Here is a 111125-nt window from a genome sequence, read left to right as displayed (position 1 = left end):
CACTTCTGGCCATATGTGATCTTCGCGCTCGCGCAGGGCGCGCTGCAGATCGTGATGCAGCAGGTGCGCTTCCAGCTCTTCGCCGGCTCGCCGCAGCTCGTGCTGCTCGCCGCCGGCGGCCTCGCGGCGCTTGCGTGGTTCGGCCATCACCAGTGGCATCATCCGGCGCCGCTCGTGCGGCTGCACGCGTTTCGCGAGCGCACGTTCCAGGTCGGCCTGCTGCTCTACATGTTCTATTACTACGAGACGACGGGCTACAGCTATCTGATCTCCCGCTTTCTCGAAACTGGGCTCGGCTATCCGGTCGAGAACTCGGGGCGGCTTGTCGGCACGATGTCGCTGATCTCCGCGAGCGCGCTTTTCGTCTATCTGCGCTACGCGAAGCGCCTCACGCACAAGAAATGGATCATCGTGCCCGGCTTCGCGCTCGCCGCGTTCGCCGCGCTGTGGATGACGCGGATGTCGCCCGATGCCGGCGAGGCGGCACTCGTCGCGCCGCTCCTGATGCGCGGGCTGCTGCTCCTCTTCATCGTGCTGCCCGTCGCGAACCTGACGTTCCGCGTGTTCGCGATCGATGAGTATTCGCACGGCTACCGGCTGAAGAACATCGTCCGGCAACTGACGATTTCGTTCGCGACCGCGTCCGTCATCATCGTCGAGCGGCATCGGCTCGCCGTGCACGAGACGCGGCTCGTCGAGCAGGCGAACGTCTACAATCCGCTGTTCCAGCAGACCGTCGACACACTCGCGCGCGGCTTTGCGGCCGCGGGCCACGCGCTCTCCGACGCGCATGCGCTCGCGCTCGTCACCGTGAGCCGCACGATCGCGCAACAGGCGTCGTTCCTCGCGTCGCTCGACGGCTTCTACTTCCTCGCGGGCGTCGCGATCTGCGGCGGCCTCTTCGCCGCCTGGCAAAAAGAGATCGATTGAGGTACGTTTAGCGCCTGTCGCTTCACGCCCTTTCCGCTTCGATGCTCTCCAAGCTCAACCAATGGCTCGACGCGCGCCGCCGCAATCGCGCACTGCGCTCGCATCCGATTCCCGACGCGCTGTGGCGCGAGACGCTCGAGCGCCTGCCGTTCCTGTCGTACCTGTCCGGCGAAGACCGCGCACGGCTGCGCGAAACGACGAGCCTCTTTCTCGCGCAGAAGTCGTTCTCGACCGCGCACGGGCTCGAGCTCACCGACGCGATCGTCGTCGGCATCGCCGCGCAGGCGTGCGTGCCCGTGCTGAACCTCAGCCTCGACCTGTATCGCGGCTGGGTCGGCATCGTCGTCTACCCGGGCGAATTCGTGATCCGCAAGACGGTCGAGGACGAGGACGGCGTCGTGCACGAGGTCGAGCACGACGCGAGCGGCGAAGCATGGGAAGGCGGGCCGGTGATCCTCTCGTGGGAGGACGTGCAGATGTCGGACGGCTCGGACGCGTACAACGTCGTGATCCACGAATTCGCGCACAAGATCGACATGATGAGCGGCGGGGCCGACGGTCATCCGCCCCTTTTTCGCCGCTGGCATGCGCCGGAGCTCGACGCCGAGCGCTGGGCCGACGTGTTCGACCATGCTTACGATCAGTTCTGCGACCGCGTCGACGCGGTGCCGGACCACGCGTGGGCGCGCTTCGAGCGCGACTCGCTGATCGATCCGTACGCGGCCGACCACCCGTCGGAATTCTTCGCGGTCTGCAGCGAGGCGCTCTTCGTCAAGCCGCGCCCGTTCGAGGCCGAATTTCCGGAGCTGTACCGGCTGCTCGCCCGTTACTACCGGCAGGACCCGGCGCAAACGGGGTGTCTCTCGCGCCTCGTCGCGCACGTCTGACGAAAAATTCGCCAAGCGTCTGATTTTCTGGCATAATCGCGAGCTTTCGACCTTAGGCAAGTGGCTCGCGCCGGGCTTTCGCGCCACGATGCGCAAGCGGCGGGCTGGCTACCGCTCTCACACAGGAAAAACCATGAAACAAGGCATTCACCCGGATTATCGCGAAGTCGTCTTCCAAGACATGTCGAACGGCTTCAAGTTCATCACGCGCTCGACGATCCAGACGCGCGAGACCATCGAACTCGACGGCAAGACCTACCCGCTCGCGAAGGTCGAAGTGTCGTCGGAATCGCACTCGTTCTACACCGGCCAGCAAAAGATCATGGATACCGCGGGCCGTGTCGAGAAGTTCAAGAACAAGTTCGGCGCACGCGCCAGCGGCAAGGCCGCGAAGTAAGCTTCGCGCCCGCACGGCACCCGGCGTCGCGCCGGGCCGGTTCCCGCAAAAAAAGGCAGCCTGGGCTGCCTTTTTTTGTCCCTGCCGATCCCGCGTCGCCGCCGGGCGCCGCGCGGGCCTTCCGGTTCGCTGACGCGCGCCGCCCGGCGCGTCTACAATGCCGGATGCCCGAACCGCCCGCCGCTCGCGCGTCGGCATGCCGCTCATCCTCTTGCCCCCATCTGCATGAAGCCTGTCGTTCGCCTTACCGCTTCCGCCACCCGCGCGCTGCCGCGCTGGCTACTGCTCACGCTCTGCATCGTCTATGCGGCGTTCGGGCTGTTCGGCCGCGATCCGTGGAAGAACGAGGACGCGGCGGGCTTCGGCGTGATGTGGACGATGGCCCAGGGCGGCCTGCACGACTGGCTGCTGCCGAATCTCGTCGGCAAGTTCGTCACGTCCGACGGGCCGCTCGGCTACTGGCTCGGCAGCCTCGCGATCCGCGCGCTGCCGTGGGTCGACGCGAGCAACGCGTCGCGCGTCTACACGGGCGTGCTGTTCTGCGTCGCGTCCGCGTTCGTCTGGTACGCCGCCTACCTGCTCGGCCGGCGCGCCGAGATCCAGCCGTTCAAGTACGCGTTCGGCGGCGAGCCCGAGCCGCGCGACTACGGGCGCACGCTCGCCGACGGCGCGCTCCTCATCCTGCTCGCGTGCTTCGGCCTCGCCGAGCGCGGCCACGAGACGACGCCGCAACTCGCGCAGTTCGCGTGGATCGCGATGTTCGTCTACGGGCTCGTGCGCGCGATCGACAAGCCGGTGCAAGGCGCGCTCTGGTGGGGCCTCGCGCTCGGCCTCGTCGCGCTGTCGGGCAACCCGGTGCTCGTCGCCGCGCTCGCGGTCGGCACGCTCGCGCTCTATCTCGTCACGCCGGAGATCCGCTGCGTTCAGGTGCCGGCGATCGGGCTGCCGCTCGCCGTCGCCGTGTTCGCGATCTGGCCGCTCGCCGCGCACGTCGCGTTCCCCGACGACGCGAGCTGGTTCTTCAACCAATGGCTGCACGGCAGCCTCACGCGCTTCTCCGGCCCGCCGACGACGGTGCTCGCGTACGCGGCCAAGAACCTGCCGCTCTTCACGTGGCCCGCGTGGCCGCTCGCGATCTGGGGGTGGGTCAGTTGGGCGGGGCTGCGCCGCCGGCCGCACATCGCGATTCCGCTGTCGGTCGTCGTGCCGCTCCTCGTGCTCGTGATCCTGCAGAGCCAGCAAACGAACCGGATGTACATGCTGCTGCTGCCCGCCCTCGCCGTCGTCGCGACGTTCGCGCTGCCGACGCTCAAGCGCGGCGCGATCAACGCGATCGACTGGTTCGCGGTGCTGAGCTTCACGATCCTCGGCACGTTCGTGTGGCTCGTGTGGCTCGCATCGCTGACGGGCTTCCCGCACCCGCTCGCGCGCAACCTCGGGCGCCTCGTGCCGGGCTACGAGCCGCACTTCAAGGTGCTGTCGTTCGTCTGCGCGCTCGCGGCGACCGCATGCTGGCTGATGCTCGTGCGCTGGCGCATCTCGCGTCAGCCGAAGGTGCTGTGGCGCAGCGTCGTGCTGTCGAGCGCCGGCACGACGCTGATGTGGGTGCTGCTGATGACGCTGTGGCTGCCGATCGTCAATTACAGCCGGACCTATCGCGACGTCGCGCAGCAGATCGCCGCGCACCTGCCCTCCGACTACGAATGCATCTCGCCCGTGCGGCTCGGCGACGCGCAGATCGCGACGTTCGCGTATTTCGGCGACATGCATTTCTCGTTCACCGACGACTGCGACGTGATCCTGCGCCAGGATCGCGCGGACTTCGGCGAGCCGAGCTCGATCTCGCAATACGTGTGGCGTCTCGTGTGGGAAGGCCGCCGCGTCGCCGACCGCGACGAGCGCTTCCGCCTGTACGAGCGGATCGAGCGCCCGAAGACGCCAGTCAAGCGCCGCGCGCCCCGCAAAGCCCGCTGACCGATGTTCGGCGACATCCGCCGGATCGTCGTCAAGGTGCCGCTCAACGTCTGGTTCATTTTCGGCGGCCTCGGCATGCCGGCGCTCGGCGGCCACCAGATCGCCGGCAACGTCGGCGCGGTGCTGTACATGACGCCGCTGTCGATCGGCGTCGCGTCGTCGACGCTCGTCGCGCGCACGCTCGGCGCAAAGCGCTTCGACGAGGCCCGCGCGCTCGGCCGGCACGGCATCGCGCTCGCGTGCGGGCTCGCGTGCGTGTACGGCGTCGTCGTGTTCGCGCTGCGGCCGCTGATCGTGGCGGGCTACACGCCGAACCCGGCCGTCGTCGCGGCCGCGATGCCGCTCGTCGCGATCGTCACGTTCTATCACTTCTTCGACGCGCTGCAGATCACGACCGCGTTCGTGCTGCGCGCGCACAAGGTCGCCATCGTGCCGACCGCGATCTATGCAGTCGCGCTATGGGGCGTCGGGCTCGGCGGCGGATACCTGCTGGGGTTCGACGTCGGCGGCGCGGTGCCCGCGTCGCTCACGGGCGCGCGCGGCTTCTGGATCGCGAACGCCGCGAGCCTGATGCTCGCGGTCTATCTGCGACGCGTCGGGAAGCGGGAGTCGGGCGGCGCGCCGCAGTAGCCGCGGCCGGCCGTGAAAGCCTTGCGTGCGGGCGTCGGATGCGCGCCCGTCACGCTTCGCTCGTCCGGCCCGCAACGCCCCCGCTCACGCCCTCCGGCTTCCTGTCGTTCCCGTCGTTCCCGTCGCCGCCCGTTCGGCTTCCCGGCATCGGATTTCGGTCTTTCGAGCGTCGAACCGCGCGCGCGGCCCGCCGCCGCGCCCGTCGATTCGACGGCGGCGGCCGGTTCGGGCGCGACGCGCCATCGTCAGTCTCCGAGGAACGCGTCGACCAGGCGGTTCACGTCGGCCGCCGCCTCCATCTGCACCATGTGGCCGCGCCCCGCCAGCACCTCGGCGCGCACGCCGTCCGGCAAATCGCGCGCATGATGCGCGGGGATCACCTGGTCCGCCCCGCCCCAGATCACGAGCGTGCGCGGCGCGAGCGACGCGATGCGCTCGCGGAACACGCGGCGCTGCGCGGCGCCGTCGAACGCCGCGCCGGCGATCTTGCGCAGCGCGGCGTCGACGCCCTCGAGCCGCTTGTACCGGACGAGGTCCTCGACGAGCTGCCGCGTGACGAGCGAGCCGTCGGCGAAGAGCTTCGTCAGGTGCGGTCTCAGCGTGTTGCGGCTCGTGGCGGCGACGAAGCCGTCGATGTAGTCGCGGTCGATCTCGCTGCCGAGCCCCGCGCTCGCGATCAGCGTGAGCGACGCAACGCGCGCGGGCGCGCGCTCGGCCGCCGTCATCGCGACCGCGCCGCCCATCGAATGGCCGACGAGATGCGCGCGCTCGACGCCGCGCGCATCGAGCAGCGCGAGCACCGCGTCCGCGAGCTCGTCGAGCCCGCCCGTCTCGACCGCCTTGCCCGACTCGCCGTGCCCCGGCAGATCGAGCGCCCACACCGGCCGGCGCGCGGCGAGCGCCGCGTGGTTGAAGAGCCAGTTGTTCAGGTCGCCGCCGAAGCCGTGGATCAGCACGGCGGGCGTGCCGCCGCCGTCGCCGAGCCGCAGGAAGCGCAGCGTGCGCCCGCCGATCCGCGCCTTCTCCGGCTGCGGTCCCGCGTCGCCGTCCGCGCCGGCGTCCGGCACGAAATCGCGCTGGAACGCGGCGACGGCCGCATCGATGTCCGCGTCGCTCGCGTCCTGCGCCGCGACGACGCCGAGCAGCGCGCCGACGGGCAGCGTCTCGCCCGCCTGCGCGAGCTGCCGGCGCAGCGTGCCGTCGAACGCGCATTCGACGCCCGACGAGATCTTGTCGGTCTCGACGTCGACGAGCTCGTCGCCTTTCGCGACCCGCTCGCCGATCGCCTTCAGCCAGCCGTTGACCTGCCCCTGCTCCATCGATAGCCCCCACTTGGGCATCGTGATCATGTGAATCGACATCGTGTCAGCTCCTCGTTTTCAGCACGGCTTGCGCAATCGCATCGGACGACGGGATGTACAGCTCCTCGAGCACGCTCGCGAACGGCACCGGCGTGTGCGGCGCGGTGACGAGCTCGATCGGCGCCTGCAGCGATCTGAACGCGCGCTGCGCGATCAGCGCGGCGATGTCGGTCGCGATCGAGCAGCGCGGATTCGCCTCGTCGACGACGACGACGCGCCCGGTGCGCGCCGCGCTCTCGAGGATCGTCTCCTCGTCGAGCGGCGACGTCGTGCGCAGATCGATCACGTCGGCGTGCACGCCGTCCTTCGCGAGCTTGTCCGCCGCCTGCGCCGCGACGTGCACCATCCGCCCGTACGTGACGATCGTCGCGTCGTCGCCGTCGCGCACGACGCTCGCCTCGCCGAACGGAATCGCGTAGGACTCCTCCGGCACGTCGCCGTCGCGGCTGTACAGCAGCTTGTGCTCGCAGAAGATCACCGGATCGTCGTCGCGGATCGCCTGGATCAGCAGGCCCTTCGCGTCGTACGGCGTGGCCGGGCACACGACCTTCAGGCCGGGAATGTGCGTGAAGAGCGACGTGAGCATCTGCGAATGCTGCGCGGCCGCGCGCAGCCCCGCGCCCATCATCGTGCGAATCACGACGGGCGTGACCGCCTTGCCGCCGAACATGTAGCGGAACTTCGCCGCCTGGTTGAATATCTGGTCGAAGCACACGCCCATGAAGTCGATGAACATCAGTTCCGCGACGGGCCGCATCCCGCACGCGGCCGCGCCGACCGCCGCGCCGATGAAGCCGCCCTCCGACAGCGGCGTGTCGAGCACGCGCCCCGGAAACTTGTGATAAAGCCCCTTCGTCACGCCGAGCACGCCGCCCCAGGCGTCGTCCTCGCCCGGCGCGCCCGCGCCGCCCGCGTTGTCCTCGCCCATCACGATCACGCTCGCGTCGCGCGCCATCTCCTGCGCGAGCGCTTCGTTGATCGCCTGCGAATAGCTGATTTTCCGTGCCATGTCTGTCTCCTGAGTGTTGTTCGATGTCGGCTCGCCGCGCATCGCGCGTTCACGGGTACGACACGTAGACGTCCGTGAGCAGATCGGCCGCGTCGGGCAGCGGCGCGGCCTTCGCTTGCGCGAGCGCGTCGTCGATCAGTTCCGCGACCGCCGCGTCGACCGCGCGCAGATCCTCGCGCGCGAGCGCTTCCGCGCGCACGACGCGCTCCTCGAAGCGCTTCAGGCAATCCTTCTCGTCGCGCAGCTTCTGCACTTCGCCCGGCGCGCGATAGGTCTGCGCGTCGCCCTCGAAGTGGCCGAAGTAGCGCGAGAACTTCACTTCGACGAGCGTCGGCCCGCCGCCGCCGCGCGCGCGCTCGACCGCCTCGCCGAGCGCCTCGTGCACCGCGAAGAAATCGAAGCCGTCGACGATCACGCCGGGCATCCCGAAGCCGTTCGCGCGATCGGCGATGTTGTCGGTCGCGACCGACCAGCTCGATGCGGTCGCCTCCGCGTAGCCGTTGTTCTCCGCGACGAAGATCGCGGGCAGCCGCCACACCGACGCGAGATTCATCGATTCGAAGATGACGCCCTGGTTCGACGCGCCGTCGCCGAAGAAGCACACGCCGACGCCGCCCGTGCCGCGCAGCTTCGCGGCGAGCGCCGCGCCGCAGACGAGCGGGCCGCCCGCGCCGACGATCCCGTTCGCGCCGAGCATCCCCTTCGCCAGATCGGCGATGTGCATCGAGCCGCCCTTGCCGCGGCACACGCCCGTCCTGCGGCCGTAGATCTCGGCCATCATGCCGTGCACGTCGACGCCCTTCGCGATGCAGTGGCCGTGGCCGCGGTGCGTCGTCGCGACGTAGTCGACGTCGTTCAGATGAAGCATCGCGCCAACCGCGGACGCCTCCTCGCCCGCATACAGATGCACGAAGCCGGGTATCTCGCCCGTCGCGAACTCGACGTGCAGGCGCTCTTCGAATTCGCGAATCGTGCGCATCAGGCGATACGCGTGCAGCAGCCGATCGCTGCCGAGCTGATTCGAAACGGACATGTCTGTCTCCTGGATGGGTTATCGTTGAAGCCGCGCCGCGGCCTGTGCCGCGAGGCGGCGGGACGACGGCTCGCGCCGTCGCGGCGCGCCGTCGCAAAATCGAGCGGCGCCGAATGCGCGGGCCTCGACGCGCTCAATGAAACGTGAAGCCGCCGTCGACGTTCACCGCCTGCCCGGTCACGTTGTCCATCGTCGCGAAGAACACCGCGAGCCGGCCCATGTCCTCGGGCGTCTGCGCGCGGCCCTGCGGAATCAGCGTCAATTGATGGCGCTGCCACGACTCCTCGACCGTCTCGCCCGCCTGCTTCCATTCGTCGGACAGCCGGTCCCACATGTACGTGCGCACGATGCCGGGGCAGATCGCGTTGACGGTCACGCCGTCGCGCGCGAGCTCCTTCGCGAGCGCGTTCGTGAAGCCGACGACCGCGAACTTCGGTGCGCTGTAGTGCGCGAGATTCGCAAAGCCCTCCTTGCCCGCGATCGACGCGACGTTGATGATCCGGCCGCGTCCTTGCGCCTTCAGATGCGGCAGCGCCGCGCGGCAGCCGAGGAACGTGCCCTTCGCGTTGACGTCCATCACGAAATCCCAGTCGCGCTCGGTGAGCTCGGCGACGGGCCGGATGCCGATCACGCCCGCGCAGTTGACGACGATGTCGAGCCCGCCGAGCGCGTCGAGCGCATGCGCGATCATCGCGTCGACCTGCGCCTGCTGCGTCACGTCGACCTCGAGCGCCGCCGCGCGCCGGCCGAGCGCGCGCACGTCGCGCGCGGTGGCGTCGAGCGCGTCGGCGAGCAGATCGGCGAGCAGATCGGCGAGCAGGATGTCCGCGCCGGCCGCGGCGAGCGCGAGCGCGATGCCGCGGCCGATGCCGCGCGCGCCGCCCGTGACCACGGCGACCTGTCCTTCCAGTGGTGTCGTCATGCTTCTTGTCTCCTTCTCGGTTGGAATCGTGGATGCGCCGCTCAGTCGGCGGCGGGATACGGAAATGCGTCGCCGGGATAGGCGTCGCCGAGCGCGCGATGCGACGCCGCATGGCGCAGCGTGCGCTCGACGTCGACCGTGAGCGGGCCGCGCCAGTCGAGCGCGATCTCGTAGCGCTCGCCGCGCGCGACTTCGATTTCGCGTTCGCCGTCGAACGCGAGCGTGCCTTGCTCGAGTTCGATCGGCGTCCACGCGTTCGCGTCGAGCCGCTCGCAGCCGCGCATCACGACGCGCTCGATCCGGCCGGGCGCGATCGGCGCGACGAGCGGCGTGCCGCCGCGCTCGCCGGGGCGCGCGAAGCGCATCGCGAGCCCGTGCGGCGCGCGCCGCTCGATCGGCGCCCACGCGCCGCCCAACGCGGACAGGCCGATGCCGTGCGGCTGCGCGAACGTCAGGTACAGCGCGTCGATGTCCTCCGGCGCCGAGATCGCGCGCGCGCCGATGAAGCGCTGCCGCGCCGCGCACACGTCGACGAGCGCGATCTCCTCGCGGCCGCGGTCCGGCCCCGCGACGCAGCGCACGACGAGCCGCTTGTTGCGCGCGAGCGCGACGTCGGGCGGCACCGCGCCCGTCGCGACGAGCGCGCCCGCGAGCCCCGCGACGGTCGCCTCGCGCAGATCGGGAAACGCGTTGTTCGTGCCGGTCGACAGCGTGAGCAGCGGTGTGTCGCCGCAATGCGCGGCCACCGCGCGATGCGTGCCGTCGCCGCCCAGCACCGCGATCAGCGCGACTTCGGCGCGGCGCATGTAGGCGGCGCCCGCATGCGTGTCCGCGACGCTGTCGGTGATCGGCAGATCGACGAATTCGACGGCGGGCCAGCGCGTGCGCCGCTCGACGGCCGCGTGCGTGTCGAGCGCGCGCAGGATCAGCGTCGCGATGCCCGTCTTGTCGCGCAGCGCGAGCACGCGCTCGACGCCGAGCGCGCCGAGGCCCGCGAACAGGCGCACGACCATGTTCGCCTTCTCGGCGGTCGGAAAAACCGACGCGTGCGTCGTGAGACGACGGATGTCGCGCCCCGACGCGGGGTTCGCAATCACGCCGACGGTAACGGGCGAGGTCACGGGCTTGTCTCCTGTTCGCAGCGTCAAGCGCGAACTGTTTTTCATCGGCGGTGCGGACGCACCGTGCTTGCCCGTGATCTCTGCAAGCGGCATGCCACATTGCGCAGCAGACCTGACGATCGGCGCGAGCGCGCCGCCGCGCGCGGCTTCGCGGCCGATCTGGCGATGCGCGGCGATGCGCGCGCCGGGGGCGACTCGTGCGACGCGTCTCGCCCCCACGTCCCTGCGACCGCTGCGACGCCTCGCCTCGACTGCCGCGCGCGGCCCGCCGCGCGGGCATCGGCGCGCGTCTCACGCGCGTGAGACGCGCGCTGAGACAATTGTCTCAACCGTTTGCCGTGCTGCAATGCAGGGTGATCGCGCGAACCGGATGTGCTACAAAACGTCGACATCCCTGCCGCGAAGAGTCAGCCGATCATGCCTTACGCCGCTTCCCAGACCCGGCACGCGGACCGCGTGCGCGGCGCGCTCGAAGGCCGCCTGCCCGCGCCCGCCGATTCGCCGCGCCTCGCGTCGTCCTGGCAGCGCTCGTTCGAGCGCTACCGGCTCGACCCCGCGTCGACGATCGGCCCGCGCGTGCTGACCGCGGCGGAATTGCGCGAAGTGCGCGACAGGGAGGAGGCGTTCCTGCGCGCGTCCGGCCAGTGCCTGACGCGGCTGCACGAGATGATCCGCGTCGCCGACTACTGCGTGATGCTGACGGATGCGCACGGCGTGACGATCGACTACCGGATCGACCGCGAGCGGCGCGGCGACTTTCGCCACGCGGGGCTGCACATCGGCTCGTGCTGGTCCGAGAGCGAGGAAGGCACGTGCGGCGTCGCGAACGTGCTCGCCGATCTCGCGCCGATCACCGTGCACAAGACCGATCATTTCCGCGCGGCGTTCACGACGCTCACCTGCAGCGCGGCGCCCATCTTCGCGCCGACGGGCGAGCTGATCGGCGTGCTCGACGCGTCCGCCGTGCAGTCGCCCGACAACCGCGACAGCCAGCGGCTCGTCTTCCAGCTCGTGCGGCAGAGCGCGACGCTGATCGAGAACGGCTACTTCCTGCATCGCACCGCGCAGCACTGGGTGCTGTTCGGGCATCCGAGCCGCCATTTCGTCGAAGCGCAGCCGGAATGGCTGATCGCGTTCGACGAATGCGGCAACGTCGTCGCCGCGAATCGTCCGGCGCGCGACGCGCTGCCCGAGCTCGCCCATCCGCGCCACATCGACGAGATCTTCGACACGGTCGATCTGCCGTTGCGCGACGCGGGCCGCATCGATGCAGTCGTCGCGCTGCGGCTGCGCGCCACCGGCGCGACGCTGCACGCGCGCATCCGCGCGCCGCTCGCGCGCGCGCCGCGCGACGCGGGCCGCGCGGCGCACCGCGCATCCGATGCCGCCGCGCGCAGCGTCGGCGCGCTGACGCCGTTCCTGCGCAGCGCGGACCCGCGCATCGCGCGCCACGCGGAAATCGCGCTGCGCGTCGCGAGCAGACGGCTGCCGATTCTCGTGCTCGGCGAGACGGGCGTGGGCAAGGAAGTGTTCGCGCGCGCGGTGCACGATGCGGGCGCGCGCCGCGCGCGGCCGTTCGTCGCCGTCAACTGCGGCGCGCTGCCCGAGGCGCTGATCGAAAGCGAGCTGTTCGGCTACGCGGCGGGCGCGTTCACCGGCGCGCGCCGCCAGGGCGCGCGCGGCAAGATCGCGCTCGCCGACGGCGGCACGCTGTTCCTCGACGAGATCGGCGACATGCCGCTCGCGCTGCAGACGCGCCTGCTGCGCGTGCTCGCGGATCGCGAAGTCGTGCCGCTCGGCAGCGACGCGCCGGTACGCGTCGACATCGACGTCATCTGCGCCACGCACCGCGATCTCGCACGGATGGTCGCCGACGGCGGCTTTCGGGAAGATCTGTACTACCGGCTGAGCGGCGCGGTGTTCGAGCTGCCGCCGCTGCGCGAGCGCGCGGACATTCGCGAGATCGTCGATGCGGTGTTCGGCGAGGAAGCGCAGGCGGCAGGCCACGTGCTGACGCTCGACGCCGCGCTCGTCGAGCGGCTCCGCGCGTTCGCGTGGCCCGGCAACATCCGCCAGTTGCGCCACGCGCTGCGCTATGCGTGCGCGGTGTGCGACTCGGCGCGCGTCGAGCTGCGCCATCTGCCCGCTGGGCTCGCCGCGCAACTGGGCGACGCGGCGCCCGCGAACGCCGCGCGCGCCGCGCACGGCGGCGCGGCCAGCGCAACCGGCGCAACCGACGAGCGCAGCCGCATCGTCGCCGCGCTCACCGCGCATCGCTGGCGGCCCGACGCGGCTGCGCGCGCACTCGGCATCTCGCGCGCGACGCTCTACCGGCGCATCGCGAAATACCGCATCGTCGCGCCGCATCGCGTGTGAGCGCGCCGCCCGCGCGCGAAGCCGCCGCACGCGACGGCTTCGTCACGCATGCGCGGCGTCGCGCTGCTCGAACACGTCGCGCGCGGCGAAGAGCGCATTGAGCGCGGCCGGAAAGCCCGCGTACAAGGCCATCTGCATGAACACCTCGACGATCTCGTCACGCGTGCAGCCGACGTTCAGCGCCGCCTCGATATGCACCTTCAGTTGCGGCTGCGCGTGGCCGAGCGTCGCGAGCGACGCGATCGTCGCGATCTCGCGCGACTTCAGGTCGAGCTGCGGCCGGCTGTAGATGTCGCCGAAACCGAACTCGACGAGCAGCCGCCCGAAGTCCGGCGCGATCGGCGCAAGCGCCGCGACGACGCGCTCGCCGACTTCGCCGTCGATTTCCTTCAGCGTGTTCCAGCCGCGCGCGTAGCGGTCTTCTGCGATTCGTGGTTCCATCGTTCGTCCTTGTCCGGTTGAGGTTGAGTCGTCTGCCCTGTCTGTCGAATCGCGTCGCGCCCGGCCCGCTCGTAATACGCGATCTTGTCGACGATCGCGTCGAGGTTCGTCTGCAGCGCGTCGATCTGCGCACGCACCGCGTCGCGATGCGCGGCGAGGAGCGCGCGCCGCTCGCCGAACGTCGGATCGCCTTGCGCGCGCAGCTCGGCGAACGCCTGCATCCCGGCGATCGGCATCCCGGTCGCCTTCAGCCGCATCACGAAACGCAGCCAGTCGAGATCGGCGGGCGCGTACAGCCGGTGCCCCGCCGGCGTGCGCGAGATCGACCTCAGCAGACCGGCCTGCTCGTAATAGCGCAGCGTGTGCGTCGACACGCCGACGAGCGCGGCCACCTGGCCGATCGTCAAGGCGCGCGGGGACGTTGGCTTCGATGCGTTCGACATGACGTTCTCAAGGTTAGGACTTAGAGTGCACTCTAAGTCAAGCGCCGCGCGATGGCCAGCGTCCGGGCGGCCTGCGTCGCCGCTTCGCGCCGTCGCCCGGCCCGTTTTTCCGTCAAAGATGGTCAAAACCCGCCCGCACGCGACGCGGCAGCCTTTACAGTGTCGCCGTCGATGCGCAACACTGCCCCCGCTGTCTTAAAAAGGGCACGCATTTGTCCTATGCTTGAACGCGACGCCCGGCTCGCGCCGCGCGCCGGCGTTCGTTCCGACAGCCATTCATCCGTTCCATCAAAAGGGAGCTCCCGCCATGCTGAAAAAGCTGCTGATGCTGGTCGTCGCACTGTCGCTTTCGCTGACCGCCGCGCTCGCCGCCGCGGTCGAAGTCAACACCGCCGACCAGGCGGCGCTCGAATCGGTGAAGGGCCTCGGCCCGGTGAAGTCGAAGGCGATCATCGACGAGCGTGCGAAGAACGGCCCGTTCAAGGACGCCGACGATCTCGCGAGCCGCGTGAAGGGTCTCGGCGCGAAATCGGTCGCCAATCTCGAGGCGGCGGGCCTGACGATCGGCGGCTCGACGACACCGCCGACGGGCGCGAAGGCGAAGACGAGCGCGGCGAAGCCGGCCGCGACCACGACGACCGCGACGACCGCAGCACCCGCGCCGGCCCCGTCCGCGACGACGCCCGCCCCCGCCGCGACCGCGCCGGCGACGGCGGCGAGCGCCCCGGCCGCGAAAAAGACCCGTTCGTCGAAGAAGAAGGACAAGGCCGCCGCGGCGAGCGCCGCGGCAGAAGCGAGCGCGCCTGCCGCCGCGTCGTCGATGAAGGCGAAGGGCTCGAGGAAGAGCAAGAAGAACAAGGCGGCGACGCCCGCGTCCGCGGCATCGGGCGCATAAGTCGGGCGCCGCGCGTTGCGCGCGGCGTCTTCGTTCCACCGGCGCCGTTCGCGGCGCCGCCTCAACCTAGCAGGTGAATCATGGGTCTACTCGACATCGTTGGCGGTCTGATCGGCGGCCAAGGCGGCAATCAGAACGCGCTCGTCAGCGCCGCGCTGGAGTTCATCAACAACCAGCCGGGCGGCCTGAACGGCCTCATCGAAAAATTCAAGGCGGGCGGCGCGGGCGACGTCATCGGCTCGTGGGTCGGCACCGGCGAAAACCAGCCGATCTCGCCCGAGACGCTGCAGAACGTGCTCGGCTCGGATACGGTCGGCGCGCTCGCGCAAAAGGTCGGCATCGATCCGCAGCAGGTGTCCGGCCTCCTCGCGCAGGTGCTGCCGCACGTCGTCAACGGCGCGACGCCGAACGGCGAAGTGCCGGCGAATGGCCAGCTCGACACGTCGAACGTGCTCGGCACGCTGTCGCAGCTCACGGGCCTGTTCGGCAACAAGCAGGCGTAACCGCACCGCGCCCCGCGATCGCGGCCGACCGCCGAAACGGCATACGCCGATCGAGTAGGGTGAGGGGTTACCCCCTCAGCCCTCTCACACCACCGTACGTGCGGTTCCGCATACGGCGGTTCAGTTAATGCTCTGGAGGCGATCCACCGTCCGACGGATCGAGACCAGTCCCCGTGCATCGAAGTAGGCATTGGGTAACGCCTGCTTCAAATGGTGAGAACCGGCGTTCCACCAAGGTCCTCGCCCGTTCACGCTCGATTTCCATGCCCGCTCCGGGCGTAGGCCCAGTGCGATCATGTTGCGCTCTCGGGTTCGGGGGCGCTTCCACTGCCGCCAGATCAGGCAGCGCAAACGCCTTCGCAACCATCCGTCCAGCCCCTCCAGCCGCTTGTGCTGCTGGCTGAGCCGGAAGTAATTTGCCCCGTTACTATCTTCATGCCCCGATAATCGGGGCTTTGGCCAGCCAGGCCCGGCATGATTCCCGCCCCCAGTCGCAGTCATGATCCGGGGGGTGTTGTCACCGGGCCCGGTGGGTGGCTGGTGATCGCTGATAGGGGTTTGGCCGGGCTTTCCCGACGCCGTCCGTAACGTGGATGCCGAGACTTGCCACCGTTGTTGCAGGCCAATCCGTTCACTCTGCACAAACCGCGATGCAAGAAACCAAACAACATGACGCCGTCGATGTCTTCGTCGGCGTCGACGTCGGTAAAGGCCAGCATCACGCCGTCGCACTCGATCGAAACGGCAAGCGTCTTTACAACAAGGCACTACCCAACGACGAGGTCAAGCTGCGCGCCCTCATCGCCGAACTCAAGACTCACGGTCGACTGCTGTTCGTCGTCGATCAGCCTTCCACCATCGGTGCGCTTCCTGTAGCCGTCGCCCGCGCTGAAGGCGTACTCGTCGCCTATCTGCCCGGACTGGCCATGCGCCGCATCGCTGATTTGCATGCCGGCGAAGCCAAGACCGATGCCCGCGACGCCGCGATCATTGCTGAAGCCGCCCGCTCGATGCCACATACGCTGCGCTCGCTTCGACTGGCCGACGAGCAGCTCGCCGAACTCACCATGCTCTGCGGCTTCGATGACGACCTCGCCGCTCAGGTCACGCAAACCAGCAACCGCATTCGCGGCCTGCTTACTCAAATCCATCCGGCGCTCGAACGCGTTCTCGGACCGCGCCTCGACCATCCGGCGGTGCTCGATCTGCTTGAGCGCTACCCGTCCCCGAGCGCACTTGCTGCTGCCAATGAAAAGACGCTCGCCAACCGCCTGACCAAGCTCGCACCGCGCATGGGCAAGAACTTGGCGGCCGAAATCGTTCAAGCGCTGAACGAGCAAGCCGTAATCGTGCCCGGCACGCAGGCCGCCACCATCGTCATGCCTCGTTTGGCCCAGCAACTTGCCGCCTTGCGCAAGCAGCGTGACGAAATCGCTGCCGAAGTTGAGCGGCTGGTGCTTGCTCACCCTCTTTGGCCAGTCCTGACCAGCATGCCGGGAGTCGGCGTCAGGACCGCTGCCAGACTCCTGACCGAAGTCGCCCAAAAAGCCTTCGCCACGGCTGCTCATCTGGCGGCCTACGCTGGTCTCGCGCCGGTCACCCGGCGCTCAGGCTCGTCGATCCGGGGCGAACACCCGTCCAGACGTGGCAACAAGGTGCTCAAACGCGCCTTGTTCCTCTCCGCCTTCGCTGCCTTACGAGACCCAGTCTCACGGGCCTATTACTTGCGCAAGATCCAGCAGGGCAAGCGCCACAACCAGGCACTCATCGCGCTCGCACGGCGACGCTGCGACGTCCTGTTTGCCATGCTGCGCGACGGCACCATTTACCAACCCAAGTCAGCCCCTGACGCTTGACGAAACACATAGGGGCACCCCCCGTAGGACCGGGTTGAGCTTCCGGATCGTCTGCTCAAGGGACCCGCTTCTTCCCTTCAACGTCAGATCCCGCACCCGCGTCATCAATCGCTTGATGCTTTCCGGTGCAATCCGGATCTGTGCTTGACCCAACCTCACCGCCACCCGGTATCCCAGGAACTTCCGCGTGCTCGGCCGCGCCACCGCACTCTTGGCCTCGTTCACGCGCAGCTTCAAGACCTTCTCGAGATAGGCCCTGATTCTCGCCATGACGCGCTGTCCTGCTTGTTGGCTGCCAACGTAAATGTTGCAGTCGTCAGCGTACCGGCAGAACGCCAGCCCTCGGCTCTCCAGCCTCCGATCCAGATCACTCAGCAATATATTCGACAGTAGCGGGGACAGCGGGCCGCCTTGCGGCGTGCCCTCCGTCCTCGCACGCGTCACGCCGTGCGCCATCATCCCCGCTTCGAGGAAGCGGCGAATCAGCTTCAGCGTCACTTTGTCTTTTACATGCCTCGCAACCCGGCCCATCAGCACATCATGGTTGACTCGATCGAAGAACTTCTCCAAATCGATATCGACCACCCAATGCCGACCACCCTGAACATAGGCTTGCGCCTGACGCACCGCGTCCAACGCACTCTTGCCCGGTCGGAATCCGTAACTACTCGCCGAGAACGTCGGCTCCAAGATCGGTTGCAATACTTGGTGCAGCGCTTGCTGGATCAGTCGGTCCACCACGCTTGGCACGCCCAGCGTCCTCACCCCGCCTTGCGGCTTCGGTATGTCCGCCCGGCGTACCGCCTGCGGTACGTACCGCCCTTCCAGCAGCGCCTGCTTCACACTCGGCCAGTGCATCTTGAGCCAGTCACCAAGGCCTTCCACGCTCAGCCCATCTACCCCGGCTGAACCCTGGTTCCTCAGCACCCGGCGGTATGCTCGCCTCATGTTGCCGCGTTCCACGACGCGCTCCATCAGCGCGTCGCCCTCCGATTTCGTTTGCCCAGATGTCGCCGTGCCCGTCTCCGCACCCCGCACGCAGCCCGGTGGCTTCCGGCCACCCCTCGCGTGCTCGGCCACTGTCTCCAGCGCTTCTGCATCCATAACAGGCTTCGAGATCATCCGTCCTACTCTCGGCATTCACTGTTCCGGCCTTCGGTCCCGGTCCTCTTCGGCTCTCCGCCTTCGCCTTGACCTACTATGCCTTCTGCTGACTTCTGCTTCCGCGTCCCGCCGCCTCTCGACCTCGGTAGCTGGCCTTACCGCGCCAGCACAGAAACAGATCTCCCCGGGTATTGCGCACTCACCTTCACGCTTATGCCTGTCGGATCTACGTAACAACGTCGGTGCAAGTTTCGGGCTTCGGTGAATTGGGACACCTTACCCAGTCGCTACGCCTCATATCCGCTTCCTGTTCGTCAGGCCAGCGCTTTGCCTCCCAGCTTCCTTCAGACTCCCAGTCACCCGGGAAACCCTTGCCTTCGGCTAACTCTTCCCCTTGCCGGGCGAGTAGAGGACTTTCACCTCCCAGTGAGTGCGCCCTGCCGGGCGCACCCGATAAAAAAACACCCCGCTCGCGAGCGGGGTGTTTTGCTTTCACGGGCCGGAGCCGGCCGTGAGACCGGGCGGCGAACCGCCCAGCCGAGCCGCGGCGGTCAATGCACGACGCGCTCGAACATGAACCTGCCGTCCTGCACATCGACCGGAATCACGTCCTTCGGACCGAAGCGGCCCGCGAGGATGAGCTTCGCGACCGGGTTCTCGATCTCCTGCTGGATCGCGCGCTTGAGCGGCCGCGCGCCGAACAGCGGATCGTAGCCGACCTTGCTGATCTGCTCGAGCGCGGCCTCCGACACGTCGAGCGCCATGTCGAGCTTCGCGAGCCGGTCATGCAGGCGCGCGAGCTGGATTCTCGCGATCGCCTGGATGTTGCTGCGGTCGAGCGAGTGGAACACGACGACGTCGTCGATCCGGTTCAGGAACTCGGGGCGGAAGTGCTGCTTGACCTCGACCCACACCGCGTCCTTGATCTCTTCCTGCGACGCGCCCGACATCGACTGGATCAGTTGCGAGCCGAGGTTCGACGTCATCACGATCACCGTGTTCTTGAAGTCGACTGTGCGCCCCTGCCCGTCCGTCATCCGGCCGTCGTCGAGCACCTGCAGCAGCACGTTGAACACGTCCGGGTGCGCCTTCTCGATCTCGTCGAGCAGGATCACGCTGTACGGCTTGCGGCGCACGGCTTCGGTCAGATAGCCGCCCTCCTCGTAGCCGACGTAGCCGGGCGGCGCGCCGATCAGCCGCGCGACGCTGTGCTTCTCCATGAACTCGCTCATGTCGATGCGGATCAGGTGCTCTTCCGAATCGAACAGGAAACCGGCGAGCGCCTTGCACAATTCGGTCTTGCCGACGCCCGTCGGGCCGAGGAACAGGAACGAGCCGTACGGACGGTTCGGATCGGCGAGGCCCGCGCGCGAGCGGCGGATCGCGTCGGCGACCGCGTCGATCGCCTCGTTCTGGCCGACCACGCGCTCATGCAGCTTCTCTTCGATGTGCAGCAGCTTCTCGCGCTCGCCCTGCATCATCCGCGACACCGGAATACCCGTTGCACGCGACACGACCTCGGCGATTTCCTCCGCGCCGACCTGCGTGCGCAACAGGCGCGGCCGCGTCGGATTGTGCTGCTCGCTTTCCTCCGCCTGCGCGACCTGCTTCAGGCGCGCCTCGAGCTGCGGCAGCTTGCCGTACTGCAGCTCGGCGACCTTCTCGAGCTTGCCTTCGCGCTGCAGCCGCGCGATATCGGCGCGCACCTTGTCGATCTCTTCCTTCAGTTGCGCGCTGCCCTGCACGGCCGCCTTCTCGGCCGTCCAGATCTCTTCGAGATCCGCGTACTCGCGCCCGAGCCGCTCGATTTCCTCCTCGATCAGCGCAAGACGCTTTTGCGACGCCTCGTCCTGCTCCTTCTTCACCGCTTCGCGCTCGATCTTCAACTGGATCAGACGGCGATCGAGCCGGTCCATTTCTTCGGGCTTCGAATCGATTTCCATCTTGATCCTGGACGCGGCCTCGTCGATCAGGTCGATCGCCTTGTCGGGCAGGAAGCGGTCGGTGATGTAGCGGTGCGACAGTTCCGCCGCGGCGACGATCGCCGGATCGGTGATCTCGACGCCGTGGTGCAGCTCGTACTTCTCCTGCAGCCCGCGCAGGATCGCGATCGTCGCCTCGACGCTCGGCTCGTCGACCAGCACCTTCTGGAAGCGGCGCTCGAGCGCGGCGTCCTTCTCGATGTACTTGCGGTATTCGTCGAGCGTGGTCGCGCCGATGCAGTGCAGCTCGCCGCGCGAGAGCGCCGGCTTGAGCATGTTGCCCGCATCCATCGCGCCTTCGGCCTTGCCCGCGCCCACCATCGTGTGGATCTCGTCGATGAAGACGATCGTGCGGCCTTCGTCCTTCGCGATGTCGTTGAGCACCGCCTTCAGGCGCTCCTCGAACTCGCCGCGATATTTCGCGCCGGCAAGCAGCGCCGCCATGTCGAGCGACAGCACGCGCTTGTTCTTCAGCGTCTCGGGCACTTCGCCGTTGACGATCCGCTGCGCGAGCCCTTCGACGATCGCGGTCTTGCCGACGCCCGGCTCGCCGATCAGCACCGGGTTGTTCTTCGTGCGGCGCTGCAGGATCTGGATCGAGCGGCGGATCTCGTCGTCGCGGCCGATCACCGGATCGAGCTTGCCCGCGCGCGCGCGCTCGGTCAGGTCGATCGTGTATTTCTTCAGCGCCTCGCGCTGGCTTTCGGCGTCCTGGCTGTGCACCTGCGAGCCGCCTCGCACGGCGGCGATCGCGGATTCGAGCGCGCGGCGGGTGAGCCCGTGCTGGCGCGCGAGACGGCCCGCGTCGCCCTTGTCGTCGGCCACGGCGAGCAGGAACATCTCGCTCGCGATGAACGTGTCGTTGAGCTTCTGCGCTTCCCTGTCGGCCTGGTTCAGCAGGCCCGCGAGCTCGCGGCCGACCTGGATGTCGCCGCCCGTGCCCGTCACCTGCGGCAGGCGCGAGATCGCTTCGTTGAGCGCGCCTTGCAGCGCCTGGATGTGCACGCCCGCGCGCGACAGCAGCGAGCGCGAGGAACCGTCCTGCTGCGCGACGAGCGCGGCCAGCACGTGAACGGGTTCGATGTATTGGTTGTCGCGCCCGGCGGCAAGACTCTGCGCGTCCGAGAGCGCCTCCTGGAATTTGGTGGTGAGCTTGTCGATTCTCATGAATGAGACCTCCAATTTGCGAATAGCAACCAAATGAGGATGGTTATCCGCCTTTCAAGCCGGTTTTTTATTGAGGCACAGCAAAGGGACGCGTCACGCGAAGCGCGTGGCGGCGATGGGAACGAAGCGCGGCGAGCGGCGCGGCCGGCGCACGTGAGGAGACCACTGGGAAAACCGCCCACGCAGCGCGGGCGGCGCGTCTTCAGCCGACGATGGTCGCGGCCGCGCGGACGTCGGCCGCGGACACGATCCGCACCGGCGTGAGGCCGAGCAGCGTCGCGAGTTGCGACGCCGGCTGCGCGAGCTCGCCGATCGTATGCTTGTCGAGCTCCGCGAAGAACGCTTCGCGAGCCGCCACGAACACGCCCTTGAGCCGGCACACGGACTGGATCACGCAGTTGCGGTGCGATTCGGCTTCGCCCGCGAAGCAGCCGACGAGCGCGAAATCGTTTTCGGTCTTGCGCACGACTTCGCCGACGGTCAGCGTCGCGGACTGGGCGTTCAAGCGCAAGCCGCCGTTGCGGCCGCGCACCGTCTCGATCCAACCAAGCTCGCCGAGCTGCTGCACCACTTTCATCAAATGGTTCTTCGAGATGCCGTAGGCATCCGAAATCTCCTGGATCGTCGACAGGCCCTCGCCTCGGACTGCGAGGAACAACATGACGCGCAAAGAGTAGTCGGTGTAGTCGGTTAGTCTCATTACGAAGTAGATGTTGTGTCAGTGCGACCGGCGCTCACGCAAACATCGCGCGTCTGCCATTGCCGATCGGACGGCCGCGTCATAAGATGCATGCCGTCAGCACTTTTATTGAGAGAGTGGCCGTTTAATATTGTGCGACAAAAACGCACCCACGTGCTGCCGTATTACCCGGCCCTTTTTAGATGACCCAAGCTTTTTCCGCCTCATCCGCCGCCGCAGCGCCGGCGCGCGACGCCGAACCGACGCCGGAGAACATCCGCGCGCTCGTCGACGCATTCTACGATCGCGTGCGCGACGATGCGCTCCTCGGCCCTGTGTTCGAAAGCAAGCTCGCCGGCCGCTGGGACCAGCACCTGCCGAAAATGGGCGAATTCTGGTCGAGCCTCGTGCTCGGCACGAAACGCTACCGCGGCAACGTGCAGGCCGCGCACCAGCCGCTCGACGGCCTCGAACCTGTCCACTTCAGCCGCTGGCTCGCGCTGTTCCTGAAGACCGTCGAGGCGCGCTACGAGCCCGCGGCGGCCGTGCGCTTCATGGAGCCCGCGCTGCGGATCGCGCAGAGCCTGCAACTGAGCCGCTTCGGCTGGGATTACCGGATTCCGGCCGAGCAGCAGGCGATTCTCGATCTGATCGCGCCGAAACGGCCGGCAGACGACGACGCGCACGCGCGCCAGCCGCGCGGCGAGCCGTTTCCGGCGAAGATCGTCGGCCGGACGGCGCACGACGATACGTAAGCGCGTGACCGCGCCGGGCGACCGGCGCTTCAGCGTCGAAATCAACGTACTCACGAACGCCCTGTTTCAAACGGCGCTCTCCCGCAGGCGTCGGCGACACGAAAATTGGCGAACGATCATTTGCCGAACGGTCCTGAACGCAGGAAACCTCACTATCCGCGCTTCTCGCTCCCCGCGTTCCCCGATTCGACGCCCCAACGCGCGAGCGCCGCGTCGTCGGCGCTGCGCGCGTCGACCCAGCGCTCGCCCGCAGGCGTCTTCTCCTTCTTCCAGAACGGCGCCTGCGTCTTCAGGTAATCCATCACGAACTCGCACGACTGGAACGCGTCGCCGCGATGCGCGGACACGGTCGCGACGAACACGATCTGATCGAGCGGACGGAGCTTGCCGACCCGGTGGACGATCGCGACGTCGATGCCCGGCCAGCGCGCGATCGCATCGTCCGCGATCGCGGCGAGCGCCTTCTCGGTCATCCCCGGATAGTGTTCGAGCTCGAGCGTGTCGACCTGCTCGCCTTCGTTCAGATCGCGCACCGTGCCGACGAAGCATGCGACCGCGCCCACCTTTGGATTGCGCGCACGTAGCGCCGCGATCTCGGCGCTCACGTCGAAATCGTCGGCCTGCACCCGTACCGTCGCCATCGCCGCCTCCTCAGCCGCCCGTCACGGGCGGGAAGAACGCCACCTCGCAGCCGTCGGTGATCCGCGTGCCGGCATCCGTCATCGTGTGGTTGCACGCCATCCGCAGCGCGCGCCCCTCGGCGAGCGTGTCCGCCCATGCGCCGCCGCGCGTGCGCAGCCACGCGCGCACGTCGCCCACCGTCGCGACGCCGTCCGGCACCGTCACTGTCTCGCTCGCGACGCCGAGCGCTTCGCGCACGCTCGCGAAAAACTTCAGTTCGATCTTCATCGTCACTACACCGCCCGGCTTCAGCCGAGCAATTCGGAAAAAGGAATGAAACGCACCGTCTCGCCCGCGCTGATCGCGTGGTTGGGCGGATTATCGATCAGGCCGTCGCCCCATACCGTCGATGTCAGCACGGCCGAGCTCTGGTTCGGAAACAGGTCGAGCCCGCCCGCTGCGTTCACGCGCGCGCGCAGGAATTCATTGCGGCGGTCGGCCTTGTTCTGCGTGAAGTCCGCGCGCAGAGACACCGCGCGCGGCGCGACCTGCGTCACGCCCGCGATCCGCAGCAGGAACGGCCGCACGAACAGCAGGAACGTGACGAAGCTCGACACCGGGTTGCCCGGCAGGCCGACGAAATACGCTTCGCCCGCGGCCGCCCTTCCCGCCGCGCCGTCCCGCCGGATCGCGCCGAACGCGAGCGGCTTGCCCGGCTTCATCGCGATCTGCCACAGCGCGAGCCGGCCTTCCGCCTCGACCGCGGGCTTCACGTGATCCTCGTCGCCCACCGATACGCCGCCGCTCGTCACGATCACGTCGTGCTCGCGCGCCGCCTCGCGCAGCGCCATGCGCGTCGCGTCGCGCCGATCCGGCACGATGCCGTAGTCGGTCACGTCGCAGCCGAGCCGCTCGAGCAGCCCGCGCAGCGTGAAGCGGTTCGAGTTGTAGATCGCGCCGGGCTTGAGCGGCTCGCCCGGCATCGTCAGCTCGTCGCCCGTGAAGAACACCGCGACCTTCACGCGCCGCGTGACCGCGAGCGACGCGCAGCCGACCGACGCGGCAAGCCCCATCGCCTGCGGCGTCATCCGCGTGCCGGCGGGCAGGATCACCGAGCCGCGGCGGATGTCCGCGCCCTGCGCGGTGATCCATTCGCCCGCCGTCGGCGTATGCAGGATGTCGATCTCGTCGCCCGCCTCCTCCGTCTGCTCCTGCATCACGACTGCGTCCGCGCCGGCCGGCACGGACGCGCCCGTGAAGATGCGCGCGGCCGTGCCCGGCGCGAGCGGCCCGGCCGGATGACCCGCGGGAATCCGCTGCGACACCGGCAGGCGCCGCTCGCCGCGCGTCAGGTCCGCGATCCGCACCGCGTAGCCGTCCATCGCGCTCGTGTTCATCGGCGGCACGTCGAGCGGCGACACCACGTCGGCCGCGAGCACGCGGTTGAGCGCATCGAGCGTCGGCACGGTTTCGGTTTCGGCTCCGGTTTCGGCGAGCGGGCGCGCCGCCGCGAGGAGCGCCGCCAGCGCATCGGCCGTCGACAGCATCGGCGCGCGCGGCGTCTGGGGATTGGGGTGGGACATCGTCGATTGATATGTTGACCGGATGGCGACATTGTAGCGACGCCTCCGCGCGGATGTGGGCGACCGATCGCAGCGATGACCGCGCGCGGCGGATCGCGCATGCGCAATCGATCGCCTGAAAAGAAAAACAGCCCGATCAGCGTGTGCCGATCGAGCTGTTCGGTCCGGCCGCCCCGCTCGCCGATACGGCAGCGCGAGTCGGCACGGAATGGGTCTGACGATTGCACGTTGCGGCCTTTGCCGCTGGTCCCGCCGATCGGCCGATATCGCACCGCACGATGACCATGCGGCGCAGCAGCGCGCGTCACGGCGTCGCACCCCGGTGACTTCGCGCAACGCGGCGACCGACAACGGCATCGCACGCGCCGCCCGCCGCATTCGCCGGCGCGTCACGCGCCCGTATGCGCGGCGATGAAGTCCTTCACCTGCTGAGCGTTCGCGCCGACGACCTCGAAGCGCTGCGGCAGCGCCTCGAGCCCGTCGAACGCGGCGGGCCGCGACGGCTCCCGCCCGAGCGCCTCGCGGATCGTCTCGCCGAACTTGATCGGCTGCGCGGTCTCGAGCACGACCATCGGCACGCCCGGCTGCAGATGCTCGCGCGCGACCTTCAGACCATCGGCCGTGTGCGTGTCGATCGTCGTGCCGTAGCGCCCGAACGCGTCGCGGATCGTCGCGAGCCGGTCCGCGTGCGTGCTGCGGCCCGACACGAAGCCGAACTCGGCGACGCGCGCGAAATCGCCGCTCGCCGCAAGATCGAAGCCGCCCTTTTGCTCGACGTCGCGAAACAACTGGACGACGCGCGCCGGATCGCGGCCGAGCAGGTCGAACACGAAGCGCTCGAAGTTCGACGCCTTCGAGATGTCCATGCTCGGGCTGCTCGTGTGATACGTGTCCTCGGCGCTGCGCACGCGGTACGCGCCCGTGCGGAAGAACTCGTCGAGCACGTCGTTCTCGTTCGTCGCGACGACGAGCTTCGCGATCGGCAGCCCCATCATGCGCGCGATGTGGCCCGCGCAGACGTTGCCGAAGTTACCCGACGGCACCGTGAACGACACGCGCTCGTCGTTGGACTGCGTCGCCGCGAAGTAGCCCTTGAAGTAGTAGACGACCTGCGCGACGACGCGCGCCCAGTTGATCGAATTGACCGTGCCGATCTTCTGCTGCGCCTTGAACGCGTGATCGTTCGACACGGCCTTCACGATGTCCTGGCAGTCGTCGAACACGCCCTGCACCGCGAGGTTGAAGATGTTCGGGTCCTGCAGGCTGTACATCTGCGCGGTCTGGAACGCGCTCATCTTCTGGTGCGGCGACAGCATGAACACGCGCACGCCCGCTTTGCCGCGCATCGCGTACTCGGCCGCGCTGCCCGTGTCGCCCGACGTCGCGCCGAGGATGTTCAGCGTTTCGCCGTGCCTCGCGAGCGTGTACTCGAACAGGTTGCCGAGCAACTGCATCGCCATGTCCTTGAACGCGAGCGTCGGGCCGTTCGACAGCTCGAGCAGCGCGACGGGCGCGCCGTGCTCGACGCCGAGCGTCGTGAGCGGCGTGATGTCGGCCGCGTTCCCGCCGTGGCGCGTGTGGCGGTAGACATCCGCCGTGTACGTGCGGCGCGTGATCGCGCGCAGGTCGTCGGCGGGAATGTCGTCGCAGAACTTCGACAGGATCTCGAACGCGAGATCCGCGTACGGCAGCGCGCGCCAGCGCGCGAGCTCGTCCGCGCTCACCCGCGGATACTCGCTCGGCAGATAGAGCCCGCCGTCCTTCGCGAGGCCGCCGAGCAGGATGTCGGAGAACGTGTGGCGCTCGCCGATGCCGGCGCCACGCGTGGAGATGTAATTCATGTCGTCCTCAGTTGAGCGCTTCCATGCGCAGCTTCGTGACCTTCGACACGACCGTCGCGAGCGATTCGATGCGCGCGATCGCCGCGTTGACGTTCTTCTCGATCGTCTCGTGCGTGATCAGGATGATGTCGGTCTCGCCGTTCGCGTCGTCGACCTGCTCCGACTCCTTCTGCAGCAGCGCGTCGATCGAGATGCCCGATTCGGCGAGAATGCGCGTGATGTCGGCGAGCACGCCCGTCTGGTCGGCGACGCGCAGGCGCAGGTAATAGCCGCTCGTCACCTCTTCGATCGGCAGGATCGGCGTGTTCGACAGGCTGTCCGGCTGGAACGCGAGGTGCGGCACGCGGTGCTCGGGGTCCGCCGTGTGCAGGCGCGTGACGTCGACGAGATCGGCGACGACGGCCGACGCCGTCGGCTCCGCGCCCGCGCCCTTGCCGTAGTACAGCGTCGTGCCGACCGCGTCGCCATGCACGACGACCGCGTTCATCGCGCCCTCGACGTTCGCGAGCAGGCGCTTCGCGGGAATCAGCGTCGGGTGCACGCGCAGCTCGATGCCGCGCTCGGTGCGGCGCGTGATGCCGAGCAGCTTGATCCGGTAGCCGAGCTCTTCCGCGTAGCGGATGTCGGTCGCGGCGAGCTTGCTGATCCCTTCGACGTACGCGCGCTCGAACTGCACCGGCACGCCGAATGCGATCGCGCTCATGATCGTCGCCTTGTGCGCGGCGTCGACGCCCTCGATGTCGAAGGTCGGATCGGCTTCCGCGTAGCCGAGCTCCTGCGCGGCCTTGAGCGCCGTCGCGAAATCGAGGCCGCGGTCGCGCATCTCCGACAGGATGTAGTTCGTCGTGCCGTTGATGATGCCCGCGATGTACTGGATCCGGTTCGCGGTCAGCCCCTCGCGCAGCGCCTTGATGATCGGAATGCCGCCCGCGACGGCCGCCTCGAACGCCACCATCACGCCCTTCTCGCGCGCCGCCTCGAAGATCTCGGTGCCGTGCACGGCGAGCAGCGCCTTGTTCGCGGTCACGACGTGCTTGCCGTTGGCGATCGCGCGCAGCACGAGCTCGCGCGCGATGCCGGTGCCGCCGATCATCTCCGCGACGATCGCGATCGACGGATCGTCGACGACCGCGTTGAAATCGTCGCCGATCGACACGCCGCCCGCGTCGCCGTCGAGCGCGGCGAGCGCCTTCGCGGGATTGCGTACCGCGACGCGCGCGATCTCGATGCCGCGCCCGGCGCGCCGCTTGATTTCTTCCTGGTTGCGGCGCAGCACCTTGAAGGTGCCGCCGCCCACCGTGCCGAAGCCCAACAGGCCTACTTTGATCGGTTCCATGCTGCGTGTGGTCTATTTTGAATGAAAAAGATGGGACGCGCCCGGTCAGACCGCGTTGCGCTTCCGGTAGCCATCGAGGAAGCGCGCGATCCGCTCGATCGAATCGGTCAGGTCGTCGACGTTCGGCAGGAACACGACACGGAAGTGATCCGGCGTCGGCCAGTTGAAGCCCGTGCCCTGCACGAGCAGCACGCGCTCCCGGAGCAGCAGCTCGAGGATGAACTGCTGGTCGTTGTCGATCGGATAGAGCTTCGGGTCGAGGCGCGGGAACATGTAGAGCGCCGCTTCCGGCTTCACGCACGACACGCCGGGAATCGACGTCAGCATGTCGTACGCGAGCTCGCGCTGCTTGTACAGGCGCCCGCTCGGCATGATCAGCTCGTTGATGCTCTGATAGCCGCCGAGCGCGGTCTGGATCGCGTACTGGCCGGGCACGTTCGCGCAGAGGCGCATCGACGACAGGATGCCGAGCCCCTCCAGGTAATCGTGCGCGCGGCGGCGGTTCCCGGCCGTTAGCCCCGCGACCGACATCCAGCCCGCGCGATAGCCGCACGACCGGTAGCTCTTCGACAGGCTGTTGAACGTGACGGTGATCACGTCCTCCGCGAGCGACGCGAGCGCCGTGTGCGACTTGCCGTCGTAGACGATCTTGTCGTAGACCTCGTCGGCGAAGATGACGAGCCCGTGCTCGCGCGCGATCGCGATCAGCTCGACGAGCAATTCGTCCGAATAGAGCGCGCCCGTCGGGTTGTTCGGGTTGATCACGACGAGCGCCTTCGTGTTCGGCGTGATCTTGCGGCGAATGTCGTCGGGATCGGGCATCCAGCGGTTCGACTCGTCGCAGACGTAGTGCACGGGCGTGCCGCCCGACAGGCTCACGGCCGCCGTCCAGAGCGGGTAATCGGGCGCGGGCAGCAGCACCTCGTCGCCGTCGTTCAGGAGCGCCTGCGTCGCCATCACGATGAGTTCGGATGCGCCGTTGCCGACGTAGATGTCGTCGAGCTCGACGCCCTGCACGCCCTTTTGCTGCGTGTAGTGCATGATCGCCTTGCGCGCGGCGAACACGCCTTTCGAATCCGAATAGCCGGACGACATCGGCAGGTTGCGGATCATGTCCTGGATGATCTCGTCCGGCGCGTCGAATCCAAACGGGGCCAGATTGCCGATGTTCAGCTTGATGATGCGGTGCCCCTCGTCCTCGAGGCGCTTCGCGTGCTCGAGCACGGGGCCGCGGATGTCGTAGCAGACATTGAGCAGCTTGTTCGACTTCTGAATCGGTTTCACGGCGGACACGTTCCTGGGTAATGCCTGCGGGCCTGGGGGCGGGGATCAAAACTGGAGAGCGGCCGGTAGCGCGCTGTCTAGGAATGGCTTCATGCGGCTGACGGGCGCGGCTTGTGGCGGCGCGCGACAGAAACGCCGCCCGGGAGCGGCTAAAAAGTTATAATTTAGCGGATTTTGGCCGACTTTCGCAATGCACCAACCCGGCCGCGGCCTTCGCGCGGCAGTGTCCGCCACGACGGCCGTGCGCATCGCGGCAGGCGGCCCGCCCCGTTCGGGGCCGGATCGCCGGGCGGCGCGGCCGCTGTTCCGGCCCTTTTCGACACCGCGGAAGACCGATTTGAAATTACATCAGGACCCGAGCAACGCGCTCAATACCGTCACCGGCTACGGCCCCGATTATGTCGACATCAATCTGCAGCGCCACGAGACGAGCGTGATCGTGCTGCCGGGCGCGCCCGTCGCCGAATGGCCCGTCGCGTCGTTCGACGCGCTCACGCCCGAGCTCTTCGCGATGCTGCTCGAGCCGCAGCCCGAGGTCGTGATCTTCGGCAGCGGCGCGAGACTGCGTTTTCCGCACCCGCGCCTGACCGCGCAGCTCACTGCGCAGCGGATCGGCGTCGAGACGATGGATTTCCAGGCCGCCTGCCGCACGTACAACATCCTGATGGCCGAAGGCCGGAAGGTCGCCGCGGCGCTGCTGATCGAACGTTAAGCGAGCGTTAAGCCGCACCGCGCTAAAACCCCCGGCGGCGCTTGCGTCTGTGCTTGTGCCCGTGTTTGCCCCCTGTTTCGCACCGCGTCCCACTTGCCGCGGACGACAGCCGCAACCCGCCCGACCGAATCTGACAAACTCGATACGAACCCTATGAACGATACGCCGACCAGGCTACCGCTCGATCGCGCCGCGCCCATGACGCTGAGCCGCGCCACGCTCCTCTTTCTCGTCGCGGCGCTCGCCGTGATCTGGTTCGCGCCGCTCGGCCTGCGCCATCTGATCCCGAGCGACGAAGGCCGCTACGCCGAAATGGCCCGCGAGATGTTCGCCACGGGCGACTGGATCACGCCGCGCTACAACGGCTACAAGTATTTCGAGAAGCCGCCGCTGCAGACCTGGCTCAACGCGCTCACGTTCGCGTGGTTCGGCGTCGGCGAATGGCAGGCACGCCTGTACACGGCGCTCGCGAGCTTCGCGGGCGTCCTCTTCGCTGGCTACACCGGCGCGCGCGTGTTCAACCCGCGCGCGGGCTTCTTCGCGGCGCTCGTACTCGCGAGCTCGCCGTACTGGAACCTGATGGGCCACTTCAACGCGCTCGACATGGGACTGTCGCTGTGGATGACGATCACGCTCTGCGCCCTCCTCCTCGCACAGCGGCCCGGCATCGGCAAGCGCGCCGAGCGCGGCTGGATGTGGCTCTGCTGGGCGTCGATGGCGCTCGCCGTGCTGTCGAAGGGCCTCGTCGGCCTGATCCTGCCGGGCGCCGTGCTCGTCCTCTACACGCTCGCGTCGCGCGACTGGGCGCTGTGGAAGCGCCTCCACCTCGCGAGCGGCCTCGTCGTCTTCTTCGCGATCGCGACGCCGTGGTTCGTGCTCGTGCAGTCGCGCAACCCCGAATTCTTCAACTTCTTCTTCATCGTCCAGCAGTTCCGGCGCTACCTGACGCCCGAGCAGAACCGCCCCGGCGCGTTCTACTACTTCGTGCCGGTGCTCATCGTCGGCTTCCTGCCGTGGCTGTCCGTGAGCGTGCAGAGCGTGCGCCACGCGCTGCGCATCCCGCGCCAGCCGAACGGCTTCGCGCCGATGCTCGTGCTGGCTACATGGAGCGCGTTCATCTTCCTGTTCTTCAGCGCGTCGCACTCGAAGCTGATCTCGTACGTGCTGCCCGTCGCGCCCGCGCTCGCGCTGATGATCGGCGCGTATCTGCCGCTCGTGCCGCGCGAGCGGTTCCGCCGCCATCTGTTCGGCTACCTGGTGTTCCTCGTCGCCGCCGCGTTCGGCGCGCTCTTCCTCGCGCGCCTGGGCGACGCGCGCACGCCGAATGCGCAATACCTGGCGTTCCAGAAGTGGGTGTACGCGGCGCTCGCCGCCGCGTTCGCGCTCACGCTCGTCGCCGTGTGGCTCAATCGCCGGGGCCGCGCGGGCATCGCCGCGGCGGCCGTCGCGTTCGGCGCCGGGTGGCTCCTCCTCGGCACGATCGGCGGCACCGGGCACGACGCGTTCGGCCGCTACAGCTCGGGCGCGCTCCTCGCGCCCGCGATCCGCGCGGAGCTCGCGAAGCTGCCGCCCGACACGCCGTTCTATTCGGTCGACACGCTCGACCACACGCTGCCGTTCTACGTCGGCCACACGATGATCATGGTCGAGCGCAAGGACGAACTCGCGTTCGGCATCTCGGTCGAGCCCGACAAGTGGGTTCCGACCGTCGCCGAATGGGAACAACGCTGGCGCGCCGATCGCCACGCGCTCGCGCTGATGTCGCCCGACCGCTACAGGCAGTTGTCGGAAGCGGGCCTGCCGATGCGCGTCGTCGCGCGCGACAACCGGCGCGTCGTCGTCGAGAAGCCGCAATCCTGAGCCGCGAGGGACCCGAATCGATGAATCCCGTCTCTCTCTTCTGCATCGTCACGGGCGTGATGCTGAACGCCTGCGCGCAACTGCTGCTGAAAGCCGGCGTGCGCGCCGTTGGACACTTCGAATTCACCCGTGCGAACATTGTGCCCATCGGCTTCAAGATCGCGACCCAATTGCCGATCATCGGCGGCCTCGGCTGCTACGTGCTCTCGGTGGTCGTGTGGATCGTCGGGCTGTCCCGGGTCGACGTGTCGGTCGCGTATCCGATGCTCTCGCTCGGCTACGTCGTCAATGCGTTCGCCGCGTGGTACCTGTTCGGCGAGGTGCTGTCGGTGCAGCGCCTCGTGGGCATCGGCATCATCCTGATCGGCGTGTTCGTGCTCGCGCGCAGTTGACGCGCCCGCACCCGGCCCGCGCGCTCGACGCGCACCGGCCGCGCCGACAAAAAGTGACGCACCCGTTCCGGCGGACAGTGTCAAATGCGCGTGTCGGGCGGCGCCCGATTCCTTTCACACGACAACGAGCGAAGCTTACATGAGCCAGACTTCCGTTCCTTTCCTGCCGTTCGTCAAACCCGAGATCGACGAGGAAACCATTCAGGGCGTGGCCGACGTGCTGCGCTCCGGCTGGATCACGACCGGCCCGCAGTGCCAGCGCTTCGAGGCCGCGCTGTCCGAATACTGCGGCGGGCGCCCCGTGCGCGTGTTCAACTCGGGCACGGCGACGCTCGAGATCGGCCTGCGGATCGCGGGCGCAGGCCCCGGCGACGAAGTGATCACGACGCCCGCGTCATGGGTCGCGACGAGCAACGTGATCCTCGAAACGGGCGCGACGCCCGTGTTCGTCGACATCGATCCCGCCACGCGCAACCTCGATCTCGACCTCGTCGAAAAGGCGATCACGCCGCGCACGAAGGCGATCATCCCTGTGTACCTGGCGGGCCTGCCCGTCGACATGGACCGCCTCTACGCGATCGCGCGCGCGCACGAGCTGCGCGTGATCGAGGACGCCGCGCAGGCGCTCGGCTCGACGTGGCGCGGCCAGCGCATCGGCGCGATCGGCGACATCGTGTCGTTCAGCTTCCATCCGAACAAGAACATCACGTCGATCGAAGGCGGCGCGCTCGTGCTCAACGACGAAGCCGAGGCGACGCTCGCGCAGAAGTACCGCCTGCAGGGGATCACGCGCACGGGCCTCGACGGGATGGACTGCGACGTGCTCGGCGGCAAGTACAATCTGACCGACGTCGCCGCGCGCGTCGGCTGGGGCCAGCTCGCGCATCTCGAGCGCTTCAACGCGACGCGCCGCGGGCTCGCCCGCCGCTACTTCGACGCGTTCGCGAGCGGGCCCGCGCTCGCGCTCGGCGTCGGGCTGCCTGTCGCGGACTTCGAGCACGGCAACTGGCACATGTTCCAGATCACGCTGCCGCTCGAGAAACTGTCGATCTCGCGCGGCGAGTTCATGGAGCAGTTAAAGCAGCGCGGCATCGGCTCGGGCGTCCATTACCCGGCCATTCATCTTTTCACGCTGTACCGCGCGCGCGGCTTCACGGAGGGCATGTTCCCCCACGCCGAGCGCTTCGGCGCGTCGACCGTCACGCTGCCGCTCTTCACGCAGATGAGCGATGCGGACGTGCAACGGGTCGTCGACGCCGTCAACCAGATTTGCGAACAATACGGAAAATAAGCGGACATGACTCACCCTGAAACACGCGCGACGAATCCTGAAGTTTCGATCGTCATCCCCGTGTACAACGAGGAAGCGGGGCTCGCTGCGCTCTTCGCGCGGCTCTACCCGGCGCTCGACGCGCTCGGCACGCCGTACGAAGTGATCCTCGTCAACGACGGCAGCCGCGACCGCTCGGCCGCCCTCCTCGCCGACCAGTTCCGCGTGCGTCCGGACACGACGCGCGTCGTGCTCCTGAACGGCAACTACGGCCAGCACATGGCGATCCTCGCGGGCTTCGAGCAGTCGCGCGGCGAGATCGTCATCACGCTCGACGCCGACCTGCAGAACCCGCCCGAGGAAATCGGCAAGCTGATCGCGAAGATGCGCGAAGGCTACGACTACGTCGGCTCGATCCGGCTGCAACGTCAGGACAGCCTGTTCCGCCGCAAGGCGTCGGCCGCGATGAACCGGCTGCGCGAGCGCATCACGCGCATCAAGATGACCGATCAGGGCTGCATGCTGCGCGCCTACAGCCGCCACATCATCGACACGATCAACCGCTGCGGCGAGGTGAACACGTTCATCCCCGCGCTCGCGTACACGTTCGCGCAGAACCCGACCGAAATCGAGGTCGCGCACGAAGAGCGCTTCGCGGGCGAATCGAAATACTCGCTGTACAGCCTGATTCGCCTGAACTTCGATCTCGTCACGGGCTTCTCGGTCGTGCCGCTGCAATGGCTGTCGTTCATCGGCGTGATCCTCTCGCTCGGCTCGGCCGCGCTCTTCGTGCTGCTCGTCGTGCGGCGCTTCATCGTCGGCGCGGAAGTGCAAGGCGTGTTCACCCTCTTCGCGATCACGTTCTTCCTGCTCGGCGTGATCATCTTCGCGCTCGGCCTGCTCGGCGAGTACATCGGACGCATCTATCAGCAGGTCCGCGCGCGGCCGCGCTACCTGATCCACACCGTGCTCGAGGCGCGCGACGGCAAGCCCGGCGTCACGCTCGCCGCCGAGCGCCGCGAGGCCGCGCGATGAAGCCGCGCGCCGTCGTCTTCGCGTATCACAACGTCGGCGTGCGCTGCCTGCAGGTGCTGCTCGCGCGCGGCGTCGACGTCGCGCTCGTCGTCACGCACGAAGACAGCCCGACCGAGAAAATCTGGTTCGGCAGCGTCGCGGCGGTCGCGGCCGAGCACGGCATCGCGGTCATCACGCCCGCCGATCCGGCGGGCGCCGACGTGCGCGCGGCGGTCGCGAGCGCGAAGCCCGATTTCATCTTCTCGTTCTATTACCGGCACATGCTGCCCGCCGACCTCCTCGCGCTCGCCGCGCGCGGCGCATACAACATGCACGGGTCGCTGCTGCCGAAGTACCGCGGCCGCGTGCCGACGAACTGGGCGGTGCTCAACGGCGAGACCGAAACCGGCGCGACGCTGCACGAGATGGCCGCGAAGCCTGACGCGGGCGCGATCGTCGGCCAGACCGCGGTGCCGATCCTGCCCGACGACACCGCCGCGCAGGTATTCGACAAGGTCACGGTCGCCGCGGAGCAGACGCTCTGGCGCGTGCTGCCCGCGCTGCTCGCGGGCGAGGCGCCGCACCTGCCGAACGATCTGTCGCAGGGCAGCTACTACGGCGGGCGCAAGCCCGAGGACGGGCGCGTCGACTGGTCGCAGCCGGCCGCGACCGTATACAACCTGATCCGCGCAGTCGCGCCGCCGTATCCGGGCGCGTTCACCGATCTCGACGGCGCGCGCTTCGTGATCGCGCGCGCGCGGCTCGCCGCGCCCGGCTCGGCGGCCGCGCGCGCGGCCGCCGATTTGCCGCCGGGCCTGCACGTAAGCGATAATATGCTGTTCGGCGTTTGCGGCGACAGCCGCGCCGTCTCCATTCTCGAACTGCGCCGGCTGCGCGACGGCGGCGAAGCCGTCGTTTCCCCGGCGGAATTCGCGCAGTTCATTCATTCTTCCCGTCATTCATGAAAGCTAAAAAAGTCCTGATCCTGGGTGTGAACGGCTTCATCGGCCATCACCTGTCCAAGCGCATTCTTGAAACCACCGATTGGGAAGTGTTCGGCATGGACATGCAGACCGATCGGCTGGGCGACCTCGTCAAGCACGAGCGGATGCATTTCTTCGAGGGCGACATCACGATCAACAAGGAGTGGGTCGAGTATCACGTGAAGAAGTGCGACGTGATCCTGCCGCTCGTCGCGATCGCGACGCCCGCCACCTACGTCAAGCAGCCGCTGCGCGTGTTCGAGCTCGACTTCGAGGCGAACCTGCCGATCGTGCGTTCGGCCGTCAAGTACGGCAAGCACCTCGTGTTCCCGTCGACGTCCGAGGTGTACGGCATGTGCGCGGACGAGCAGTTCGATCCGGACGCGTCCGCCCTCACCTACGGCCCGATCAACAAGCCGCGCTGGATCTACGCGTGCTCGAAGCAACTGATGGACCGCGTGATCTGGGGCTACGGGATGGAGGGCCTGAATTTCACGCTGTTCCGCCCGTTCAACTGGATCGGCCCGGGCCTCGACTCGATCTACACGCCGAAGGAAGGCAGCTCGCGCGTCGTCACGCAGTTCCTCGGCCACATCGTGCGCGGCGAGAACATCAGCCTCGTCGACGGCGGCTCGCAGAAGCGCGCGTTCACGTACGTCGACGACGGCATCAGCGCGCTGATGAAGATCATCGAGAATCCGAACGGCGTCGCGACAGGCAAGATCTACAACATCGGAAATCCGGACAATAACTTCTCGGTGCGCGAACTCGCGAACAAGATGCTCGAGCTCGCGGCGGAATTCCCCGAATACGCCGATTCGGCCAAGCGCGTGCAGCTCGTCGAGACGACGTCGGGCGCGTACTACGGCAACGGCTACCAGGACGTGCAGAACCGCGTGCCGAAGATCGAGAACACGATGCAGGAGCTCGGCTGGGCGCCGCAGTTCACGTTCGACGACGCGCTACGCCAGATCTTCGAGGCGTACCGCGGCCATGTCGCCGACGCACGCGCGCTCGTCGAGCAGCAAGGCTGAAGAGGGGCGCCGCCACTTGGCCCGCATCGTCCTCAAGATCGACGTCGACACGCTGCGCGGCACGCGCGAAGGCGTGCCGAACCTCGCGCGCATCTTCGATCGCTTCGCCGCGCGCGCGACCTTCCTCTTCAGCCTCGGCCCGGACCACACCGGCTGGGCGATGCGCCGCGTGCTGCGGCCGGGGTTCCTGAAGAAGGTGTCGCGCACGTCGGTCGTCGAACATTACGGCGTCAGGCAGTTGCTGTACGGCGTGCTGCTGCCCGGCCCCGACATCGGCCGCTGCGCGAGAGCCGACATGCGCGCGATCCACGAAGCCGGCTTCGAATGCGGGATCCACACCTGGGATCACGTGTACTGGCAGGACAACGTCCGCCAGCGTTCGCGCGACTGGACCGTGCGCGAGATGAACAAGAGCCGCGAGCGCTTCGTCGAGATCTTCGGCGCGCCGCCCGTCACGCACGGCGCGGCCGGCTGGCAGATGAACGACGCCGCATTCGAGCAGATCGACGCGTGGGGGATGCGCTACGCGTCGGACGGCCGCGGCCATTCGCCGTATCTGCCCGTCGTCGCGGGCAGGACGCTCGCGCACGTACAGATGCCGACGACGTTGCCGACGCTCGACGAGATCCTCGGCATCGACGGCATCGACACGCGCAACGTCGCCGCGCATCTGCTCGAGCACACCGAGCGCAATCCGCACGATCAGGTATTCACGCTGCACGCGGAGCTCGAAGGCCAGAAGCTCGCGCCCGTGTTCGAGCAACTGCTCGCGGGCTGGCGCGCGCAAGGCCACACGTTCGCGACGATGGGCGACTATTACGCGACGCTGGACCGCGCCGCGCTGCCATCGTACCCTGTCGCGTGGGGCGAGATCCCCGGCCGCTCCGGCGAACTGATCGTCCAGCCCGACTGAACGAACGCCGTCGCCGGCTTTCGCCTCACATCCCGCATCGCCACGCGCGGCCCGCCGTCCGCGCTCGTTCATAACAACAGGAGAAACACGTGTCTGTCGAAGTCGACCGTCAAGTTCCCGATTTCACCGCGCCTGCCACGAGCGGCGAGTTTTCGCTGTCGGGCGTCAGGGGCAAGAAACTCGTGCTGTATTTCTATCCGAAGGACAACACGCCCGGCTGCACGACCGAGGGCCTGCAGTTCCGCGATCTGTATCCGAAGTTCAAGAAGGCCGGCGCGGAAATCGCCGGCGTGTCGCGCGACAGCCTGCGCTCGCACGAGAACTTCAAGGCGAAGCTCGAATTGCCGTTCCCGTTGATTTCGGACCCCGATGAAACGCTCTGCGCGCTGTTCGGTGTCATGAAACTGAAGAAAATGTATGGCAAGGAAGTGCGCGGAATCGAGCGCTCGACGTTCGTGATCGACGGCGAAGGCGTGCTGCGCCACGCATGGCGCGGCGTGAAGGTGCCGGGCCACGTCGACGACGTGCTGAGCGCTGTACAAGCGCTTTGAGGCGCGTTATATTGGGCCGCAATGAATGCCTGTCCGACCCATTTTTCTCGTAGCTGCGCCGGTGGTCCCAACGATGCGCCCACGCGTCTGACGCGCAGCACGACGGTTAAAGCCGAGCCGCTTGCCCCTGTTCGGGGGAGCGGCTTTTTTTATGGTTTCCGGGCCAGCCATTGCGCGCCGGCCGTCCAACGCGTCAAGGAGACGATCGAAATCTAGGCGAACCGGCGATTCGAACCCCATGTGCGCCACTGCGCGCAAACTGCACGCACGACGCGTCGCAGGATGCGAACGGCGGCGCATGCCTGCGACACGATTCCTCCCGAGGGACACCATGCCTTTGCCTACTCCCCCCAGCAAGCTCGGCAGCCTTCTGCCGCCCGACGAATACAAGGCGAAAGCGCGGCCCGCGAAAGCCGCGAAGCAATCCGCCTCCGGGGGCCCCGCTCACGCCGCCGCGGCCGATTACAGCCCGGCGAGCGTAGCCGAACCGATGGTCGTTGCCGCGAACACCACCTCGCCGCTGCGCGCGGTCGCGCCCACCGAAGCGAGCGCCGCCGCGCCGCGCGCGCGCAAGACGAAGCAGACGGCCGCGCTGCTGCAACCGGTGCCGGCCGCGCCCGCGTCGCCCGCCGCCCCCGTCGCGCGCTCGTCGAAGACTGATGCGGTGAAGCCCGTGGCGGCCGCGCCCGCCACGCCGCGCGCGGCCGCGAAAACGCGCGGCGGCAAGAGCGCCGAAATCGAGATGCAAAAGCTCTTCGTGCTCGACACGAACGTGCTGATGCATGATCCGAGCAGCCTGTTCCGCTTCGAGGAGCACGACGTCTATCTGCCGATGATGACGCTCGAGGAACTCGACGATCACAAGAAGGGGATGTCGGAAGTCGCGCGCAACGCGCGTCAGGTGAGCCGCACGCTCGACTCGCTCGTCGCCGATGCGGGCCCGATCTCGGCCGGCATTCCGCTCGCGCGCCTCGGCAGCCGCGAGGCGCTCGGGCGCCTGTACTTTCAGACGACGCTCACGAGCATCGAGCCCGTCGAGGGCCTGCCGCAGGGCAAGGCCGACAACCAGATCCTGAGCGTCGTGCGCGCGCTGCAGCGCGAGCGGCCCGATCGGCAGGTCGTGCTGGTGTCGAAAGACATCAACATGCGGATCAAGGCGCACGCGCTCGGCCTGCCCGCCGAGGATTACTTCAACGACCAGGTCCTCGAGGACAAGGATCTGCTCTACTCCGGCGTGCGCGAACTGCCGCAGGACTTCTGGACGAAGCATGCGAAGGGCATGGAGAGCTGGCAGGACACGAAGACGGGCACGACGTATTACCGCGTGACGGGCCCGCTCGTCGCGTCGATGCTCGTCAACGAGTTCATCTATCTCGAGCCGCAGAACGGCGAGCCCGCGTTCCATGCGATCGTGCGCGAGCTGAACGGCAAGACGGCGCTGTTGCAGACGCTGCGTGACTACAGCCACCACAAGAACAACGTGTGGGGCATCACCGCGCGCAACCGCGAGCAGAACTTCGCGCTGAACCTGCTGATGAACCCCGAGATCGACTTCGTCACGCTGCTCGGTCAGGCCGGCACCGGCAAGACGCTCGTCGCGCTCGCGGCGGGCCTGGCGCAGGTGCTCGACGACAAGCGCTACAACGAGATCATCGTCACGCGTGCGACCGTGCCCGTCGGCGAGGACATCGGCTTTCTGCCCGGCACCGAGGAAGAGAAGATGCAGCCGTGGATGGGCGCGTTCGACGATAACCTCGAAGTGCTGCAGAAGACCGACGACGCGGCCGGCGAATGGGGCCGCGCGGCGACGCAGGAGCTGATCCGCTCGCGCCTGAAGGTCAAGAGCATGAACTTCATGCGCGGCCGCACGTTCGTCGACAAGTACGTGATCATCGACGAGGCGCAGAACCTCACGCCGAAGCAGATGAAGACGCTCGTCACGCGCGCGGGCCCGGGCACGAAGATCATCTGCCTTGGCAACATCGCGCAGATCGACACGCCGTACCTGACGGAAGGCAGCTCGGGCCTCACGTACGTCGTCGACCGCTTCAAGGGCTGGGGGCACAGCGGCCACGTGACGCTCGCGCGCGGCGAGCGCTCGCGGCTTGCCGACTACGCGTCCGACATCCTGTAACGATGCGCCGGCGGCCGCGTCGAGCGGCTTCCGGCCTGAAGCGGCGCCTGATTCGTCAGGCGCCGCTTTTTCATTTCAGGGTCGAATCAGCGACGAGCAAAACGTCCTTCCTGCACAACATTTACGCGCGAAACTTCAAGTCATTTCTCAAGAATTCTTGCGGAAGCCCCGCCGGACGCACTACTATCGCGATTAACCGTTGTCATACGATTGGCGAGCGCAGCGCGTTCGCCCGCCTCTCATGCTGCGTCTTTCGCTGTCTGTTCTCGTGATCTCGCTGCTCGCCGCCTGCTCGAGCGCGCCGCAGAAGTCGGCGCGCTCGTCGTCGGGCATGGCGATCACCACGCCGCGCGCGTATACGCCGCCGCGCGGCTTCCCGAATTTCGTCGACCATAGCGTCGGCCGCGAGGAAATCTCGATCCAGGCGATGAGCCTCGTCGGCGTGCCGTACCGCTGGGGCGGCAACACGCCGGACAGCGGCTTCGATTGCAGCGGGCTCGTGCGCTATGTCGTCGATCGCGCGGCGAGCGTCACCCTGCCCCGCACGACGGCCGACATGAGCTCGGCCGGCGAATCGATCGAGCCCGATGGCATCGCGCCGGGCGATCTGATCTTCTTCAATACGTCGGGGCGGCCGCATTCGCATGTCGGCATCTATGTCGGCAAGCTGCGCTTCGTGAACGCGCCGTCCACGGGCGGCACGGTGCGGCTCGACTATCTGACGAATCCGTATTGGGCGAAGCGCTTCGACGGGATCCGGCGCGTCGCGGCGCCGAAGGCGAAGCCGGCGCCGTTCGACGCGCCGACCTATCAGGCGAGCCGGCAGCCGGAACCCGTGCCGCGCGTGAGCCCCGCGGCGACCTACGCGGCGGCCAATGCGCCGACGACGCCCGCCGTGCCGAATGTGCCGAATGTGCCGAATGTGCCGCCTGTCGCCACCGCCACCGCCGACCCGTACGAGCCGCCGCCGTCCGCGATGTCCGCCGCGCGGCGGCAAGCACAATCGGCCGGCGCGAGCTCGCCCGCGCTCGCGTCCGCCGGCGATTCGGGCAGCGCGGCGCCGCCGGCTCCGCCGCCCGTCGGCGGCACGGCGAGCGTTGCCGGCGCGTCGCCGGCCGATCCGATCGACGCCGCCGCGGACGCATTCGAGCCGCCCCCGCCCACCGCGCGCGCGGCAGCCCGCCAGGCGCAGCTCGCCGCGCCCGGCAACGTGCAAATCCTGCGCGCGTCGACAGCAAGCGGCGCGGCGCGCGCCGCCGCAACCGGCACGAACGACGACCCGATCGCCCGCTTCGCGAACGGCAGCTACTGACAAACCGGATGAACCGCGCGAACGCACGCGGTGCGGGCTGCTCGACGCGTCGTCCCGACCCACCCGGCAAAAGCGGGACGCACACCCGAACGCGAACGACCATCCGAGCGCCGGAAAACGCCGGCGCTGAAAAGACGATGCGCCGCAGCCTGTCGGCATGCGGCGCATCGTTGTTTTCTACGCGGCGAAACGCGGCGTCGTGCCGCGCGACCGGCGCGCTCAGCGCATCAGAATACGCGGTGCCCGATCCACCAGCCGGCCGCCGCGATCAGCGCCGATGCGGGAATCGTCAGCACCCACGCCCACACGATGTTGCCCGCGACACCCCAGCGCACGGCCGACAGCTTGCGCGTCGCGCCGACGCCGACGATCGCGCCCGTGATCGTGTGCGTCGTCGACACCGGAATGCCCATCCACGACGCGATGAACAGCGTAAGCGCGCCGCCCGTCTCCGCGCAGAAACCGCCGACGGGCTTGAGCTTCGTGATCTTCTGGCCCATCGTGCGCACGATCCGCCAGCCGCCGAACAGCGTGCCGAGGCCCATCGACAGATAGCACGCGCCGATCACCCAGATGGGCGGCGCGTCGGACGCGGCCGATGCGTAGCCCGACGCGATCAGCAGCATCCAGATGATGCCGATCGTCTTCTGCGCGTCGTTGCCGCCGTGGCCGAGGCTGTAGAGGCTGGCCGACAGCAGTTGCAGCCGCCTGAAACGCCGGTCGACCTTGCTCGGCGCGGTCCGGAAATACAGCCACGACACGCCGAGCATGAACAGCGAGCCGAGGATGAAGCCGAGCAGCGGCGAGATGAAGATGAACGCGACGGTCTTCATCAGCCCGTCGACGTTGAGCGACCCCCAGCCCGACTTCGACACCGCGGCGCCGACGAGCCCGCCGATCAGCGCATGCGACGAGCTCGACGGAATCCCGTAGTACCACGTAATGATGTTCCAGCCGATCGCGCCGAACAGCGCGCCGAACACGACATAGTGATCGACGATGCTCGCGTCGATCGTGCCTTTGCCGACGGTCTGCGCGACCTTCAGGTGGAAGATGAAATATGCGATGACGTTGAATGCCGCCGCGAACACGACGGCCTGCTGGGGCTTCAGCACCCCGGTCGACACGACGGTCGCGATCGAGTTCGCGGCGTCGTGAAAGCCATTCATGAAATCGAACACCAGCGCGACGAGCACGAGCGCCGCGACGGCCCACAAGGCGAGTTGTATCGAATGCATCGTGATCCGCTCAGGCGTTTTCCAGCACGATGCCTTCGATGATGTTCGCGACATCCTCGCACTTGTCGGTGATCTGCTCGAGCAGCTCGTAGATCGCCTTCAGCTTGATGAGCGTCTTCACGTCGTCTTCCTCGCGGAAGAGCTTCGACATCGCCGCGCGCAGCACGCGGTCCGCCTCCGACTCCCAGCGGTCGATCTCTTCGCACGCCTTCAGGATCTGGCCCGACTGCTTCATGTCCGACAGCAGCGCGACGGCCGCCTGCACGTGCTGCGCCGACTGCGTGACGATGTGCGCGAGCTGGCTCGCCTCGGACGTCACCGACCGCACGTCGTACAGCGACACGGCGGTTGCCACGTCCTCCATCAGATCGAGGATGTCGTCCATCGTCGTGATCAGCTTGTGGATCTCGTCGCGGTCGAGCGGCGTGATGAACGTCTTGTGCAGCAGATCGATCGCTTCGTGCGTCAGCTTGTCGGCGGCTTTCTCGGCCGATTGCACGTTCTGCTTGTGAATCTCGGCGTCCGCGAGATTGTCGATCAGAAGTTCGAGCTCGCGTCCGCCAGAGACGATGTAATTCGCGTGCGCATTGAAGATTTCAAAGAACTTGCCCTCGGTGGGCATGAATCGACCGAACATGGGATTCCTGAAAGATGGTCAAACGGCGGTCACAAAAACCGGCGACATTGTACTGTTTTACACTTGGCCGCCAAGCGCCCGATCGCAACGACGGCGACGAGATACAACGTTTTGCGAAATAGGGGTTTACATCCGGCGTTACTCGCCGTAGAAGTTTTGCACCCCTGCAAAATTGTCGAATTTCGTGTATTGCCCCAGGAACGTGAGGCGAACGGGGCCGATCGGGCCGTTACGCTGCTTGCCGATGATGATTTCGGCGGTGCCCTTGTCGGGGCTGTCCGGGTTATACACTTCGTCGCGATAGATGAACAGAATCACGTCCGCATCCTGCTCGATTGCGCCTGATTCCCGCAGATCCGACATCACCGGCCGCTTGTTCGGCCGCTGCTCGAGGCCGCGATTGAGCTGCGACAGCGCGATCACCGGCACGTCGAGCTCCTTCGCGAGGCTCTTCAGCGAGCGCGAGATTTCCGAAATCTCGGTCGCGCGGTTCTCGCCCTGCGACGAGCCCGTCATCAGTTGCAGGTAATCGACGATGATGAGCCCGAGCTTGCCGCACTGGCGCGCGAGACGCCGCGCGCGCGAGCGCAGTTCCATCGGGTTCAGGCCGCCCGTCTCGTCGATGAAGAGCTGCGCCTCGCTCATTTTCTGCACCGCGTGCGTGAGCTTCGGCCAATCCTCGTCGGTCAGGCGCCCGGTGCGCATTCTGTGCTGGTCGAGCCGGCCGACCGAGCCGAGCATCCGCATCACGAGCTGCGTGCCCGGCATTTCCATCGAGAACACCGCGACGGGCAATCCGTACTCGACGGCGACGTATTCGCCGATGTTCATCGAAAACGCCGTCTTGCCCATCGACGGGCGGCCCGCGACGATGATCAGCTCGCCGCCGTGCATGCCGGAGGTCATCCGGTCGAGATCGACGAAGCCCGTCGGCGTGCCCGTCACGTCGCTCGGATTCGCGGTGTGGTAAAGGGTGTCGATCCGCTCGACGACCTGCGTGAGGAGCGGCCCGATCTCGAGGAAGCCCTGCGTGCCGCGCGCGCCGTCCTCGGCGATCGAGAACACCTTCGATTCGGCCTCGTCGAGCAGTTGGCGGACTTCCTTGCCCTGCGGATTGAACGCATCGGCCGAGATTTCGTCGGCGACCGACACGAGCCGGCGCAGCACCGCGCGATCGCGGACGATCTCCGCATAGCGGCGGATGTTCGCCGCGCTCGGCGTGTTCTGCGCGAGCGCGTTCAGATACGCGAGCCCGCCCACGTCCTCGGCCTTGCCGGACGTCGTGAGCGCCTCATAGACGGTAACGACGTCGGCGGGGCGCGTCGCCGCGATGAGCCGGCCGATGTGCTCGAAGATGATGCGATGGTCGTACCGGTAGAAATCGCTCTGCGACAGGAAGTCGGCGATCCGGTCCCAGGCGCCGTTGTCGAGCAACAGGCCGCCGAGCACGGACTGCTCGGCCTCGATCGAGTGCGGCGGGACTTTCAGCGATTCGATTTGGGGGTCTTTCGGCGCGTTCATGGCTTCGGATTATCGCGAAATGGGCGCGGCTTCGCCACCCGGCATCGGCAACGCCGAGAAACGAAAAAAGGCAGGAACCGGTTGCCCGGGCCCCTGCCCTTCATGTCGGGCGGCGTGGGCCGCCCGCAAAGACTGCATGTCGCTTACGCGTGGTCGCCGATCACGTTGATCGTGACGTCGACGACGACGTCGGTGTGCAGCGCGACCTGCACGCCGTGCTCGCCGATCATCTTCAGCGGGCCTTCCGGCATGCGCACTTGCGCCTTCTCGACTTCGTAGCCCGCCTTCTTCAGCAGTTCCGCGACGTCGCCGTTCGTGACCGAGCCGAACAGACGGCCGTCGACGCCCGACTTCTGCGTGATTTCGAACGTCTGGCCTGTCAGCTTCTCGCCGACTGCCTGCGAAGCTGCCAGCTTTTCAGCGGCGACCTTCTCGAGCTCGGCGCGGCGCACTTCGAATTCAGCGATCGCGTCCTTCGTCGCGCGGCGTGCCTTGCGGTTCGGGATCAGGAAGTTGCGGGCGTAACCGTCCTTGACCTTGACGATATCGCCGAGATTGCCCAGATTGGCGACTTTTTCCAACAGAATGATTTGCATTCGAATTCTCCTTATTGCGTCGCCTGATTACGCCTTGTGCTGATCGGTGTACGGCAGCAGCGCGAGGAAACGCGCGCGCTTGATCGCCGTATCGAGCTGGCGCTGATAGTGGGCCTTCGTGCCCGTCAGACGCGCCGGCGTGATCTTGCCGTTCTCGCCGATGAAGTCCTTCAGCGTTTCCGTATCCTTGTAGTCGATCTGCTCGACGCCGGCTGCCGTGAAGCGGCAGAACTTCTTGCGCTTGAAGAGCGGGTTTTGTTGCTGACGACGCTTGTCGAATTTCTTACCAGTGGGGCGGGCCATGTTCAGTCCTTTCCAATGTCCTGCAATGCTGTGATGTGAAACACCAGGGTTCTCGCGTTGCGGTGCTTTTTCGCCAGGAAACCGGTGAAGAGCGTCTCGACGCCCATCTCGCATGCTTCCAGCTTGCCGCTCGCCTCGCCTGCCGCCACGGCCGGGATCGTCAATTCGACCTGCCGGGCGATGCCTGCTTCGACGACTTCCGTGCGATGCTGCAACGTGGCGCTTGCGATCGGAACGCCGGCGGGGGTGTACCGCACCGGTTCACGCTCGACGACGCTCGCCGTCAATTGCAGCCTGTTCACGGAGGCGACGCGCTCCTTCCCTGATGGCTTGGTGCGTTAAGCCTGCGCTTCGGTCGGCTGAGCTGCAGCCGCCTTCTTGGCTTCTTCGCGCTGAACTTCCTTCATCATCGGCGACGGGCCGGTTTCGGCCTTCTTCATCTTGACGATGAGGTGGCGTAGCACGGCGTCGTTGAACTTGAACGCGTGTTCGAGTTCGTCGAGCGTCGCCTGGTCGCACTCGATGTTCATGCAGACGTAGTGAGCCTTCGCGAGTTTCTCGATCATGTAGGCCAGTTGGCGGCGGCCCCAGTCTTCGACGCGGTGGATCTGGCCACCGTGCGACGTGATCGTGGACTTGTAGCGCTCGATCATCGCGGGCACTTGCTCGCTCTGATCGGGGTGCACGATGAAGACGATTTCGTAATGACGCATTACACACTCCTTATGGATAGAAGCCACCCGGGCGTCTGAACCGGTGTAGCAAGTGAGAAGCCGGAAAGTTTAACCCGGATATGGGTCGCGCGCAAGGCTGATCAGCGTTTCGCCGCGTGTTTCGGCCGTGTTTTCAACGACTTGGGGACTTCGCGGGGGGCGCCGGGCGGCACGCTCATTCGCTGGGCGCGTGCAACGGTCGCTGGCCCGTTCGGTTCCGGGCCGGCTTGGCTGGGCCATGACGGGGTCGCATCCCGCCCCTCGGATCATTGGCTCCGCGGCGCCGCGACGCGCGCGATCAACGCCGCCCTGAACGCCGCGAGCGCGGACGGCTCCGCGTCCGTCACCGCCCACCACGTCATGCCCGCCGCGTCCCAGCGGTCGAGCGCATAGCCCTGCGACACGGTCGCGTAACGCGCCGCGCCGCGCTCGCCCGCCGGCTGCACGTAGACGTCGATCACATGCTGCCGGTAGCGATAGACGAGCACCGCGACGCGACGCTGCCCGACATAGTCGAGCCGGCCGCCCGCGAGCGCGAAGCCGCTCGCACTCAGGTCGACGACGGGCGGCGCGTAGTCGAGGCGCCCGTTGAACCACGGCTTGACCGTGTGGCGATCGCTCGAAACCACGTCGATGTCGCGCGACGACAGGCCGGCCCGCACGTGGCTCGCGACGATTTCGTCGACGACGCGCTCCGTCGCCGCGCGGCGCGCATCGAGCACGAGGCCCGTCGCCGCGACGAACGCGATCGCCAGCGCGACGCCCCAGCCGAGGCCAGGCAGCGCCGCGGCGCGCGGCCGCGGCCCGCCGGCCATCTGCCCGGCGGGCCTGTCGTGCGAACCCGGCCGCGCGAACCAGCGCCTCGCCCGCGACGCAGGCGGGCCGTCACCACCCGGCGCCGGCGCATCGGGGGGCGAAACGTGCCGCGCCGGCGCCTCGGCAGCCGGGATCTCGGCGGTCCGTCCTTCCCGCCCGCCGCGGCCCGACATGACCGGGGCCGGCGTCTCGGCGACCGACGCCTCCGCCACCGGCACCTCCGCCCCCGCCAATTGCGCGACGACGCGCTCGCGCAGCGCATGCGGCGCGCGATGATATTGCGCCCGCCGCACCGCCCGGCCGAGCGCGACGAGCCGCTCCCGCTCGGCACGGCACGCGCCGCAACCGTCGACGTGCCGCTCGATCCGCCACGCGTCGGGGGCGGAAAGCTCGCGGTCGACGTCCGCGCCGAGCAGCGCACGCGCTTCGTTACAGTCCATCGATGGCCTCCGATGCGGTTCCGGCCGGCGGCGCGCCGCGCTCGCCCTCCGCCGCGCGATCATCCGAACGCGCCGGCGCGCGAGCCGCACGCGACGCGGGCGCCGTCACGTCGCGCGCTCCGCCGAGCAACGCGGCAAGCCGCCGCCGCGCCCGCGCGAGCCGCGACATCACGGTGCCGACGGGCACGTCGGCGATCGCAGCGATCTCGCGATAGCTCAAGTCTTCCATTTCACGCAGCACGAGCACCTCGCGGTACTCGGGCGGCAGCTTCGCGAGCGCGGCGTTCACGCGTTGCACGTCCTCGCTGCGCATCAGCAGCGCGAGCGGATCTTCGGCCGCCGGATGCCAATCGTCCGGCGAATCGGCGGCGTCGAGCGCGTCGGTCGCGGCCACCTCGTGCGCGCTCGCCCGCCGCCGCCATTCGGTGTACCACGTGTGGCGCACGATCGTCAGCAGCCACGGCCGCGCGTTGTCGCCGCGGCACGAATCGAGAAAGCGGAACGCGCGCATGCACGCGTCCTGCACGACGTCCTCCGCGTCGCTCGCATTGCCGCACAGCCAGCGCGCGAGGTTGTATGCGGCATCCAGATGCGGCAGCGCGAGCGTGCGAAAACGCTCGCCGCGCGCCGCCGCGTCGGCCGCCGCGCGCCTGCCGCCCGCCCCATCCTTGCTGTCCTCGTCGCCCGCGTCACGTTCGTCGACCATCCGGCCGAATTGACCCACGTCGCCTCCCGGGGATGCGCGGCCGCCCGCCGGCCGCTCGCGTCCGGCGCATGCCGCCCGAGGCGGCGCACGCCGTCAACGATGCTTACCGCTCATCGATCCAGTTTATTCCCGCGATCCGCGCACGGCGGCGAAAAATAAGCCGGGAATATCCGCGCCGCCGCGGCGGTATTGCATGCACGAACCGTCACTTGCGAAGGAGCCCCCATGCCGAACCCCATCCGATCCCTGAAACGGCGCGATTTCCTGCGCCTGGCCGCGTGCGGCGGCGGCGTCGCGTTCGCGTCCGCGCTGCCCGGCTGGAGTTTCGCCGCGAACGCCGGCGCCGATTTCTTCTTCGTCCAGCTCTCCGACGCGCACTGGGGCTTCACCGGCCCCGCGATCAACCCGGACGCGCGCGGCACGCTGCCGAAGGCGATCGATGCCGTCAACGCGCTGCCCGTCGCGCCCGACTTCGTGATGTTCACGGGCGACCTCACGCACACGACCGACGACCCGGCCGAGCGCCGCGCGCGAATGCGGCAGTTCCAGTCGATCGTCGCGCAACTGAACGCGAAGCCGCTGCATCTGATGCCGGGCGAGCATGACGCGAGTCTCGACGCGGGCGCCGCGTACCGCGAGATCTTCGGCGACACGCACTACGCGTTCGATCACAAGGGCGTGCACTTCGTCGTCGTCGACAACGTGTCGGACCCGGCCGGCCGCGTCGGCGACGCGCAGATCGAATGGCTCGCGCAGGATCTCGCGCGGCAGCCGAAGGACGCGCGCATCGTCGTGTTCACGCACCGCCCGCTCTTCGATCTCGCGCCGCAATGGGACTGGGCGACGCGCGACGGCGCGAAGGTCGTCGAAGTGTTGATGCCTTATCCGAACGTCACCGTGTTCTACGGGCACATCCACCAGGAGCACCACGCAATGACGGGCCACATCGCGCATCACGCGGCGCGCTCGCTGATGTTCCCGCTGCCCGCGCCCGGCTCGCAGGACAAGCGCCTGCCGGTGCCGTGGGACGCCGCGGCGCCCTACCGCGGGCTCGGCTGGCGCGAGGTGCGCGTCGGCGACGCGGCGCGCGCGCCGGTGCTCACCGAGATGCCCGTCGGCGCGAAGCAGACGCAACCGGCTGCCTGAGGAGAACGCGATGCGCCATTTTTTCTTCGATCCGCGTGCGCTTCGCGGCCGGGCTCGCGCGACTGCATTGTCCGTGTCGCGCCGCCGCTGGCTCTTCGCCGCAGGCGGCGCGGCGCTCGCCGCGCTCGCGGGCGTTCACACGTCGCGCGTGCGTGCGGCACCGCCGCGCGTGATCAAGGTTCACGCGCGGCGCTTCGTGTTCACGCCGGACCGGATCGCGCTTGCGCCGCACGAATCGGTCGTGTTCGAGCTGACCGCGCAGGACACCGTGATGGGCTTTTCGATCCCGCGGTACGGCGTGCGTGCGGACGTGCCGCCGGGCGCGGTCGTCCATCTTGCCGCGCAGGCGGGCGATCCGGGCACGGTCCAGTTCCTGTGCGACATCTTCTGCGGCTCCGGGCACGAGACGATGAACGGCGTGCTCGTCGTCGGGTAGCGCGAAGGCCCGCCGGCTAACCGAGCGGCGCCGCGGCGCGCTCACGCGGCGCCTTCCCAATACCCCGGCCGCGCATACACGTCGCGCAGATAATCGATGAAATAGCGCACGCGCGCGGGCACGTAGCGCTGCTGCGGATAGACGGCGAGGATGTCGTAATCGGGCAGCGCGTACTCGTCGAGCACCGTCGCGAGCTCGCCGCGCGCGAGCTGCTGCGCGATCTCCCACGTCGAGCGCCAGCCGAGCCCGAGCCCTTCCGACACCCAGCGGTGCAGGAGCTCGCCGTCGTTGCAGTCGAGCGTGCCCGATACGCGCATCGTCACGAGCTTGCCGTTGCGCCGGAAGTACCAGCCGCGGTTCTGGCCGCCCTGCAGATTGAACGCGAGACAGTTGTGCTCGGCGAGATCGTCGAGCGTCGTCGGCCGGCCGTGCCGCCGGAAATACTCGGGCGTGCCGCACACGACGCGCCGGTTCGACGCGAGCTTCACCGCGACGAAGTTCGGATCGACCGCGCCGCCAATCCTGATCGACAGGTCATAGCCCTCGCGCACGAGATCGACGACGCGGTCGGTCAGGTTGAACGACATCTGCAAGTCGGGCTTGTCGGCGATGAACGCGGGCGCGAGCGGCGCGACGTGCTTGCGCCCGAACGCGGCGGGCGCCGACACGATCAGGTGCCCGCCCACCGCGCGGCGCCCCGCGACAACCTCGTTCTCCGCCTGCGCCCATTCGGTGAGGAGCCCGCGGCAGCGCTCGAGGAACGCGGCGCCGTCTTCGCTCACGACGAGCCGCCGCGTCGACCGGTACATCAGCTTCACGCCGAGGCGCTTCTCGAGCGCGTCGATGCGCCGCCCGAGCACGACGGGCGACACGCCCTCCTCGAGCGCGGCCGCCGCGAGGCTGCCCGCGTCGGCCACCCGCACGAAGGTTTCGATCTGCTTGAACCGGTCCATCCGCTGTCTCCTCCCTGCCCGGCGCCACCGCGCGCGCCCGGCATTCGATACTTTTAGTCTCGGAATAAGCGACTCGAGCTGATCTTATCAAACCTTTCCTGCATCCCTAAAGTGTCCTCGACACCAGCGATACCCGCGATTCGCATCGAACAAGGAGACATTTCATGGCCAGGATGAGAGCCGTCGACGCAGCCGTGCTCGTGCTCGAGAAGGAAGGCGTGCAGACTGCGTTCGGCGTGCCGGGCGCCGCGATCAACCCGCTGTACTCGGCGCTGCGCCGTTCGGGCGCGATCGGACACGTGCTCGCGCGGCACGTCGAAGGCGCGTCGCACATGGCGGAAGGCTACACGCGGGCCGCGCCCGGCAACATCGGCGTGTGCATCGGCACGTCGGGCCCGGCCGGCACCGACATGATCACGGGCCTTTACTCGGCGTCGGCCGACTCGATTCCGATCCTCGCGATCACCGGCCAGGCGCCGCGCGCGCGGCTCCACAAGGAAGACTTCCAGGCGGTGGACATCGAATCGATCGCGAAGCCCGTCACGAAGTGGGCCGTCACGGTGCGCGAGCCGGCGCTCGTGCCGCGCGTGTTCCAGCAGGCGTTCCATCTGATGCGTTCGGGCCGCCCGGGCCCCGTGCTGATCGACCTGCCGATCGACGTGCAGCTCGCCGAGATCGAATTCGACATCGCGACCTACGAGCCGCTGCCCGTCTACAAGCCGCGCGCGACGCGCGCGCAGATCGAGGCCGCGCTCGCGATGCTGAACGACGCCGAGCGCCCGCTCATCGTGTCGGGCGGCGGCGTGATCAACGCGGCGGCCGAGGAACTGCTCGTGCAGTTCGCCGAAACGCTCGGCGTGCCGGTGATCCCGACGCTGATGTCGTGGGGCGCGATTGCCGACGATCACCCGCTGATGGCCGGCATGGTCGGCCTGCAGACGTCGCACCGCTACGGCAACGCGACGCTGCTCGCCTCCGATTTCGTGCTCGGCATCGGCAACCGCTGGGCGAACCGCCACACGGGCAGCATCGAGGTCTACACGAAGGGCCGCAAGTTCGTGCATGTCGACATCGAACCGACGCAGATCGGCCGCGTGTTCGGCCCCGATCTCGGGATCGTGTCGGATGCGAAGGCGGCGCTCGAGCTGTTCGTCGAGATCGCGCGCGAATGGAAGGCCGCGGGCAGGCTGAAGAACCGCGGCGCGTGGGTCGCCGAGTGCCAGCAGCGCAAGCGCACGCTGCAGCGCAAGACGCATTTCGACGACGTGCCCGTGAAGCCGCAGCGCGTGTACGAAGAGATGAACAAGGCGTTCGGCCGCGATACGTGCTACGTGAGCACGATCGGGCTGTCGCAGATCGCGGCCGCGCAGTTCCTGCACGTGTTCAAGGCGCGCAATTGGATCAACTGCGGCCAGGCGGGCCCGCTCGGCTGGACGATTCCCGCCGCGCTCGGCGTGCGCGCGGCCGATCCGCAGCGCCCGATCGTCGCGCTGTCCGGCGACTACGACTTCCAGTTCATGATCGAGGAGCTCGCGGTCGGCGCGCAGTTCAAGCTGCCTTATGTGCACGTCGTCGTCAACAACGCCTATCTCGGCCTGATTCGCCAGGCGCAGCGCGCGTTCGACATGGACTACTGCGTGCAGCTCGCGTTCGACAACATCAACGCGCCCGAGGTGAACGGCTATGGCGTCGATCACGTCGCCGTCGCCGAAGGGCTCGGCTGCAAGGCGCTGCGCGTGTTCAAGCCCGAGGAGATCGCGCCCGCGCTCGAGCGTGCGCGGCAGATGACGGCCGAGTTCAGCGTGCCCGTCATCGTCGAGGTGATTCTCGAGCGCGTGACGAACGTCTCGATGGGCGCCGAGATCGATGCGATCAACGAGTTCGAGGATCTCGCGGACAAGGCCGAGCACGCGCCGACCGCGATCTCGCTGCTCGACTGACGCGCTTCGCTTGCCAGCTCGATTGATTGATTGATCAGCATGGCTGATCAGTTCGCCACACTTGACTTGCACCACTGACCGCCCCGTGAGACGACCGACATGCCGAAATTCGCAGCCAATCTGACGATGCTGTTCAACGAAGTCCCGTTTCTCGACCGCTTCGAGGCGGCGGCCGACGCGGGCTTCACCGCCGTCGAGTTCCTGTTTCCGTATCCGTACGCGAAGGACGAGCTCGCCGAGCGGCTCGACGCGAATCGCCTGCGCCTCGTGCTGCACAACCTGCCCGCGGGCAACTGGGATCGGGGCGAGCGCGGCATCGCGTGCCTGCCCGATCGCGTCGGCGAATTCCAGGACGGCGTGGGCCGCGCGATCGACTATGCGCGCGCGCTGCAGGTGCCGCAACTGAACTGCCTCGTCGGCATTGCGCCCGCGAGCGTCGAGCGCGACACGGCGCTCGCGACGATCGTCGGGAACCTGCGCTTCGCCGCAGCCGAATTGAAGCAGGCGGGCATTCGCCTGCTCGTCGAGCCGTGCAATTCGTACGACATCCCGGGCTTCGCGCTGAACCGCTCCGCCGAAGCGCTCGACGTGATCCGCGCGGTCGGCGCCGACAATCTGTTCCTGCAGTACGACATCTATCACATGCAGCGGATGGAAGGCGAGCTCGCGGCGACGCTGCGCAAGCACCTCGGCGCGATCGCGCACATCCAGCTCGCGGACAACCCTGGCCGCCACGAGCCCGGCACGGGCGAGATTCATTATGCGTACCTGTTCGATCTGCTCGACGAACTCGGCTACGACGGCTACGTCGGCTGCGAATACAAGCCGCGCACGACGACGGCCGAAGGCCTCGGCTGGCTGCGGCAGATCGCGCGCGCCGACGCGCCGCGCGCGCGCAGCGGCGCGTGATCCGGCGCGCACACGTCCCTATTCACCCGTTTCGGATTCGAAATCAACGCACTCACAGGAGACACTGCAATGGCAACGATCGGCTTCATCGGCCTCGGCATCATGGGCGCGCACATGGCGCGCAACCTGCTCGAGGGCGGCCACCGCCTCGTCGTGAACGGCGCGTATCCGGTGCCTGCCGACCTGCGCGAGCAGACGCGGGTCGTCGCGAATTCGACGGCCGTCGCGCAGGCGTCGGACATCGTGATCTCGATGGTGCCCGACACGCCCGACGTGCGAAACGTGCTGTTCGCCGACGACGGCGTCGCGAAGGGCCTCTCGGCCGGCAAGCTCGTGATCGACATGAGCTCGATCTCGCCGCTCGACACGCGCGAGTTCGCGAAGGAGATCAACTCGCTCGGCTGTGACTATCTCGACGCGCCCGTATCGGGCGGCGAAGTCGGCGCGCGCGACGCGACGCTCACGATCATGGTCGGCGGCCCGCAGCACGCGTTCGAGCGCGCGAAGCCGCTCTTCGAGCGAATGGGCAAGAACGTCTCGCTGATCGGCGAGAACGGCGCGGGCCAGACCTGCAAGGTCGCGAACCAGATCATCGTCGCGCTGAACATCGAGGCGGTCGCGGAGGCGCTCCTCTTCGCCGCGCGCTCCGGCGCGGATCCGGAGCGCGTGCGGCGCGCGCTGATGGGCGGCTTCGCGTCGTCGCGGATTCTCGAGCTGCACGGCGAGCGAATGACGAAGCGCACGTTCGAGCCGGGCTTTCGGATCGACCTGCATCGCAAGGACCTGAACCTCGCGCTCGACGGCGCGCGCCGGATGAACATCGCGCTGCCGCACACGGCAAGCGCGCAGCAGCTCTTCAGCGTGTGCGCGGCGAACGGCGGCGGCGCGTGGGATCACTCGGCGATCGTGCGCGCGCTCGAGATCATGTCGAACGTCGAGATCGGCGAGCCGCAAAGCGGCAAGAAGGTCGCGTGAGCGAACGCGGCGGCGTGGCGCGGCGAATCGCAACGCCGCGATGCTGCGCGCCTTCGCCACCGCATCAAGGCTTAACACAACAACGAGTCGTCGGCGTGACATTCGACGCAATCGAATGCGATGCGTGCGCGACGCATCGTCGATGGGGCGCCTCGCCGCGCGCATCGTGCGCGCGGCAGGCAAACGAAGCCGCTTTCGGCTGAGAGCGGCAGGTGGGTCCGCAGCGGCACCCGGCGCCGACGGGGAAGCCTTGGTCGGTCAGACGTCGTCGTCGGGTGTCCGTCTGTCGGATTCGTCGCGGCGCGTATTACATTTCTTTACGTTCGACGAAGCGATTTTTCATGCAATTTGCAACGTGAACGCCTACACTTTCGCGACGCCTTTCGAGAAGCGTCGCATCACCCGGGCGCTTCTCGCGACTTCACGGCGCATTTTTGTCAATCACCTGAAGGAGTGTTGCGATGGGTCTTCTTTCGTTCATCAAGGAAGCGGGTGAAAAACTGCTCGGCAAGAGCGACGAGCAAGCCGCGGCCGATCCGGCCGCCGCGAACCAGACGGCCGCCGATGCGATCAAGAACTACATCTCCGCACAGGGCCTCGACACGTCGAACCTGACGGTTGCGTTCGACGGCGCGTCGCGCACCGTCACGCTCACGGGCAGCGTCGCGGATCTCGACACCAAGGCCAAGGTCAAAGTGGCGGCAGGCAACGTGCAAGGCGTCGCGGGCGTCAACGACGACGACCTGCAGCCGGACGATCCGCAAGTGCAATATCACGACGTCGTCTCCGGCGACAACCTGTGGAAGATCGCCGAGAAGTACTACGGCGACGGCTCGAAGAACGACGTGATCTTCCAGGCGAACCGCCCGATGCTGTCGAGCCCGGACAAGATCTATCCGGGCCAGAAGCTCGTGATTCCGCCGCAGTCCTGAACGACGCGCGCGCAGCGGACATCATGAAAAAAGCGGACCTGCGAGTCCGCTTTTTTCTTGCGCGCCGTGCGCGATGCCGGCGCGCGCCGGTCAATACGTATCGAACACCTGCTGCAATTCGCGCACGTCGGCCATGCCCGCCGCGAGCGCGAGCATCAGCAGCACGCGCGCCTTGTACGGATTGAGCGAGCCTGCGCTCACGAAGCCGAGCGCATCGTCGTTCGCCGCGCCATTGCGCATCACGTGCCCCGAGCCGACGCGTGACGCGCGCACGATCGCGACGCCCTTCGCCGCCGCCTCGGCGAGCGCCGTCTGCAGCGTCGCGTGGATCGAGCCGTTGCCCGTGCCCGCGACGACGAGCCCGCGCGCGCCCGCCGCGACGCATGCGTCGACGATCACGCGCGATGCGCCCGAATAGCTCGCGACGACGTCGACCTGCGGCCAGGCGGCGCCGGTCGCGAAGCGCGAGTCGAGCGTATGCGGGCGCGTCGCGCGGCGCGCGAACTCGATGCGGCCGTCCTGCACCCAGCCGAGCGCGCCGAGCTCCGGCGAATGAAACGCGTCGACCGCGTACGTGCTCGTCTTCACGACGTCTCGCGCGCTGTGAATCCGGTTGTTGAACGCGACGAGCACGCCCTGCCCGCGCGCCGCCGCGCTGCCCGCGACGGCCACCGCGTTCAGCAGGTTCAGCGGGCCGTCGGACGACAGCGCGGTCGCCGGGCGCATCGCCGCCGTCATCACGACGGGCTTCGCGGTCTTCACGGTCAGATGCAGCAGGTACGCGGTTTCTTCGAGCGTGTCGGTGCCGTGCGTGACCACGATGCCGTCGATCGCATCGCGCGCGGCAAGCGCATTGATCCGCTCGACGAGCGTCGTCCACAGCGCGGGCGACAGGTCCTTGCTGTCGATGCTCGCAATCTGCTCGGCCTCGATCGTCGCGATCTGCGCGAGCGCGGGCACGGCGGCGAGCAGCCTGTCGACGCCGAGCGCGCCCGCCTGATAGCCGGCCGTCTGCGCGGCGTCGGGGGCGGCGCCGGCGATCGTGCCGCCCGTCGCGAGGACGGCGATGCGCGGCAGCGCGCGCGGCGCCGGGTTCGAAACGTGGAGGGGATGGGAAGATGTCGGTGCGTTCATGGCCGCGATTGTAACGGCAGCCGGCCGCCCTTCGGCAAGGACGGAGTTTCCCCGAGTGGGCGCGCGCGCGCGGGGCGACCGTTCGCACTCCCGCGCAATGCACGCGCGACGCGCGAGACCGCGCGCGCCGCACCGGTCCGCGTTATCCCGAAATAGACAAAATCCGTGACGACGCCCGGCGGCGCGCCTCGGCGACAGCACGCGGCATTCGCATGCGGCGGCCGCCCGAAACGCCTGCGGCGCCGGCGTTTGCAGCCTTGCGAAAGCATTTCGGGCGCGGCCGGCCGTTGCGCGCGCGTCACGCGAAAATTAGCGCACCGCTCGTTTTCCCGAGTATTTTGTCGTTTCGGCGCCGATTTGCCATAATGCAAACCGCGATCCGCGCAGCCGCGCGATTCGTCGCTTATCGAACAAGATGCAATTCACCCACCGGGAGTGTCCAATGAAGATCCGATCGCTGATGGCCGCGCTGCTCGTCGGCGGCGTGCTGGCAACGCCTGCATTCGCCGCAAACAGCCAGCAGGACAAGATGAAGGCATGCAACGCGCAGGCCGCCGGCAAGACGGGCGACGAGCGCAAGGCGTTCATGAAGGACTGTCTGTCGGCGAAGCCGGCGAAGAAGATGTCGCAGCAGGAAAAGATGAAGGCCTGCAACACGCAAGCCGCCGGCAAGACGGGCAACGATCGCAAGGCGTTCATGAAGGACTGCCTGTCGGCGAAGCCCGCCGCCTGACGCTTCCGGCGAATCGGCACGATGCCGCGCACCGTTTCGACGGGCGCGGCATTTTCTTTTGCGGCGCATGCATGCGCGCGGCCGGCTGCGGCGTTTGGCCGCAATTTCTTCTATGATGGCTGCAGCGCGGCCCTCACCACCAAAACGAAGCGCCATCGGGCCGCCCTCATGACAGATGCGCACCGCGCATCAAACGGAGGCACGGGATGGCATGGAGACAAAACCGCTGGTTCCGGCGCTGGCTGATCGTCATCGTGTTCTGGGCCGTGCCCGTCGCGATCGTCGCCGTGCGGGAGATCCGCGAGGAAATGGCCTATAACCGCGCCGACCTCAAGCTCGCGCTGTCGACCTGGGAGCTCACCGACGCGCAGCGCGCGGCGGGCGCGGCGAAGGTCTGCCGCAGCGAGCCGGACGAAGCGCGCGCGGCGGGCTGCCCCACCGACGTGCTCGCGGCGAACGCGCGCCGCCAGCAGGAGGCGCGCGACGAATTCGCGGTGCGCAAGCGCACGCTCGCGAGCTACCTGTGGCACGCGTTCGTCGGCTACTGGATCGTCCCCGCCGCGTTCCTGTTCGCGTGCGGCGTCGTGATCGGCCTCGTGCGCCGCGCGCTGCGGCGTCCGCCCATCAAGCCGCCCATCGAACCTCCCGTTTCGCATCACTGACGGCTGGCGCCGCGCGCAAAATCATGCGTGACGCGTGGCACGCGAATCGCCCACCGACACGAACCTTGGCCCGCGACAACGTGCATGCGCGCGCGCCGCCGCACAATGAAACACGCCGATTTGACCGTCTTTCACCTTACAGCGGCAAGGCAAGGCGTTTCGCTGTGTTATAAAGTCCCGCGTGACACGCCCGTTCGCGGGAATCACGCTGATCTACACTTGATGGAGAAAAACGATGCACAAACGCAATCTCGTGTTGAAAGCCGCCGCCGCGCTCGTCGTGGGCAGCCTGGCGCTCGCCGGTTGCACGACGACGCCGGACAAGCCCGCCAATGCCGCGACCAACGCGTCGAAGCGTCAAGCCATCGATGCGAGCGTCGACGCGACGCTGTCGCGCCTGTACTCGACGGTGCCCGGCTCGCGTGAACTCGTCGCGAAGTCGCGCGGCGTGCTCGTGTTCCCGGACGTGATCCAGGCGGGCCTCATCATCGGCGGCCAGACCGGCAACGGCGCGCTGCGCGTCGGCGGCGCGACGCTCGGCTACTACAACACGTCGTCGCTGTCGGTGGGCCTGCAGGCGGGCGCGCAGTCGAAGGCGATCGTGTTCCTGTTCATGACGCAGGACGCGCTCGACAAATTCCGCAACTCCGAAGGCTGGGCGGCGGGCGCCGACGCATCGGTCGCGCTCGTGAAGATGGGCGCGAACGGCGCGATCGACACGACGACGGCGACCGCGCCCGTCGAAGTGATCGTGCTGACGAACGCCGGCCTGATGGGCGACGTGTCGATCAGCGGCACGAAGGTCACGAAGCTGAAGATCTGACGCCCGCGCGGGCGGCCGACGCGCCGAGGGCGAGCGGCGGCCGACGCGAAAACGGCGATGCGCGTAAAAGCGCATCGCCGTTTTTTCATGCGTCATCGCAATGCGTCAGCCGGCTGACGCTCGCACGATCCGCGTGCGCGGCGGCAATGCGCGGGCGTGACCACGCACCGCGCGCCGCCGCCCTCGCCGCTCGCTCAAGACGCCGAATCGATCACCTTGAAGCGCGAGCGCTTCTGCGCGCGAATCAGCGATTGATAAACCTCGACGTATTGCTGCGCCATCCGGCGTGACGTGAAGCGCTCCTCGAAGCGCGCACGCACCCGCTCACGCGACAGCGTGTGCAGCCGGTTCACCGCCGCGGCGGCGCCGATCTCGTCCTCGACGATGAAGCCCGACACGCCCTCGTCGATCACCTCCGGCACCGCGCCGCGATTGAACGCGATGACGGGCGTGCCGCACGCCATCGCCTCGATCATCACGAGGCCGAACGGCTCGGGCCAGTCGATCGGAAACAGCAACGCGTGCGCGCCCGACAGGAACGCCGCCTTCTCGTGATCGGCGATCTCGCCGATGTATTCGACGTGCGGCAGCGCAAAGAGCGGCTTGATCTCGCGCTCGAAATACTCTTCGTCCGCCGCATCGACTTTCGCCGCGATGCGAATGCGCATCCCGCAGCGCTGCGCGATCCGGATCGCCGTGTCGACGCGCTTTTCCGGCGAGATCCGGCCGAGGAACGCGAGATACGACTGCTCGACGGGCTGCGGCGTGTAGAGCGTCTCCGGCAGCCCGTGATAGACGGTCGTCAGCCATTTCGCCTGCGGCATCGGGTGGCGCTGCGCGTTCGAGATCGAGATCACGGGCGCGGTGTCGAACGTGTCGAACACGGGCTGCTGCTCGGGCAGATCGAGGCGGCCGTGCAGCGTCGTCACGAAAGGCGTGTCCTGCCGCTTGAAGATCGAGAATGAGTAGTAGTCCATGTGGAAATGGAGCACATCGAAGTCCCGCGCGCGGCGCGCGACGGTCTCCATCAGCAGCATGTGCGGCGCGATCCGGTCGCGGATCGACGAATCGAGCCGCAGCGCGCGCGGCCATACCGCGTCGAGCTTCGCGCGCGTGATCGAGTCGCCGCTCGCGAACAGCGTCACGTCATGCCCCAGATCGACGAGCGCCTCGGTGATGTACGACACGACGCGCTCGGTGCCGCCGTAGAGCTTCGGCGGCACCGATTCAGTCAACGGAGCGATCTGCGCAATTCTCATGGGTACGATCTCCAGTGGCGGCCGGCCAGCGGACCGGCGTCGGGCGACGCCCGCAAATTGCAATTATTAGCGATCGGCGCGCGCGCCAGCGGACCGATTGCATTTTTTGGGGCTTGTTACAGACGGGATACATTCGGGGGAGCCGCATGTTTGCAGCCCCGCCCGCCGCGTCGGGCCGCGCTTGCCTTTCCGCGCTTGCCTTTCCGCTCCTGCCGAGCGCCTGATCGAACCGCCCTCACCGCGCCGGCCACTTCCACGCCGGCAGTTCGAGCGCGTCCGCATCGACGATCCGCGTCGCGCCCAGTTCCTTTTCGAGCACGATCGAATGGCTGTCCGGCTCGCGTTCGAGCGACGCGACGAGCCGCGCCGCGTGCGACACGACGATCACCTGCGAACGCTCGGCCGCCTGCGCGATCAGCCGACCGAGCGCGGGCAGCAGGTCCGGGTGCAGGCTCGTCTCCGGCTCGTTCAGCACGAGGAGCGCGGGCGGACGCGGCGTCAGCAGCGCCGCGACGAGCAGCAGGTAGCGCAGCGTGCCGTCCGACAGCTCGGCCGCGCGCAGCGGCCGCAGCAGGCCCGGCTGCCGCATCAGCACCTCGAAGCGGCCGCACTTGCCCGGATTGTCGATCTCGAGCCGCGCGCCGGGGAATGCGTCGCTGATCGCCGCGTCGAGCGCGTCGGCGTCGCCGATCTCGTAGATCGTCTGCAGCGCGGCCGCCAGATCGCCGCCGTCGTCGGACAGCACCGGCGTGTGCGTGCCGACTTGCGCAAGCCGCGCGGGCGCGAGCGCGTCGGTGCGGAAATGATCGTAGAAGCGCCACGAGCGGATTCGCTCGCGCACCGCGATCATCTCCGGCGCGCCGCGCGGGTCCGAGAACTCGGTCATCATGCTGTCGAAGCTCGCGATCGGCTGCGGCACGGTCTGCCACTCGCCCGTTTCGCCGCGCGTGCGCAATTGCGCGCCGCGCCGGTCGACGAGCAGCGTCGACGGCCGCGGCAGCGGTCCGCTCCAGATGCACTCGCGCTTGACGACCGGATCGAGCCCGAACTCGGTCTCGCTGTTGAGCGGCGGCAGCCCGAGATCGATCGCGTAGCCGAAATCCTCGCATGCGAAGCCGAGCTTCAGGCTCACGGGCTCGTTGCGCACCGTGCCCGTCACCGGCACCTCGCCCGCCAGCATCCCGCGCGAGAAGCGCTCGGGGCCCGCCCAGAGCGTCGACGGCAGCCCGCCCTCGCGCGCGAGCGACGGAATCACGCGGCCTTGCGCGGTATCCGCGAGCAGGCGCAGCGCGCGATACAGGCTCGACTTGCCGCTGCCGTTCGGCCCGGTGATCACGTTGAGCGTCGCGAGCGGCACGATGAGATCGCGCAGCGAGCGGTAATTGGCGATGGCGAGTGCGGTGAGTGGCGGCATCGGGAAACGGGTTGTCGGAAATCGGTGGATCGAGTCGGCGAATCAGGCGAATCGGGCGAATCAGGCGAATCGGCGACGAACGAGGCGGTCATCGAGCGAAGCGTGCGCCAACCGGCCTCAAGCCGGCGCGACGCACGGCCCGGCGCGGCGCGCCGCGCTCAATGCGGCGCGCGCGGCACACCGGTCTCCGACGTCGTCGGGTCCGCGGCGGTGAACGCCGCAGTGCTCGCGGCCGGCTCGGGCGCGCGTTCGCCCGGACGCGGCTCGTGCGCGAGCGCATCGGGCGTCGTCCATTCGGTGCGCTCGCGCGGCAGGCAATGCGGATAATGCGCATTGATGAACGCGATGAGCCCTTCGCGCACGCGGCAGCGCAAATCCCACGCCAGCGACGAATCGCGCGCGCTGACGAGCGCGCGCACCTGCATCGAGCGCTCGGTCGCGTCCGTCACCTGCAGCACCTGCACGCGGCCGTCCCATTCGGGCGCGCCCGCGACGATCCGCGCGAGCTCCGCGCGCAGCGGCTCGAGCGGCAGCCGATAGTCGACATACAGGAACACGGTGCCGATCAGCTCGGCGCTGCTGCGCGTCCAGTTCTGAAACGGATTCTCGATGAACCACTGCAGCGGCACGACGAGCCGGCGCTGATCCCATAAGCGCACCGACACGTAAGTGCCCGTGATCTCCTCGATGCGCCCCCACTCGCCCTGGATGATGACGACGTCGTCGAGCCGGATCGGCTGCGACAGCGCGATCTGCAGCCCCGCGATCAGGTTGCCGAGCACCGGCCGCGCGGCGATACCGGCGACGAGGCCCGCGACGCCCGCCGACGCGAGCAGGCTCGCGCCGACCTGCCGCACGTTCGGGAACGTCATCAGCGCCGCGCCCGTGCCGATGATCACGATCAGCACCATCACGGTCCGCGCGAGCACGCGCGTCTGCGTGTGGATGCGGCGCGCCTCGAGGTTGTCCGGCGTATCGAGCGGATGCGCGCGGATGATCGCGTCGCCGACCGCGGCGGCCAGGCGCATCAGCAGCCACGTGAGCGCCGCGATCGTGCCGACCGCGGCGAGCGTGCGCAGCCCGCCCGCGTGCGGCAGCGATTCGTCGACCTGCAGCCACAGGAATTCGAGCGCGAGGAACGACAGCAGCGCGAGCGACGGCCGGTCGACATACGACACGATCACGCTCATGAACGGATAAGGCCGGGCGATCGGCACGACGATGCGCGCGCCGACGCGGTGCATGCCCGCGACCGCGAGCAACACGAGCGCCGACACGACAAGCGTGCCGAGCCAGGTATGAAGCGGCGCATCGGCGATGCGCCACAAGTCGTCGATCGTCAACATGCGCGCCGTGTCTCCGTCAGGTTCGCGGGGAACGCGCCCCCGCGCCGGGGCGGCGGCCGGCCCGGATCAATAGCCGCGGCAGGGAAACGCCTTGCCGAGCCCGAGCGACACTGCCGTGCTCGCGTTGTAGTCGGCGAGCTTCGGATTCTCCGCGATGTACTTGCGCACCGCATCGGTCATCTGCTGCGCCTTGATGTCGGGCGGCAGGCAGAAGTACTGGCCGACGCGCGGCCCCGTGGTGCCGCCGATCGCGTCGATCGTGTTGTAGACGCCGTCCGCCGCGCCCTCGATGTACGCCGCGCACGACGCCCGCGACTTGACGTCGGTCTTCGCGCACAGCTTGTCGAGGTCGCCGGCCGTGAAGGCGGCCGCCGTCAGCGGCACGGCGAACGCGGCGGCGCAAAACATAGCCCGCAACATGAATCTTCCTTATGTCAGAAGGCGAAACCGCCGATACTTCGAAAGGCGCGGCAGGCCGCCGCGCCGAAAACCCTTATTTTGCACTCTTTTGTGCGTTCGGCGCCGGCGCATCGCCGATGCGCACCGTGCGCTTCGACAGGATCGCAGTCGCGTCCGGCGCGTTGTAGTGCTTCGCGAAGTCGAGCGCGGTGATGCCGAGCTGGTTCTTCAGCGCGGGGTCGGCGCCCTGGTCGAGCAGCAGCGTGACGGTCGAGCCGTGGTTGCCGCGCGCGGCCATCATCAGCGGCGTCGTGCCGTTCGGCGACGCGGCGTCGATGTATGCGGACTTGTCGATCAGATACTTGACGACCTCGTCGTTGCCGTTCGTCGCCGCGTAATGGAGCGGCGACCAGCCCTTCTTGCTCACTTCGGCGCCCTTGTCGACGAGCAGCTTCGCGAGCTGCAGATCGCCGTTCAGCGCGGCCAGCATCAGCGCGTTCTCGCCCGCCTTGTCTTCCTTGTCGAGATCGGCGTTCGGCGCGGCCGCGAGCGCGGCGGCGACCTGGTCGGACTTCTCGCGCGCGGCGATCACGAGGAGCGGATCGCCGTTCGGCGCGATCGTGTTCGGGTCGAGGCCGTTCTTCAGTTGCTTCGAGATGTCCTTGATGTCGTCGAACTTGACGGCCTTCACGATCCCGTCGAGCGACTCCGCGTGCGCGGACGCCGCCGCGAGCGCACCGAGCCCGCCCGCGACCGCGAGCGTGCGCAGCACGGCGCCCATCGTGCGTTGTTTCGACAAGTGCTTGATCGACTTCATTTTTTTCAGCTCCTACCCCTGGTTGACTGGGCTGGCGCCGCCCGTGCGGGCGATCTTGAACAGCCGGAAAAAGTTTTGCGACGTCGCGGCGCCGAGCGCCTCGTCGGTCATCCCGCGTTGCGCCGCGATAAAGCGTCCGACATGGCTCACGTACGCAGGTTCATTCGGCTTGCCGCGATACGGCACGGGCGCAAGGTATGGCGAATCGGTCTCGATCAGCAGCCGGTCGAGCGGCACGCGCCGCGCGACGTCCTGCACGTCGGTCGCGCTCTTGAACGTGACGATGCCCGACAGCGAGATGTGGAAGCCCTGCGCGAGCGCGGCCTCGGCAACGGGCCAGGGCTCAGTGAAGCAGTGCATCACGCCGCCCGGCGCGCTCGCGCGCTCCTCGGCCATGATCCGCAGCGTATCCTCCGACGACGCGCGCGTATGGACGATGAGCGGCTTGCCCGTCGCGTGCGCCGCGCGGATGTGCGTGCGAAAGCGCTCGCGCTGCCACTCCATGTCGGCGATCGAGCGGCCTTCGAGCCGGTAGTAGTCGAGGCCCGTCTCGCCGATCGCGACCACCTTCGGATGCGCGGCGAGCTCGACGAGCTCGGCCACCGTCGGCTCCTTCGCGTCCTCGTGGTCCGGATGCACGCCGACCGACGCGAAAACGTTGTCGTGATCGCGTGCGATCGCGAGCACGGCGGGCAGCGTCTCGAGATCGACCGATACGCAGAGCGCGTGCGTGACGCCGTGCTCGCGCATGTTGTCCAGCACCTGCGGCAGCCGGTCGGCGAGCCCTTCGAAATTGATGTGACAGTGTGAATCGACGAACATGTTGAATTCCTTGCTGCGCTGCGCGTGCCGGCGCCGGCGGACCGACGCGCCCGCTCGCCGCGCCGTGCGTGCTTAGGCGTCGGCGAGCCGCCTGCCGACGATCACGAGATCGCGCTCGACGCCGTCGAGCACCGCGACGCGCGGCAGCGTGCCCCAGGTCGCGAAGCCGTAGCGCGCGAAGAGCCGCAGGCTCGGCTCGTTGTGCCCGAAGATGAAGCCGAGCGCCGTGTGCACGCCGAGCGCGGGCGCCTTCGCGAGCGCCGCGTCGAGCAGCCGGCTGCCGAGCCCGTGGCCGCGCGCAGCCTCGTCGAGATAGATGCTGATCTCCGCCGTGTGGCCGTATGCGGGACGGCCGTAGAAATCGGAGAAGCTCAGCCAGGCGACCACCCGCCCCGCTTCCTCGACGACCCACAGCGGCCGCGCATGCGGATTGTGCGCATCGAACCACGCGCGGCGGCTGTCGACCGTCACGGGCTCGGTGTCGGCCGTCACGCGGCGCGACGCGACCGTCGAATTGTAGATCGCGACGATCGCCGGCAGATCGACGGGTGTGGCGTCGCGGTAGGCAAGCTGGGTCATGAATGCGATCCGATGGGCGAAACGGTTGGACGAAACGGTCGGTCAGGACGACGCGAACAGTTCCCGATAGCCGAGAAACAGCTCTTCGAACACGAGGCGCGCGCTGAGCGGATGGTTTTCCACCGCGCGCTGCCGCGTGACCGTCTTCAGGAAGCGCGCGAACGCGTTCGCGTCGACGGCCGCCGCGCAGCGCGCGAGCGCCGCGCGCTGCGTGGGGAAATAGCGCGGCGCGCCCGCCGCGCGTTCGGCAAGCAAGTCGTACAGCCAGCGCTGCAGCCAGCCGAGCACGACGGGCACGGGCAGCTTCTGCAGCGTCTCGCCGCACGCGAACGGATCGCACGCGGCGCCCGCCGCGAGCTGCGCGAGCGCCCAGTCGCGCAGCGGCCGGTTCTCGTCGCTCGCGAGCGCGAGCGCGGCGAGCGGCGCGCCGCCCGCCTCGGCGAGGAGCGCGTTCGCGTCCGCCACGTTCTGCGCGGCGAGCCACGCGGCGGCCGTGTCGGGCGCGGGTACCGTCATCGGCCACTGCCGGCAGCGGCTCACGATCGTCGGCAGCAGCCGGTCGATGCGCGCGGACACGAGCAGGAACACGACGCCCGAAGGCGGCTCCTCGAGCGTCTTCAGCAGCGCGTTCGCAGCCGCGACGTTGAGCGCCTCGGCCGGATACAGCACGACGACACGCGCGCCGCCGCGATGCGACGCGATCCCGCAGAAGTCGACGAGCCCGCGCACCTGCTCGATCTTGATCTCCTTGCTCGGGGTCCTGGTTTTCTTGCCGCCTTCGTCGGCGTCGGCGGCCTTCGGCTCGTCGGCCGCGCCCGGCAGCTCGGCCGCGAGCGCCTCGGGCACGACGATCCGGTAATCGGGATGATTGCCCTGCTCGAACCACGTGCACGCGGCGCACGCGCCGCACGGCTCGCCGTTCTCGCGCGGCGTCTCGCACAAGAAGCCCTTCGCGAGATGCTGCGCGAAGGCGAGCTTGCCGATTCCCGCCTGGCCGTACAGCAGCAGCGCGTGCGGCCAATGCGCGCGCAGCGCCTGCAGGCGGGTCCAGTCGTCGGTCTGCCACGGATAGATCATCGTTCGCGTCTTCCTTTCGTCACAGCGCGGCGAGCACGCCTTCGAGCTGCTTGCGGATCTGGGGAATCGGCTCGCTCGAATCGACGATCACGAACCGATGCGGCGCCTCCTGCGCGCGGCGCAGGTATTCGGCGCGGGTGCGCGCGAAGAACGCGTCCGATTCGCTCTCGAACTTGTCCGGCATCCGCGCGGCGCCGCGCCGCGCGCTCGCCACCTGCGGCTGCACGTCGAACAGCACCGTCAGATCCGGCTGGAAGCCGCCCTGCACCCAGCGCTCGAGCGCCTCGAGCTTGTCGCGCGGCAGCCCGCGCCCGCCGCCCTGGTAGGCGAACGTCGCATCGGTGAAGCGGTCCGACACGACCCAATCGCCGCGCGCGAGCGCGGGCTCGATCACGAGCGCGAGATGCTCGCGCCGGCCGGCGAACATCAGGAGCGCCTCGGTCTCGAGGTCCATCGGCTGGTTGAGGAGAATCTCGCGCAGCGTCTCGCCGAGCTGCGTGCCGCCCGGCTCGCGGGTGACGACGACGTGCCGGCCGGCCGGCCCGAGCTTTTCCTGGAGCCGGTCGCAGAACCACTGCAGATGCGTGGTCTTGCCCGCGCCGTCGATCCCTTCGAACGTGATGAATTTGCCACGCGCCATTCATTGACCTCGTATGTATTTGTCCACGGCCTTGTTGTGATCCCCGAGCGTGTCCGAAAAGACGCTCGTGCCGTCGCCCTTCGAGACGAAATAGAACGCGGACGTCGCCGCCGGGTTCACCGCGGCATAGAGCGCCGCCTCGCCCGGCAGCGCGATCGGCGTCGGGGGCAGCCCGCGGCGCGTGTAGGTATTGTACGGAGTGTCGGTCTGCAGATCGCGCTTGCGCAGCCGCCCCGCGTATGCGTCGCCCATTCCGTAGATCACCGAAGGATCGGTCTGCAGCGGCATCCCGGCCCGCAGGCGGTTCGCGAACACGCCCGACACGAACGCGCGATCGGCCGCGTGCCCCGTCTCCTTCTCGACGAGCGACGCGACTGTCAGCGCCTCGTAAGGCGTCTTGAACGGCAGGCCGGGCCGGCGCGCGGTCCACGCGTCGGCAAGGCGCGTCTGCATCAGCCTGTACGCGCGCCGATAGACGTTCAGGTCGCTCGTGCCCTTGTCGAACAGGTAGGTGTCCGGAAAGAACAGCCCCTCGCCGGTGCCGCGCGCGACGGCTTCGTCGGGCGCGCCGATCGCGCGCAACAGCGCCGCGTCGCTCATCCCCGCGCTCGAATGCGTGAGCGCCGCATTCGCGTCGAGCTCCGCGCGCATGCGCCTGAACGTCCAGCCTTCGATCACGGTGACGACGTATTCGTTGACGTCCCCGCGCGCGACCTTCTGCAGCACGTCGTAAGGGGTCACGCCCGTCTTGAACTCGTAGTTGCCGGATTTGAGCCGGCTCGACAGGAACAGCACGCGCGTCATCGCGACAAAGAGGCGCGGCTCGACGCTCACGCCGCCGTGCACGAGCTGCTGCGCGACGCTGCGCACGCTGCTGCGGGGCTTGATCGTGACGTCGAGGGTGGGCGCGGCGAGCGCGATCGGCCGGGTGGCCCAGTAATAGGCGCCGCCCGCGCACGCGGCGCCCAGCAATACGACGGCGAGCGCCGCGAGCGCGGCGCACTTCTTCAGTAGGGACATGCGGAACGTGAATCAGGTAAGACCCATATAATACTTGCTCGCCTCTGCCAAAGTCAGGATTGACTGTTCCCTCATTCCATGAGCACACCGATCGCCTCTCCGGCCGCACCGGCCGACGCCCCCACCGCGCCGCCGACGCTGCCCCGTCCGGGCGCCGGCGATTTCGCCGCCGTGCTCGAGCGCGGCGCGTTCGCGGTGCTCGAACAGTTCGGCATCGTCGACGTGACGGGCCCCGACGCCGCAACGTTCCTGCACAGCCAACTGACGAACGACATCGAGCATCTCGACGCCGCGAGCGCGCGCCTCGCCGGCTACTGCTCGCCGAAGGGGCGCCTGCTCGCGTCGTTCCTCGCGTGGCGCGCCGGCCACGACGTGCGCCTGCTCGTATCGAAGGACGTACAGCCCGCGGTGCAAAAGCGCCTGTCGATGTTCGTGCTGCGCGCGAAGGCGAAGCTCGCCGACGCGAGCGGCACGCTCGTCGCGGTCGGCTTCGCGGGCGACGTGCGCGCCGCGCTGTCGGGCATCTTCGATGCGCTGCCAGACGGCGTCCACACGAAAGTCGACGCGCCCGCCGGCGCGCTCGTGCGGCTGCCCGACGCGGCCGGGCGCGCGCGCCACCTATGGATCGCCACGCGCGCCGAGCTCGACGCGCGCCTGCCCGCGCTCGAGAACGCGCTGCCGCGCGTGTCGGCCGCCGTCTGGGATTGGCTCGACGTGCGCGCGGGCGAGCCGCGCATCACGCAGCCCGCCGTCGAGCAATTCGTCCCGCAGATGGTCAATTTCGACGTGATCGGCGGCGTCAACTTCCGCAAGGGCTGCTATCCGGGGCAGGAAGTCGTCGCGCGCAGCCAGTACCGGGGCACGATCAAGCGCCGCACGGCGCTCGCGCACGTCGCGGCCGACACTGACGCCGCACGTGCAGGCGTCGAGCTCTATCATTCGGACGACCCCGGTCAGCCGTGCGGGATGATCGTGAACGCGGCGGCGGCGCCCGAAGGCGGCGTCGACGCGCTCGTCGAGATCAAGCTCGCCGCGCTCGGGAACGGGTCGGTCCACCTGGCGTCCGCGAACGGTCCGACGCTCGCGTTCCTGCCGCTTCCCTACGCGCTGCCCGCCGAAGCCTGACAGCCGCGCCGCCGGAGCGCACGCGCCGCGGCGCGCCGGCCTCACCCAGCGAGGATATCGCCCGATGTGCCTGATCGTATTCGATTGGCAGCCCGACGCCACGCACGGCCCGGTGCTGACACTTGCCGCGAACCGCGACGAATTCTTCCGCCGCACGAGCGCGCCGCTCGCGTGGTGGAGCGACGCGCCGCACGTGCTCGCGGGCCGCGATCTCGAAGGCGGCGGCACATGGCTCGGCGTCGCGCGCGACGGCCGCTTCGCCGCGCTCACCAATTACCGAGCGCCGTTCGACATACGCGCGGGCGCGCCGACGCGCGGCAAGCTCGTGTCCGGATTCCTGACGGGCGAGAACGTCGCGCCGCTCGACTATCTCGCGAACGTCGCCGAGAAGGCCGTGTTCTACAACGGCTTCACGCTGCTCGCGGGCGACGTCGTGCGCGGCGAGCTCGCGTGGTACTGCAACCGGCCGGACGACGCGCGGCCCGCGCCCGATGCGCCCGTGTCCGTCGCGCCCGGCATGCACGGGCTGTCGAACGCGCGGCTCGACACGCCGTGGCCGAAGCTCGTCGGCAAGCGCAGCGCGCTCGGCGCGCTGCTCACCGACGACGCGGCGGCGCCGCTCGACGCGCTGATCGAGATGATGCGCGACACTCGCGAGGCCGCCGCCGACGCACTGCCGCACACGGGCATTCCGATCGAGCGCGAGCGCGCGCTGTCCGCGGCGTTCATCGAGACGCCCGAGTACGGATCACGCGGCACGACCGTGCTGCGGGTCGTGCGCGACGTCGAGGGACGGCTCAGGTTCGACATGAAGGAGCGCTGCGACGACGACGGCTCGCACCGGATCGTGCGGCCGGGCGCGTTCGAGCGCGCGTACACGTTCGATGTCGACGGGAGCGGCGTCGCGCGGCGGTGATCGCGCCGGCGGCGGATCGGGATGCGCGCCCGCCCGGTCCCGCCCCGCTCACGGCTCGCGCGCCATCTCGACATGCTGCACGCCCGCCTCGATGAACGGCTCGCCGACGATCCGGAAGCCGATCCGCAAATAGAACGCGACCGCGCGCTGTTGCGCATAGAGCCGCACGAGCGCGTCGCCGCGCGCCCGCGCTTCGGCGAGAAGCGCGTCCAGAAGCCGCGAGCCGACGCCGCGGCCACGCACGTCGGCGAGCACCGACACCCGGCCGATCGCGCCCGTCGGCAAGAGCCGCCCGGTCGCGACCGCGCGCCGCGCGCCCGCCGCCCCGCCGACCAGATACGCGACGGCGTGCCGCGCGTGCGGATCGTCGTCGTCGAGGTCGAGCTCGGCCGGAATGCGCTGCTCGCGCACGAACACCGCGTCGCGGATCCGCGACGCATCGCCGCCAAGGCGCGACCAGTCGCCTGTTTCGATTTCGATGCTTTCCATGTGTCGAATCCTCGTCAGCCGGTTCTCGCCGGGCCCGGTGCGGCGCACCGCATTCGCGCGCCGATCATCCGGCCGTCGCCGGCCGCCCGTGCCGCTCGTGTCCGCCGCCGGAAACGGCCCCGCATGATAGGCGCGCCTCGTTGCCCCGCTTCATCGGCCCGCTTCATATCCGTATCGTCTGCCGAATGAAATGCCCCGGCAATCGGCCGATTGGCCAATCCCGCCGTCCGGGCGGCCGCGCAAGCCGCGATGAGCCGCTACACGCGGCGCGGCATTCCCTCCGACCCATGACGCACGTCCCGTCTCGCGGATTCCGCGCCGCGCCGAATCGCCCGCGCGTTCGCGCTCAATCGCCTTCGAACGCCGCGCGCAGCGCGCCCGCCGCGTCCGTATGCGCGAGCCGCACTTCCGGCACGAAACCGCCCATCTTGAAGAACTCATGAATCATTCCCGCGTATGCGACGAGCGTCACCCGGTTGCCCGCCGCACGCAGCTTGTCCGCATACGCGTCGCCCTCGTCGGCCAATGGATCGTACTCCGCCGTCGCGATCCACGCGGGCGCGACGCGCTCGAACGACGGCGCGCCGCGCGTGCCGTCGAGCGGCGCGAAGCGCCAGTCGTCGCGATCCGACGCGTCGCGCACGTAATGCTCGAAAAACCACTGGATCGTGTCCGCCGACAGCAGATAGCCCTTCGCGAGCCGCGCGTGCGATTCGGTCTGCTGATGCCCCGTGGTGCCCGGATAGATCAGCAGTTGCAACGCGAGCGCGATCCCGCGGTCGCGCGCGAGCACCGCGCACACCGTCGCGAGCGTGCCGCCCGCGCTGTCGCCGCCGACCGCGAGCCGCGCCGGATCGATCCCGAAACGCGACGCGTGCGCATGCAGCCACACGAGCGCGTCCTCCGCGTCGCCGACCGCGGTCGGAAACCTGTGCTCCGGCGCGAGCCGGTAATCGACCGACAGCACCGCGCAACGCGCGTCGCGCGCGAACATCCGGCACAGCGCGTCGTGCGTGTTCACGCTGCCGACCGTGAAGCCGCCGCCGTGATAGTAGACGAGCGCGGGCAGCGGCTCGGCCAGGCTCGGCTCGACGGGCAGATAGAGCCGCGCGCCGAACGCGCCGCCGTCGCGCGACGGCAGGCGCAGATCTTCGACCGAAAACATCGGCGCGGGCGCGACGTCGAGGATCGGCGCGCTCTTCTCGTACGCCGCGCGCGCCTGCGCGGGCGTCTGTTCGTGATAATCGGGACGTTTTGCGCGCTCGATCATGTCGAGCACCTGCGCGATCTTCGGGTTCAGCGGCATCGTCAAAGGCAAACGGCAAGGCAAACGGCGGGCGAGCGGCGCGAGCGCGCCGGCGAAAAGGCCCGGGGACTCAGAGCGCCGTATGATGCCACGGCGTGTCAGACGAGCGCGACGAGCTGCTTGCCGAAATTGCGCCCCTTCGGCAGCCCGAGCAGCGCGTCGGGCGCGCGCTCGATGCCCTGCGCGATCGTCTCCCGATAATGCAGCTTCTTCTGCGCGACGAGCGCCGCGAGCTGCGCGAGCGCCTCGGGCCACACGTCGAAGTGCTCGGACACGATGAAGCCCTGCACGAGCAGCCGCTCGCGCAGAATCAGCGCCGGGTTCGCGAGCGGCGCCGGCGCGCCGTCGTACACGGCGATCATCCCGCACATCGCGACTCGGCCGAACGGGTTCATCTGCGCGAGCGTCGCGTCGAGCACCGCACCGCCAACGTTCTCGAAATAGCCGTCGACGCCGTTCGGCGCGGCGGCCGCGAGATCGTCGGCGAGCCGACCGGCCTTGTAGTCGACGCACGCGTCGAAGCCGAGCGTGTCGACGACGTAGCGGCACTTGTCCGCGCCGCCCGCGATGCCGACCGCGCGGCAGCCCGCGAGCTTCGCGAGCTGCCCGACGACGCTGCCGACCGCGCCGCTCGCCGCGCTGACGACGACCGTCTCGCCCGCGCGCGGCCGGATGATCCGGTTCAGCCCGTACCACGCGGTCACGCCGGGCATGCCGACGGGCCCGAGATACGCGGACAGCGGCACGTGCGTCGTGTCGACCTTGCGCAGTTCCTTGCCCGTCGACGTGCCGTACTCCTGCCAGCCATACGCGCCGACCACCTTGTCGCCGACCGCGAACGCCGGGTTGCGCGATTCGACGACCTCGCCCGCGGTGCCGCCGCCCATCACCTCGCCGAGCGGCTGCGGCTCGGCGTACGACCTCCCCGCATTCATCCGCCCGCGCATGTACGGATCGATCGACAGGAAATGATTGCGCACGCGCACCTCGCCGTCGGCGAGCGGCGCGAGCGGCGTCTCGACGAGCTTGAAGTTCTCGACGCTCGCCTCGCGTTCGGGGCGCGAAACGAGCAGCACCCGCCGGTTGACCTGTGACATCGCCTGCCTCCTTGTCCGCCTGTCCATCGCCGCGCGCGGCCGCGCCGACGGCAAACGGCCCCGCCGACGGGCGGGGCCGCTCGATTGCATCACGCGTCGCTCGGGCCGGGATGCGCGCCCGGATCGGTGCGGGTGCGCTGCCGCGCGATGTCGCGGCCGACCGCGAGCCGCTTCATGTACTTGAACGTGCCGAGCGCCTTCGCGACGAAGTTGCCCGCGCTGTCGCGGACCTCGCCTTCGCAGTACGCCATCGTCGTCGAGCGGTGCAGCACGCGGCCGTACGCTCGCAACTCGCCGCGCCCCGGCTGCATGAAGTTCACCTTCATCTCGACCGTGACGACGCCGACGCCGTCGTCGGTCAGGCTGCGCGCGGCCATCGCGAGCGCGACGTCGGCGAGCGTCATCGTGACGCCGCCGTGCGCGATGTTCCACGTGTTCATGTGCTGCTCGACGAGCGGCAGCACGATCTCGCTCGCGCCGTCCTTCGCGGATACGAGCCGCACGCCGAGCGCGTCGACGAACGGGCTTTCGATCGCCGGCTCGCGGCCGGCCGTGGCGGAGCCGGCGCTCATCGCACGTCGTCGACGAGGTAGTCGATGCACTCGCGGCTCTCGCGCACCGCGCCGACGAACTTCTTCACCTCCTCGTGCACCGGATGCACCTGGTATGCGTCGAGCGAGGCCTTGTCGGCGAAATCGGTGACGAGCACGACGTCGCAGGTCGCCTCGAGGCCGGGCGTCGCGAGCCCGACTTCGAGATGGAGCAGCCCCGGCACGATGCCGCGGCACGCTTCGAGCTTTTCCTTCAGCTTCTGCGCGTTCTGCGCGCGCGTCGCGCCTTCGGCCGATTCCTTGAGTTTCCAGCTTACGATGTGTCTGATCATGATGTCCGTGGTTCTTCGCAGTCGTTCGTCAATTCCGCCTCGCCGGAGCCGTCGGCGTTCGCGGTTCAGCGGTCCGGACGTCCGGCGACATCCGCCGTTTGCCCGCGCCGCCCGAAATCGCCGCCGACATCGGCCGAGCCGAGACAGACAGCAAGCCTACCAAACTTATCGATTCCGATGGTTCTGGCGCGAAGCCCGGCGAAGCGGTAGCGCTCGGGCGGCCGCGAAACGCGCGACAGATCGGCATGCGTCGCCCGGCATGACGCCGCCTCGTGCGGCCGACAGGGCGCTGGCTAATCGCGCCGCGCGTCCTATACTGCTTTTTGCCTGACGATAGCCGCGTCGAACGCCGACGGCGCGCATCGCCGCGCGATCGGGCCCCCGGATGCCGATTCCCGCGGAACGTCGAATCCTGTCGAAGGAAGACGCCGCCGCCCGGCACTCGAATGATGCCCGGATACATCGGAGACGGGAGCGATGCGACGTCGGCGGTTGGTCCGCGCATGCTCCACCTGAATCCAAGGAGCGCAAAGTGTTCCCCAAGGAATCGACAGTCAGGACGCTCATCAGGCGCTGGGATCGCCACTACTCGACCATTTTGGGCGTCACGTCCGCCACCGAACGGTCCGAACGGATTGCACACGATCTGTACCTGGTGCGAAACGCCGGATTTGGCGGCATTTCGCCGCCGCCGAATCTGCCCGGCAATCTCGTCGACAAGGACGACGAAATCATGGCCTGTGTCGAACACTATTTTCTGACGCGGGACTGGGTCTCGAACGGCAAGTATCCGGCATGGGAAGCACGCACGCTTTCCGGCATCTACCATCTCGGCAAGAGGATCGGTGTCGCGCCTCGGCACAATAAAGCGAAGCCCGTCACGCCCGCGTCGCCGTTGCAGCGCGCGCTTCAGTTGGAAGGCATCAAAGACGGAACGATCGACCGCAAGCTTGCCGGCATACAGTCGCCCCTCGTGAAAAAACCGCCGAAATACTAGGGTCCGCCGAGCCGCAATCCGCTTGATCGGCGTGCCGGGCCGGCGGGCGCCGCATCGCGCGATGCGGCGCCGGCGCGACAGCAGGGACCCGCCGCGCCCGATCGGCGCGACGCCGCCGTCAAACCACTTCGAACAACCCCGCCGCGCCTTGCCCGCCGCCGATGCACATCGTCACGACGACGTACTTCGCGCCGCGCCGCTTGCCCTCGATCAGCGCATGGCCAGTGAGCCGCGCGCCCGACACGCCATACGGATGGCCGACCGCGATCGCGCCGCCGTCCACGTTCAGCCGATCGTCGGGAATCCCGAGCGTATCGCGGCAATAGAGCACCTGCACCGCGAACGCCTCATTCAGCTCCCACAGATCGATGTCGGCTACCTTGAGCCCCGCCTGCTTCAGGAGCTTCGGCACCGCATAGACGGGCCCGATGCCCATCTCGTCCGGCTCGCAGCCCGCCACCGCGAAGCCGCGGAAGATGCCGAGCGGCGCGAGGCCCTCGCGCTCCGCAAGCTTCGCGTTCATCACGACGCACGCGGCCGCGCCGTCCGAGAACTGGCTCGCGTTGCCCGCGGTGATCACGCCGCCCGGCAGCGCCGCGCGGATCTTCGCGACGCCTTCGAGCGTCGTGTCGGGCCGAACGCCCTCGTCGGCGGCGAGCGTGACCTCCTTCGTGTAGAGGCGGCCCGTCGCCTTGTCGGCAACGCCCGCGCGCACGGTGATCGGCACGATCTCCGCGTCGAAGCGCCCCGCCGCCTGCGCGGCCGCCGCGCGAAGCTGCGAATTCACGCCGTATTCGTCCTGACGCTCCTTCGGGATGCCGTAGCGCTTCGCGACGTTCTCGGCCGTCTGCAGCATCGTCCAGTAGATCTCCGGCTTGTGCGCGTCGAGCCAGCCCTCGCGCAGCATGTGCCGGTTCATCTCGTTCTGCACGCACGAGATCGATTCGACGCCGCCCGCGACGAACACGTCGCCCTCGCCCGCGATCACGCGCTGCGCGGCGAGCGCGATCGTCTGCAATCCCGACGAGCAGAAGCGGTTGACGGTCATCCCCGGCACGCTGACGGGCAGCCCCGCGCGCAGCGCGATCTGCCGCGCGATGTTCGCGCCCGTCGCGCCTTCCGGGTTCGCGCAGCCGATCAGCACGTCCTCGACTCGCGCGGGATCGAGCTTTGCGCGCTCGACGGCGGCCGCGACCACGTGGCCGCCGAGCGTCGCGCCGTGCGTCATGTTGAACGCGCCGCGCCAGGATTTCGCAAGCGCGGTGCGGGCGGTCGATACGATTACGGCTTCGGTCATCCGAGTCTCCTGATTCTGAATCCGAATTCTGTGGATCGATAGGCGATGAAATGAATGACGGCGGCTACGGATTGACGCCGGGATGGACGTCGGCCGCCCGCACGCGCGCGACGCCCGCCGCCGCGAGCGACGCCCATGCGCGCGCGAGCGAGCCGTCGAGATCGATCGCGCGGCACGCGTCCTCGATCACGGCGGCGTCGAATCCCGCGGCGCGCGCATCGAGCGCGGACCACGCGACGCAATAGTCGGTCGCGAGCCCGCAGCACCACACGCGCTTGACGCCGAGCTCGCGCAGATAGCCGGCAAGACCCGTCGGCGTGCTGCGGTCGGCTTCGACGAACGCCGAGTAGCTGTCGACCGACGCGTCGTGCCCCTTGCGGATCACGGCCCGCGCGTGCGGGATGTCGAGATCGGCGTGCAGCGCCGCGCCTTGCGTGCGTTGCACGCAGTGCGCGGGCCACAGCACCTGCTCGCCGTACGGCAGCGCGATCGTCGAGAACGGCGCGCGGCCCGGATGGTTCGCCGCGAACGACACGTGATCGCGCGGGTGCCAGTCCTGCGTCAGCACGACGCAATCGAAACGTGCGGCAAGCCGGTTGATCGCCGGCACGACTTCGTCGCCGTACGCAACCGCGAGCGCGCCGCCCGGCATGAAATCGTTCTGCACGTCGATCACGAGAAGGACATCGTCGGTGCGCTGCATCGTGGTGCTCCGTCAATGGGCGACGCCGCCGCGCGTCACGCGTTGAAACCGCGCCCGCTTTTCGCGAGCTCGGCGATCGACGGCGCGATCTGCCACGCATCGCCGTTCGCGCGCGCCGCGTAGCCGCGCATCGCGCGCTCGACGTTGTAGAGGCCGACCGTGTCCGCGTACAGCATCGGCCCGCCGCGCCAGAGCGGAAAGCCGTAGCCCGCGAGATACACCATGTCGATGTCGGACGCCTTCGACGCGATCTTCTCCTCGAGGATCTTCGCGCCTTCGTTGACGAGCGCGTAGACGAGCCGCTCGACGATCTCGTCGTCGCCGATCTCGCGCCGCTCGAGCCCGCGCTCGTTCGAATACGCGACGATCATCTCGTCGACGAGCTTCGACGGCTTCGCGTGGCGCTCGCCCGGCACGTAGTCGTACCAGCCCGCGCCCGTCTTCTGGCCGAAGCGGCCCTGCTCGCACAGGCGATCGGCGATCTTCGAGTAATGCAGATCCGGCTGCTCGACGTAGCGGCGCTTGCGGATCGCCCAGCCGATGTCGTTGCCGGCGAGATCGCTCATCCGGAACGGCCCCATCGCGAAGCCGAACTTCTCGATCGCGCGGTCGACCTGCGCGGGCAGCGCGCCCTCTTCGAGCATGAAGAGCGCCTGGCGGATGTACTGCTCGACCATCCGGTTGCCGATGAAGCCGTCGCACACGCCGGACACGACCGCCGTCTTGCGGATCTTCTTCGCGAGCTGCATCACGGTCGCGAGCACATCCTTCGCGGTCCGCTCGCCGCGCACCACCTCGAGCAGCTTCATCACGTTCGCCGGGCTGAAGAAGTGCATGCCGACGACGTCCTGCGGCCGCTTCGTGAACGCGGCGATCTTGTTCACGTCGAGCGTCGACGTGTTCGACGCGAGGATCGCGCCCGGCTTCGCTACTTCGTCGAGCCGCCTGAACACCTGCTCCTTCACGCCGAGCTCCTCGAACACCGCCTCGATCACGAGATCGGCGTCCTTCAGGTCGTCGTACGCGAGCGTCGGGCGGATGAGCGCCATCCGCGCGTCGAGCTTCTCCTGCGTGAGCTTGCCCTTCTTCACCTGCGCGTCGTAGTTCCTGCGGATCGTCGCCACGCCGCGGTCGAGCGCTTCCTGCTTCGTCTCGAGCAGCGTGACGGGCAGCCCCGCGTTCAGGAAGTTCATCGTGATCCCGCCGCCCATCGTGCCCGCGCCGATCACCGCGACCGCCTTGATCTCGCGCGCGGGCGTGTCGGCCGGCACGTCGGGAATCTTGCTCGCCGCACGCTCGCCGAAGAACGCGTGGCGCAGCGCGCGGCTCTCGGGCGTCTGCACGAGCGCGACGAAGCAGTCGCGCTCGAACGCGAGCCCCTTGTCGAAGCCTTGCAGCACGCCCGCCTCGATCGCGTCGATGCACTTGTGCGGCGCCGGATAATGCTGCGCGACGGCCTTCGCGCTGTTGCGCGCGAACTGGATGAAGCCCGCCGCGTTCTCGTGGACGATCTCGCGGTCGCGCACGCGCGGATGCGGGCCGCTCGCAGCAGCAGCCTTGCGCGCGAACGCGACGGCCGCATCGAGCAGGTCGCCTTCGACGAGCGCGTCGAACAGCCCGCTTTGGGCGAGCTGCTCGGACGGCACGGGCGCGCCGGAGACGATCATGTTCAGCGCGGTCTCGAGGCCGACCGCGCGCGGCAGGCGCTGCGTGCCGCCCGCGCCGGGCAGCAGGCCGAGCTTCACCTCCGGCAGCGCGATCTGCGCGCCGGGCGACGCGACGCGGTAGTGCGCGCCGAGCGCGAGCTCGAGGCCGCCGCCCATCGCGACGCCGTGGATCGCGACGACGACGGGCTTGCCGCTCGCCTCGACCGCGTCGATCACGGTGTGCAGCGTCGGTTCCTGCAGCGCCTTCGGCGTGTTGAATTCGGTGATGTCCGCGCCGCCCGAGAACGCGCGGCCCGCGCCCGTGAGCACGATCGCCGCGACGGACGGGTCGCGTTGCGCGCGCTCGAGCCCTTCCATGACGCCGAGCCGTGTCGACAGGCCGAGGCCGTTGACGGGCGGATTGTTGAGCGTGATGACGGCCACGCCGTCGCGAGTCGTGTAGTCCACTGCCATCTGCCTGCCTCCATGCGTATGCGCGGCCGGTGCGGCGGCGCCAGCTTGTGATGCGGTCATTGTCCGCCAACGGCGGGCAAGCCGTGCGGTCGATGCGCCGTTTTCCGAGAAACAGAGGCAGGATACAACAAAAAAGAACGGTCGTTCAATTTAGTGACGGCCCGCGCGACGCGCGGTGCGTGGCGGTGCGCGCGGGACGTCCGGCGGGCGGTGCGCTGCGCGCCTACGCGTCGACCGCCGTCGGCAGCACGTGGTCCCGGAATTGCTCGCGCAGCTTGAGTTTTTGCAGCTTGCCCGTCGCGGTGTGCGGCAGCGCGTCGACAAACACGACGTCGTCCGGAATCCACCATTTCGCCACCTTGCCGTCATAGAACGCGAGCAATTCGTCGCGCGTCACGTCCATGCCGGCGCGCTTGACGATGACGAGGAGCGGCCGCTCGGTCCATTTCGGATGCCGGCACGCGATGCACGCGGCCTCGGCGACGGCCGGGTGCGCGACCGCGACGTTCTCGATGTCGATCGAGCTGATCCACTCGCCGCCCGACTTGATCACGTCCTTGCTGCGGTCAGTGATCTGCAGGAAGCCGTCGGCGTCGATCGTCGCGACGTCGCCCGTCGGGAACCAGCCGTCGACGAGCGGCGACGCGTCGCTCCCGAAATAGCGATCGATCACCCACGGGCCGCGCACCTGCAAATCGCCGAACGCGACGCCGTCCCACGGCAGTTCGCGGCCGTCGTCGCCGACGATCCGCATGTCGATCCCGTAGATCACCCGGCCCTGTTTCTCGAGGAGCCGCCGCTGCTCGCCGACGGGCCGCTGCGACTGCGCCCAGTTGAGCTTCGACAGCGTGCCGAGCGGCGACAGCTCGGTCATCCCCCATGCGTGGATCACGCGCACGTCGTAGACATCCTCGAACGTCTCGAGCATCGACGGCGGGCACGCGGAGCCGCCGATCACCGTCCGGCCGAGCGTCGAGAAGCGCACGCCGGCCTCGCGCATGTACGCGAGCAGGCCGAGCCAGACGGTCGGCACGCCCGCCGAGAACGTCACGCGCTCGTTTTCGATCAGCTCGTACAGCGATTTGCCGTCGAGGTCCTTGCCGGGCAGCACGAGCTTCGCGCCCGTGAGCGCCGCCGTGTACGGCAGCCCCCACGCGTTGACGTGGAACATCGGCACGACGGGCAGCGCCGCGTCGCGCGACGACAGCCCCATCGCGTCGGGCAGCGCCGCGCCGTACGCGTGCAGCACCATCGAGCGATGCGAATAGAGCGCGCCCTTCGGGTGGCCCGTCGTGCCGGACGTGTAGCAGAGCGACGACGCCTGCCGCTCATCGAGGAGCGGCCACGCGTAATCGCCGTCTTGCGCGCCGACGAGCGTCTCGTAGCAGAGATAAGGCGTCGCGCCCTTCGGCAGATGCGCGTCGTCCGTCATCGCGATCCAGCCTTTCACGTTCGGGCATTGCGGCGCGATCTGGTCGACGAGCGGCGCGAAATTCAGGTCGAAGAGGACGTATCGATCGTCGGCGTGGTTGACGATGTACGCGATCTGCTCGGGAAAGAGGCGCGGGTTGATCGTATGGCAGACGGCGCCCATCCCGCTGATCCCGTAATACGCCTCGACGTGCCGGTAGCCGTTCCACGCGAGCGTTCCAACCCGGTCGCCAACGCCCACGCCCAGGCGGATCAGCGCCTGCGCGAGCCGTTTGGAACGCGTTTCGCAATCGCGATAGGTATAGCGGTGGATGTCGCCCTCGACGCGACGCGACACGATCTCGACGTCGCCCGCGTGCCGCGCCGCATGCGCGATCAGCGACGACACGAGAAGCGGCATATCCATCATCTGGCCCAGCAACGGCTTACCCATCGTCTTCCTTCTCCCTGAAGTGATTTGTCCGATACGGTCTGCTGCAAGCGGCTCGGCGGCGCGCGGACGGCTTCGAGCGCGCCGTGCGGCGCGGACTTACAATATCGGCTAACTTACCGATCAGCAATATGTCGTTTTCCACAAGCGAAGCCGCACCGGCCGCCCCTCTCCCCGATCTCGCCGCGACGCTCGCCGCGACGCTCGCCGCGCCGCGCGGCGACGCGTTCGCGCAGCTCGGCGGCGCCTTCCTGACCCGGCTGCCCGCCGCGCCGCTGCCCGCGCCGTACGTCGTCGGCTTCTCCGACGAAGCAGCGCGCATGCTCGGCCTCGATCCCGCGCTGCGCGACGCGCCCGGCTTCGCCGATCTGTTCTGCGGCAACCCGACGCGCGACTGGCCGCCAGCGTCGCTGCCATACGCGTCGGTCTACTCGGGCCACCAGTTCGGCGTGTGGGCGGGCCAGCTCGGCGACGGCCGCGCGCTCACGATCGGCGAGCTCGCGCACGACGGCCGCCGCTACGAGCTGCAACTGAAGGGCGCGGGCCGCACGCCGTATTCGCGCATGGGCGACGGCCGCGCGGTGCTGCGCTCGTCGATTCGCGAGTTCCTGGGCTCGGAGGCGATGCACCACCTCGGCATCCCGACGACGCGCGCGCTCACCGTGATCGGCTCGGACCAGCCGGTGATCCGCGAGGAAATCGAAACGTCGGCGGTCGTCACGCGCGTCGCGGAAAGCTTCGTGCGCTTCGGCCATTTCGAGCACTTCTTCGCGAACGATCGGCCCGAGCAGTTGCGCGCGCTCGCCGACCACGTGATCGACCGTTTCTACCCGGCCTGCCGCGACGCCGACGATCCATATCTCGCGCTCCTCGCGGAAGTGACGCGGCGCACCGCGGAGCTCGTCGCGCAATGGCAGGCGGTGGGCTTCTGCCACGGCGTGATGAACACCGACAACATGTCGATCCTCGGCGTGACGATCGACTACGGCCCGTTCGGCTTCATCGACGCGTTCGACGCGAAGCACGTCTGCAACCACTCGGACACGCACGGCCGCTACGCCTACCGGATGCAGCCGCGCATCGCGCATTGGAACTGCTTCTGCCTCGCGCAGGCGCTCTTGCCGCTCTTCGGCCTCGATCGCGACGCGCCGAGCGAAGACGCGCGCGCCGAGCGCGCGGTCGAGGACGCGCACGCGGTGCTCGGCCGCTTCCCCGAGCAATTCGGCCCCGCGCTCGAGCGCGCGATGCGCGCAAAGCTCGGTCTCGCGCTCGAGCGCGAAGGCGACGCGGCGCTCGCGAACCAGTTGCTCGAGATCATGGACGCGAGCCACGCCGATTTCACGCTGACGTTCCGCCATCTCGCGCGCGTGTCGAAGCACGACGCGCGCGGCGATGCGCCCGCGCGCGATCTCTTCATCGATCGCGACGCATTCGACCGCTGGGCGAACCTCTACCGCGCGCGCCTGTCGGAAGAAGCGCGCGACGACGCGGCACGCGCGGCCGCGATGAACCGCTCGAACCCGAAATACGTGCTGCGCAACCATCTCGCGGAAACGGCGATCCGCCGCGCGAAGGAGAAAGACTTTTCCGAGATCGAGCGCCTTGCGGCCGTGCTGCGCCGCCCGTTCGACGAGCAGCCGGAGCACGACGCGTACGCCGCGCTGCCGCCCGACTGGGCGAGCACGCTCGAAGTGAGCTGCTCGTCGTGAAGCCGCATCCGCCGCGCGCGTTGCGCATGAATCCATCAGGAGAATCGAAGATGTCAGGAGATCGAGACGACCGGCGTTATCCGTATCAGGAGGACGACGCCGAGCTGCGCCGCCGGCTCACGCCGCTGCAATACGAGGTCACGCAGCGCGCGGCGACCGAGCGGCCGTTCACCGGCGAGTACACGGACACCGAGGACGCGGGCATCTATCACTGCGTCGTCTGCGGCACCGCGCTCTTCGAGTCGGGCGCGAAATACCATTCGGGCTGCGGCTGGCCCAGCTACTTCAAGCCGATCGACGGCGAGGTGATCGACGAGAAGATGGACTACACGCACGGCATGACGCGCGTCGAGGTGCGCTGCAACCAGTGCGGCGCGCATCTCGGCCACGTGTTCGAGGACGGCCCGCGCGACAAAACCGGATTGCGGTACTGCATCAACTCGGCTGCGTTAAACTTCGAGGCTAAACCCGAGCGGAAGTGAGCCCGCGCCGGCCGTGGAGCCGGCCGGCCCGCGCGCCGCGACGGGGCGTCCCTACAACGGTGGCGGGTCACGCGCCCGCCACGCAGCCGCGAGCACCATGAAATTCCTGTTCGATCTGTTCCCGATCATTCTGTTCTTCGCCGCCTTCAAGCTATGGGGCATCTTCACGGCAACCGCCGTCGCGATCGCCGCGACGCTCGCGCAAGTAGCGTGGGTCGCGTTCCGGCATCGGAAGGTCGACACGATGCTGTGGGTGAGCCTCGGCGTGATCGTCGTGTTCGGCGGCGCGACGCTCGTGCTGCATGACGAGAAGTTCATCCAGTGGAAGCCGACCGTCCTCTACTGGCTGTTCGCGGTCGGCCTCGTGGCCACGCGCTACGCGTTCGGCAAGAACCTGATCGAGAAGATGATGGGCAAGCAACTGACGCTGCCCGAGCAGGTCTGGGACAAGCTGAACCTCGCGTGGGCCGCGTTCTTCGCGGCGCTCGGCGTGACGAATCTGTACGTGGTGCGCAACTTCACCGAATCGCAGTGGGTCAACTTCAAGCTGTTCGGCACGACGGGCGCGATCGTCGTCTTCGTGATCCTGCAAAGCCTCTGGCTCGCGAAATACCTGAAGGACGAGTGACGATGAGCGACACCTTCCTGCACGCCACGCCGAGCGAGCGCATCGCGCTCATCGAGGCGCGGCTTGCCGCCGCGCTCGCGCCCGCGTCGGTCCATGTGCGCGACGATAGCGCGCAGCACGCGGGCCATGCGGGCGCGGCCGCTGGCGGCCACTACACGGTCACGATCGTGTCCGCCGCGTTCGCCGGCAAGAGCCGCGTTGCGCGACATCGGCTGGTGTATGATGCGCTCGCCGACGCCATGCAGCGCGGCGTTCACGCGCTTGCGATCGTTGCGTACACGCCAGAAGAATATCCTGAGTCTTCCCGTTCTCATTAAGTCCGTCTCATTAGGAACTTCCCGATGATCCTGAAATCTCCCCGCCTGTGGGCCGCGGCAACCGCTCTCGCAGCCGCTCCCGCTTTCGCCCAGAACATCGCCGTCGTGAACGGCACGCCGATTCCGAAATCGCGCGCAGACGCGATGATCGCGCAGCTCGTCCAGCAAGGTCAGCAGGACACGCCGCAGCTCGAGCAGGCGGTGCGCCAGGAGCTCGTCAATCGCGAGATTCTGATGCAGGAAGCGATCAAGCGCGGGATTCCGAATCGCCCGGACGTGAAGGCGCAGATCGTCGTCGCGCAGCAGACCGCTGTGCTGCGCGCGCTGATCGAGGATTTCCTGAAGAAGAACCAGCCGAGCGACGCCGAGCTGAAGGCGCGCTACGACGAGCTCGTGAAGAACGCCGGGGGCCGCGAATATCACCTGCACCATATCCTCGTCGACAACGAGCAGCAGGCGAAGGACCTGATCGCGAAGATCAAGGGCGGCGCGAAGTTCGAGGATCTCGCGAAGCAATTCTCGAAGGACCCGGGCTCGGCGAAGAACGGCGGCGATCTCGACTGGTCCGATCCGAAGGCGTACGTGCCGGAGTTCGCGGCGGCCGCGCAGCAGTTGCAGAAAGGCCAGATGACGGACGCGCCGGTGAAGACGCAGTTCGGCTGGCACATCATCCGCGTCGACGACGTCCGCAGCATCACGCCGCCGCCGTTCGAGCAGGTCAAGCAGCAGATCGCGCAGCAGATGGTCCAGCAGAAACTGCAGACATTCGAGGAAGGCCTGCGCCAGCAGGCGAAGATCCAGTAACGCTCGCCGGCCTCGGCGCCGCGCATCGCGCGCGGCCATGCATTGCAAAAAAACCGCTCCCCCGAGCGGTTTTTTGTTTGCCGCAAAAAGCGAAGCGCCGGCGGCAATGCGCGCGGCGCGGGCCGCCGCTTAGCCGATCCAGCGGCGCGCGTTGCGGAACACGCGCAGCCACGGGCTCGCCTCGCCCCAGCCTTCCGGATGCCAGCTCATCGTCACCGTGCGATGGACGCGCTCCATGTGCGGCATCAGCACCGTGAAGCGGCCGTCCGCCGTGGTCACCGACGTGATGCCCGCGGGCGAGCCGTTCGGGTTGAACGGATAGCGCTCGGTCGCGCCGCCGCGATGATCGACATAGCGCATCGCGACCGCGACGCGGCTCTGATCGCCCTGCTGCGAGAAGTCCGCGTAGCCTTCGCCATGCGCGACCGCAACCGGAATCCGTGAGCCTTCCATGCCGGCGAAGAAGATCGACGGCGAGCTCTGCACCTCGACGAACGACAAGCGCGCCTCGAACTGCTCGGACTTGTTGCGCGTGAACTTCGGCCATGCATCCGCGCCCGGAATCATCGACGCGAGGCTCGACATCATCTGGCAGCCGTTGCAGATGCCGAGCGCGAACGTGTCGGGGCGCGCGAAGAACGCGGCGAACATGTCGGCGAGCCTGTCGTTGAAGCGGATCGTCTTCGCCCAGCCCTCGCCCGCGCCCAGCACGTCGCCGTACGAGAAGCCGCCGCACGCTACCGCGCCCGCGAAATCGGCGAGCGTCGCGCGGCCGGCGAGCAGGTCGCTCATGTGGACGTCGTGCGCGTCGAAGCCCGCGCGGTCGAACGCATAGGCGGTTTCGAGATGCGAATTCACGCCCTGCTCGCGCAGGATCGCGACGCGCGGCCGCGCACCCGCCGCGGTCGCAATGAACGGCGCGGCGATATCCTCCGCCGGATCGAACGTCAGCACCGGCGCGAGGCCCGGATCGCCGGCGTCGAGAACCGCGTCGTACTCCGCGTCCGCGCACGCCGGATTGTCGCGCAGCCGCGCGATGCGCCAGCTCACCTCGCTCCACGCGCGCTGCAGTTCGACGCGCGGCGCTTCGTAAATCTTCTTCGCGTCGCGGTACACCTCGATCGCATCGGTCTCGTTGACCGCGCCGATCACGTGCGAGCACGCGGACAGGCCATGCTCGCGCAGCGCGCCGAGCACCGCGTCGCGGTCCGCCGCGCGCACCTGGACGACCGCGCCGAGCTCCTCGGAGAAAAGCGCGCGGATCGTGCGATCCTCGCGGCGGCCGCTCGTCTGCTTCGCCCAGTCCTTCGCGTCGCCGTAATCGGATTCGTGCTGCGCATCGAGCGTCAGCATGTCGACGTTCAGCGACACGCCCGCGTGCCCCGCGAACGCCATTTCGCAGACGGCCGCCCACAGACCGCCGTCCGAGCGGTCGTGGTATGCGAGCAGCTTATTCCGCGCGTTCAGCGACTGGATCGCCGCGAAGAAGCGCTTCAGGTCCTCCGGATCGTCGACGTCGGGCGTTTCGTCGCCCACCTGCTGCGTGACCTGCGCGAGAATGCTGCCGCCCAAGCGATGCTTGCCGCGGCCGAGATCGATCGCGATCAGCACGCTCGCGCCGACGTCGGCGACGCGGCGCAGTTGCGGCGTCAGATGGCGGCGCACGTCCTCGACGGGCGCGAACGCCGAGATGATCAGCGACACCGGCGCGACGACTTCCTTCGCGACGCCGTTGTCGTCCCACTTCGTCTTCATCGACAGCGAATCCTTGCCGACCGGGATGCCGATGCCGAGCGCCGGGCACAGCTCCATGCCGATCGCCTTCACGGTGTCGAAGAGCTTCGCGTCCTCGCCTTCGGTGCCGCACGCAGCCATCCAGTTCGCGGACAGCTTCAGCTTGTCGAGCGACGCGATCGGCGCGGCCGCGATGTTCGTGATCGCCTCGCCGACCGCCATCCGGCCCGACGCTGGCGCGTCGATCACGGCGAGCGGCGTGCGCTCGGCCATCGTCATCGCCTCGCCCGCGAAGCCCGCGTAGTCGAGCGCGGTGATCGCGCAATCGGCGACGGGCACCTGCCACGGGCCGACCATCTGGTCGCGCACCGACGTGCCGCCGACCGTGCGGTCGCCGATCGTGATGAGGAACGACTTGCTCGCGACGCTCGGGTGCCTGAGCACGTCGCGCGCGACGTCGGCGAACGAGAGGCCCGTCACGTCGACGCCCGCGCGCTCGACGGCGACGCGCTTCACGTCGCGGTGCATGCGCGGCGGCTTGCCGAGCAGCACGTCCATCGGCATGTCGACCGGATGCCCGGCCGCGCCCGTCGCCTCGTCGTCGACGAGCTGAAGCCGGCGCTCGTCGGTGGCGACGCCGACGACCGAGAACGGACAGCGCTCGCGCGCGCAGATCGCCTCGAAGCGCGGCAGATCGGCGGGCGAAATCGCCAGCACGTAGCGCTCCTGCGCCTCGTTCGACCAGATCTCGCGCGGCGACAGCCCCGACTCCTCGAGCGCGACCTTGCGCAGCTCGAAGCGCGCGCCCTTGCCCGCGCCGTCGACGATCTCGGGGAACGCGTTGGACAGGCCGCCCGCGCCGACGTCGTGAATGCTGAGGATCGGGTTTTGATCGCCGAGCTGCCAGCAGCCGTTGATCACTTCCTGCGCGCGGCGCTCGATTTCCGGGTTGCCGCGCTGGACGGAATCGAAATCGAGCTCGGCCGTGTTCGCGCCCGTGGCCATCGAGCTCGCCGCGCCGCCGCCCATGCCGATCCGCATGCCGGGGCCGCCGATCTGGATCAGCAAGGAGCCTGCCGGCACGTCGTGCTTGTGCGTGTGCGCGTCCGAGATGTTGCCGATGCCGCCCGCGATCATGATCGGCTTGTGATAGCCGCGCACCTGGCCGCCGACGTTCTGCTCGTACACGCGGAAGTAGCCGCCCAGGTTCGGCCGGCCGAATTCGTTGTTGAACGCGGCGCCGCCGAGCGGGCCGTCGATCATGATCGACAGCGGTGACGCGATCCGGTCCGGGCGGCCGTACGGCGCGTGCGGCTCGTGCGCGTCGCGCGCGCCTGCCGGCCGCGCGGCGTCGCGCGCGTTTTCCCACGATTCGCGCGCGCCCGGCAGATCGAGGTTCGACACCGTGAAGCCCGTCAGGCCCGCCTTCGGCCGCGCGCCGCGGCCCGTCGCGCCTTCGTCGCGGATCTCGCCGCCCGCGCCCGTCGCGGCGCCCGGGAACGGCGAGATCGCGGTCGGGTGGTTGTGTGTCTCCACCTTCATCAGCGTGTGCGTGAGTTCGGTATGGCGGCCGTAGCGCTCGGCAGGCGCATTGGCGGGCGTATTGGCGGGCCCATTCGAGCCGTTCGCGCCGCGCGGGAACCAGCGCTCCGCCTGCGCGCCCATCATGATCGACGAGTTGTCCGAATAGGCGACGATCGTGCCTTGCGGGCTCATCTTCTCGGTGTTGCGGATCATCGCGAAAAGCGACATGTCCTGCGCTTCGCCGTCGATCGTCCACTGCGCGTTGAAGATCTTGTGACGGCAGTGCTCGCTGTTCGCCTGCGCGAACATCATCAGCTCGACGTCGGTCGGGTTGCGCTCGAGCTTCTTGAACGCGTCGACGAGGTAGTCGATCTCGTCGTCGGCGAGCGCGAGGCCGAGCTCGACGTTCGCGCGCTCGAGCGCGGCGCGGCCGCGGGCGAGCACGTCGACCGTCGCGAGCGGCTTCGCCGGCAGTTCGTCGAACAGGTGCCGCGCGTCGTCGCGCGACGCGACGACGCTCTCGGTCATCCGGTCGTGCAGCGCGGCCGCGACCGCCGCGCGCGCGTCGGCGGCGAGCGCCTTCTTCGCGCCGACGCCGAGGAGGCCCGCCTTCAGCGTCACCGTGAACTCGATGCCGCGCTCGATCCGGCGCACGCGCGCGAGGCCGCAGTGCTGCGCGATGTCGGTCGCCTTGCTCGCCCACGGCGACACGGTGCCGAAGCGCGGCAGCACGACGAAGGTCTCGGTCGCGCCCTTCTCCGCGGCGGGCTCGAACGGCGCGCCGTAGTGCATCAGCGCGCCGATGCGCGCGTCGTCGTCCGCGGTGAGCGGCTCATGTGCGTTGACGAAATGCAGATACTGGCCGCGAACCGCGACGATGTCGCCGTCGATTTGCTTGAGCGCGTCGAGCAGGCGGGTTTGACGGAAATCGGAAAGCGCCGAAGCACCGGGAAAACACGAGAAGTGAGCCATGGGCTGGACTGACGTCGATGAGTCGCGCAAGCTGGCGACGTGGGGCGTAAGGAAGGCCGTAATTATACCCGGAAGTCGCCCGCCGAACGGCCGCCCGCGCACGCCGCATCGGCCGGCGCGCTTCATTTGGCGCTATCATGCGCGCTTCACCGGGCCGCGCACGGCCCGCCACGCAAGATCCTCAATCGGGCCGTATGCGGCGCCCGGCATCGAATCGAACATGGATGTAATCGTCATCGGCGGCGGCATCGCCGGCATCGCCACCGCCTACCAGTTGCGCGCGGCCGGCCATCGCGTGTGCGTCGTCGAGCGCCACGCGACGGTCGCGCAAGGCGCAACCTACGGCCAGGGCGGCACGCTGCTGCCGACCCCGCTCGACGTCTGGTTCGGCCCGACCTTCATGCGCGAGCGGCGCGCGCAGAAGAGCGGCGTCGTCTACAAGCCGGGCCTCGACGGCGCGCTGCGGCGCTTCACGCGCCGCCTCGACGCGCTGCGCGAGCCCGCCGCGTTCGCCGCGCAGTACGCGAGGCTGCGGCCGCTCGTCGAGCTGTCGCGCGAGGCGATCGCCGACGTCGAGGCGCGCTTCGGTCTCGAATTCGAACAGAAGAGCGGCGTGCTGCACGTCGTGCGCGACGCGGCCGAATGGGACGCGACGCAGCCCGCGCTCGACCTCATGCGCGACCTCGGCCAGCCTTACGAGACGCTCGCGCCCGAGGCGTGCGCGGCGCTCGAGCCGTCGATGCCGGCCGATCCCGCGTTCGCGGGCGGCGTGCTGTTCGCGCAGGAGCGCACCGCGAACTGCCCGCTCTTCGCGAAGCTCGTCAAGCAGGTGCTCGACGAGCGCGACGTGCAGTTCCGGCTCGGCCGCGCGGTCGCCGCGATCCGCACCGACGCGACGCGCGCGGCCGTCGAGCTCGCGCCCGACCCGGCCGATCCGCGCGCGGCGAAATCGAAGGAAGTCGACGTGATCTCGGCCGACGCGATCGTCGTCGCGGCGGGCACGGAAAGCCTCGCGCTCGTCGAGCCGCTCGGCGTGCGCGCGCCGCTGCATCCGGTGCGCATCCACACGCTGACGGCGCCCCTCGCGTACGAGGAGCACGCGCCGCATCTGAGCATCGTCGACTCGGTCAAGCGGATCGCGATCACGCGGCTCGGCCAGCGGCTGCGGATCGGCGGCGGCGCCGTGCTGCAAAGCGCGCGGGATCTCGCGCGGCCGCTGCCCGAGCCGCTGTCCGAGGCGGCGCTCACCCTCCTCGGCCAGGCGACGCACGACTGGCTGCCCGGCGCGGCGAAGATCTCCGCCGCGCGCGCGTGGCAAGGCGCGAAGCTGCTGTCGCCGGACGGCCTGCCCGTCGTCGGGCCGACCGCCGATCCGCGGGTCTTCGTCAACTTCGGCCACGGCCCGGCGGGCTGGGGCCTCGCGTTCGGGTCTGCTAAAGTGGTGGCAGATGACCTCGGCGGCAGCGCGCAGCGCGTGCCCGCCGACACGCTCGCCGCGCTGCGCGCGGAGCGCTTTGCCACCTGACGCCGTTGCCGCCGCGCGCGGGCGGCGCGTGATCGCGAGCCGCCCATGATCCTGTCCGCCGATTCCCCCCTGCCCCATTCGTCCGAACCGTTCGACTTGCCGCCGCTTCACGCGAGCGAGCCGCTTCTGACCATCGCCGAGCTGCGCGACATCGAAACCGCGGCGGCCGCCGCGCTGCCGCCCCACACGCTGATGGAGCGCGCGGGCAAGTCGGCCGCGCAATGGCTCGCGGCGCGGCTCGTCAGCGATCCGCGGCCCGTCTGGTTCGCGGTCGGCCCCGGCAACAACGGCGGCGACGCGCTCGTCGCCGCGGCCGAGCTGCGCCGGCTCGGCTTCGCGGCCGACGCCTGGATGCCGATCGAAGTGAAGCCCGGCGACGCGCGCTGGGCGCTAGAGCGCGCGCGCGCGGCGAACGTGCCGATCGACGAGGCGGCGCCCGAATCGTTCGACGGCTACGGCTGGCTCGTCGACGGCCTGTTCGGCATCGGGCTCGCGCGGCCGCTCGACGGCGCGTTCGCCGCGATCGCGCAGCGCATCGCGGCGCGCGCGCGGCGCACCGGCCGCGTGCTCGCGCTCGACGTGCCGAGCGGCCTCGACAGCGACACCGGCACGCGCGTCGGCGGCGGGAGCGCCGTCGCGGCCACCGACACGCTGTCGTTCATCGCCGCGAAGCCCGGCCTCTACACCGGCGACGGGCGCGACCTCGCGGGCGAGATTCACGTCGCGCCCCTCGATCTCGGCGAGCCGCCCGCGCCCGCGATCCGGCTGAACGCACCCGGGCTCTTCGATGCGCGCCTGCCGCCGCGCGCGTTCGCGTCGCACAAGGGCACGTACGGCAGCATCGCGATCGTCGGCGGCGACACGGGCATGTGCGGCGCGCCGATCCTCGCCGCGCGCGCGGCGCTCTTCGCGGGCGCGGGCAAGGTCCACGTCGGCTTTGTCGGCGCGGGCGCGCCGCCGTACGATCCGCCGTATCCGGAGCTGATGCTGCATCCGGCCGACGCGCTGCCGAGCGCGTCGCTCACCGCGCTCGCGATCGGCTGCGGGCTCGGCGCGAGCGAGCGGGCCGCGCGCACGCTCGCGGCGCTGCTGCCGCTCGATGCGCCGAAGCTCGTCGATGCGGACGCGCTGAACCTGATCGCGAACACGCCCGAGCTCGCCGACGCGCTCGCCGCGCGCGGCCGCGCGGGCGACGCCGCCGTCCTCACGCCGCATCCGCTCGAAGCCGCGCGCCTGCTTGCCACCGACGCGGCCGACGTCCAGCGCGACCGTATCGCCGCCGCGCGCGCGCTCGCCGCGCGCTTTTCGGCGGTCGTCGTGCTGAAGGGGTCGGGCACCGTGATCGCGGCGCCCGACGGCCGTATCGCGATCAATCCGACCGGCAACGCGGCGCTCGCCACGGGCGGCACGGGCGACGTGCTGGGCGGCCTGATCGGCGCGTTTCTTGCGCAGCGCATGCCGCGCTACGAAGCGGCGCTCGCCGGCGTCTATCTGCACGGGCTCGCCGCCGAGCGGCTGTGCGCGGCTGGCGCGGGCCCCGCGGGCCTCGCCGCGGGCGAGCTCGCGGCCGCCGTGCGCGTGCTCGTCAATCGGCTGTTTTATACGCGACCCGCCGCACCGGGCGAAGCGCCGCTATACTGATCGTCCCGCCGCCCAGGCGGGCTCCTCGTCCGCCTGCATGCCGCGCGCCGGCGCGCAGGCGCGGCCCTCCCCCGGTTCATGCTGTTTCGCTCCTGATTGCCATGACGCTGAATTCGCTCCCCGTTTGGCCCGCGCTGCAAGCGCACTACGAAGAGATCCGCGACGCGCATCTGCGCGACTGGTTCGCCCCCGCCAACGATCGCGCGCCGACGCGCGCCGAACGCTTCACGTTCGAAGGCGGCGGCCTCGCCGCCGATTTCTCGAAGAACCGCATCACCGACGCGACGCTCGCCCTCCTCGTGCAGCTCGCGCGCGAAGCGGGCGTCGAGGCGCGCCGCGACGCGATGTTCGCGGGCGAAACCGTGAATCCGACTGAAGGACGCGCGGCGCTGCACACCGCGCTGCGCGCGAATGCGCCCGACGCGCCGTTCCACGCGCAGGTCGCGGCCGAGCGCGCGAAAATGGCGCGCTTCGCCGACGCGGTGCGCAGCGGCGCATGGACGGGCCACACCGGCAAGCGGATCCGCCACGTCGTGAACATCGGCATCGGCGGCTCGGACCTCGGGCCGAAGATGGTCGTCCACGCGCTGCACCACGTCGCGACGCCCGACATCGCGACGCACTTCGTGTCGAACGTCGACGGCGCGGACCTCGCGCGCGTGCTCGAGCAGATCGATCCGCAGGAAACGCTCGCGATCATCGTGTCGAAGACCTTCACGACGCTCGAGACGATGACGAACGCGCGCTCGCTGCGCGACTGGTTCGTCGCGAACGGCTGCCCGGAGAGCGCGCTCGCGAAGCACTTCGTCGGCGTGTCGGCGAATCCCGCCGAGGTCGTCAGGTTCGGCATCGCCGAGGCGAACGTGTTCGAGATGTGGGACTGGGTCGGCGGCCGCTATTCGTTGTGGTCGGCGGTCGGCCTGTCGATCATGATCGCGATCGGGCCCGAGCGCTTCGACGAACTGCTCGCCGGCGCGCACGACATGGACGAGCACTTCCGCACCGCGCCACTCGAGCGCAACCTGCCGGTGCTGCAGGGTCTCGTCGGCATCTGGTATCGGAATTTCTTCGGCGCGCAGAGCTATCTCGTCGCGCCGTACTCGGAGGCGCTGCATTACCTGCCGTCGTACCTGCAGCAGCTCGAGATGGAGAGCAATGGCAAGTCCGCGCGAATCGACGGCGCGTTCGTCGATTACCCGACGTCCGCCGTCACGTGGGGCGAGCCCGGCACGAACGGCCAGCACGCGTTCTTCCAGATGCTGCACCAGGGCCCGACGCTCGTGCCGATCGATTTCATCGCGGTGCTCACGCCCGAGCATCCGCTCGCGAGCCATCATCCGAAGCTGCTCGCGAACTGCTTCGCGCAGAGCGAGGCGCTGATGCTCGGCCGCACGCTCGACGAAGCGCGCAAGATCGCCGGCCCGACCAAGCCCGAGCTCGCGCCGCACCTGACGTTCCCCGGCAACCGGCCGACGACGACGCTTCTCGTCGACGCACTCACGCCGCGCACGCTCGGCGCGCTGATCGCGCTGTACGAGCACAAGGTGCTCGTACAGGCGGCGGTGTGGAACATCAATCCGTTCGACCAGTGGGGCGTCGAGCTCGGCAAGATTCTGGGCAAGGTCGTCGAGGCGGACCTGACGGCCGCGCAGGCCGATCCGGCAAAGCACGATTCGTCGACGTCGGCGCTGATCGCGCGCGCAAGGAAGGCGTTGGGCGAATAACGCATGCGGCCACGCGGGCGGCGGCGAGAGCGCGGCCGCTGCGCTCGTGCGGCTCGGGGCGCGCGCCGCGTCAGCTCGCTTGCTGCCGCGCGCGGTCCGCGCCGCGCAGATGCCCCGCTTCGAGCACGACCGTCGCCCCGCAGCGGCGCGCGAGCTCCGGATCGTGCGTGACGAGCACGAGCGTCGCGCCGTGCGCGCGATTGAGCTCGAACATCAGATCGATGACCGCATGGCCCGTCGCCGCATCGAGGCTGCCCGTCGGCTCGTCGGCGAACAAGAGCGCCGGACGCGTGACGAACGCGCGCGCGAGCGCGACGCGCTGCTGCTCGCCGCCCGACAGCAGCTTCGGATAGTGCCCCGTGCGGGCGCCGAGTCCGACCTCTTCGAGCAGCGCGCGCGCGCGCTGCGCAGCCTCGCGCGCGCCGACGCCGCCCTGCAGCTCGAGCGGCAGCATCACGTTCTCGAGCGCGGTCAGATGCGGCATCAACTGGAACGACTGGAACACGAAGCCCACGGCGCCGTTGCGCAGCGCCGCGCGCGCGTCCTCGTCGAGCCGGCCGAGATCCTGACCGAACAGGCGAACCGTGCCCTCGGTCGCGCTGTCCAAGCCGGCGAGCAGGCCGAGCAGCGTCGACTTGCCCGACCCCGACGCGCCGACGATCGCGACGCTCTCGCCCGCGCGGACCGTCAGGTCGATGCCGTCGAGGATTGTCAGCTCGCCTGCGGCATCGGCGACACGCTTGCACACATTCCGCACTTCGATGATCGGATCGGTAATCTTGAGCATGAAACGCACATTTCACTGGAAGGTCGGCGCGACGCTCGCCGTGATCGTGGCGCTCGCGGGCGCGGCATCCGCCGCAACGAATGCCGCGCCCGCGCCGAACGCCAACGGCAGCAAGCCGGTGATCCTCGTGCTCGGCGACAGCCTGTCGGCCGAGTACGGCCTGCCGCGCGACACGGGTTGGGTCGCGCTGATGCGCGCGCGCCTCGCGGCCGAGCGAATCGATTATAACGTCGCGAACGCGAGCATCTCCGGCGACACGACGAGCGGCGGCCGCGCGCGGCTGCCCGCGGCGCTCGCGCGGCTCAAGCCCGCCGTCGTCGTCGTCGAGCTCGGCGCGAACGACGCGCTGCGCGGCGTGCCGCTTGCCGCGACCGAAAGCAACCTGCGCGAGATCGTCGCCCAGGCGCGGCAGGCGCGCGCGCAGGTGCTGCTCGTCGGCATGTACGTGCCGGCGAACTACGGGCCGGACTACACGCAGAAATTTCACGGCGTCTACACGGCGCTGTCGAAGGAAATGCGCGTGCCGCTCGTGCCGTTCCTGCTCGCCGGCATCGAAAACAAGCCCGACATGTTCCAGGCCGACCAGATCCATCCGACGCAGGCCGCGCAGCGCCAGTTGCTCGACAACGTGTGGCCGACCCTCAAGCCGCTGTTGCGGACGTCGGCGCGCTGACCGCGCCGCGCCGGCGCTCGATGCGTCGATTCGTCTGTCCGTCGACCGCCTCGGACCGGCCGATGCCGTCAGACAGCCGCTTCGGCTTCGCGCCCCGCATCGCCCGGCGCGAAACCCGACCCCGAGCACCCGGCCCCGAACACCCACCGAAACGAAACAGCCCCGCACGATGGCGGGGCTGTTCCTTGTCGAACGAGCGCGCTGGCGCGCCGCCGTCCGCCGTCAGTTCGAGCCGTCCTGCGCGCCGCCGGCGGTCGAGCCGTACAGCTTGACCTGCGAGCGAGCGCGCAGCGACGCGAGATACGCTTCCGTCTCGCTTTGCGCATACACCTGCGCGAGCTGCTGCTGAGCGGCCGCGAGACGCTGATCGTCGGCAGGCGCAGCCGCGACCACCGAATTCACGCGGAAGATCGCATAGCCGTCGTTGCCGAGATCGACGCCGACATAGGCAGGCAACGTCTTCGGATCGACCTTGTAGATCGCGCTGACGGCCGCGGGCGGCAAGCCGTGCGCCTGCGTGCGCGAGATCTTGTCGGCCGCGGCGAAGCCCGCCGTCGACTTCGACTTGCGCAGCTCCGCGAGCTTCGCTTCGCCGTCCTGCTTCGCGAGACGCGCCGCCTCGTCGGCAACCACCTTCGCGCGCACCCGGTCCTTGATCGCGTCGAGCGCGGGCACGGCCGACGGCTGGTGATTCGTCACGCGCGCGGCGATCAGCGTGTTGTTGCCGACGTCGATCGCCTGCGTGTTGTTGCCGTTCTTCACCGAATCGGCGGCGAACACGGCCGCGAGGAACTTCGCGTTGTTGAGCGGGCTGTCGGGCGGCAGCGCCGGGTTCGGCTGCGGCGACACCGCCGCGGTCTGGATCGTCAGCTTGTACTTGTCGGCGGCGGGCTGCAGGCTCTTCGCCTTCTCGTAGACGGTCGACGTGAAGCCTTCCGCGTTGTCGGCGAACGCCTTCGCCGCGAATTGCTGCTTCAGGTCCGCCGCGATCGAATCCTTCACTTCGGCGAGCGGCTTCACGACGGCCGGCTTCACGTCGGTCGCCTTCAGGATGTGAAAGCCGAAGTCGCCCTGCACGACGCCGCTGACTTCGTCCTTCTTCAACGCGAACGCGGCATCGTCGAACGCTGCGCCGCCCGCCGTCGAGCCGCGCGTGATGAAGCCGAGATCGCCGCCCTTCGCCGCCGACGGCGCGTCCTGCGAGTTCTTCTCGGCGATTTGCGCGAACTGGTCCGGGTGCGCCTTCACTTCGGCGAGCAACTGCTCAGCCTTCGCCTTCGCGGCGGCCTTGTCGGCCGCGCTCGCGTCCTTCGCCGCCGCGATGAAGATATGGCTCACGCGCACTTGCGCATCGGTGCGGTAGTGCGCGATGTTGTCGTCGTAGTACTTCTTGATGTCGATGTCGCTCGGCTGCGCCGCCGCAACGGCCGCCGCCTGCGAGTAGACGAGATACTGGATCGTCGCCGTCTCGCGCGTCGCGAACGCCTGCTTGTGCGCGTCGTAGTAGGCGGAGATCTGTGCGTCGGTCGGCTGCACCTTCGCCGCGTAGTCGGCCGGCTTCAGCACCATCGGCTGCACTTCGCGCTGCTGCTCGGCAAGTTCGGTCAGGCGGCGCGCGATGCTCTTCGGCGTGAACGCGCTCGCCACGATGCTGGCCGGAATCTGCTGCAGCGCGAGGTTGTAGCGCACGCGCTCCTGGTATTGATCGGGCGTCATGCCCTGCATCGCGAGCATCTGCGTGTAGCGCTCGGCGTCGAACGAGCCGTCCGGCTTCTTCAGCGACGCGATCACGGGGTCGCTCAACAGCGTCTGGCGCACCGCGCCGTCCGACGCGGTCAGATGCAGGCGCTGCGTCTCGTCGGCGAGCGCGCGCTGCTGGATCAGCCCGTCGAGGAGTTGCTGGCGGCGCTCCGGCGTATCGAACGCCTTCGCGTCGAACTGCGCGCCCAGCATCTGGCGCGCCTGGTCGACCTGCTGGCGCAGCATGCCGTCGAATTCGGCGCGCGTGATCTTGTGCCCGTTGACGGCCGCGACGTTCGCGTTTTCGTCGAAGAACCCACGGAAACCCTGAATGCCGACGATCCCTAGCCCCGGCAGCACGATCAGGAGCAGGAAGAACATCATCAGGCGCTGGTGATTGCGAAAGAAATCGAGCATGCGTGACGGCGTGAACTGGACAAAACGCCCGATATTACAACAGCAGGCAAGAAAAAAGGCGAACCGGAGTTCGCCTTTCGGGATGATGGCGGAGCGGACGGGACTCGAACCCGCGACCCCCGGCGTGACAGGCCGGTATTCTAACCGACTGAACTACCGCTCCTTGGTCTTGCTTGCGTGCAGGGCACGCGCAACCTTGCGGCGCGCCGAGGCGCCGATCGAAGGCGCGCCCGGCCGGGCCCAGCAGCTACCGCGACAGCGCGGCAATCCGCAATGGTATCCGAAGTTGTCGCCTGCACGCAATATCGACGTGCCTGCAGATCACGATCGATAAACTTCAGGTTCTCGGGCCCGAAACTTCGGCGCGGGTCGCGCAGCCGCCTCGGCATTCTCGCGGCGCCTTCGCCCACCATGCGCCGGCGGCCCGCCGACCACGAAGACACACGGGCGAAAAACCGTGACGCTCAATCGGGATCGTCGACAGTCGCCGTGCCGGCCAGCACCGCATCGGGCGGCACGGGCGGCTCCGCCGCGGCGGCCGAAAACTGCTCGAGCGCCTCGTAGACGTGACACGCATAAACGACGGCCGGCCCGCCGCCCATCATCACCGCGACGCCCGCGGCGTCGAGAATCTCGTGATCGGATGCGCCCGCGCGCAACGCTTCGTGCACGTAGTAGCCGATGCAATCGTCGCATTGCATCGCAACCGCGATCGCGAGCGCGATCAGCCGCTTGCCGCGCTCGTCGATCGTGCCGGCCGCGAGCGCCGGCTGATGCATCCGGGAGAATCCGTCGAGCGTCGGCCCGAGCGGGCTGTTCGCCAGCTTGCCCAGCGTCAGTTGAAATTCGTGATATTGCTCGGGATAGGTCTTGCTCATCATCGGTCTCCATGCGGCCCGCCGAGGCCGGCCGCAGCATGTCCGCGCCACGCATCGCGCGCTCGCCGATGCCGGCGCGCGCCCGGCAAGCCCCGGCAAAACCATTGCGCGGCACGGCCGAATCGCGACGATGCGTTCGCCACGAACCGATTGTCGGCGTGCGGGCGCGCTGCCGATTGACGCATGTCAACACGGCGCGGCGCATCGGAAGTTCACGTGTGGGCGCACCTGGAGCCGAACCATCGCGCGAGAGGCGGCAGGCGGCATCCACGAACGCCGAATCGCCGAACTCAACGCGCCGAGACGCGGCAACCGCCCAAAAGAAAGAAGAAGCAAATTGGCGATCTCGATCGCCTTGTCGCGCACCCAGGGCGTCATGTTGCGCATCGACGCCGGATAGCGATCGACGGTCCACGGCATGTTGCCTCCACACCCGACAGCGAATGGTTGGAACCCCTTCGAACGTGCGGCTCGCCCCGGGGCCCCGGGCGGCGCACACGCGACGCCCGCGAGTCGCTATCGACGCCAATACGCCCGCACGAGCTGCTCGTCCGGGCTGTATTTCAGGTCGAGCGAGCCCTGATACGCGGACTTCAGCGCCGAGCCGAGATTGCGCGCCAGATGGACATCGGTCGTGGTCACGACCGTCGCGCCGTCGTCCGTGTCGATCGACATGATCCGCTGCATCGGATGCTCGGCCCGCGCCTGTTCCTCGCGACTGCGGAGCAACTGGAGCAGCTCGGACCAATGCTCGCTCGCAAACGGCCCGTCGATATGGAGATAGCCGGCCGGCATGTTCTCCGCGCTGCGCCGACAGGCGCCGCATAGATGCTCGTGCGCGCCGTCGGGACGCGCGAGCCACTGCCAGCGCCCGGCGCTGAAGACCGCGCCGCAGGTGGGGCACACCGTCGGCTCGTGCAGTTTGCGACGCATCGCATAGGGATCTTGCGCGAGGCCAGGATAGACCTCTTCGTGACTGCCTGCCTTGAAAGGCCGCGTGCGACGGTTCATGGAGACGCTCCTTGCATGATGCCGAACGAGTGCAACGACAGCTCCAGCCTATGGCGGCCGCTCGCGCCCACGTTGACCTGAGTCAACGAAGCCATGCCGGGCGCCCGGGCAGGCGCAATGCGCGCCGCGATGCGCGTGCCCGCGCAACCGATCGACGTTGATCGGCGTCAAGCCGCCATTCGCGCCGCGACGAACAATGAAGGCGTCGCCGCCCGCCGGGTCAGCGTGATCCTCGACGACAAGCACAAGCACCAGGGCAAGCCCTTCGACGTGCACGTCGACGTGACGATTCCGGGGATCGAGATCGTGTCCAATCGCGAGTCCGACGAGGACGTGTACGTCGCGCTGCGCGATGCGTTCGGCAATGCCGAGCGAATGCTCGACGATGCGGTGAGCAAGCGCCGCGACCGGGCGAGACAGTCCGCGTAGCGGCGCGCGACCAAGAACACCGCCGGCGACGTCCCAAAAAAGCAAAAACCCGCAAAGCCAATCGCCATGCGGGTTTCGATTACTGCTGCAATCTTCTTCGAGTTGCGTCGAACGCGTGTCGCGAAACGGAAATGGTGGGTGCTGAGAGGCTCGAACTCCCGACCTACGCCTTGTAAGGGCGCCGCTCTACCAACTGAGCTAAGCACCCGCTCCGGATTCACGCCGTTCTCGATTGGAGCATCGCACCCCTCACGCAACAAGCTTAATAGTTTAGCGCAACCTTCCCCTCTTTACCAGCGCCAAATTCTGATCCGCACCCGGCCCGTCCGCCGCTACTCGTGCGGAAGAAACACGCCGGCGGCGCAATCGCGCGAGAAAAACTCGACCCGAAGCAGGAAGTCGCACTCGCCGCCGGCAGCCAACCCACCGATACCAACGCCCACCCGCCGCGCAAAAACAAAGCCCACGGCCTCGCGGCCGTGAGCTTGTTCGGTGAAACGCAACCGCTCGCGCGTGCGCTCAGTGCTTGACGACTTCGGTCGATCCGGCTTCCTTCGCGGATTCCGCGACAGGCGCCGCCGCCTTTGCCTCTTCCTCGGGCAGCGCGTTCGGCAGACGTTCGAGCGCGAGCTCGAGCACCTTGTCGATCCAGCGAACTGGCACGATCTCGATCGCGTTCTTCACGTTGTCCGGAATGTCGGCGAGATCCTTCACGTTCTCTTCCGGAATCAGCACGAGCTTGATGCCGCCACGGTGCGCGGCGAGCAGCTTCTCCTTCAGCCCGCCGATCGGCAGCACTTCGCCGCGCAGCGTGATCTCGCCCGTCATCGCGACGTCGGCGCGCACCGGAATGCCCGTCAGCACCGACACGAGCGCCGTCGTCATCGCGATGCCGGCGGACGGACCGTCCTTCGGCGTCGCGCCTTCCGGCACGTGGATGTGGATGTCCTGCTTCTCGAACGCCTCATCCTTGATGCCGAGCCGGCGCGAGCGCGAGCGCACGACCGAGCGCGCGGCCTCGACCGATTCCTTCATCACGTCGCCGAGCGAACCCGTGCGGATCACGTTGCCCTTGCCGGGCATCACGGCCGCCTCGATCGTCAGCAGATCGCCGCCCACCTCGGTCCATGCGAGACCCGTGACCTGGCCGACCTGGTTCTCCTTCGCGGCAAGACCGAAATCGTACTTGCGCACGCCGAGGAACGTATCGAGGTTCTCGCCGTCGACCTTGACCGCACCCGATGCCTTCTTCAGCAGCAGCATCTTCACGACCTTGCGGCAGATCTTCGACACCTCGCGCTCGAGCGAACGCACACCGGCTTCGCGCGTGTAGTAGCGAATGATGTCGCGGATCGCCTGCTCGGCGACCTCGATCTCGCCTTCCTTCAGGCCGTTGTTCTTCTTCTGCTTCGGCAGCAGGTAGCGCTGCGCGATGCTGACCTTCTCGTCCTCGGTATAGCCCGACAGGCGGATCACTTCCATCCGGTCGAGGAGCGGCGGCGGAATGTTCAGCGAGTTCGACGTCGCGACGAACATCACGTCCGACAGGTCGAAATCGACCTCGACGTAGTGATCGGCGAACGTGTGGTTCTGTTCCGGATCGAGCACTTCGAGCAGCGCCGACGACGGATCGCCGCGGAAATCCATCCCCATCTTGTCGACTTCGTCGAGCAGGAAGAGCGGATTGCGCACGCCGACCTTCGACAGGCTCTGCAGGATCTTGCCCGGCATCGAGCCGATGTAGGTCCGGCGGTGACCGCGAATCTCGGCCTCGTCGCGCACGCCGCCCAGCGCCATCCGGACGAACTTGCGGTTCGTCGCGCGCGCGATCGACTGGCCGAGCGAGGTCTTGCCGACGCCCGGAGGCCCGACGAGGCAGAGGATCGGCGCCTTCACCTTGTCGACGCGTTGCTGCACCGCAAGATACTCGAGGATCCGTTCCTTGACCTTCTCGAGGCCGAAGTGATCCTCGTCGAGGACCTTCTCGGCGTTCGCGAGATCGTTGTTGACCTTGCTCTTCTTGCGCCACGGCAGCGCGATCAGCGTGTCGATGTAGTTGCGCACGACGGTGGCTTCCGCCGACATCGGCGACATCAGCTTCAGCTTCTTGAGCTCGGCATCGGCCTTCTTCTTCGCTTCCTTCGGCATGCGCGCGGCGTTGATGCGCTTCTCGAGTTCCTCGAGATCCGCGCCCTCCTCGCCTTCGCCCAGTTCCTTCTGGATCGCCTTGACCTGCTCGTTCAGGTAGTACTCGCGCTGGCTCTTCTCCATCTGGCGCTTCACGCGCCCGCGGATGCGCTTCTCGACCTGCAGGATGTCGATCTCGGCCTCGAGCTGCGCAAGCAGGTGCTCAAGACGCTCGATGACCGGGAACATCTCGAGGATGTGCTGCTTCTGGTCGAGCTTGAGCGGCAGGTGCGCGGCGATCGTGTCCGCAAGACGGCCCGCCTCGTCGATGCCCGACAGCGATGTCAGGATCTCGGGCGGAATCTTCTTGTTCAGCTTCACGTACTGGTCGAACTGCGAGACGATCGCGCGGCGCAGCGCTTCCGTCTCGGCGCTGTCGGCGTGATCCGGCTCGAGCGGCATCACCTCGCACGAGAACTGCGTCTCCTGCTCTTCGATCGACAGCGCCTGCGCGCGCTGCAAGCCCTCGACGAGCACCTTCACGGTGCCGTCGGGCAGCTTCAGCATCTGCAGGATGTTCGCGATGCAGCCGACGTCGTACATGTCCTTTTCGGTCGGCTCATCCTTCGCGGCAGTCTTCTGCGCGACGAGCATGATGTGCTTGCCGCCCTCCATCGCCACTTCGAGGGCCTTGATCGACTTCGGCCGGCCCACGAAGAGCGGAATCACCATGTGCGGGAAAACGACGACATCCCGCAGCGGCAGCAGTGGGAGCGTAGTGCGTTCCGGCGGGAGAAGTTGGGTGCCTGACATTTCATTTCCCCATGAGTGGAATCAATTGTTCGGTAAGTAAGGCCGGCATAGCGGATTGCAAGCCTTCAGCGCGTGGGAAATATTCAGTAAAAAAGTTACCGTACGGTACGAGTCAGAGTTACCCACAAGATAAACGAAAAAAAGCCGTTCACGATTCCATGAACGGCTTTTTTGCACACGAAACGTCAAAGCCGGTCAATTCGAACCCGCCACTTTCGGCGTGTCCTCATAGATGAGTAACGGCTTGCCGTCTCCTTCGATGACATTGTCGTCGATGATCACCTTGCTGACCCCCTTGAGGGTCGGCAATTCGTACATCACGTCGAGGAGCGCCTGCTCGATGATCGAGCGCAGCCCGCGCGCGCCCGTCTTGCGGCGAATCGCCTTGCGGGCGACCGCCTGCAGCGCGTCCGGACGAATTTCGAGTTCGACCCGCTCCATCGCGAACAGCTTCTGGTATTGCTTGACGAGCGCGTTCTTCGGCTCGACGAGAATCTTCATCAGCGCGGCTTCGTCGAGCTTGCCGAGCGTCGCGACGACGGGCAGCCGGCCGATCAGCTCGGGGATCAACCCGAATTTGATCAGGTCTTCCGGCTCGACCTCGCGCAGCACCTCGCCCGCGTCCCGCTCCTGCTTGCTCTTCACGGTCGCGCCGAAACCGATGCCCGTCTTCTCGGTGCGATCGGTGATCACCTTCTCCAGGCCGTCGAACGCGCCGCCGCAGATGAACAGGATGTTGGTCGTGTCGACCTGGATGAAATCCTGGTTCGGATGCTTGCGGCCGCCCTGCGGCGGCACCGACGCCATCGTGCCCTCGACGAGCTTCAGCAGCGCCTGCTGGACGCCCTCGCCCGACACGTCGCGGGTGATCGACGGGTTGTCCGACTTGCGGCTGATCTTGTCGATCTCGTCGATGTAGACGATCCCGCGCTGCGCCTTCTCGACCTCGTAGTTGCAGTTCTGCAGCAGCTTCTGGATGATGTTCTCGACGTCCTCGCCGACATAGCCGGCTTCCGTCAGCGTGGTCGCGTCGGCGATCACGAACGGCACGTTCAGCAGGCGCGCGAGGGTCTGCGCGAGAAGCGTCTTGCCGGAGCCCGTCGGGCCGATCAGCAGGATGTTGCTCTTCGACAGCTCGACGTCGTCCTTCTTGTCGAGATGCTTCAGGCGCTTGTAGTGGTTGTACACGGCGACGGCGAGGATCTTCTTCGCGCGCTCCTGGCCGATCACGTACTGATCGAGGATGTCGCGAATCTCCTGCGGGCTCGGCAGGTCGGATTTGGACAGGCTGGCTTCGACACCCGCCGCGGCCGCTTCGTCCCGGATGATCTCGTTGCACAAATCGATGCATTCATCGCAGATGAACACCGACGGCCCCGCGATGAGTTTCTTCACCTCATGCTGGCTTTTGCCGCAAAACGAGCAATACAACAGCTTCTCGCTGTTCGAACCTTTCTTGTCCGCCATGAATGTAGAGCCTCCGGACACGTGAGTTACATGATACGCCGTTTGTCCCCGGCACCATGACCTGGTAAATACTCGGGAAACGCCGGCATGTTCTTTTGCCGCAGATGCTCGGGGCGCGTGGCGGGCGCCGCTCCTATTGGGGCGGCACCCCACTAAAGCTTACGGACGCTTCGTCGACACGTGGTCGATCAGCCCATACGCCTTCGCATCTTCGCTGGACATGAAATTATCACGGTCGGTGTCGCGCGCGATGCGCTCGACGTCCTGACCGGTATGGTGGGCGAGCAGGTGGTTCAGGCGGTCCTTCAGGTAGAGGATCTCGCGCGCCTGGATCTCGATGTCCGACGCCTGGCCGCGCGCGCCGCCGAGCGGCTGGTGGATCATCACGCGCGCGTTCGGCAGCGCATAGCGCTTGCCCTTCGCGCCCGACGCGAGCAGGAACGCCCCCATGCTGGCCGCGAGGCCCATGCAGAGCGTCGACACGTCCGGCTTCACGAACTGCATCGTGTCGTAGATCGCCATCCCCGCCGACACCGAGCCGCCCGGGCTGTTGATGTACAGGCTGATGTCCTTGTCGGGATTCTCGCTTTCGAGGAACAGGAGCTGCGCGACGACGAGATTCGCCGTCTGGTCGTTGACCTCGCCGACCATGAACACGATGCGCTCTTTCAGGAGCCGCGAGTAGATGTCGTACGAACGCTCGCCGCGGCCACTCGTCTCGACGACGATCGGCACGAGCCCGAGCGCTTGCGCCTCGAAATCCCGCGGGGCTTGCGAAGCCAACGTGTCCAGCAATTGAGCGCGATTAATCATTCAATGAGCCTTGTCCGAGAATGAGTATTGAACGGCAGGAAACGAGCCGGGGAGCGTCGCACACGCGGCGCGGCGCCGCGCCGATGAAAAAACGGCGTGCGGGCCGTCGTCGCTCCGACAGCCGGCACGCCGCTAGAGCGAAACTTACGCTTGCGCCGTTGCGCTCGCCAGTGCTTCGAAGCTTACTTCCTTGTCCGTCACCTTCGCCTTGCCCAGCACGAAATCGACGACGTTGCTCTCAACAACGAACGCTTCCATTTCGGCGAGGCGCTGCTGATTCGAATAATACCAGCGGACCACTTCCTTCGGGTCCTCGTAGCTCTTCGCGAATTCGTCGACTTCCGCGCGGATCTGCTCGGGCTTCGCCTCGAGGCCGTTCGCCTTCACCAGCTCGGCGAGCACGAGGCCGAGCTTCACGCGGCGCTCGGCCTGCTCGGCGAACATCTCGACCGGAATCGGCGCGTCCTTCGCGTTCGGCACGCCGCGCTGCGCGAGGTCCTGGCGGGCCATCTCGACAAGGCGCTGCTGGTCCTGCTCGATGAGCGCCTTCGGCACGTCAAGCTCGGAGATCTTCAGGAGCGCGTCCATCACCTGGTTCTTCACGATCGACTGCGTGCGGCGCTTCGCCTCGCGCTCGAGGTTTTCCTTGATCTCGCCGCGCATCTTCGTCAGATCGCCGTCCTCGATGCCGAGCGACTTCGAGAAATCGGCGTCGATCGCGGGCAGGTGCGGCCACTCGACCTTCTTCATCGTGACCGTGAACTGCGCGGTCTTGCCCGCCACGTCCTTGCCGTGATAGTCGTCCGGGAACTTCAGGTCGAATTCGCGCGGCTCGCCCGCCTTCAGGCCGAGCGCCGCCGTCTCGAATTCGGGCAGCATCCGCCCTTCGCCGAGCACGAACACGAAGTCTTCGGCCGTGCCGCCCTGGAACGCGACGCCGTCGATCTTGCCGACGAAGTCGACCGTCACGCGGTCGCCGTTCTGCGCGGCCGTGTCCGCGCCGCCGTCGCCGTGCTCGCCGCCTTCGCCGCGCGCGTGGAAGTGCACGCGCTGCTTGCGCAGGATGTCGAGCGTGCGGTCGATCTCGGCGTCGCCGATCGTCGTCGTCGAGCGCTCGACTTCAGCCGCCGCCAGATCGCCGATCTTCACTTCCGGATACACCTCGAACGTCGCGTCGAACGCGTACGCGCCCTCTTCCGCCGCATCCTGCTTCGGCGCAAAGCTCGGCTGACCCGCGACGCGCAGGTTTTCCGCACGGCTGATCGTGAAGAATTCCTGACCGATCTTGTCGCTCAGCACCTCTGCCTCGACCTGGCCCGCATACTGCTGCGTGACCATCTTGAGCGGCACCTTGCCCGGGCGGAAGCCCGGCATGCGCACGTTCTTCGCGAGTTTCTGGATACGGGCGTCGATCTCCTTCTGCACGACATCCTTCGGCAGGGAGATCGTCACGCGGCGTTCGAGCTTGCCGAGGTTTTCAACAACGTTAGCCATGGCTTCAATCGTCCTAAAATTATTCGAGCGAATCGGTTTTTCCTTGCCGTGCCAGCCTTGCGGCGGACGCGCCGTCGCGCACCGCCGTCTCGCTCATGCGGGCGCAGTCGGGCGCGGTCCGCGCCCGACTGCGCGTGCGCCCCATGCGAGCCGTCGGCGGCTTGAAGCACGGCTTTGGCCGGAAGAATCGGCTATTCTAGCAAACTATTTTCCCCTCACCGCGAGTTCGGGCAGTGGCGCGCCGCAGCATCGCCGCGCGTCGCCGCCAGCCGCATGCCGCCGCGCGATCCCGGACATGCGCGCCGCCATATCCCGCACGCGCCAGCCATCCGGTAAGCTCCCTTCACGGTCCGTCGCCCGCCCTCGCGCCGCACGCGTGCGCATGCGTGCGGCGTGCCCGCCGCCCCGCGCGAACCGCCCGCCATCACGAACCGCATCCGGAGACACCATGCCGCCGCCCTCGCCCGTCGTCGTCATTGCGCCCGATTCGTTCAAGGGCTCGCTGTCCGCCGAGCAGGCCGCGGACGCGATCGCGGCCGGCGTCGCGCGGGCGCGCCCCGACGCCGTCGTCCGGCGCCGGCCGATGGCGGACGGCGGCGAAGGCACGCTCGATGCGCTGCTCGCGCACGGCGGCACGCGTCGAACGCTGCGCGTGCCGGGCGCGTCGCTCGCGCCGCGCGACGCCGCCGTCGGCCTCATCGACGCGCGCACGGCGATTGTCGAGACGGCGGAGATCGTCGGCATCACCGATCCGGCCGGCATGCGCCTACCCGTTGCCGCGCGCAGCACGCGCGGGCTCGGCGACGCGATCCGCGCGCTTCTCGACGACGGCGTGCGCACGTTCTACGTCGCGCTCGGCGGCAGCAGCACGAACGACGCCGGCGCGGGCCTTCTGGCCGGCCTCGGCCTGCGCGCGTTCGATGCGCACGGCCGCGAGATCGAGCCGACGCCCGAGCGGCTCGCGCACGTCGCGAGCGTCGACGTCGCCGGGCTCGACGCGCGCGTGGCCGACGCGTCGTTCGTCGCGATGTCCGACGTCGACAACCCGCTCACCGGCGAGCACGGCGCGACCGCCGTGTTCGGCCCGCAAAAGGGCGTGACGCCCGCGCAGGTCGCGCCGCTCGACACCGCGCTCGGCCATTTCGCGACGCTCGTCGAAGCCGCGCTCGAGGGCCGCTCCACCGGGGCTTCCGCCCGTCGCGCCCGCGACTTGCCCGGCGCCGGCGCGGCGGGCGGGCTCGGCTTCGCGCTGCACGTGCTCGGCGCGCGCTTCGAGCCGGGCGCCGAAGTCGTCGCGCGGCAGATCGGGCTCGATGCGGCGCTCGCGGGCGCGAACTGGATGATCACGGGCGAAGGCCGCTCGGATGCGCAGACGCTGCACGGCAAGGCGCCGTTCGTCGCGTGCCGGCATGCGCGCGCGGCGGGCGTGCCGGCGACACTGCTGTCGGGCGCCATCGACACGGCAGCGCTGCCGCAATTGTCCGAACATTTCGACGGCTGCTTCTCGCCGGCGCCCGGTCCGATCGCGCTCGACGCCGCGCTGCGCGACGCCGCGCGCCTCATCGAGAACGCGGCCGAGCAACTGACGCGGCTGCGCTACGGCCGCGCGTGACGGGCGCGGCCGTAGCGCCGCGAATCGCGCCGCGAACCGCACCGTTGACCGCGCGCCGCGATGCGGCAACAATCGGGCCGCACCCCTCATTCAGGACACGACATGGCAGGCAGCAAAGTCGGGCTCGACCAGTTCATGACCTACCGGATGCACGTGCTGAACAAGCTGTCCGATCGCGGAATCGGCGAGCTGTATCAGACGAGGCTCGGCGTATCGCTGCCCGAGGCGCGGATCATCGCGTCGGTCGGCGCGTTCGGGCCGTTCTCGATCATGGAGCTCGCGCGGCGCGCGAACCTCGACAAAAGCCAGGCGAGCCGCGCGGCCGAGGCGCTGATCCGGCGCGGGCTCGTCAAGCGCGGCCCGAGCGACGACGACGGGCGCGTCGTGCTGATCGCGCTCACGCCGGCGGGCGCCGCGCTCAACCGGAAAATCATGCCGATCGCGCGCAAGTGGAACGCCACGCTGCTCGACTGCCTGAGCGAAAGCGAAAGGGCGGCGTTCAGTCGTGCGCTCGACAAGATCATCGCCGGCGCGCGCGAACGCGAGAATTGAGCGGCCGATCGCCCGCTGGCCCGTCGCCGCCGGTCGACCTGCCGGCGCAATCGGCGAACTGGCCGGCCGCCGCGCGACGCGTCACAGCCCGGAATTGAACGCCCGCTGGCGCAACAGCCCGAGCACCGCGTCGCAATACGGCGTCGGCACGCCCAGCTTGCGGCCGAGCTCCGGGAACACGCCGAGAATCGGCCCGACTTCGAGCGGCCGCCCCGCCTCCAGGTCCTGCAGCATCGACGTCCTGAACGCGCCCAACTGGCGCGTCACCGCGATCCGCTCGGCGCCGCTCATCCCCGCCGACAATCCGAGCCGCGCGCCGATCGCGTCGGCCTCCTCCATCATCCGCAGCGCGAGCGCGTTCGTATACGGATCGTCGAGCAGGCGGTCCGCCGCCGAGCCCGTCAGCGCGCTCAGCGGATTCATGTTCATGTTGCCCCAGAGCTTCGCCCAGATGTCGGTGCGGATGTCGGCCGAGCGCTCGACGTCGAAGCCGCCCGCCGCAAGCGCGCCGGCGACGCGTGCGGCCGGATCGAGCAGCTCGGGGCGCGGCGCGCCGACGATCAGCCGGTTGCCGCGGCCGCGCACGACGACGCCCGGCTCGCGCGTCGCCGACGACAGGTGGACCACGCAGCCGATCGCGCGCGCGGGCGGCAGCGCCGCGGCCGTTACGCCGCCCGGATCGACCGCGTCGAGCACGGCGCCGTCGAGCGGACCGCCGAAGCCGTCGAAAAACCACCACGGCAGCCCGTTCATCGCGGCGACGACGGTCGTGCGCGGCCCGACGAGCGGCGCGATGCGCGCGGCGAGCGCCGGCAACGCCTGCGCCTTCAGCGCGACGACGACGTAGTCCTGTTCGCCGAGCACGCGCGCGTCGTCGCTCGCGCGCAGCGGGACCGCCGCTTCGTCGCCGGACTCGCCGACGATCCGCAGCCCGCGCTCGCGCAGCGCATCGAGCGTCGCGCCGCGCGCGAACGCGCTCACGTCCCAGCCCGCGCGCGCAAGCGCCGCCGCGAACAGCCCGCCGATCGCGCCGATTCCGACGATCGCCGCGCGCACCGGTGCCCGATCCATATGCACCCCCTCCTCGTTCAATAAAGCGGCGAGCATAGAGCCAAATAGTTGCGTGCACAACCATCTGGTCGCGCACCGCGCGTCACTCGTCGATGTCGCGCGCCGCGCCGGCTCCCTCGGCGGCGCGATCGAGCTCGCCGAGCACGCCCGATATCTGGCTCTTGTCGTGCATCCCGAGCTTGCGATACGCGCAGCGCAGATAGTGGCGCACGGTCGCGGGCGCGATCTCCATCTGCTGCGCGACCTCCTTGTGCGAGCGCCCCTCGCCGTAATAGCGGATCGCCGCGAGCTCGCGCGGACTCAGGCGATCGAGCAGCGAGCGCGGCCGCACCTCGAGCTGGAACAGTCCGGCGACGGGCACGCACCGCAGGCGCAGCGCGTCGCCCAAATACGGCTGCGACGCGTGGCGGCGCAGGTGCTCGACGAGCGCGGGCGGCAGCCGCGAGCCGGCCCAGTCCGGCCACTCGGTGCGCAGCACCGCGCCGAAGCCGGCGTCCGCGTGATGCAGCACGCCGAAGTTGTCGCAGATCGCGCGCATCGTCGATGCGGCCGCCTCGCTGCGCAGGCGCGTGAGCTGCGCGGCGCGGTTGATCGTCAGCGCGGCCGCGAGGTGCGGGATCACGTCTTCGTAGCGGCGCGCGTCGTCTTCGGTGAACGGACGATTCAGGGCCTGCCGGTAGATCGACAGAAACGTCGCGAGTCCGAAACGCCGGTCGAGCGTGCACACGCACATCAGTTGCGCGAGCCCGTATTTGACGCACCAGTCGCGAAAACGCCCATCGAGCCCCGGCTCGACGACGGACAGGATCGCCGCCCGGCCGTATGCGCCATGCAAGGTCCGGTGCGCAAGCGGATCGCAGTCGCGCACGCGCTTCCAGTCGGGGAAGAACTCGTGCGGCAGCCGGTACAGATAGCTGTTGTGCATCACGGGGCCGGTCGGCGTGTGGTTCGCGACGCCCGTCCAGCCGGCGTCGAACGGCAGATAGCGCAACAGCAACTGAAAGAAGCGGCACTCGAACTCGCCGATCGACGCGCGGCTCGCGACCGCGTACAGATCGAGCAGGAATAGGCTCAGCTCGCGCGACGCCGGGCCGGG

107 protein-coding genes, 2 tRNA genes and 1 pseudogene (2 of these 110 only partly in view) are annotated in these 111125 nt (G+C 68.4%); 47 read left to right on the top strand and 63 right to left on the bottom strand.

Translation table 11 applies throughout. From position 1 onward, the window contains the following. From AQ610_RS08385 to AQ610_RS08365, 5 genes and pseudogenes are all read left to right on the top strand, one after another. On the top strand, nucleotides 1-930 hold the 3' portion of the coding sequence (locus tag AQ610_RS08385; protein WP_006026984.1) for an MFS transporter. Its footprint begins 627 nt before the window's first position; only the last 930 of its 1557 coding nucleotides appear in the window; the start codon falls outside the window, past its left edge; the stop codon is at nucleotides 928-930. A gap of 41 nt (nucleotides 931-971) precedes the next feature. After that, nucleotides 972-1817, top strand: a complete 846-nt coding sequence (locus tag AQ610_RS08380) for a M90 family metallopeptidase (protein WP_006026985.1) — start codon at nucleotides 972-974, stop codon at nucleotides 1815-1817. A 133-nt stretch (nucleotides 1818-1950) separates the two neighbouring features. Then, complete coding sequence (locus AQ610_RS08375; protein ID WP_006026986.1) at nucleotides 1951-2214, top strand: type B 50S ribosomal protein L31; 264 nt, start codon at nucleotides 1951-1953, stop codon at nucleotides 2212-2214. A 225-nt stretch (nucleotides 2215-2439) separates the two neighbouring features. After that, on the top strand, nucleotides 2440-4188 hold the full coding sequence (locus AQ610_RS08370; RefSeq protein WP_006026987.1) for an ArnT family glycosyltransferase: 1749 nt from the start codon (nucleotides 2440-2442) through the stop codon (nucleotides 4186-4188). A 3-nt stretch (nucleotides 4189-4191) separates the two neighbouring features. Beyond that, nucleotides 4192-4818 (top strand): annotated as a pseudogene (locus AQ610_RS08365) (MATE family efflux transporter); the annotation flags it as partial. Between the two features lie 245 nt (nucleotides 4819-5063). On the opposite strand, the gene AQ610_RS08360 reads toward AQ610_RS08365, so the two are convergent. From AQ610_RS08360 to AQ610_RS08340, 5 genes are all read right to left on the bottom strand, one after another. Continuing rightward, entirely contained in the window at nucleotides 5064-6179 is a 1116-nt protein-coding gene (locus tag AQ610_RS08360) for an acetoin dehydrogenase dihydrolipoyllysine-residue acetyltransferase subunit (RefSeq protein ID WP_043282644.1), read from the bottom strand. Nucleotides 6180-6183: 4 nt separating this feature from the next. Then, a complete protein-coding gene (locus tag AQ610_RS08355) occupies nucleotides 6184-7188 on the bottom strand; it encodes an alpha-ketoacid dehydrogenase subunit beta (protein WP_009916694.1) in 1005 nt (334 codons plus the stop codon). A 49-nt stretch (nucleotides 7189-7237) separates the two neighbouring features. Continuing rightward, nucleotides 7238-8221 carry a thiamine pyrophosphate-dependent dehydrogenase E1 component subunit alpha gene (locus AQ610_RS08350; protein WP_006026991.1) on the bottom strand — a complete coding sequence of 328 codons (984 nt, stop codon included), beginning with the start codon at nucleotides 8219-8221 and terminating at the stop codon, nucleotides 7238-7240. Between the two features lie 133 nt (nucleotides 8222-8354). After that, nucleotides 8355-9143: an SDR family NAD(P)-dependent oxidoreductase gene (locus tag AQ610_RS08345; protein WP_043282645.1), complete on the bottom strand. Its 789-nt coding sequence runs from the start codon at nucleotides 9141-9143 to the stop codon at nucleotides 8355-8357. Between the two features lie 41 nt (nucleotides 9144-9184). Then, on the bottom strand, nucleotides 9185-10264 hold the full coding sequence (locus AQ610_RS08340) for an ATP-NAD kinase family protein (protein ID WP_015601388.1): 1080 nt from the start codon (nucleotides 10262-10264) through the stop codon (nucleotides 9185-9187). Nucleotides 10265-10681: 417 nt separating this feature from the next. Here AQ610_RS08340 and AQ610_RS08335 point away from each other — a divergent pair, with 417 nt between their 5' ends. Further along, nucleotides 10682-12640: a sigma-54-dependent Fis family transcriptional regulator gene (locus AQ610_RS08335; protein ID WP_043282707.1), complete on the top strand. Its 1959-nt coding sequence runs from the start codon at nucleotides 10682-10684 to the stop codon at nucleotides 12638-12640. Nucleotides 12641-12682: 42 nt separating this feature from the next. On the opposite strand, the gene AQ610_RS08330 is transcribed toward AQ610_RS08335, so the two are convergent. Then, on the bottom strand, nucleotides 12683-13081 hold the full coding sequence (locus tag AQ610_RS08330; protein WP_009912093.1) for a carboxymuconolactone decarboxylase family protein: 399 nt from the start codon (nucleotides 13079-13081) through the stop codon (nucleotides 12683-12685). Further along, nucleotides 13030-13524: a MerR family transcriptional regulator gene (locus tag AQ610_RS08325; protein ID WP_009912091.1), complete on the bottom strand. Its 495-nt coding sequence runs from the start codon at nucleotides 13522-13524 to the stop codon at nucleotides 13030-13032. The genes AQ610_RS08330 and AQ610_RS08325 overlap by 52 nt, the downstream gene beginning before the upstream one ends. A gap of 307 nt (nucleotides 13525-13831) precedes the next feature. On the opposite strand from AQ610_RS08325, the gene AQ610_RS08320 reads away from it, so the two are divergent. Together AQ610_RS08320 and AQ610_RS08315 are read left to right on the top strand one after the other, a co-directional pair. After that, nucleotides 13832-14419: a ComEA family DNA-binding protein gene (locus tag AQ610_RS08320; RefSeq protein WP_043282646.1), complete on the top strand. Its 588-nt coding sequence runs from the start codon at nucleotides 13832-13834 to the stop codon at nucleotides 14417-14419. A gap of 80 nt (nucleotides 14420-14499) precedes the next feature. Continuing rightward, a complete protein-coding gene (locus AQ610_RS08315; RefSeq protein ID WP_006026998.1) occupies nucleotides 14500-14922 on the top strand; it encodes a YidB family protein in 423 nt (140 codons plus the stop codon). Nucleotides 14923-15042: 120 nt separating this feature from the next. Here AQ610_RS08315 and AQ610_RS33040 read toward each other — a convergent pair whose 3' ends face one another. After that, nucleotides 15043-15423, bottom strand: a complete 381-nt coding sequence (locus AQ610_RS33040; protein WP_231748958.1) for a group II intron maturase-specific domain-containing protein — start codon at nucleotides 15421-15423, stop codon at nucleotides 15043-15045. Between the two features lie 149 nt (nucleotides 15424-15572). Here AQ610_RS33040 and AQ610_RS08310 point away from each other — a divergent pair, with 149 nt between their 5' ends. After that, nucleotides 15573-16778 (top strand): IS110 family RNA-guided transposase, encoded by a 1206-nt coding sequence (locus AQ610_RS08310; protein ID WP_006029866.1) that lies wholly within the window; start codon nucleotides 15573-15575, stop codon nucleotides 16776-16778. On the opposite strand, the gene ltrA is transcribed toward AQ610_RS08310, so the two are convergent. From ltrA to AQ610_RS08295, 3 genes are all read right to left on the bottom strand, one after another. Next, nucleotides 16761-17900: a group II intron reverse transcriptase/maturase gene (ltrA, locus tag AQ610_RS08305; protein ID WP_063893527.1), complete on the bottom strand. Its 1140-nt coding sequence runs from the start codon at nucleotides 17898-17900 to the stop codon at nucleotides 16761-16763. The two genes, AQ610_RS08310 and ltrA, sit on opposite strands and share 18 nt — an antisense overlap. A gap of 533 nt (nucleotides 17901-18433) precedes the next feature. After that, complete coding sequence (gene clpB / locus AQ610_RS08300; RefSeq protein WP_006026226.1) at nucleotides 18434-21031, bottom strand: ATP-dependent chaperone ClpB; 2598 nt, start codon at nucleotides 21029-21031, stop codon at nucleotides 18434-18436. 202 nt (nucleotides 21032-21233) lie between these two features. Then, on the bottom strand, nucleotides 21234-21731 hold the full coding sequence (locus AQ610_RS08295; protein ID WP_009912085.1) for an Rrf2 family transcriptional regulator: 498 nt from the start codon (nucleotides 21729-21731) through the stop codon (nucleotides 21234-21236). Nucleotides 21732-21913: 182 nt separating this feature from the next. Between AQ610_RS08295 and AQ610_RS08290 the strand changes: the two genes are divergently transcribed. After that, nucleotides 21914-22465 carry a group III truncated hemoglobin gene (locus tag AQ610_RS08290; RefSeq protein ID WP_006026224.1) on the top strand — a complete coding sequence of 184 codons (552 nt, stop codon included), beginning with the start codon at nucleotides 21914-21916 and terminating at the stop codon, nucleotides 22463-22465. Nucleotides 22466-22617: 152 nt separating this feature from the next. Here AQ610_RS08290 and moaE read toward each other — a convergent pair whose 3' ends face one another. The 6 genes from moaE to AQ610_RS08260 form a co-directional block, all read right to left on the bottom strand. Next, the gene (gene moaE / locus AQ610_RS08285; protein ID WP_009912084.1) at nucleotides 22618-23106 is read right to left on the bottom strand and encodes a molybdopterin synthase catalytic subunit MoaE; all 489 of its coding nucleotides are present in this window, start codon (nucleotides 23104-23106) and stop codon (nucleotides 22618-22620) included. 10 nt (nucleotides 23107-23116) lie between these two features. After that, on the bottom strand, nucleotides 23117-23374 hold the full coding sequence (gene moaD, locus AQ610_RS08280) for a molybdopterin converting factor subunit 1 (protein ID WP_009912081.1): 258 nt from the start codon (nucleotides 23372-23374) through the stop codon (nucleotides 23117-23119). Nucleotides 23375-23394: 20 nt separating this feature from the next. Continuing rightward, complete coding sequence (locus tag AQ610_RS08275; protein WP_006026221.1) at nucleotides 23395-24633, bottom strand: molybdopterin molybdotransferase MoeA; 1239 nt, start codon at nucleotides 24631-24633, stop codon at nucleotides 23395-23397. A 425-nt stretch (nucleotides 24634-25058) separates the two neighbouring features. Then, nucleotides 25059-26510, bottom strand: coding sequence for a threonine synthase (gene thrC / locus AQ610_RS08270; RefSeq protein ID WP_006026220.1), 1452 nt, complete (start codon nucleotides 26508-26510; stop codon nucleotides 25059-25061). A gap of 7 nt (nucleotides 26511-26517) precedes the next feature. Then, entirely contained in the window at nucleotides 26518-27846 is a 1329-nt protein-coding gene (locus AQ610_RS08265) for a homoserine dehydrogenase (protein ID WP_015601717.1), read from the bottom strand. A 45-nt stretch (nucleotides 27847-27891) separates the two neighbouring features. Continuing rightward, the gene (locus tag AQ610_RS08260; protein WP_006026218.1) at nucleotides 27892-29130 is read right to left on the bottom strand and encodes a pyridoxal phosphate-dependent aminotransferase; all 1239 of its coding nucleotides are present in this window, start codon (nucleotides 29128-29130) and stop codon (nucleotides 27892-27894) included. 337 nt (nucleotides 29131-29467) lie between these two features. On the opposite strand from AQ610_RS08260, the gene AQ610_RS08255 reads away from it, so the two are divergent. The 9 genes from AQ610_RS08255 to AQ610_RS08215 all read left to right on the top strand — a co-directional run bounded on the left by AQ610_RS08255 (nucleotide 29468) and on the right by AQ610_RS08215 (nucleotide 37859). Further along, complete coding sequence (locus AQ610_RS08255) at nucleotides 29468-29842, top strand: Mth938-like domain-containing protein (protein WP_006026217.1); 375 nt, start codon at nucleotides 29468-29470, stop codon at nucleotides 29840-29842. A gap of 153 nt (nucleotides 29843-29995) precedes the next feature. Continuing rightward, nucleotides 29996-31702: a glycosyltransferase family 39 protein gene (locus AQ610_RS08250; RefSeq protein ID WP_006026216.1), complete on the top strand. Its 1707-nt coding sequence runs from the start codon at nucleotides 29996-29998 to the stop codon at nucleotides 31700-31702. A gap of 20 nt (nucleotides 31703-31722) precedes the next feature. Next, on the top strand, nucleotides 31723-32094 hold the full coding sequence (locus AQ610_RS08245) for an SMR family transporter (RefSeq protein ID WP_004192320.1): 372 nt from the start codon (nucleotides 31723-31725) through the stop codon (nucleotides 32092-32094). A 139-nt stretch (nucleotides 32095-32233) separates the two neighbouring features. Then, nucleotides 32234-33385: a DegT/DnrJ/EryC1/StrS family aminotransferase gene (locus tag AQ610_RS08240; RefSeq protein WP_006026215.1), complete on the top strand. Its 1152-nt coding sequence runs from the start codon at nucleotides 32234-32236 to the stop codon at nucleotides 33383-33385. A gap of 6 nt (nucleotides 33386-33391) precedes the next feature. Continuing rightward, nucleotides 33392-34399 carry a glycosyltransferase gene (locus tag AQ610_RS08235; RefSeq protein WP_009890744.1) on the top strand — a complete coding sequence of 336 codons (1008 nt, stop codon included), beginning with the start codon at nucleotides 33392-33394 and terminating at the stop codon, nucleotides 34397-34399. After that, complete coding sequence (locus AQ610_RS08230) at nucleotides 34396-35343, top strand: formyltransferase (RefSeq protein WP_006026213.1); 948 nt, start codon at nucleotides 34396-34398, stop codon at nucleotides 35341-35343. The genes AQ610_RS08235 and AQ610_RS08230 overlap by 4 nt, the downstream gene beginning before the upstream one ends. Continuing rightward, nucleotides 35340-36395: a bifunctional UDP-4-keto-pentose/UDP-xylose synthase gene (locus tag AQ610_RS08225; protein ID WP_006026212.1), complete on the top strand. Its 1056-nt coding sequence runs from the start codon at nucleotides 35340-35342 to the stop codon at nucleotides 36393-36395. Before AQ610_RS08230 ends, AQ610_RS08225 begins: the two co-directional genes overlap by 4 nt. Before the next feature lie 16 nt (nucleotides 36396-36411). Continuing rightward, nucleotides 36412-37308 carry a polysaccharide deacetylase family protein gene (locus tag AQ610_RS08220; RefSeq protein WP_006026211.1) on the top strand — a complete coding sequence of 299 codons (897 nt, stop codon included), beginning with the start codon at nucleotides 36412-36414 and terminating at the stop codon, nucleotides 37306-37308. 89 nt (nucleotides 37309-37397) lie between these two features. Continuing rightward, entirely contained in the window at nucleotides 37398-37859 is a 462-nt protein-coding gene (locus AQ610_RS08215; protein ID WP_006026210.1) for a peroxiredoxin, read from the top strand. A gap of 193 nt (nucleotides 37860-38052) precedes the next feature. Here AQ610_RS08215 and AQ610_RS33035 read toward each other — a convergent pair whose 3' ends face one another. Next, nucleotides 38053-38307: a hypothetical protein gene (locus AQ610_RS33035; RefSeq protein WP_006026209.1), complete on the bottom strand. Its 255-nt coding sequence runs from the start codon at nucleotides 38305-38307 to the stop codon at nucleotides 38053-38055. On the opposite strand from AQ610_RS33035, the gene AQ610_RS08210 reads away from it, so the two are divergent. Then, complete coding sequence (locus AQ610_RS08210) at nucleotides 38191-39993, top strand: PhoH family protein (protein WP_080594988.1); 1803 nt, start codon at nucleotides 38191-38193, stop codon at nucleotides 39991-39993. The two genes, AQ610_RS33035 and AQ610_RS08210, sit on opposite strands and share 117 nt — an antisense overlap. Before the next feature lie 241 nt (nucleotides 39994-40234). Beyond that, a complete protein-coding gene (locus tag AQ610_RS08205; protein WP_006026207.1) occupies nucleotides 40235-41305 on the top strand; it encodes a C40 family peptidase in 1071 nt (356 codons plus the stop codon). A 227-nt stretch (nucleotides 41306-41532) separates the two neighbouring features. Here the strand turns inward: AQ610_RS08205 and AQ610_RS08200 are convergent, their stop codons facing one another. The 10 genes from AQ610_RS08200 to AQ610_RS08160 form a co-directional block, all read right to left on the bottom strand. Beyond that, nucleotides 41533-42543 (bottom strand): inorganic phosphate transporter, encoded by a 1011-nt coding sequence (locus AQ610_RS08200; RefSeq protein WP_015601220.1) that lies wholly within the window; start codon nucleotides 42541-42543, stop codon nucleotides 41533-41535. Nucleotides 42544-42553: 10 nt separating this feature from the next. Beyond that, nucleotides 42554-43180: a DUF47 domain-containing protein gene (locus tag AQ610_RS08195; RefSeq protein ID WP_004193838.1), complete on the bottom strand. Its 627-nt coding sequence runs from the start codon at nucleotides 43178-43180 to the stop codon at nucleotides 42554-42556. A 138-nt stretch (nucleotides 43181-43318) separates the two neighbouring features. Beyond that, the gene (locus tag AQ610_RS08190) at nucleotides 43319-44701 is read right to left on the bottom strand and encodes a replicative DNA helicase (protein ID WP_006026205.1); all 1383 of its coding nucleotides are present in this window, start codon (nucleotides 44699-44701) and stop codon (nucleotides 43319-43321) included. Between the two features lie 9 nt (nucleotides 44702-44710). After that, nucleotides 44711-44839 (bottom strand): hypothetical protein, encoded by a 129-nt coding sequence (locus tag AQ610_RS37250; protein WP_009912021.1) that lies wholly within the window; start codon nucleotides 44837-44839, stop codon nucleotides 44711-44713. A gap of 5 nt (nucleotides 44840-44844) precedes the next feature. Then, nucleotides 44845-45297, bottom strand: a complete 453-nt coding sequence (gene rplI, locus AQ610_RS08185) for a 50S ribosomal protein L9 (protein WP_015601438.1) — start codon at nucleotides 45295-45297, stop codon at nucleotides 44845-44847. A 27-nt stretch (nucleotides 45298-45324) separates the two neighbouring features. Further along, nucleotides 45325-45600 carry a 30S ribosomal protein S18 gene (rpsR, locus tag AQ610_RS08180; RefSeq protein WP_004193360.1) on the bottom strand — a complete coding sequence of 92 codons (276 nt, stop codon included), beginning with the start codon at nucleotides 45598-45600 and terminating at the stop codon, nucleotides 45325-45327. 2 nt (nucleotides 45601-45602) lie between these two features. After that, on the bottom strand, nucleotides 45603-45902 hold the full coding sequence (priB, locus tag AQ610_RS08175; RefSeq protein WP_006026203.1) for a primosomal replication protein N: 300 nt from the start codon (nucleotides 45900-45902) through the stop codon (nucleotides 45603-45605). A gap of 36 nt (nucleotides 45903-45938) precedes the next feature. Beyond that, entirely contained in the window at nucleotides 45939-46313 is a 375-nt protein-coding gene (gene rpsF, locus AQ610_RS08170) for a 30S ribosomal protein S6 (RefSeq protein ID WP_006026202.1), read from the bottom strand. Nucleotides 46314-46579: 266 nt separating this feature from the next. Next, the gene (locus AQ610_RS08165; RefSeq protein WP_006026201.1) at nucleotides 46580-47569 is read right to left on the bottom strand and encodes a zf-HC2 domain-containing protein; all 990 of its coding nucleotides are present in this window, start codon (nucleotides 47567-47569) and stop codon (nucleotides 46580-46582) included. After that, nucleotides 47559-48293, bottom strand: coding sequence for an RNA polymerase sigma factor (locus tag AQ610_RS08160; RefSeq protein ID WP_015601754.1), 735 nt, complete (start codon nucleotides 48291-48293; stop codon nucleotides 47559-47561). The genes AQ610_RS08165 and AQ610_RS08160 overlap by 11 nt, the downstream gene beginning before the upstream one ends. A 207-nt stretch (nucleotides 48294-48500) precedes the next feature. On the opposite strand from AQ610_RS08160, the gene AQ610_RS08155 reads away from it, so the two are divergent. Both AQ610_RS08155 and AQ610_RS08150 read left to right on the top strand, forming a co-directional pair. Beyond that, on the top strand, nucleotides 48501-49421 hold the full coding sequence (locus tag AQ610_RS08155) for a metallophosphoesterase family protein (RefSeq protein WP_006026199.1): 921 nt from the start codon (nucleotides 48501-48503) through the stop codon (nucleotides 49419-49421). Between the two features lie 10 nt (nucleotides 49422-49431). After that, nucleotides 49432-49857: a cupredoxin domain-containing protein gene (locus AQ610_RS08150; RefSeq protein ID WP_006026198.1), complete on the top strand. Its 426-nt coding sequence runs from the start codon at nucleotides 49432-49434 to the stop codon at nucleotides 49855-49857. A gap of 41 nt (nucleotides 49858-49898) precedes the next feature. On the opposite strand, the gene AQ610_RS08145 is transcribed toward AQ610_RS08150, so the two are convergent. Next, nucleotides 49899-50810: a LysR family transcriptional regulator gene (locus tag AQ610_RS08145; RefSeq protein WP_006026197.1), complete on the bottom strand. Its 912-nt coding sequence runs from the start codon at nucleotides 50808-50810 to the stop codon at nucleotides 49899-49901. 164 nt (nucleotides 50811-50974) lie between these two features. On the opposite strand from AQ610_RS08145, the gene gcl reads away from it, so the two are divergent. The 5 genes from gcl (at nucleotide 50975) to lysM (ending at nucleotide 55566) form a co-directional block, all read left to right on the top strand. Beyond that, on the top strand, nucleotides 50975-52750 hold the full coding sequence (gcl, locus tag AQ610_RS08140) for a glyoxylate carboligase (RefSeq protein WP_009912012.1): 1776 nt from the start codon (nucleotides 50975-50977) through the stop codon (nucleotides 52748-52750). 99 nt (nucleotides 52751-52849) lie between these two features. Next, a complete protein-coding gene (gene hyi / locus AQ610_RS08135; RefSeq protein WP_006026195.1) occupies nucleotides 52850-53659 on the top strand; it encodes a hydroxypyruvate isomerase in 810 nt (269 codons plus the stop codon). A gap of 69 nt (nucleotides 53660-53728) precedes the next feature. Beyond that, entirely contained in the window at nucleotides 53729-54634 is a 906-nt protein-coding gene (locus tag AQ610_RS08130) for a 2-hydroxy-3-oxopropionate reductase (RefSeq protein WP_006026194.1), read from the top strand. Between the two features lie 124 nt (nucleotides 54635-54758). After that, complete coding sequence (locus AQ610_RS33025; protein ID WP_230479270.1) at nucleotides 54759-55130, top strand: hypothetical protein; 372 nt, start codon at nucleotides 54759-54761, stop codon at nucleotides 55128-55130. After that, nucleotides 55096-55566 (top strand): peptidoglycan-binding protein LysM, encoded by a 471-nt coding sequence (gene lysM, locus AQ610_RS08125; RefSeq protein WP_006026193.1) that lies wholly within the window; start codon nucleotides 55096-55098, stop codon nucleotides 55564-55566. The genes AQ610_RS33025 and lysM overlap by 35 nt, the downstream gene beginning before the upstream one ends. A gap of 90 nt (nucleotides 55567-55656) precedes the next feature. Here lysM and AQ610_RS08120 read toward each other — a convergent pair whose 3' ends face one another. Continuing rightward, nucleotides 55657-56700: an asparaginase gene (locus AQ610_RS08120; RefSeq protein WP_006026192.1), complete on the bottom strand. Its 1044-nt coding sequence runs from the start codon at nucleotides 56698-56700 to the stop codon at nucleotides 55657-55659. A gap of 442 nt (nucleotides 56701-57142) precedes the next feature. On the opposite strand from AQ610_RS08120, the gene AQ610_RS08115 reads away from it, so the two are divergent. The 3 genes from AQ610_RS08115 to AQ610_RS08105 all read left to right on the top strand — a co-directional run bounded on the left by AQ610_RS08115 (nucleotide 57143) and on the right by AQ610_RS08105 (nucleotide 58918). After that, nucleotides 57143-57433 (top strand): PsiF family protein, encoded by a 291-nt coding sequence (locus tag AQ610_RS08115; protein WP_006026191.1) that lies wholly within the window; start codon nucleotides 57143-57145, stop codon nucleotides 57431-57433. A 206-nt stretch (nucleotides 57434-57639) separates the two neighbouring features. Then, a complete protein-coding gene (locus tag AQ610_RS08110) occupies nucleotides 57640-58095 on the top strand; it encodes a hypothetical protein (protein ID WP_006026190.1) in 456 nt (151 codons plus the stop codon). A 235-nt stretch (nucleotides 58096-58330) separates the two neighbouring features. Continuing rightward, nucleotides 58331-58918, top strand: a complete 588-nt coding sequence (locus AQ610_RS08105; protein ID WP_006026189.1) for a BPSL1445 family SYLF domain-containing lipoprotein — start codon at nucleotides 58331-58333, stop codon at nucleotides 58916-58918. Nucleotides 58919-59112: 194 nt separating this feature from the next. On the opposite strand, the gene AQ610_RS08100 is transcribed toward AQ610_RS08105, so the two are convergent. From AQ610_RS08100 to mltG, 10 genes are all read right to left on the bottom strand, one after another. Beyond that, a complete protein-coding gene (locus AQ610_RS08100; protein WP_006026188.1) occupies nucleotides 59113-60177 on the bottom strand; it encodes a glycosyltransferase family 4 protein in 1065 nt (354 codons plus the stop codon). Nucleotides 60178-60412: 235 nt separating this feature from the next. Then, on the bottom strand, nucleotides 60413-61591 hold the full coding sequence (locus AQ610_RS08095) for an AAA family ATPase (protein ID WP_006026187.1): 1179 nt from the start codon (nucleotides 61589-61591) through the stop codon (nucleotides 60413-60415). 158 nt (nucleotides 61592-61749) lie between these two features. Next, entirely contained in the window at nucleotides 61750-62937 is a 1188-nt protein-coding gene (locus AQ610_RS08090; RefSeq protein ID WP_009912009.1) for a mechanosensitive ion channel family protein, read from the bottom strand. Between the two features lie 66 nt (nucleotides 62938-63003). Then, entirely contained in the window at nucleotides 63004-63357 is a 354-nt protein-coding gene (locus AQ610_RS08085) for a Rap1a/Tai family immunity protein (protein ID WP_009912008.1), read from the bottom strand. A 73-nt stretch (nucleotides 63358-63430) separates the two neighbouring features. Then, a complete protein-coding gene (locus AQ610_RS08080; RefSeq protein WP_006026184.1) occupies nucleotides 63431-64153 on the bottom strand; it encodes an ankyrin repeat domain-containing protein in 723 nt (240 codons plus the stop codon). Between the two features lie 12 nt (nucleotides 64154-64165). Beyond that, on the bottom strand, nucleotides 64166-64975 hold the full coding sequence (locus AQ610_RS08075) for a TatD family hydrolase (protein WP_006026183.1): 810 nt from the start codon (nucleotides 64973-64975) through the stop codon (nucleotides 64166-64168). A 72-nt stretch (nucleotides 64976-65047) separates the two neighbouring features. Beyond that, complete coding sequence (locus tag AQ610_RS08070; RefSeq protein ID WP_006026182.1) at nucleotides 65048-65554, bottom strand: GNAT family N-acetyltransferase; 507 nt, start codon at nucleotides 65552-65554, stop codon at nucleotides 65048-65050. 42 nt (nucleotides 65555-65596) lie between these two features. Beyond that, the gene (locus tag AQ610_RS08065) at nucleotides 65597-66631 is read right to left on the bottom strand and encodes a DNA polymerase III subunit delta' (protein WP_006026181.1); all 1035 of its coding nucleotides are present in this window, start codon (nucleotides 66629-66631) and stop codon (nucleotides 65597-65599) included. Nucleotides 66632-66650: 19 nt separating this feature from the next. After that, nucleotides 66651-67271: a dTMP kinase gene (tmk, locus tag AQ610_RS08060; protein ID WP_006026180.1), complete on the bottom strand. Its 621-nt coding sequence runs from the start codon at nucleotides 67269-67271 to the stop codon at nucleotides 66651-66653. Beyond that, entirely contained in the window at nucleotides 67272-68291 is a 1020-nt protein-coding gene (gene mltG, locus AQ610_RS08055; protein WP_006026179.1) for an endolytic transglycosylase MltG, read from the bottom strand. It lies immediately after the preceding gene. A gap of 78 nt (nucleotides 68292-68369) precedes the next feature. Here mltG and ygfZ point away from each other — a divergent pair, with 78 nt between their 5' ends. Then, complete coding sequence (gene ygfZ / locus AQ610_RS08050; RefSeq protein ID WP_006026178.1) at nucleotides 68370-69416, top strand: CAF17-like 4Fe-4S cluster assembly/insertion protein YgfZ; 1047 nt, start codon at nucleotides 68370-68372, stop codon at nucleotides 69414-69416. A 64-nt stretch (nucleotides 69417-69480) separates the two neighbouring features. Further along, the gene (locus AQ610_RS08045) at nucleotides 69481-70332 is read left to right on the top strand and encodes an NRDE family protein (RefSeq protein ID WP_006026177.1); all 852 of its coding nucleotides are present in this window, start codon (nucleotides 69481-69483) and stop codon (nucleotides 70330-70332) included. Nucleotides 70333-70380: 48 nt separating this feature from the next. Here the strand turns inward: AQ610_RS08045 and AQ610_RS08040 are convergent, their stop codons facing one another. From AQ610_RS08040 to AQ610_RS08020, 5 genes are all read right to left on the bottom strand, one after another. Further along, nucleotides 70381-70821, bottom strand: coding sequence for a GNAT family N-acetyltransferase (locus AQ610_RS08040; protein ID WP_006026176.1), 441 nt, complete (start codon nucleotides 70819-70821; stop codon nucleotides 70381-70383). A gap of 346 nt (nucleotides 70822-71167) precedes the next feature. Further along, nucleotides 71168-72127, bottom strand: coding sequence for an alpha/beta hydrolase (locus AQ610_RS08035; protein WP_009911993.1), 960 nt, complete (start codon nucleotides 72125-72127; stop codon nucleotides 71168-71170). A gap of 98 nt (nucleotides 72128-72225) precedes the next feature. Continuing rightward, complete coding sequence (locus AQ610_RS08030; protein WP_009911992.1) at nucleotides 72226-73224, bottom strand: NADP-dependent oxidoreductase; 999 nt, start codon at nucleotides 73222-73224, stop codon at nucleotides 72226-72228. Between the two features lie 89 nt (nucleotides 73225-73313). Beyond that, the gene (locus tag AQ610_RS08025) at nucleotides 73314-73796 is read right to left on the bottom strand and encodes a PaaI family thioesterase (RefSeq protein ID WP_006026173.1); all 483 of its coding nucleotides are present in this window, start codon (nucleotides 73794-73796) and stop codon (nucleotides 73314-73316) included. Next, a complete protein-coding gene (locus tag AQ610_RS08020; protein ID WP_006026172.1) occupies nucleotides 73793-74107 on the bottom strand; it encodes a Dabb family protein in 315 nt (104 codons plus the stop codon). Before AQ610_RS08020 ends, AQ610_RS08025 begins: the two co-directional genes overlap by 4 nt. Before the next feature lie 532 nt (nucleotides 74108-74639). On the opposite strand from AQ610_RS08020, the gene AQ610_RS08015 reads away from it, so the two are divergent. Next, nucleotides 74640-75104 carry a hypothetical protein gene (locus tag AQ610_RS08015; RefSeq protein ID WP_006026171.1) on the top strand — a complete coding sequence of 155 codons (465 nt, stop codon included), beginning with the start codon at nucleotides 74640-74642 and terminating at the stop codon, nucleotides 75102-75104. Between the two features lie 118 nt (nucleotides 75105-75222). Here AQ610_RS08015 and AQ610_RS08010 read toward each other — a convergent pair whose 3' ends face one another. The 4 genes from AQ610_RS08010 to AQ610_RS07995 form a co-directional block, all read right to left on the bottom strand. After that, nucleotides 75223-76401, bottom strand: a complete 1179-nt coding sequence (locus AQ610_RS08010; RefSeq protein ID WP_006026170.1) for an acetyl-CoA C-acyltransferase — start codon at nucleotides 76399-76401, stop codon at nucleotides 75223-75225. 64 nt (nucleotides 76402-76465) lie between these two features. Then, entirely contained in the window at nucleotides 76466-77104 is a 639-nt protein-coding gene (pncA, locus tag AQ610_RS08005) for a bifunctional nicotinamidase/pyrazinamidase (RefSeq protein ID WP_006026169.1), read from the bottom strand. A gap of 35 nt (nucleotides 77105-77139) precedes the next feature. After that, on the bottom strand, nucleotides 77140-79224 hold the full coding sequence (locus AQ610_RS08000) for a 3-hydroxyacyl-CoA dehydrogenase NAD-binding domain-containing protein (RefSeq protein ID WP_009911986.1): 2085 nt from the start codon (nucleotides 79222-79224) through the stop codon (nucleotides 77140-77142). A gap of 223 nt (nucleotides 79225-79447) precedes the next feature. After that, entirely contained in the window at nucleotides 79448-81088 is a 1641-nt protein-coding gene (locus AQ610_RS07995; RefSeq protein WP_009911985.1) for a 3-(methylthio)propionyl-CoA ligase, read from the bottom strand. Nucleotides 81089-81216: 128 nt separating this feature from the next. On the opposite strand from AQ610_RS07995, the gene AQ610_RS07990 reads away from it, so the two are divergent. The 5 genes from AQ610_RS07990 (at nucleotide 81217) to AQ610_RS07970 (ending at nucleotide 85025) form a co-directional block, all read left to right on the top strand. Continuing rightward, entirely contained in the window at nucleotides 81217-82794 is a 1578-nt protein-coding gene (locus tag AQ610_RS07990) for a protein adenylyltransferase SelO (protein ID WP_006026166.1), read from the top strand. 50 nt (nucleotides 82795-82844) lie between these two features. Next, the gene (gene msrB / locus AQ610_RS07985; protein ID WP_009911981.1) at nucleotides 82845-83276 is read left to right on the top strand and encodes a peptide-methionine (R)-S-oxide reductase MsrB; all 432 of its coding nucleotides are present in this window, start codon (nucleotides 82845-82847) and stop codon (nucleotides 83274-83276) included. A gap of 97 nt (nucleotides 83277-83373) precedes the next feature. Continuing rightward, on the top strand, nucleotides 83374-83904 hold the full coding sequence (locus tag AQ610_RS07980; RefSeq protein WP_006026164.1) for a septation protein A: 531 nt from the start codon (nucleotides 83374-83376) through the stop codon (nucleotides 83902-83904). Nucleotides 83905-83906: 2 nt separating this feature from the next. Then, complete coding sequence (locus AQ610_RS07975; protein WP_006026163.1) at nucleotides 83907-84221, top strand: BolA family protein; 315 nt, start codon at nucleotides 83907-83909, stop codon at nucleotides 84219-84221. Between the two features lie 24 nt (nucleotides 84222-84245). Beyond that, nucleotides 84246-85025: a peptidylprolyl isomerase gene (locus AQ610_RS07970; protein ID WP_006026162.1), complete on the top strand. Its 780-nt coding sequence runs from the start codon at nucleotides 84246-84248 to the stop codon at nucleotides 85023-85025. A gap of 129 nt (nucleotides 85026-85154) precedes the next feature. Here the strand turns inward: AQ610_RS07970 and purL are convergent, their stop codons facing one another. Beyond that, nucleotides 85155-89255: a phosphoribosylformylglycinamidine synthase gene (gene purL / locus AQ610_RS07965; protein ID WP_006026161.1), complete on the bottom strand. Its 4101-nt coding sequence runs from the start codon at nucleotides 89253-89255 to the stop codon at nucleotides 85155-85157. Nucleotides 89256-89475: 220 nt separating this feature from the next. Between purL and AQ610_RS07955 the strand changes: the two genes are divergently transcribed. The 3 genes from AQ610_RS07955 (at nucleotide 89476) to pgi (ending at nucleotide 94145) form a co-directional block, all read left to right on the top strand. Beyond that, nucleotides 89476-90780 (top strand): FAD-dependent oxidoreductase, encoded by a 1305-nt coding sequence (locus AQ610_RS07955; protein WP_006026160.1) that lies wholly within the window; start codon nucleotides 89476-89478, stop codon nucleotides 90778-90780. Nucleotides 90781-90825: 45 nt separating this feature from the next. Beyond that, nucleotides 90826-92421, top strand: coding sequence for an NAD(P)H-hydrate dehydratase (locus tag AQ610_RS07950; protein WP_006026159.1), 1596 nt, complete (start codon nucleotides 90826-90828; stop codon nucleotides 92419-92421). Between the two features lie 101 nt (nucleotides 92422-92522). After that, nucleotides 92523-94145: a glucose-6-phosphate isomerase gene (gene pgi / locus AQ610_RS07945; protein WP_006026158.1), complete on the top strand. Its 1623-nt coding sequence runs from the start codon at nucleotides 92523-92525 to the stop codon at nucleotides 94143-94145. 70 nt (nucleotides 94146-94215) lie between these two features. Here the strand turns inward: pgi and AQ610_RS07940 are convergent, their stop codons facing one another. Continuing rightward, complete coding sequence (locus AQ610_RS07940) at nucleotides 94216-94932, bottom strand: ABC transporter ATP-binding protein (RefSeq protein WP_006026157.1); 717 nt, start codon at nucleotides 94930-94932, stop codon at nucleotides 94216-94218. Here AQ610_RS07940 and AQ610_RS07935 point away from each other — a divergent pair. Continuing rightward, nucleotides 94931-95605, top strand: coding sequence for an arylesterase (locus tag AQ610_RS07935; protein ID WP_006026156.1), 675 nt, complete (start codon nucleotides 94931-94933; stop codon nucleotides 95603-95605). The two genes, AQ610_RS07940 and AQ610_RS07935, sit on opposite strands and share 2 nt — an antisense overlap. 222 nt (nucleotides 95606-95827) lie before the next feature. Here the strand turns inward: AQ610_RS07935 and AQ610_RS07930 are convergent, their stop codons facing one another. The 3 genes from AQ610_RS07930 to AQ610_RS33010 all read right to left on the bottom strand — a co-directional run bounded on the left by AQ610_RS07930 (nucleotide 95828) and on the right by AQ610_RS33010 (nucleotide 98541). After that, entirely contained in the window at nucleotides 95828-97762 is a 1935-nt protein-coding gene (locus AQ610_RS07930; protein ID WP_006026155.1) for a SurA N-terminal domain-containing protein, read from the bottom strand. An 86-nt stretch (nucleotides 97763-97848) separates the two neighbouring features. After that, nucleotides 97849-97925 (bottom strand) — tRNA-Asp (locus AQ610_RS07925). A gap of 301 nt (nucleotides 97926-98226) precedes the next feature. Beyond that, nucleotides 98227-98541 carry a carboxymuconolactone decarboxylase family protein gene (locus tag AQ610_RS33010; protein WP_231748962.1) on the bottom strand — a complete coding sequence of 105 codons (315 nt, stop codon included), beginning with the start codon at nucleotides 98539-98541 and terminating at the stop codon, nucleotides 98227-98229. A gap of 91 nt (nucleotides 98542-98632) precedes the next feature. On the opposite strand from AQ610_RS33010, the gene AQ610_RS35860 reads away from it, so the two are divergent. Next, on the top strand, nucleotides 98633-99040 hold the full coding sequence (locus AQ610_RS35860; protein ID WP_156436718.1) for a hypothetical protein: 408 nt from the start codon (nucleotides 98633-98635) through the stop codon (nucleotides 99038-99040). 116 nt (nucleotides 99041-99156) lie between these two features. On the opposite strand, the gene AQ610_RS07910 is transcribed toward AQ610_RS35860, so the two are convergent. Further along, nucleotides 99157-99651 carry a BCAM0308 family protein gene (locus AQ610_RS07910; protein WP_006026152.1) on the bottom strand — a complete coding sequence of 165 codons (495 nt, stop codon included), beginning with the start codon at nucleotides 99649-99651 and terminating at the stop codon, nucleotides 99157-99159. 93 nt (nucleotides 99652-99744) lie between these two features. Here AQ610_RS07910 and AQ610_RS07905 point away from each other — a divergent pair, with 93 nt between their 5' ends. Continuing rightward, nucleotides 99745-100080: an HPF/RaiA family ribosome-associated protein gene (locus AQ610_RS07905; RefSeq protein WP_006026151.1), complete on the top strand. Its 336-nt coding sequence runs from the start codon at nucleotides 99745-99747 to the stop codon at nucleotides 100078-100080. Between the two features lie 132 nt (nucleotides 100081-100212). Here the strand turns inward: AQ610_RS07905 and AQ610_RS07900 are convergent. From AQ610_RS07900 to tig, 6 genes are all read right to left on the bottom strand, one after another. Further along, nucleotides 100213-100288 (bottom strand) — tRNA-Val (locus tag AQ610_RS07900). A gap of 124 nt (nucleotides 100289-100412) precedes the next feature. Then, nucleotides 100413-100583: a hypothetical protein gene (locus tag AQ610_RS35855; RefSeq protein ID WP_009911971.1), complete on the bottom strand. Its 171-nt coding sequence runs from the start codon at nucleotides 100581-100583 to the stop codon at nucleotides 100413-100415. Between the two features lie 16 nt (nucleotides 100584-100599). Beyond that, nucleotides 100600-103020, bottom strand: coding sequence for an endopeptidase La (gene lon, locus AQ610_RS07895; RefSeq protein ID WP_009911970.1), 2421 nt, complete (start codon nucleotides 103018-103020; stop codon nucleotides 100600-100602). Nucleotides 103021-103215: 195 nt separating this feature from the next. Next, nucleotides 103216-104487 carry an ATP-dependent Clp protease ATP-binding subunit ClpX gene (gene clpX / locus AQ610_RS07890; protein WP_004521258.1) on the bottom strand — a complete coding sequence of 424 codons (1272 nt, stop codon included), beginning with the start codon at nucleotides 104485-104487 and terminating at the stop codon, nucleotides 103216-103218. Between the two features lie 159 nt (nucleotides 104488-104646). Further along, nucleotides 104647-105300 (bottom strand): ATP-dependent Clp endopeptidase proteolytic subunit ClpP, encoded by a 654-nt coding sequence (gene clpP, locus AQ610_RS07885; RefSeq protein ID WP_006026149.1) that lies wholly within the window; start codon nucleotides 105298-105300, stop codon nucleotides 104647-104649. Between the two features lie 144 nt (nucleotides 105301-105444). Then, complete coding sequence (tig, locus tag AQ610_RS07880; RefSeq protein WP_006026148.1) at nucleotides 105445-106794, bottom strand: trigger factor; 1350 nt, start codon at nucleotides 106792-106794, stop codon at nucleotides 105445-105447. Nucleotides 106795-107242: 448 nt separating this feature from the next. Here tig and AQ610_RS07875 point away from each other — a divergent pair, with 448 nt between their 5' ends. Further along, entirely contained in the window at nucleotides 107243-108406 is a 1164-nt protein-coding gene (locus AQ610_RS07875) for a glycerate kinase family protein (RefSeq protein WP_006026147.1), read from the top strand. Between the two features lie 102 nt (nucleotides 108407-108508). After that, complete coding sequence (locus AQ610_RS07870) at nucleotides 108509-108958, top strand: MarR family winged helix-turn-helix transcriptional regulator (RefSeq protein WP_006026146.1); 450 nt, start codon at nucleotides 108509-108511, stop codon at nucleotides 108956-108958. A gap of 81 nt (nucleotides 108959-109039) precedes the next feature. On the opposite strand, the gene AQ610_RS07865 is transcribed toward AQ610_RS07870, so the two are convergent. Together AQ610_RS07865 and AQ610_RS07860 are read right to left on the bottom strand one after the other, a co-directional pair. Further along, nucleotides 109040-110029 (bottom strand): 2-dehydropantoate 2-reductase, encoded by a 990-nt coding sequence (locus tag AQ610_RS07865; RefSeq protein ID WP_006026145.1) that lies wholly within the window; start codon nucleotides 110027-110029, stop codon nucleotides 109040-109042. A gap of 82 nt (nucleotides 110030-110111) precedes the next feature. Then, on the bottom strand, nucleotides 110112-111125 hold the 3' portion of the coding sequence (locus tag AQ610_RS07860; protein WP_043282433.1) for a helix-turn-helix transcriptional regulator. Its footprint extends 132 nt past the window's final position; the window shows 1014 of its 1146 coding nt (coding positions 133-1146); the start codon falls outside the window, past its right edge — the gene reads right to left on this strand; the stop codon is at nucleotides 110112-110114.

The sequence above is a fragment of the Burkholderia humptydooensis genome (assembly GCF_001513745.1).
Classification (GTDB): Bacteria; Pseudomonadota; Gammaproteobacteria; order Burkholderiales; family Burkholderiaceae; genus Burkholderia; species Burkholderia humptydooensis.
The sequence above is the reverse complement of the archived record's forward strand: the minus strand, read 5'-3'. Positions and strand labels throughout refer to the sequence as shown.

Excerpts from the sequence above, each read along its gene's own strand:
- AQ610_RS08035 (WP_009911993.1), bottom strand. The coding sequence starts at position 72,127 with ATGCCGCTGAACCCGAAGATCGCGCAGGTGCTCGACATGATCGAGCGC.
- AQ610_RS07930 (WP_006026155.1), bottom strand. The coding sequence starts at position 97,762 with ATGCTCGATTTCTTTCGCAATCACCAGCGCCTGATGATGTTCTTCCTG.
- AQ610_RS08315 (WP_006026998.1), top strand. The coding sequence starts at position 14,500 with ATGGGTCTACTCGACATCGTTGGCGGTCTGATCGGCGGCCAAGGCGGC.
- AQ610_RS08265 (WP_015601717.1), bottom strand. The coding sequence starts at position 27,846 with ATGGAACCGATCAAAGTAGGCCTGTTGGGCTTCGGCACGGTGGGCGGC.
- pncA (WP_006026169.1), bottom strand. The coding sequence starts at position 77,104 with ATGCAGCGCACCGACGATGTCCTTCTCGTGATCGACGTGCAGAACGAT.
- moaD (WP_009912081.1), bottom strand. The coding sequence starts at position 23,374 with ATGAAGATCGAACTGAAGTTTTTCGCGAGCGTGCGCGAAGCGCTCGGC.
- ygfZ (WP_006026178.1), top strand. The coding sequence starts at position 68,370 with ATGAGCACACCGATCGCCTCTCCGGCCGCACCGGCCGACGCCCCCACC.
- AQ610_RS08320 (WP_043282646.1), top strand. The coding sequence starts at position 13,832 with ATGCTGAAAAAGCTGCTGATGCTGGTCGTCGCACTGTCGCTTTCGCTG.
- AQ610_RS07940 (WP_006026157.1), bottom strand. The coding sequence starts at position 94,932 with ATGCTCAAGATTACCGATCCGATCATCGAAGTGCGGAATGTGTGCAAG.
- AQ610_RS08335 (WP_043282707.1), top strand. The coding sequence starts at position 10,682 with ATGCCTTACGCCGCTTCCCAGACCCGGCACGCGGACCGCGTGCGCGGC.
- hyi (WP_006026195.1), top strand. The coding sequence starts at position 52,850 with ATGCCGAAATTCGCAGCCAATCTGACGATGCTGTTCAACGAAGTCCCG.
- AQ610_RS07875 (WP_006026147.1), top strand. The coding sequence starts at position 107,243 with ATGCCGCCGCCCTCGCCCGTCGTCGTCATTGCGCCCGATTCGTTCAAG.
- gcl (WP_009912012.1), top strand. The coding sequence starts at position 50,975 with ATGGCCAGGATGAGAGCCGTCGACGCAGCCGTGCTCGTGCTCGAGAAG.
- AQ610_RS08120 (WP_006026192.1), bottom strand. The coding sequence starts at position 56,700 with ATGAACGCACCGACATCTTCCCATCCCCTCCACGTTTCGAACCCGGCG.
- AQ610_RS08150 (WP_006026198.1), top strand. The coding sequence starts at position 49,432 with ATGCGCCATTTTTTCTTCGATCCGCGTGCGCTTCGCGGCCGGGCTCGC.
- AQ610_RS07995 (WP_009911985.1), bottom strand. The coding sequence starts at position 81,088 with ATGGGTAAGCCGTTGCTGGGCCAGATGATGGATATGCCGCTTCTCGTG.
- AQ610_RS08375 (WP_006026986.1), top strand. The coding sequence starts at position 1,951 with ATGAAACAAGGCATTCACCCGGATTATCGCGAAGTCGTCTTCCAAGAC.
- AQ610_RS08085 (WP_009912008.1), bottom strand. The coding sequence starts at position 63,357 with ATGTTGCGGGCTATGTTTTGCGCCGCCGCGTTCGCCGTGCCGCTGACG.
- pgi (WP_006026158.1), top strand. The coding sequence starts at position 92,523 with ATGACGCTGAATTCGCTCCCCGTTTGGCCCGCGCTGCAAGCGCACTAC.
- AQ610_RS07865 (WP_006026145.1), bottom strand. The coding sequence starts at position 110,029 with ATGGATCGGGCACCGGTGCGCGCGGCGATCGTCGGAATCGGCGCGATC.
- AQ610_RS08295 (WP_009912085.1), bottom strand. The coding sequence starts at position 21,731 with ATGAGACTAACCGACTACACCGACTACTCTTTGCGCGTCATGTTGTTC.
- AQ610_RS08045 (WP_006026177.1), top strand. The coding sequence starts at position 69,481 with ATGTGCCTGATCGTATTCGATTGGCAGCCCGACGCCACGCACGGCCCG.
- AQ610_RS08080 (WP_006026184.1), bottom strand. The coding sequence starts at position 64,153 with ATGAAGTCGATCAAGCACTTGTCGAAACAACGCACGATGGGCGCCGTG.
- AQ610_RS07980 (WP_006026164.1), top strand. The coding sequence starts at position 83,374 with ATGAAATTCCTGTTCGATCTGTTCCCGATCATTCTGTTCTTCGCCGCC.
- moaE (WP_009912084.1), bottom strand. The coding sequence starts at position 23,106 with ATGGCGACGGTACGGGTGCAGGCCGACGATTTCGACGTGAGCGCCGAG.
- AQ610_RS08020 (WP_006026172.1), bottom strand. The coding sequence starts at position 74,107 with ATGATCAGACACATCGTAAGCTGGAAACTCAAGGAATCGGCCGAAGGC.
- AQ610_RS08075 (WP_006026183.1), bottom strand. The coding sequence starts at position 64,975 with ATGTTCGTCGATTCACACTGTCACATCAATTTCGAAGGGCTCGCCGAC.
- AQ610_RS08030 (WP_009911992.1), bottom strand. The coding sequence starts at position 73,224 with ATGTCACAGGTCAACCGGCGGGTGCTGCTCGTTTCGCGCCCCGAACGC.
- AQ610_RS08065 (WP_006026181.1), bottom strand. The coding sequence starts at position 66,631 with ATGATCTATCCGTGGCAGACCGACGACTGGACCCGCCTGCAGGCGCTG.
- AQ610_RS07955 (WP_006026160.1), top strand. The coding sequence starts at position 89,476 with ATGGATGTAATCGTCATCGGCGGCGGCATCGCCGGCATCGCCACCGCC.
- AQ610_RS37250 (WP_009912021.1), bottom strand. The coding sequence starts at position 44,839 with ATGCAGTCTTTGCGGGCGGCCCACGCCGCCCGACATGAAGGGCAGGGG.
- AQ610_RS08205 (WP_006026207.1), top strand. The coding sequence starts at position 40,235 with ATGCTGCGTCTTTCGCTGTCTGTTCTCGTGATCTCGCTGCTCGCCGCC.
- AQ610_RS08165 (WP_006026201.1), bottom strand. The coding sequence starts at position 47,569 with ATGGACTGTAACGAAGCGCGTGCGCTGCTCGGCGCGGACGTCGACCGC.
- AQ610_RS08325 (WP_009912091.1), bottom strand. The coding sequence starts at position 13,524 with ATGTCGAACGCATCGAAGCCAACGTCCCCGCGCGCCTTGACGATCGGC.
- purL (WP_006026161.1), bottom strand. The coding sequence starts at position 89,255 with ATGGCTCACTTCTCGTGTTTTCCCGGTGCTTCGGCGCTTTCCGATTTC.
- AQ610_RS08000 (WP_009911986.1), bottom strand. The coding sequence starts at position 79,224 with ATGGCAGTGGACTACACGACTCGCGACGGCGTGGCCGTCATCACGCTC.
- AQ610_RS08230 (WP_006026213.1), top strand. The coding sequence starts at position 34,396 with ATGAAGCCGCGCGCCGTCGTCTTCGCGTATCACAACGTCGGCGTGCGC.
- AQ610_RS08130 (WP_006026194.1), top strand. The coding sequence starts at position 53,729 with ATGGCAACGATCGGCTTCATCGGCCTCGGCATCATGGGCGCGCACATG.
- AQ610_RS07935 (WP_006026156.1), top strand. The coding sequence starts at position 94,931 with ATGAAACGCACATTTCACTGGAAGGTCGGCGCGACGCTCGCCGTGATC.
- AQ610_RS08110 (WP_006026190.1), top strand. The coding sequence starts at position 57,640 with ATGGCATGGAGACAAAACCGCTGGTTCCGGCGCTGGCTGATCGTCATC.
- AQ610_RS08345 (WP_043282645.1), bottom strand. The coding sequence starts at position 9,143 with ATGACGACACCACTGGAAGGACAGGTCGCCGTGGTCACGGGCGGCGCG.
- AQ610_RS08070 (WP_006026182.1), bottom strand. The coding sequence starts at position 65,554 with ATGACCCAGCTTGCCTACCGCGACGCCACACCCGTCGATCTGCCGGCG.
- AQ610_RS07905 (WP_006026151.1), top strand. The coding sequence starts at position 99,745 with ATGCCGGGCGCCCGGGCAGGCGCAATGCGCGCCGCGATGCGCGTGCCC.
- rpsF (WP_006026202.1), bottom strand. The coding sequence starts at position 46,313 with ATGCGTCATTACGAAATCGTCTTCATCGTGCACCCCGATCAGAGCGAG.
- AQ610_RS08145 (WP_006026197.1), bottom strand. The coding sequence starts at position 50,810 with ATGGACCGGTTCAAGCAGATCGAAACCTTCGTGCGGGTGGCCGACGCG.
- AQ610_RS08360 (WP_043282644.1), bottom strand. The coding sequence starts at position 6,179 with ATGTCGATTCACATGATCACGATGCCCAAGTGGGGGCTATCGATGGAG.
- clpX (WP_004521258.1), bottom strand. The coding sequence starts at position 104,487 with ATGGCGGACAAGAAAGGTTCGAACAGCGAGAAGCTGTTGTATTGCTCG.
- AQ610_RS08370 (WP_006026987.1), top strand. The coding sequence starts at position 2,440 with ATGAAGCCTGTCGTTCGCCTTACCGCTTCCGCCACCCGCGCGCTGCCG.
- AQ610_RS07970 (WP_006026162.1), top strand. The coding sequence starts at position 84,246 with ATGATCCTGAAATCTCCCCGCCTGTGGGCCGCGGCAACCGCTCTCGCA.
- AQ610_RS08040 (WP_006026176.1), bottom strand. The coding sequence starts at position 70,821 with ATGGAAAGCATCGAAATCGAAACAGGCGACTGGTCGCGCCTTGGCGGC.
- lon (WP_009911970.1), bottom strand. The coding sequence starts at position 103,020 with ATGTCAGGCACCCAACTTCTCCCGCCGGAACGCACTACGCTCCCACTG.
- lysM (WP_006026193.1), top strand. The coding sequence starts at position 55,096 with ATGGGTCTTCTTTCGTTCATCAAGGAAGCGGGTGAAAAACTGCTCGGC.
- AQ610_RS08250 (WP_006026216.1), top strand. The coding sequence starts at position 29,996 with ATGAACGATACGCCGACCAGGCTACCGCTCGATCGCGCCGCGCCCATG.
- AQ610_RS08245 (WP_004192320.1), top strand. The coding sequence starts at position 31,723 with ATGAATCCCGTCTCTCTCTTCTGCATCGTCACGGGCGTGATGCTGAAC.
- rplI (WP_015601438.1), bottom strand. The coding sequence starts at position 45,297 with ATGCAAATCATTCTGTTGGAAAAAGTCGCCAATCTGGGCAATCTCGGC.
- AQ610_RS08355 (WP_009916694.1), bottom strand. The coding sequence starts at position 7,188 with ATGGCACGGAAAATCAGCTATTCGCAGGCGATCAACGAAGCGCTCGCG.
- mltG (WP_006026179.1), bottom strand. The coding sequence starts at position 68,291 with ATGTCCCTACTGAAGAAGTGCGCCGCGCTCGCGGCGCTCGCCGTCGTA.
- AQ610_RS08090 (WP_009912009.1), bottom strand. The coding sequence starts at position 62,937 with ATGTTGACGATCGACGACTTGTGGCGCATCGCCGATGCGCCGCTTCAT.
- AQ610_RS07910 (WP_006026152.1), bottom strand. The coding sequence starts at position 99,651 with ATGAACCGTCGCACGCGGCCTTTCAAGGCAGGCAGTCACGAAGAGGTC.
- AQ610_RS08115 (WP_006026191.1), top strand. The coding sequence starts at position 57,143 with ATGAAGATCCGATCGCTGATGGCCGCGCTGCTCGTCGGCGGCGTGCTG.
- AQ610_RS08210 (WP_080594988.1), top strand. The coding sequence starts at position 38,191 with ATGCCTTTGCCTACTCCCCCCAGCAAGCTCGGCAGCCTTCTGCCGCCC.
- AQ610_RS07950 (WP_006026159.1), top strand. The coding sequence starts at position 90,826 with ATGATCCTGTCCGCCGATTCCCCCCTGCCCCATTCGTCCGAACCGTTC.
- AQ610_RS08380 (WP_006026985.1), top strand. The coding sequence starts at position 972 with ATGCTCTCCAAGCTCAACCAATGGCTCGACGCGCGCCGCCGCAATCGC.
- AQ610_RS33010 (WP_231748962.1), bottom strand. The coding sequence starts at position 98,541 with ATGCATCAGCCGGCGCTCGCGGCCGGCACGATCGACGAGCGCGGCAAG.
- msrB (WP_009911981.1), top strand. The coding sequence starts at position 82,845 with ATGTCAGGAGATCGAGACGACCGGCGTTATCCGTATCAGGAGGACGAC.
- AQ610_RS08190 (WP_006026205.1), bottom strand. The coding sequence starts at position 44,701 with ATGAACGCGCCGAAAGACCCCCAAATCGAATCGCTGAAAGTCCCGCCG.
- AQ610_RS33040 (WP_231748958.1), bottom strand. The coding sequence starts at position 15,423 with ATGACTGCGACTGGGGGCGGGAATCATGCCGGGCCTGGCTGGCCAAAG.
- AQ610_RS08010 (WP_006026170.1), bottom strand. The coding sequence starts at position 76,401 with ATGACCGAAGCCGTAATCGTATCGACCGCCCGCACCGCGCTTGCGAAA.
- AQ610_RS08195 (WP_004193838.1), bottom strand. The coding sequence starts at position 43,180 with ATGTTCGGTCGATTCATGCCCACCGAGGGCAAGTTCTTTGAAATCTTC.
- AQ610_RS08105 (WP_006026189.1), top strand. The coding sequence starts at position 58,331 with ATGCACAAACGCAATCTCGTGTTGAAAGCCGCCGCCGCGCTCGTCGTG.
- AQ610_RS08100 (WP_006026188.1), bottom strand. The coding sequence starts at position 60,177 with ATGAGAATTGCGCAGATCGCTCCGTTGACTGAATCGGTGCCGCCGAAG.
- AQ610_RS07870 (WP_006026146.1), top strand. The coding sequence starts at position 108,509 with ATGGCAGGCAGCAAAGTCGGGCTCGACCAGTTCATGACCTACCGGATG.
- AQ610_RS08025 (WP_006026173.1), bottom strand. The coding sequence starts at position 73,796 with ATGAGCGCCGGCTCCGCCACGGCCGGCCGCGAGCCGGCGATCGAAAGC.
- clpP (WP_006026149.1), bottom strand. The coding sequence starts at position 105,300 with ATGATTAATCGCGCTCAATTGCTGGACACGTTGGCTTCGCAAGCCCCG.
- tmk (WP_006026180.1), bottom strand. The coding sequence starts at position 67,271 with ATGGCGCGTGGCAAATTCATCACGTTCGAAGGGATCGACGGCGCGGGC.
- AQ610_RS08155 (WP_006026199.1), top strand. The coding sequence starts at position 48,501 with ATGCCGAACCCCATCCGATCCCTGAAACGGCGCGATTTCCTGCGCCTG.
- clpB (WP_006026226.1), bottom strand. The coding sequence starts at position 21,031 with ATGAGAATCGACAAGCTCACCACCAAATTCCAGGAGGCGCTCTCGGAC.
- AQ610_RS08235 (WP_009890744.1), top strand. The coding sequence starts at position 33,392 with ATGACTCACCCTGAAACACGCGCGACGAATCCTGAAGTTTCGATCGTC.
- AQ610_RS08225 (WP_006026212.1), top strand. The coding sequence starts at position 35,340 with ATGAAAGCTAAAAAAGTCCTGATCCTGGGTGTGAACGGCTTCATCGGC.
- rpsR (WP_004193360.1), bottom strand. The coding sequence starts at position 45,600 with ATGGCCCGCCCCACTGGTAAGAAATTCGACAAGCGTCGTCAGCAACAA.
- AQ610_RS08275 (WP_006026221.1), bottom strand. The coding sequence starts at position 24,633 with ATGCTGTCGACGGCCGATGCGCTGGCGGCGCTCCTCGCGGCGGCGCGC.
- AQ610_RS08290 (WP_006026224.1), top strand. The coding sequence starts at position 21,914 with ATGACCCAAGCTTTTTCCGCCTCATCCGCCGCCGCAGCGCCGGCGCGC.
- AQ610_RS08200 (WP_015601220.1), bottom strand. The coding sequence starts at position 42,543 with ATGCATTCGATACAACTCGCCTTGTGGGCCGTCGCGGCGCTCGTGCTC.
- AQ610_RS07990 (WP_006026166.1), top strand. The coding sequence starts at position 81,217 with ATGTCGTTTTCCACAAGCGAAGCCGCACCGGCCGCCCCTCTCCCCGAT.
- AQ610_RS08350 (WP_006026991.1), bottom strand. The coding sequence starts at position 8,221 with ATGTCCGTTTCGAATCAGCTCGGCAGCGATCGGCTGCTGCACGCGTAT.
- ltrA (WP_063893527.1), bottom strand. The coding sequence starts at position 17,900 with ATGATCTCGAAGCCTGTTATGGATGCAGAAGCGCTGGAGACAGTGGCC.
- thrC (WP_006026220.1), bottom strand. The coding sequence starts at position 26,510 with ATGAATTACATCTCCACGCGTGGCGCCGGCATCGGCGAGCGCCACACG.
- AQ610_RS08095 (WP_006026187.1), bottom strand. The coding sequence starts at position 61,591 with ATGCCGCCACTCACCGCACTCGCCATCGCCAATTACCGCTCGCTGCGC.
- AQ610_RS08310 (WP_006029866.1), top strand. The coding sequence starts at position 15,573 with ATGCAAGAAACCAAACAACATGACGCCGTCGATGTCTTCGTCGGCGTC.
- tig (WP_006026148.1), bottom strand. The coding sequence starts at position 106,794 with ATGGCTAACGTTGTTGAAAACCTCGGCAAGCTCGAACGCCGCGTGACG.
- AQ610_RS07975 (WP_006026163.1), top strand. The coding sequence starts at position 83,907 with ATGAGCGACACCTTCCTGCACGCCACGCCGAGCGAGCGCATCGCGCTC.
- AQ610_RS08330 (WP_009912093.1), bottom strand. The coding sequence starts at position 13,081 with ATGGAACCACGAATCGCAGAAGACCGCTACGCGCGCGGCTGGAACACG.
- AQ610_RS08240 (WP_006026215.1), top strand. The coding sequence starts at position 32,234 with ATGAGCCAGACTTCCGTTCCTTTCCTGCCGTTCGTCAAACCCGAGATC.